This window comes from Rhodococcus sp. P1Y (assembly GCF_003641205.1).
Classification (GTDB): domain Bacteria; phylum Actinomycetota; class Actinomycetes; order Mycobacteriales; family Mycobacteriaceae; genus Rhodococcoides.
In genome coordinates this window covers 4,137,969-4,249,520 of the sequence record NZ_CP032762.1, presented here as the reverse complement: position 1 = coordinate 4,249,520, position 111,552 = coordinate 4,137,969, and the positions used below count along the sequence as shown (strand labels likewise).

Sequence of the window (111,552 nt, the reverse complement as noted above, 5' to 3'; positions counted from 1 at the left end):
CACCCACAAGCGTTATCGCGCCGACCATCTCCTCGAGGCCTACGAGGAGAAGCACGGACGTCCGCCCGAGAACGGTCTCGCCGACATCCGTGATCCCGAGACCGGCGATCCGGGCCAGTGGACCGAGCCGCGCGCATTCTCGGGTCTGCTCAAGACGTACCTCGGACCTGTCGACAACGAAGAGGGACTGCACTACCTGCGTCCCGAGACCGCTCAGGGCATTTTCGTCAACTTCGCCAACGTGCTCACCACGTCGCGCAAGAAGCCGCCGTTCGGCATCGGCCAGATCGGCAAGAGCTTCCGCAACGAGATCACGCCAGGAAACTTCATCTTCCGCACCCGCGAGTTCGAACAGATGGAGATGGAGTTCTTCGTCAAGCCCGGCGAAGACGACGAGTGGCATCAGTACTGGATCGACTACCGCATGAAGTGGTACACCGACCTCGGCATCGACCCCGAGAACCTGCGGTTGTACGAGCACGCGCAGGAGAAGCTGTCGCACTACTCCAAGCGGACAGTCGACATCGAGTACCGCTTCAAGTTCCAGGGCAGTGAGTGGGGCGAGCTGGAAGGCATCGCCAACCGCACCGACTACGACCTGACCGTGCACTCCAAGGCATCGGGCCAGGACCTGAGCTACTACGAGCAGGCAACGGACACGCGCTACACGCCGTACGTCATCGAGCCCGCAGCCGGTCTGACACGTTCGCTGATGGCATTCCTCGTCGACGCGTACACCGAGGACGAGGCTCCCAATGCGAAGGGCGGCGTCGACAAGCGCGTCGTGCTCAAGCTCGATCGTCGCCTCGCACCCGTCAAGGTTGCTGTGCTCCCGCTCTCGCGCAACGCCGACCTGACGCCCAAGGCCAAGGATCTCGCGCAGCAATTGCGTCAGTACTGGAACGTCGAATTCGACGACGCCGGAGCCATCGGGCGCCGCTACCGTCGACAGGACGAAATCGGCACGCCCTTCTGCATCACAGTCGACTTCGACACCATCGACGACCACGCCGTGACCATCCGCGAGCGCGACAGCATGGCTCAGGAGCGCGTCGCACTCGACCAGGTCGAGGCCTACCTCGGGCAGCGACTGCTCGGAGCGTAGTTCGCCATTTTCGCTTGGCCCAAGGTGACCGAATGTCTCATTCGGTCACCTTGGGCGTTTTCGGGCTGCAGCGAACGGCTCATTCGGTCACTCTGAGTGTGCGACTGTCTCATTCGGTCACAAGGCGGAGCGAACGGCTCATTCGGTCACTCTGAGTGTGCGACTGTCTCATCCGGTCACCCCGAAGACGAGGGCGCGTCTAGAACCGGCCCCGCCAGCGCGTCCACCACCACCGCCACCGAAGCCGCCACCGCCGCCACCCCCCGAAGCCACCACCACCGAAGCCGCCACCGAAACCTCCGCCGCCGCGGCTGCCCTGCAACATGCTGTCGATGAGGATTCCGCCGAGAACGGCGCCCGCGGTGCCGCCTCCACCACCGCCGCGTGGCCGTCTGCGCTCCTCCCAGTTGGCTACGTCGGCCTGAGCAGTCTGTGATGCACGGGAACCTAGTTGGGCTGCCGCCTGGGCGTGCTGGAGTGCTTTCGCTGGGTCCGACTGTTCCAGCTGCCGTGCAGCGTCGAAATGGCGTTCGGCCTCGGCCAGTCGAGTTCGGGCTTCGGCGCCGACGCCTGCGCGTCGTGTCGAGATGTAGTCCCGGGCGGCGGTGATCTGCGACTGCGCCCCACCGAGATCGCGCGCGAGGCGTGCGCGAAGCAGGTCCTCTTGGGTTTTCGCTTCGGTTGCGTCCTCGACCACCTCGTCGAGGTGTCGGTCTGCTTCCACCAGTTGGTTGAAGCTGCCGAGCGGATCGGAGTCCTTGGACGCTTCGGCATTGCGCAGCGCCTGTTCGGCCGCGGCGCGAGCATTCTGCAATGCGGTGCCACCGTGCTGTGCCAACGACGACGACGCTGCGATGTCGCTGCGGACGTCCTCGATCGCCGCGGGGAGCGTCGCGATGGCGTTGCGGATGTCGTTCTCCGCGTGGTCGACTCCGTCGAGAAGAGCCCGAGCTTGGTCGACGGCCTTCTCCGCCGTGCGAACGGCCGACACCAGCGCACCTTGCTGGCCTGCTGGCTTGGATGCGGCGTCGCGACCGATCGCGATGTTCTTCTCGGCCAATTCGATGTCCTCGCGGGCGATGTCGACGTTGGAGATGATCGACGCCAGTGCGGGCGCGGCGAACTCGGCCCGCAGCTGCGTCAACACCGTTTCCGACTCGGGAACGCGCACCGTGAGAGCTACGACGGCCTGAGTCAGCGAATCGAGCCGTGGCCCGGAGTTGATCAGTAGATCCCGCATCGACTCGAACTCTGCGACGCGGGAGTCCAATTCGTGATCGGCGCGTCCGCACGAGGAGATGATCTGGATCAGGAGCGCGCGGCGCTGATCAGGTGTCTCGGGGATGGCGTCGTCGAGGCGTTGACGAACTTGAAACGCCGACGCGAGTGCCTTCTTGGCTTCGTCGAATGCTGCGACGAAGGGGGCTGCTGTGGTGTCACCGAATTCGGATCGCGCGATCGCCAGTTCTTCCTCGCTCGCGCGGACCGCGTTGTCGGTCTCGACGAGCATCGAATGTGCGCGAGCATCGAGGATGTCGAGGGGAAGTGCGGACAGTGAGGTCGTGTCGGTGGGATCGATGTTGTTCGCCGCTTCGATACCAGCTTGTCGACGTGCCTTGTTTCGCCGAGACGAGTAGACGACGGCGCCACCTCCCGCGACAACGACGGCGCCTGCGCCGATCAACCAGGGCGTGCTCGACCCGCCCGAACCGGAATTCGCATACGCGTCACCGAGTGAACCTGCGGTGACGATGGCTGCCCCAGCCCAGTCGTCCTCGCGCAGAGCCGGTTCGATGTTGTCGGTCTCCATCTCGTCGATCTCCGCCTGGGTGATTTGCGTCAGACCGTCGGCCACCCATGTTGCGTACGATCGATCCACGGTCGCGACGGCGAGCAGTGCGTCTCGATCTCCGAAGCCACTGGCTGTGGCGGTAGCTCTGGCCCAGTCGGCGGGCGCCGTGTTGTCGAAGTCCGCGACGTACACGACCCAGAGTCGGATTCGGTCGGCGTCGTAGAGATCGTCGATCGCAGTCTGTACGTCGGTCGATTGGCCCTCGTCGAGTGCCTGCACGTTGTCGGTGATCTGGCCGGCCAGTCGCGAGGGAGCTTCCGCGGACGCCTGCCCGCTCGCGCCGAGAAGAACGGCGAAGCCGAGGAGGGTGGTGAGTGCGCTGAGTGCGAGGAACCGCTGGATACCGTGATGCTTCGCCGTGTCGACTGCCATGAAAACTGAATCTACCGGCAGTACGGACGCAGAGGGTCAACCGCGGATCTGAGCAGCAATCCGTTGCCTGTGCTCGCGCACGAATGCTCGGTCCAGCTCGTACATTGGAACGTGGGCCGCCGGTGTTCGAGGGTCGAGAGTCAACGTCGTCAATCGGTCGACGATTAGGTCGGGCACCAGGTGGGCGTGTGGCGTCGGGTAGAGCTCGAAGATTCGGCGCAGGCGCCCGAGCCGGTCGATGCTCCTCGGCCATCCACCGTCGGTGAGGTTCTCGTCGGCGCAGAGCGGCGCAAATCGATACGCGAAATAGGCGAGGTCATCGACCCGCCGTCCCGGTCCCGCCTCGTCGAAGTCGATCAAACCGACGGGTTCGACGCCCTCGAAAACGAAATTGTAGGGCGCGGCGTCCCAGTGGCAGATGACCTCTGGTACCGCGCCGAGCGGCAGGTGCTTGGCATGCCCGGCGGGCAATCGGAGACCAACGGTGACGTCGTGCAGCTGCCTCACGACGGCGACGGCGGACTCCATCGCGGCGATACTCCGGATCGGCTCGGGCATCGGATGATTCCCGACGGTTCCGTCGACGTGCGACAGGATTTCGCGCCCCTCCTCGTCGACGCCGAGGAATCTGGGGGAGTAGCTGAATCCGGCCACCTCGAGGTGTGACAGCAGCTCGTGCACGGCGTGAGAGTGCCGCCCGGTCGTCCGTCGGACGGTGTCTCCGATGCGGACCACGCGGTTGCGGTTGCCTCCGTCGAGGATGACCTCCTCGTCATTCACCGATGACCCCGAGGGTCGAGTTCGTCGCACGATCGATGCCACGTCGATGTATCCACACGTGCTGCATACCGTGCGTCGACGCAAAGGACAAGGCACCGACAGTAAGGACGAACCGTCGACCATGACACTTGTCATGCCGCGATCGTGACGTACGGACGAGGGCTCGGAGGGCGTACGCGAGGAGAGTTCTTCCTATGACAACGACACCAGCGGTGCACCTGGAGCACCTCAGCAAGTCCTTCGGCAAGGTCCAGGCGGTGGCCGATGTGAGTTTACGAATCGAACCCGGCGAGGTCGTGGCGTTTCTCGGTCCGAACGGGGCGGGCAAGACAACCACGATCGACATGATGCTCGGGCTCGCAGAGCCGGACTCCGGCAGTGCCAGGGTATTCGGGGCCGCACCTGCCGAGGCGATCAGAGCAGGACGCATCTCGGCAGTCATGCAGTCCGGCGGCCTGATTCGAGACCTGACCGTGCGCGAAACTGTTCGCCTCACGGCTGCCCTGTTCTGCCACACTCAACCGATCGACGACGTGATAGAACGGGCGGGCATAACGGCGATCGCCAATCGCAGAGTGGCGAAGTGCTCGGGCGGCGAGCAGCAGCGACTCAAGTTCGCACTTGCGCTGCTTCCAGAGCCGGACTTGTTGATACTCGACGAGCCCACCACGGGAATGGATGTCGAAGGACGCCGCGACTTCTGGAATGCGATCCGGCACGATGCGCGCGGCGGTCGGACTGTCCTGTTCGCGACACACTATCTGGACGAGGCCGACGCCTACGCCGATCGAATCGTGTTGTTGCGGCACGGACGAATCGTCGCCGACGGTAGCGCGGCCGAGGTGAAGAATCTCGCGTCCGGTCGAACCGTCACGGCAACGGCTCCAGGTATCGACAGCTCCGCACTGTTGCGCCTGCCAGGTGTCGACCAGGTGGAGACCCGCGGCGAACGCGTCATCGTCCACGGACGTGATTCTGACGCAGTTGCTCGTCACCTCTTGGATATCGGAGCCGTCGACCTCGAAATTGTCTCCAAGAACCTCGAGGACGCGTTCCTCGCCTTGACCACCGACCGATCCAACGATCTCGTGGGGAGCACGAAATGACTACTTTGACAGCCCGTCCGACACTCCGTCTCGGCGGCTTCAGCCCGACGTTCCTCGGACTCGAAATCAAGAGACTGGTCCGCAACCGTCGCACCGTTGTGTTCACGCTCGTGATGCCGCCGGTGTTCTTCGTGATCTTCGGAACGCAATCAGATTTCAGTACCAATTACGCATTCGCCAACGGGAACGTGACGGCCTTCGTCGCGATCAGCATGGCCGTCTACGGCGCGATGCTCGCGGCGACGAGCGGTGGGGCGATGGTGTCGGTGGAGCGAGCGCAAGGGTGGAGCCGTCAGCTGCGTCTGACTCCGCTTCGGCCGGTCGCTTATATCGCGACCAAAATGCTGGTCGCCATGACGATGGGTCTCGCATCGGTGATCGTCGTCTACGCAGTCGCTGCCATTTTCGGCGCGGACATGCCGATCTGGGCCTGGATCACGACTGGCGTCATCGCCTGGCTCGGTAGTTCGGTGTTCGCAGCGTTCGGTCTGTTCATGGGATATCTGCTGCCGTCCGAGAACGTGATGCAGGTACTCGGGCCAGTCCTTGCTGTCCTTGCCTTCGCGGGCGGACTGTTCGTCCCGCTCGCGGACAGCGGGTGGTTCTCGATGATTGCTCAGTTCACACCGCTCTACGGTCTTGCCACTGTGGCCAGAGCTCCATTCACCGAGCCGTCGTTGAGCACCCTCGCCGTGGCCGTACTCAACCTCGTCGTCTGGGCAGGACTGTTCATAGCGGGCGCCGCGATCCTGTTCCGTCGCGATACCAAGCGTGTGTGAGCGGGAGTACTAGCGTGAGCACCATGACGACACCGGTCGAGACGGATGCATTCGGAGGCGCAGAGACTCGGATGTTCCGTTTCGGCTGGGTCTTCGGTTTGCTCTGGTTGTTCTATCTGGCCTATCCGCTCGGCGAGTCACTCCAGCTTGCACAAGTGTGGCACCGGATCGTCGGAGTAGCGGCCGTCGTGGGTTTCGGCGCTACGTTCGTGATCACGTTCTGGAGCTTTCGAAAAGCCAGCCGGTCCGGGCGCCGTCTCGGCACTTTGTGGGCGTGGGCGGGTTTGATCATCATGGCGCTCCTGACCCTTGTCCTCACGCTGTTGATCGGCAGTGAAGCGTTCGGCGCGACGATCTACATGGCAGTCCTCGCGGTGATGACGTTGCCCAACCGTCAGGCCTGGTCTTTGGTCATCGTCCTCGCTGCAGTGATCGAACTGGTTCCGCGCGTGGTTCCCGACTGGAACCCGGGCTCCTTCTTCGCCTTTCAGCTGCTGATCAGTGCGGTCGCGGCCTGGGGCATCACCCAGGTCTTCAAACGCAATCACGAACTCGCCGTTGCGCGTCAGCAATTGGCGGATCTGGCAATCGTGGCCGAACGCGAACGGGTCAGCCGCGACGTCCACGACATCCTCGGACACTCGCTCACCGTCATCACCGTCAAAGCAGAACTTGCAGGTCGGCTCATCGAGATAGATCCGGCCCGCGCGGCCGTCGAGATCGCGCAGCTCGAAACCCTTGCACGGGAGGCATTGAGCGATGTCCGATCGACCGTCGGAGGCATGCGCAAGGTCGATGTCGCAACGGAGTTGATCTCCGCGCGTTCGGCATTGGATGCCGCAGGAATCGAGGCCGCACTCCCGCCGGACGCCGACGTCGTTCCCTTGCGCAATCGTGAACTCTTCGGTTGGACCCTGCGCGAAGCGGTTACCAATGTGATTCGCCACAGCGGCGCTCGACGATGCGGTGTAGAAGTGAGCCCTACCCGAATAGAAATTTGTGATGACGGGACCGGAATTTCGGAAACGTCGTCGGGCGACGGCAACGGTCTTCGAGGACTGGCAGAGCGGGTGGCGGCGGTGAGCGGGACTCTGACCGTCGGACGGTCCTCGTCGGGAGGATTTCGAGTGGAAGTGGTCTCGGCATGAGCATTCGTCTGTTGCTGGCGGACGACCAAGCGTTGGTGCGCGGTGCGTTGGCAGCACTGTTGGACTTGGAACACGATCTCGACGTCGTCGCCGAAGTGGGCCGCGGCGACGAGGTCGTGGCGGCGGCGTTGGAATGCGCGCCCGACGTTGCGTTGCTCGATGTCGAGATGCCCGGGCTGGACGGAATCGAAGCCACTGCCGAGTTGCGAAAACGTGTGCCAACCTGTCGCGTGTTGATCGTCACCACGTTCGGGCGACCTGGATATCTCCGCCGAGCCATCGATGCGGGCGCCGGCGGCTTCGTCGTGAAGGACACACCGGCGAGGCAGCTCGCCGACGCAGTTCGCCGCGTCCACATGGGCCTGCGCGTCGTGGATCCGACGCTTGCCACCGAGACATTGACCGACGGGATCTCACCGTTGACCGCGCGTGAGCAGGAGGTTCTTCGTGCTGCGGCAGCAGGCGGAACAGCCGCCAGGGTGGCCGCCACGTTGAATCTGTCGGAGGGGACAGTGCGGAACCATTTGTCTTCGGCGATCGGCAAGACCGGTACGAGTACCCGTGCCGAGGCGGTCCGCGTCGCGGTGGAACGAGGCTGGTTGTGAGGCCCGACTGCGCGCCGATCCGTCGGCCGAGCACCGGGACTGGCAAACTCGGGGGGTGAACTCGACTCTCGACCGCGATCCGTACGGCGACCCATACGGGGATTCGTACGACTACACCGAACCCGAACCCGCACGGCTCGGGTTCTTCGGCACGCTCGGTCGGTGGACGACGCGATTGATCGCCGGCGTCGTCTTGATGGGATTGATCGTGGTCGGTGGTACCGCAGTGCGTGTGTGGCAGGTGGCGCGCATCGATGACCACACGCCTGCGGACGCGATCGTCGTCCTCGGCGCAGCCCAGTACTCCGGGACGCCGTCGACGGTATTCGAAGCGAGGTTGTCGCAGGCCGCATCGCTGTTCGAGGAAGGCGTGGCTCCGGAGATCGTGACGGTCGGCGGCAAGCAGGAGGGCGACCTCTACACCGAAGCCGCCTCCGGACGGAACTTCCTCATCGATCAGGGAGTGCCCGCTGACAAGATCATTGCCGTCGAACAGGGATCGGACACGCTCGAAAGCATCGAGGCGGTCAGTGAAACTCTTCGTGCACAAGGGAAGTCGTCAGTCGTCCTGGTGAGCGACCCGTGGCATTCGCTTCGCACGCGGACCATGGCACGGGACGCGGACCTCGACGCCTGGACGTCGCCGACCCGCACTGGTCCGGCGGTGTACACCAGAGAATCTCAGGCGCACGGGATTGCACGCGAGACCGGAGCATTGCTCTGGTATCAGCTGACGCATTTCACCGCAGACTTCTCCTACACGGCAGGCCAATGACGTTGACCGACTACACCGCCCAGGATGTGCAGCGCTTCGTGTCCGAAGCGCCGAAGACGGCCGGGCTGAACAGCACAGTGGAGAACGCGTCGCATCGCAGTGCCTTCGCTCGGGATCGAGCGCGCGTGCTCCATAGCGCGGCCTTACGTAGGCTGGCCGACAAGACGCAGGTGACCGGCCCACGTGACGGCGACACCCCGCGCACTCGTTTGACCCACTCGCTCGAGGTCGCACAGATCGGTCGCAGTATCGCCGAAGGAATCGGGAGCGACCCCGATCTGGTCGACCTTGCGGGACTCGCACACGACATCGGTCACCCGCCTTACGGCCACAACGGCGAGCGAGCACTCGACGAAGTCGCGGTGGACTGCGGGGGATTCGAGGGCAATGCCCAGAACCTGCGCATTCTGACGGGTCTGGAGCCGAAGATCCTCGACGCCGAAGGCCGCAGCGTCGGACTGAACCTGACGCGGGCTTCCCTCGACGCGGCAACGAAGTACCCCTGGCTCCGACCTTCCCCCGGTGCCAAATTCGGCGCGTACGACGACGATGGCGAGATCCTGGACTGGGTACGCGACGGCGCACCCGAGCGTCGTAAATGCTTGGAAGCTCAGTCGATGGACTGGGCCGACGACGTTGCTTATTCGGTGCACGACGTCGAAGACGGCGTGATCGACGGCCGGATCGAGTTGCGGTCGCTCGGCGACCTCGGCGAGCAGCGAGAATTGGCCGAACTCGGCGTCAGGGAATTCCGCGGACTCGACGTGAACGAGCTGATCGAAGCGGCGGATCGGCTCTCGCGTATGCCCGTTGTGCTGGCGGTGGGGAAGTTCGACGGGACGCTGGAGGCGTCGGTTGCTCTGAAGCATTTGACGAGCGAACTCGTCGGGCGATTCGCGACGGCAGCGATCAACGGCACTCGTGAGAAGTGGGGAACCGCGCCGCTGGCCAGGTACGACGCCGACCTCGTGATCCCGCCGGTGGTCGCGTCCGAGGTGGCGTTGCTCAAGACGATGGCGTTGCGGTACGTGATGTCCGACGCCGGACACAAGATCCGCCAAGAACGCCAGCGTGACCGAATTCACCGGGTCGCCGAATGGTTACAGCGGTCCGCGCCGGCGGAGTTGGACCCGATCTTCGTGCCGGCATGGAACCGCGCCGAGACCGACGGTGAACGGACCCGAGTGGTGGTGGATCAGATCGCGTCGTACACCGAAAGCAGGCTCGAATTGATCGACAAGCGCAGTCTCGGAGCTCAGGCCAGCTGGGGCTGATCTGTTTCTCGGCAGTCACAGGACAGGACTAGACTGCCCTTCGTGGCCGGCCGAATTCCTGAACGTGACATAGCGGCCATTCGCGAACGTACACGGATCGAAGACATCGTCGGCGACTACGTTTCGCTCAAGCGCGCGGGCGGCGACTCGATGAAGGGCCTGTGCCCGTTCCACGACGAGAAGTCGCCGTCGTTCCACGTTCGCCCCAACCACGGCCACTTCCATTGCTTCGGCTGCGGCGAGGGCGGTGACGCCTACTCGTTCCTGCAGAAGATCGAGCACATCTCCTTCGTCGAGGCCGTCGAGCAACTCGCGGATCGACTCAACTACTCGATCACCTACGAGGGCGGTGGGCCCTCGGTTCAACGTGACCGGGGTACCCGTGCGCGCTTGATCGCCGCGAACTCCGCCGCACAGGAGTTCTACGCCGCTCGCCTGCGGGAGCCCGATGCCCAGACTGCGCGCGACTACCTCACCGAACGCAACTTCGACGGCCAGGCAGCGCTGACGTACGGATGTGGTTACGCGCCCGACGGCTGGGACACGCTCACGAAGCATTTGCTGTCCAGCGGTTTCGAAGCCAAGGAAATCATCGACGCCGGCCTCGCAACGCCCGGCAAGCGCGGAACTCCCATCGACCGGTTCCGCCGCAGGCTCGTCTGGCCGATTCGCAGTCAGAGCGGCGACGTCATCGGCTTCGGTGCACGCAAGCTGTTCGACGACGACACCATGCCCGGCAAGTACATCAACACGCCGGAAACCATGCTGTACAAGAAGTCTCAAGTGTTGTTCGGCCTCGACCTCGCGCGCAAGGACATCGCCAAGTCCCATCAGGCCGTCATCGTCGAGGGATACACCGACGTCATGGCCATGCACCTCGCAGGCGTCAAGACCGCCGTTGCGTCGTGCGGCACTGCATTCGGTGAAGATCACCTCGCGATGTTGCGACGATTGATGATGGACGACAGCTACTTCCGCGGTGAAGTCATCTACACCTTCGACGGTGATGCCGCCGGTCAAGCAGCGGCGATGAAAGCGTTCGAAGGGGATCAGAAGATCGCCGGACAGACGTTCGTCGCAGTCGCACCCGACGGAATGGACCCATGCGAGCTTCGGCAGAAGTCGGGCGACGCTGCCGTCCGTGATTTGGTGGCCAGGCGGACGCCGATGTTCGCCTTCGTCGTCAAATCGCTTCTCAGCGAACATGACCTGGACACACCCGAGGGGCGTGTCGAGGCGCTCAAGCGAACGGTTCCCGTGGTCGCACGTATCAAGGATGCGTCGCTACGTGACGAATACGCACGCCAACTCGCAGGATGGACCGGCTGGGACGACACCGCGATGGTGCTGGCCCGTGTCCGAGACGAAGCGAAGAAGAGTGCGCGCGGCGAGACCAAGAAGCGGACTCCGTTCGACAAGCGTCCGACAGCGTCCGCTGAGGTTCCAGCAGGCCCCGTGCGTCCGCAGCCGAAGGATCCGGCCCTGTGGCCGCAACGTGAGGCCCTGAAGTCGGCTTTGCAGAACCCCGCCATCGCTGGTTCCGTATTCGACTCTCTACCCCCGGAGACGTTCACCCATCCGGCCTACGCGGCCGTCAGTGCCGCTGTCACGGCCGCGGGAGGCACTGCTGCGGGACTCGGCGGTGGCGAGTGGGTCGACGCCGTCGCACAGCGCACCGAGACACCGGTGATCAAGTCACTCGTGATGGAACTGGCCGTCGAACACATTCCCGTCGCGGACATCGCGCTGTCGCGCTACATCACCGGCGTGATGGCTCGGTTGCAGGAAGTGTGGGTGGGGGAGCAGGTGGCGGAGCTGAAGTCCAAAATGCAGCGCATGTCACCGCAGGACAACCCCGACGAGTACTACGCGTTGCTCGGCGACGTCATCGCTCTCGAACAGTACCGACGCAGCCTGTTGGAGCAGGCGGTCGGCAACGTCGAAGAAGTCGGCTAGCTCCGTCGCAGCTGATCCTGAGGAATGTAGAGCTGGGCGTCCTCGTCGACCTGCTTCATCGGCTCCAGCTTCGGCTGCGTGTTCAGCGAGTCCGACAACTTCTGCCTGCTCACTTCGATGACCTTCTTGGTGGCAGGGCTGCCTGCAACAGCCGAGGCGGTCTTACGAATCTGTTCGTAACGCCCACGACCTGCCTTGGCTCCGAGTACGTACGCTGCTCCAGCAGCCAGAACCAAACGAATCATCACAGTCTCCCACAGTGTTTTCGGTCATTCCGCAGGCTCCACTCCGGCCCTATTGTGCGCGCGTCCCTCCATCCTGCCTGACGCGGCCGCGGCAGGGCGATTTGGTACTCCCATGGGGGTGTGCGCTATTGTTTCTCTCGGCGCGCACGAAGGTACGAAGCCACCGAAGTAATCCCCTGTAGCTCAATTGGCAGAGCTTCCGACTGTTAATCGGACGGTTGCTGGTTCGAGTCCAGCCGGGGGAGCACCAAGATCCCCGTCCAGCTCGCTGGGCGGGGATTTTTTCTGTCCAGGCTCGGCTATTTACCCCCTTGTTGTGCGCACCGAGGGGCTGTGGGCGCACAACAGAGGGGTAGATCTGGGGCGGCTGCCCGTGGTGAACGGGCACACACGTCGCGTTCAGCGCTGTCCGCTGACGAGAATGATCGGAAGTCACCGTCGCTGGAGACTCTCGAACAATTGCGTCCAGGCCCTCATTGAGGGATGTTGTGCGGAGTGACGATGTCGATCTTGGACCGGTAGGGCAATATCGGACCTCCGAGCGCGCCGTGATGAACCATGAACGCGTGCACGGCGGTGCGCATATCTTGGCGCAGGTCGTGGTGGATCACGGCAGTCAGGTGCCCCAACGCGAGCAGGGCTCGGTTGTCGTTCGAGAGATCGTGGCCGATGAATACCTCGCAGGTCCGTGCGCAGTCGCCGAACGCGTCGACCACGCCGCGGTTGCCGCCTCCGATGGAATAGACGGCACCGACATCCGGGCTGCGTTCCAATTCTCCGGCCACCAGCCGCCTGGTGTTCTCATCGAGGCCGTCGGTATCGGAGATCTCGACGATGCGACGGCCCGGATCGTTCGTTCTCATTGCAGAACGAAAGCCCATCTCTCGTTCCTCTTCGCCACGAAACATGTTTCTGCTCGTCAGCGCGAGAACTGCCGCGTCGGATCTGGTCAGCCACCTCTGGATCAAGAATGCGGCGGTGCTGCCCGCTGCACGGTCGTCCATGCCTATGTAGGCAAGGCGTCGACTCGCTGGTACGTCAGTCACGAGGGTTAGCACGGGTATCCCTGCAGCGTGTAAAGCGTCGATGGCGAGCGATATCTGTGCAGTGTCGGGGGCCTTGAGAATGACGCCGTGGCTGCCATTTTCGGCGATGGTGTTCAGCTTTGCGGTGAGGTCGTCGATAGCCCAGTGCTCCTTGACGTGGAACCGTGCCCGGATCGTGGCCGGCTGCATGGTGGGCAGTTCGGCTTCCAGAGATCGGCGCACCAAGTCGGAGAAACGTTGGGGGGTGTCCATCACGACGTCCAACATGAACGTGCGCCCCGACAAGCGCAGTTGGGTGCTTTGGCGGTCCAGGTCGGCTATCGCTTGCCTGACCTGCAGAACCGTTCCGGACCTGACCCCGGGGCGGCCGTGCAGGACTCGGTCGACGGTGGCCTCGCTGACGCCAGCTTGTCGTGCGATTTCACGGACCGGGTACGGATGGGGCACACCGATCACTCCTGAGGGAAAGTTGAGGGGTTTGTGGGTTGTCCGATGCAAGGTTACTCGGCAATGCTCGTACTCGATCCACTTGCTGACGTCCGCGACGCGACGAACTCTCACCCAGAAGGGCATCCGATGACCAGCAACATCCAGCAGACACCGCGAGCCGACCGACTTCGCGAGATCGACTGCGATATCGACGAGTTCGCTGCACTCGTCTCGCAGGAGACGGTGCTCGCCGACTACCCGTACGCGACGGATGTCGTGCAGAACGTGCTGATGTACGACGGTGCGGCCCTAACCCAGAACGCTGCCGACCCTGTCGTGCGCGCCGACATCCAGGACGAACTCGCCGACGCACTGCTCAACGGCCCCGGCATCGTCGTGTTCAAGAAGTCGTTCACCGCTGAGCATGCGATCGCCGAGACCACCGCGACGTTCAAGGACATCATCGCGCAGCAGCGCGACGGCGGTGTCAGTAACGGCGATCATTTCGCCAAGCCCGGTGCCAACGACCGCATCTGGTGTGCGCTGCAAAAGCTGGCCGTCGCCGAACCGGAGCAGTTCGCCCGTTACTACGCGAACGACATTCTCGCGCTGATCTCCGAAGCGTGGCTCGGTCCGATGTACCAGGTGACCTCGTCGATCAACGTTGTCAATCCTGGCGGCGCGGCCCAGAATCCGCACCGCGACTACCACCTCGGGTTCATGTCCACCGACACAGCTGCCAAGTTTCGCGCGCACATTCATCGCCTGTCCCCGGCTCTGACCCTGCAAGGCGCTGTCGCGCACTGCGACATGCCCGTCGAGAGCGGCCCGACCATGTACCTGCCGTACTCGCAGAAATTCGAAGCAGGCTACATCGCCTTCAACCTGCCCGAGTTCCGAGAGTACTTCGTCGACAACTACATTCAGTTGCCACTGGAAGAAGGAGACGCCGTCTTCTTCAACCCGGCTCTGTTCCACGCAGCAGGCCACAACACCTCGACAGACATCTATCGCATGGCCAACCTGCTGCAGGTCTCGTCGCCCTTCGGGCGAGCCATGGACAGTGTCGACCGATTGGCAATCGGTTCGAGCTTGTACTCGACGCTTCTCGACTGGGCGCGCAGCGGTAGAGGTCGCGAAGTCGACAATGTCGTCGCCGCGTCGGCGGAAGGCTACGCATTTCCCTCCAATCTCGATCTCGACCAACCCATCACCGGTCTGGCCGGTGAAACCCATGCCGAACTTCTCAAGCGTGCAGTCGATACCGGCATGACACAACAAGAGTTCGACGACGCCGCAGATGCTCTGTACACACGCCACCAAGCCTGACGAGACCTGCACGCGACGTCCGGCCAGCGTCGGACCAAGTCAGGTCCGGTTGCGGACCCTACTGCCGCACGGCGACGATAGCTTCGAGCTCGACCAAGGCGTTCTTCGGCAGTACATGCGTCGGCAACGTCGTTCGAGCGTGACGGCCAGCGGGGCCCAACACGTCGATCAACAGCTTCGACGCGGACTCCGCAGCAGTCGGTTGCTCGGTGTAGTCGGGTCCGCTGGCGATCCAGACGTTCAGCTTGAGGATTTGTTCGACGTTCTCGAGGCCGACGGCTTGGTCGATTCTGGCCAGTAGATTCAGGGCGGCGACCTCGGCTGCGGCTGCGGCGTCCGCTGTTGTCGCACCCTCACCTGCTCGGCCGCTGAGGACCTCGCCATCGGGGGTCCTCGAAATCTGCCCGGACATGTACAGGACGTCGCGATGCTGGGTCCAGGCGTCGTACGAATAGGCGGGGGCGCCGAGTTCGGGAAGACTCAGATTGCGCTCAGCGAGTCGGACTTTCGGATCGATGGTGTTCGTGTCGGTCATGCGTGCGTCCTGTCGCGCTGGGTGAGGTTGTAGGTTCGGTTGCGTCCGATGAACCAGAGATCTTCGGTGCCGATCGCCACGTCGCCGTAGCGCCAGGGGATTTCGGCTGCGCCGTAAGATCCGACATCGAGTGCGTGCTTGTATCCTGGGCGTAGCTCGTTGGCGAAGGATTCCTGCTTACCCATGAGGTGTCCGACGTTGCGTCGTCGGTAAATGGTGTTGAAATCTGTTTCCTCGCCGAGCATTCCGATCTCGATCATGCGGGGGAGATGTGGGGCCAGGAACTGCAGCGTTCCCTCGTGCACGTCCTCGCAGACAACACCGGGGCGCAGCTGGCCGATGATTCCTTCCCTGACGACAGTGAAGAAGAATGCGTACGCTTCCTTGGCCGCGGGCGTACGTGGCAGGGAACGCGCCATGTCGGACGTCGCGACTACGACGCCATCGATGGTCACCTTTACGCCGGCATCGAGCTGGATGCACGTGGTGTCACCGTTGATGGGGAAGTCGGTGGGAGGTCCGGGAAACAGCATCCGGTTCGAGGAGTGGAGATTGGTGAAGTACGGTTCGACGTCGAACTCGATGGAGTGCTCGCTGGTGAACTTGTCGATGAATTCGACGTAGTGACGGTAGATGTCGAGTTCGGTGAACTTGGTCCCGGCCTCGATTTCTCGTTCGGCCCAGGCCAAAGCTTCCTCGATCGCGTAGACGGTCGTTCTGGCCGCGATGACCTGAAAGGGTAGGTCTTCGTGGTCGCGGATGTCACGCCAGTGTGCGAGATCGATCGATGTCGAGGTCAAGTCGAGGCCTGCGTCGACGAGTTGGGCGGCAAGACCGACCGAGATGAATTCCTCCTCGATACCGATCCGCCCGCCTGGCACCAGCGCAGCAACGGCTTCGCCGAGCGATACGTATTCGCCGATGGAGTCGCCATAGCGGGTGCCACCGGTGGTGGTGACTACGAAAACCCGGTCACTGCCCGGCACCCATACGGCGACGTCGCCGTTGCCGGATAGCCCGGTGACCTCGGAGAAGTTCGGCGGCGCTATCAGAACCAGTCCATCGATACCTCGTTCGGCAGCAATGGATTCGAGACCCGCGTAGCGGGTGTCGGCGGCACCGAGGTCCTCGGTCAGCCCTCGCAGATGTGGTACGTCGGCGATCAACTGGGTGGCGGCGTCAGCACCGCGTCGACGCCAGTCGGTGAACCGATCGACGATGTCCGACGTCGACAAGGAGTGAACCCGAACGGGGCTCGTTGACGTCGGTTCGACGGACACCGTCAGGCTTTCGGTCAACGTCAGCTGGTGGCTGTACACCACATCGCCGTCGAGAAGCACGGTATCGCCGTCGGCCAGTTCTTCGACCAGGGACGTCAGACTCTGCGCGACGACGACATCCGCGATGGGGCGCGGATCGATCGTGACCCAGGGGGCGTAGAACCGGATACGTTCGGCTGGGACGCCTGCGGACAGGACGTTTCCCTGTTCCTGCTGCCTGACGAGGATCGTGGGGTCGGCTCCGTCGCGCGAGGCGATCAACGGGGTGACGAGCGGATGAGAGTCCAACCGAATTGCAGAGAACAACAGACTCTTGTGCGGGTGTAGACCGAACTTCTCGGCAAGCGTGTCCAGATTGGCAGATATATGCAACATGGGTACTCCTGTAGTTGGAAAAGTGTTCGAGGGTCAGCTGATTCCGGCGGTGACCCCGATGTGCGATTCGACTTCACTGACGTATTCGGCGAAATCGGGAGAGTAGCGGTGTTCTTTGTTGCGAGGCCTGGGCAGGTCGATGGTGATATCGGCGATGATGCGGCCGGGACGGTCGCCGACCACGACGACTCGATCGCCCAACCAGACAGCTTCCGAGATACTGTGCGTGACGAAAACGACGCTGCACCCTGCCTTTTGCCAGATGCGCTGAATCTCGAAGTTCATGGTGTCGCGGGTCATCGCGTCGAGTGCGCCGAACGGTTCGTCCATGAGCAGGAGCTCCGGATCCGAGACCAAGGCCCGACAGATGGCTACTCGTTGCTGCATGCCGCCCGAAAGTTCGTACGAGTATCGCTTGGCTTTGTCTTTCAGACCAACCATGTCCAGGAGTTCGAGCGCTCTGGTCTTCGATGCGTGGTCGCGGGTGCCGCGAAACTCGAGAGGCAGCAGGACGTTGTCGAGGTTGTTGCGCCACGGAAGAAGAACAGGACTTTGGAACACCATACCGATCTCCTCGACACCTGCGGCGATCGGCGCACCCTTGATGAGTACTTCGCCCTCTGTTGTCGCCTGAAGACCCGAGATGGTCTTGAGCAGCGTTGTCTTACCACTACCGGATTGGCCGACGATTGAGACGAACTGGCCGTGTTCGACGTCGAAGTTCACGCCCTTCAGAACGGTGTTGTCGGCGCCGTCGCGCGACCGGAACGAGACTCCTACGTTGTTGACTTCAACGGCCTTGTTCATTGCGTACTCCCAGTCAGATAGGCGGTCATGGTGCGGAGATCTCGTCGGTGGTGGGCAGTGGGTCGATGTAGTCGTTGCTGTAGACCTGTGCGGGAGTCAACGTCGAGTTCGGGTCGAGTCCGAGGAACTCGCGGGAGACGTCGATCATCTGCTGCACGCCCTCGTCGGTCATGAGACCGAATGGCGCCGACTCTTCGCCGATGCGATTGTTGAGTGCGCATTGCTCGTCGAGAGCCAGTACGACGGTGCTGGTTTCGTATCCTTGGACTTCTTTGTGGAACGAATCGGCGGCACCCTCCGGGTTTTCACAGGACCACAGGTAGGCGCGCTGCATCGCTCTGTTGAACCTCACTGCCCTGTCCGGGTTGTTCTTCAACTCCTCGTTCGAGAAGATGATCCCGTTTCCGTACAGGTCGATGCCGAGGTCAGACCACTTCAACACCACAGGAACCTTGCCGAGAGCGTCGATCGCAGGGCCGTCCGAGACCGATAGGGCCAGATTGGCGTCCCATTGGCCAGAGACCAATCCCGGGATCTTGGCGCTGCTGGCCGCGTGAATGACGTCGACGTCGTCTGCCCTAAGCCCTAGTTTGCTGAGCGCGTACGGCCACATGGCGGTCATTGCGCCTGCACCTTCGGTGGCGATGGTTTTGCCCGGGAGATCCTCCCAGCCGTGAATGTTGCCGTCCGACAGTCCAACTACCGCGTATGCTGACCGAGCCTGCAGGAGATCGACCTGTGTGACCTGAGCGCCGCGGCCCTGGTTGAGTACGGTGACACCGAAATCGGCCCACCCCGCGTCGACCTTGCCGGTGTCCACTGCTGCGACCGTGTTCCCCGAACCGGAGCCAGGCATGACGGTGACATCGAGTCCTTCCTCGGCGAAGAACCCGCGATCCACGGCCGCGAAGAACGGCGCATGTTTGGGCAGGTAGCCGACGTCGACCATGACCGACATCGAATTCTCGGAATCCGTAGTGCTACAGGACGTCAGAGGCAAAAGAACGGCCGCGGTGATCAAGATCGGCAGCGCTCGGATGTTACGCATGGTGGTCTCCAAGGTGGTTGGTCATTTCGCGTGGGACTTCCATGGCATGAGCTTCTTGCCGGTGAAATCGACGATGAAGAACAGTACGAGCGCAATCGCTGCCAGTACGAAGAACGCTGCGAACATGGCTGCCAGGTCCACCTGACTGTTGGCGAGCATGATGACGTAGCCCAGCCCCTTCGAGCCGGCGATGAATTCGCCGACGACCGCGCCGCCGACCGCGAGCGAGATCGAGATTTTGGCGCCCGAGAAGATCGACGGCAAGGCGTAGATGAATTCGATCTTTGTCAGCCGCTTCCATGTCGAAGCCCTGTTGATTCGCGCAAGTTCTTTGAGTTCATGTGGGACGGTGCTGAGGCCGTCGAACGTGTTGATGACCAAGGGGAAGAACGCGATTGCCATGGCGACGAACGCTTTCGACTCGAATCCGAAGCCGAACCACACGATGAACAGGGGAGCGAGCGCGACCTTCGGAATCGTGTCGATCGCGACCAACGCGGGATACAAAAAGCTTCTGATTGTCGGTGAGTAGTGGAGTAGCCCTCCGAAAACGATGCCGAGCAATGTACCGCCGACGAAACCAGCCAAGGCCTCGCCGACTGTGACCCATGCATTCGTCGTGAAATAGTCGAAGCGGGCGAACAATTCGACAAAGGCATCGATCGGGCCCACCAGAATGTACTCGGGAGGTCGGGTGACCACGACTGCCAGCTGCCACAGGCCCAGCAGTCCGAGTATGCCGACTACTGCTTTGATGCCGGTGACGAGAGAGTCGCGACGCGGAAGCAGCTTGCGGTGCGCAGGACGTTCTGTCGGTGTTGTCGTTGCCGGCGGCGTGGCGGCTACGGGGCTTGTCTGCATCTCAGATGCTGTCATGGCCATCCATCCTTCGGTGGGGAGTGAGGTCTATTTTTCAGCGCGCGAACGGAATTGGATTGCACGCCGAATTGTTGCGTCCTCGACGAGTGCTGGCGCGCGGAGGCATTTCGACCTGCCTGCGCCGCAGGGGTGAAGCGTCGGATCCCGATTGCGCGATCGGGATCGAGTCGTTGGGGTGTACTTGGTCTGCGTGAACAGCATTTCACTCTTTGGTGAACTAGGCGAACGGTACAACGTGATCGCCGACACGTCCAGGGATTGCGCAAGCTGAAATCCAGTCCCTGTCTGGTTCGGGTCGAGCCGTTTGCCTCTTCACCAGGTTCGATGCCCGAGTTGGATGGACCTATGCGAAAAATGACCACCGACGCGTTGTGAATAACACATGGGTCGGTGCGGTTGTCGAAACTTTCCCGCGGGTGCCGTGGTTCACTGTTCGGTGTAAATTGCTGATCCTAGGGAAAGTCAGGGGTTCGATTCGATGTCGACAGCGTCCGAGGTAGGTGGCCGTCGCGGGGCACGAGGCGGCGACGTCCGTGGGAACATCCTGACCGTGGCCATGTCCGAGTTTGCAGCCAAAGGCTTCGCCGGTGCCAGGATGGACGACATCGCGCTGCAGACGAAGACGACGAAGAAGATGATCTACTACTACTTCGGCGACAAGCAAGGTCTATACAGATCGGTCCTCGAAAATGCGATCGTGAGCATTCGAGCCGAAGAGCAGCGGGTCCATGTCGATGAACTCGATCCCGTGGATGCACTTCGACGAGTGGTCGAGCTGACCTTCGACTACCACGAGCGCAATCCGGACTTCGTACGTTTGATGGCGAGCGAAAACACGCTCAAGGCGTTCCACCTGGCGCAATCAGGGGAGCGGAGCGAATTGGCAGGCCCTGCGCTCGACCTGCTGGCAGACATACTGCGTCGCGGACGTGAAGCAGGGGTATTCAACGCCACCGTCGACGCAGTGGATCTTCACTTCACTATCACCAGCTTCAGTTTCTTTCGTGTCTCCAACCAGTACACCTTCGATTGGTTGTTCCAGTTCGACCCCGTCGCCCCCGAAAACAGAGAACGTCTGCGGAAGATGCTGACGGACATGGTCATCGGATACGTAACCCTCGTCTGATTCATGGCGACTTACGGTCGCACCTGCGGATCAGCGCCCGTGCGTACAACATGAACATCCGTTCACAACCGAAATCTTGGTTGTGAACGCGCAACACCGTTGTGAGCAGAGGGTCAGCGCACCCCCAACCTCCACAGCGTCGTCGTCTCGCGCGAGCGGGCAGCGTGGAAGAGATCATCGGCGTCGGAAGCGCGGGGATGCGTCGGCGAAGTGTCCGTCCGGCCGAGCACGTCGAGACCGGCACGCTCGATCGCCGCCAGCAAGTCTTCCCGGGTAGCGAGCCCGAGAAGCTCGGCGAGGTCCGAGATCACCAACCACGCCTCGCCGCCGGGCTCGAGGTGCTTGGGGAGTCGATCCAGAAATGCTCGCAACATCCGACTACCCGGGTCGTAGATGGCATGCTCGATGCCCGACGTCGGCTTGGTCGGGATCCACGGCGGATTGCACACGACGAGCGAAGCCCTACCGGAAGGGAAGATGTCAACCAAGTGCACCTCGACCTGATCGGCGTACCCCAATCGATCGATGTTGACGGTCGCGCAGGCTACGGCTCGTGGGTCCTTGTCGGTCGCGACTATGTGGGAGACACCGCGTTTCGCCAACACTGCTGCCAGAACGCCTGTGCCCGTGCCGATATCGAACGCCGTCTTCGTTCCGGCGGGCAGGGGAGTTTCCGCCACGAGCTGCACGTACTCACCACGTAGGGGCGAGAAGACACCGAAATGCGGTTCGATCGACGCGTCGAGGGCGGGGATATGGATGCCTTTACGTCGCCACTCGTGAGCACCGATGAGGCTGAGCAACTCCCGGAGCGACAACAACGAAGCAGTAGAGCTGGGCCCGTAGACCTCACTGGCAGCAAGTCGGACATCGGGTGCTCGGCCGTAATCGAGACCGAAGTCGGCATCGAGTTCGACGAGCAACATGCCGAGTGTGCGAGCTCGCCGTGCCTGGTCCTGCCGGTGAAGGTGGAAGTCCTCTGCTGCCGAGGACGACGGTCGACGCTTCTTGGGCTCGGCCCTGCGGGTCATCGCCTTCAGTAGCTGGCGTGCATTGTTGAAGTCGCCCCGCCACAGAAGTGGTTCGCCGAGCGACGCGCGCTTGTAGGCGACGTCTGCGCTGATGGTGTCGTCGATGACGTGGATGGTCTTCGGAGCGGGCGCGTTGTTCTCCGAACGCCACAACGCCGAGCGTTCGCGCCCGTTCTCGATCCAGTCGACGGTCTCACGGTGAAGCTGCTGCACAAGGCCCCTTTGGTTGAACTTCAAGTCAACCACAGCCAGAAATGCTCCAATGTCACGATGAGTTTCCGCCTCACCGACAGTCAACTCGTTTATGAAAACTCAGACAGTGTCGGTTCCCGGCGCGACCTTGACCTACGACGTTCTCGGCGAACTCGAACCAGGCGTCATACCGCTGGTTCTCATCGGATCACCCATGGACGCGACCGGGTTCGGGACCTTGACGTCGCACTTCACCGACAGGGTCGTCGTGACGTACGACCCGCGGAACACAGGTCGCAGCCGACGGGATGATCCCACCGCCGCGGTCTCGTTCGACGACCATGCCGAGGACCTTCACGCCGTCTTGAATGCATTGGGTTCGGGGCCCGTCGATATCTTCGCATCGAGCGGGGGAGCGGTGAATGGACTGGCCCTCGTTGCTCGCTACCCGGGTGATGTGCGGACCCTGGTCGCGCACGAACCTCCGGCCGGCGGAGCTCTCGACGACCGCGAGAACATCGTGTCGGTGTGCACGGACATGGTGTCCACGTACGACTCGCAGGGCCTCGGGCCCGCGATGGTCAAGTTCATGGCGCTTCTGATGCACATGGGCCCGATCGACGACGCCTTCCTCGCGCAGCCGGCAGGAGATCCGGCGCAGTTCGGTTTTCCGGCTGAGGACGACGGTGCGCGGGACGATCCACTCATGTCCAACATGCGCGGCGGCGGCGTCGATTTCGTGCCGGACGTCGATGCGATCGGCGCAGCACCCATACGCGTGGTGATCGGCGTCGGCGAAGAATCAGGTGGTCCCGATGACGGCCACATCGCCGCTCGTGCAGCGCATAAAGCTGCCGCACTCCTCGGCCTGAAGCCGGTGATCTTCCCAGGCGGCCATTCGGGATTTCTCGGTGGAGAGTTCGGCCAGATGGGCAAGCCGACAGAGTTTGCCGCGACACTCCGAACGGTATTGGGCTAGAAGCGTTTACCTCTATCAAGGGATCAACAATGGGCATCATTCAAATCGAACTGTTCACTACGCTCGACCTCGTCGGGCAATCGCCGGGAAGTCCTGACGAGGATCCGGAAAACTTCGCGTTCGGAGGATGGCAGGCACCGTTGCTCGACGAGGTCTCCGGAGCGCAGGTCGGTGCTGCGTGCGAGAATACTGATGCTCTGTTACTCGGTCGGCGGACGTACGACATCTTCGCTGCCTATTGGCCGAATCAGAACGATACGTTCGCGACCCTGTTCAACTCGATCCCTAAATATGTGGCTTCTCGCGGCACGCCTGAACTGCCGTGGGCGGGTTCCACACAACTCGGATCCGATCTGGTCGGCGATTTACGCGGAATCCGTGACCGACACGACCACGTCACGGTGGTGGGGAGCCTCGATCTGGTACAAACTCTGTTGCGCGAGAAGCTGTTCGACCGCCTCGATCTCTGGGTGCACCCCATCGTGTTGGGAGAGGGCAAGAAGGTCTTCGGGGAGGGTGCAGTACCCAGCAACCTGAAGCTTCTCGAGCCCCCGCTGGCAGGAGGAAAGGGGACGGTCTTCCTGCGTTACGGGTTGGAGGAGGGAATACCCGCAACCGGTGACATGGACGACGTTCGGGGCGCGTAGTTACTTGTAGAAGCCCTCACGCAGGTTGATTCCGTGCTCCACCCACACCTTGAGGGCTGCTAGCATGCCGGTCCACCCCTGGCAATTGCCGAATGCGTTCTTCGCTCCGGTCGACGTCGGCTTCCATGAGGACTCCCTGATGGTGACGAGAGTACGAGCACCGTCGTCGACCGGCTCGAACTCGAAAGTGGTTGTGGTGGTGCCGTCCTCGGATGTGGTGCCGTCACCATCCCAGCTGATGACGATCCGAGTCGGAGGATCGGCGGCAACAACCCGAACGGGGAACGCGCCTGGGAAGTCGTGGAAATCCCACGTCACTTCGGTTCCCGGTTCGAGTCGGCCTCGCGCACCGCCAGTGGTGAAGTACTTCGACAACTGCTCCGGATCGGCCACTGCCTCGTACACCTCGCCGATCGGACGTGAAATATGCCCCGACACGGTGAAAGACAGTTCCGTCAGACTTCCATTCATGTTGTATTTTTACAACATGAATGGAGTCCAGCACAAGGGTGAAGACGATGATCGGGTGTTCAAGGCGCTCGCGTCGCCGATCCGTCGTCGCATGCTCGATCTCTTGAAAGAGTCGCCGAGAACGACCGGAGAGCTGTGCGCCGAGCTGCCGGACATCGATCGCACAACCGCCCTCCAGCATTTGCGAGTGCTGGAGGGAGCAGAACTCGTCACCGGTCGGAAGGTCGGTCGTGAGCGGCACTTGGCGCTCGCGCCCTTGCCGATCAAGCGGATATCGGATCGATGGATAGGGGAGTACACCAAGGCAGCGGTGGATCTGCTCGGACGCTTGGGCGGAGAGTGAGCCAGTCCTACTGCGAGGGCGCTGAAGACGCAGGTGGCTGCAGCCTTTCGAACGGCTGCAGCCACATCTTTCATGGGACGATGTCGTCCACGCGATTACCCATCGCGCGAGCGTTGAGATCGTCTCCGTCGGTGAATCGATTGAACAGGTTCTTGAATCTGGCGAGAATTCCGACGTTCTCGGTCGTCTTCGATGTGCATGGTGGCATGGCGCTTCTTTCCGTCGGTTATCGAAAACTATCCTTTTGTATCGTCAACGCACGACGAGAGGAAAATGGCACCGCCAGTGGCGAATGTCTCGTCAGCCCCTCCGGTGACCGTCGCGTGTCCTGCGGTCAGGACCTGCGGGCCACCATTTCGTTTATCCAACTGGGTGCGAACGGTGACGTGCAGTTGGGGGGAGTCGGATAGTGCTCGAGAACCCTCAACCGTTCACCGATCTCGAGTGCGCGCGGCCGATGGTCCGCGTGTTCGATTCCGATCTGGGCAAGGCAGTGATTCATGGCCCACTGCAAACGATCCGGAGCGTCCTTCATCTCGGCTTCGATGATGTCTAGAAGGGCGGCTAGGTCGAGCTCGTCAGGTCTCTTGACCACGCGTTCGGCCGTGAGTGCCCACCCAGCGCTGGCCACTACCGCGTCGGCGTCGTCCATCCAGGTCACCCGAAGTTCCTCGGAGTGCGAATTCTTCTTCACTGCGTAGTTGACGAGCCAGTCGTGCACTTTGGGCGTACGCGCCTCACGGAGCATGTGGTCGAGCTCGTCGCGTTCGAAGCGCTTTGGACGGCAGATGAGCAACGCGAGCAGGCGAGCAGCCGAATCGTCGGTAGCCCACAGTTCCAGGGCGAGGTCGTGCTGAACTTTCAGCCGTTTCGCGATCGCGCGTAGCGCGGTGAGATTCACGCCGTGGTCGTCACCGTGCTTGGAGTTGACCTCTCGGAACCTGGGATTGTCGAGCTCGGCCAACTCGATCATGAGTTCGGCAACCGTCGCCGAAATCGTCCCCGCCACGCCGGCCTCCTCGAGAATATCCGTGCTTCGCACCCGTGGAAGAATTGTAGTGCTCTACACCGACTCTCCAAGCACGAGCCGCAGACCGGCTGGTCAGAGAACGTGGTTGCCGTACATCTCGCCGAGCGGATCGGCGATGAGCTCGATGCGCGCGCCGTCCGGGTCGCGGAAGTAGAGGGATACCTCGCTGTGTTCGGCCAACTCGATTCCCGCGGCAATCAGCCTGTCCCGCAACGCCGCCCATCGCGTCGGTTCGACGCTGATCGCGACATGATGGAGTCCCCCCAGGACCTCCTGGTACGGCCCGACGTCGAGTCCGGGGAAATCGAAGAACGCCAGTAGGTTTCCGTTTCCGATGTCGAAGAAGAAGTGCGAAGACCCAGGGTAGTCGCGGTTCTCGATCAACTCGGTCAGTGGAAATTCGAGTATGCCCTGATAGAACTGCACGGTCTTTTCGACGTCGCTGCTCACGAGTGCAGTGTGGTGAAGTCCGCGCGCGGACGACGGTGGCCTCGTGTCGGCTGCTACCAAGTAGCTCTGTTTGATACGTTCGCGCTCGGCGGCGTGGTGAATGGACCTCTGGTCTTCGTCCATGGTGGTCATGTCGAACTCCTTTTGGCACTGAAACCGATTGCTCGATCAACTAAATCGAGCCTAACCTTTTTGGTTGCCGTGTCAACTACCTGGGGCCTAGGCTGTTGATCATGAACGAGACTCGGTGGCTCGAACCTCAGGAGCAAATTGCCTGGCGGGCCTACCTCGATGCAACGAGGCTACTCATTCGAACGCTCGACGCGCAGCTGACGAAGGATTCTGGCATTTCGTTCACGGACTTCGAACTGCTCGTCGTCCTTTCGGAGGCGCCCGAATGTCGTCTGCGCATGAGTCAGTTGGCCGACGCCGTGACCACGACCCGAAGCGGCGTGACCCGCGCGATCAGCCGCTTGGTCGAGGCGGGTTGGGCGCGTCGCGTCAAGGCCGTCGACGACAAGCGCGGCATGTCCGCCGAGTTGACCGACGCTGGACTCGACAAGTTGGCGTCGGCCAGTCCCGGTCACGTCGACGCCGTGCGTGCGAACATGTTCGACCTTCTGTCGCCCGGCGAGGTCGACGCCGTCGGGCACGGTTACCGCCGAATGCGCGATCACATGGCGGGTCGTCCTTGACCGACGGCTCCCAGCTCTAGACCGTCGGGGATGCGACGGAGGCAAGCGCCTCTTCGATGACGGAAACGACTGCTGCGGGTTCGGCGATCATGACCAGGTGCGGTGCGTCGATTTCGGTGACGCTGCGTAGACCTGCACGCTCGTAGCCGAAGCGTTCGACATCGGGGTTGATGGTGCGATCGTTGCTGCTGACGATGCCCCACCCCGGCTTGGTCTTCCATGCGGCGACTGGGGCAGGCTCGCCGAATGCTGCTGCGGCCAGCGGCCGTTGGGATACTGCAAGAACCTCGGCTGTCTCGGGAGGGATACCTCCAGCGAACACCGCGTGGAAGGCGTCGATCTTCACCGAGACGTCGGTGCCGTCTTCGGCTCCGGCGTTGGGGAACGGCGCGTACACGAGGTTCGCGGCCAAATCCGAGTCGGGGAAGCGACCCTGCAGCTCGCCGAGGGACTCGCCCTCTTCGAGCGCGTAGCCGGAGACGTAGACGAGACCCACGACGTTGTCCGCGACGCCTGCGACCGTGATGACTGCACCGCCGTACGAGTGGCCGGCCAAGAGTACCGGTCCGTCGATCTTCTCGACGATGGAGCGAATGTAGGCCGAATCGCCGATGAGGCTGCGGTTCGGAACGGCGGGCACCAGAACTGTGTGGCCCTTGTCTATGAGGCGCCTGGTGACAGGCGCCCAGCTTGCCGCGTCGGCGAACGCTCCGTGAATCAGGACGATGGTGGGCTGCTCAGCCATGATGGTGCCTTTCGGAGGACGAGTGTTCGAGGCGTTCTGTACGAGTACTCTCGTCCGCCGTCAGGACTACGTCGTCGTTGCTGGCAGCAATAACCTGGGAGCGCTGACGGGTGTTGTTCGCTACCGGGTACCTGGTAGCGAACAACCTCATCGGGACGGGTAATCCTGTGGCGCTGATGGATTGGTAGCAGTCAGGTTTGCGAGAAGCTGCAGTCGCTCGTGGGAGGCCGAGCCGGGTTCGGCGGTGTAAACGACGAACAGAATGCCTCGGTCCGAGGTGGGATTCATGGCTTCGTAGGTCAGATGGAGATCTCCGACAGCAGGATGATGGATCTCCTTGATGCCCGTTCTGTGTTCGCGGACATCATGGGAGGCCCACCTGGTTCGGAAAGCATGGCTGCGAGTGGATAGTTCACCCACGAGGTCACTCAGCGCTCGATCATGTGGTGCTCTACCTGCTTCGCTACGAAGTAGTGCGACGGTTTGCCGCGCGGCGTCCTCCCAGTCGAAGTAGAACGAGGGTGAACGAGAATCGAGAAATAGGAAACGCGCGAAGTTTGCAGGCCTGTGCTCGTCGACATACATTTCCGAGAACATCGCACGACCGAGTGCGTTGGTGGCGACGATATCGAGCCGTCCATTCTGGACGTATGCGGGCACGGTGTACATCGCGTCGAGTGTCCGCTGCATGTTCTCGCTGATCTGCCGATAACCCGTCCGTGTTCGTCGACGCGACGGTCTCTTTCCATCGTTGGCAGCACTCACCAAATCATGGAGATGCGCATGCTCGGCGTCATCGAGTTGAAGAGCGCGGCTGATGCCGTCGAGGACCGAGCCCGAGACGCCGCTGGCATTCCCACGTTCGAGGCGCACGTAGTACTCGACGCTCATCCCGGCCAATAACGCGACTTCTTCGCGCCGCAGGCCCGGAACTCGTCGTCGACCACCGAAATCGGGAAGCCCGGCTTGCTCTGGAGTCAGCCGGGCACGTCGCGTCGTCAGAAAGTCCTTGATGTCCGCTCTCTCGGCCATGGATCGAATCTACGACACGCTCGGCTATTGAAGGGGTCACTGGCAGTACCCCTGTAGGCAGGCACTCCCTCCACGTCGCCGCAGGCTCTTGACTGGGGATTCCACGATCAAGGAGCAGAAGATGAAGCAGGCAAGACTAGGTTCGCTGAACGTCTCGCGACTCGGCCTCGGCGCTATGACGATGGCGGGGACGTACACGACCGGTGGCGGTGTCGACGACGACGAATCGATTCGCACGATTCATCGAGCCCTCGATCTCGGTGTCACCCACATCGATACCGCCGAGATCTACGGTCCGTTCCACAGCGAGGAGGTCGTCGGCCGCGCAGTCAGAGGCCGCCGCGAGGACGTTGTGATTGCGACGAAGTTCGGGCTGGTCTCGCACTCGGGCGGTGGTCCCGGAGTGGCCGACAGCAGTCCTGCGAACATCCGAATCGCGGTCGAGGGGTCGTTGACCCGGCTCGGTACCGATTACATCGACCTCTACTACCAGCACCGAGTCGACCCAGGCACTGAAATCGAGGAGACTGTCCGGACGCTTGCAGAGCTCGTGTCGGAGGGAAAAATCCGTCACATCGGCTTGTCCGAAGCTGCGCCCGAGACGATCAGACGTGCGCATGCGGTTCACGCTGTCACCGCACTGCAAACCGAGTACTCCCTGTGGACGCGAGATCCCGAGGCCGAACTTCTGCCGCTGCTGCGTGAGCTCGGGATCGGTTTCGTTCCGTACTCGCCGCTCGGTCACGGGCTTCTCACCGGCCAGATCCGGACAGTCGACGACTTCGCCGATGACGATTGGCGCAAGGGCAACCCTCGGTTCACCGGAGCGAACTTCACGAGGAATCTCAAGTTGGTCGACGAGGTGCAAGCAATCGCCGCCGAGGCGAATGCCACTGCTGCCCAGGTGGCGTTGGCGTGGCTGCTGGTCCAAGGCGACGACATCGCACCGATCCCCGGCACGAAGCGCGTCGAACGGGTCGAGGAGAACACTGCGGCCGACGATGTGGTGTTGACTCCCGGCCAGATCGAGATGCTGAACAACGTGGCTCCGGCCGCAGGCGCGCGTCACGATGAGGCGAACATGGTTTTGATCGACGGTTGATTGCCGGCAGCGGACTATGCTCGGCGGCTGTGGCGTGGGGTGACGGTCTACAGCTGGCAGCGATCGTGCTGATGTGTGCCCTGGGCGCATGTCTGATGGTTGTCGGCGCATACGGATCGGGCGGCCTGCTGCTCGGCGGATCCGCCATCTGGTTCTGGCGGCTCTACCGAACGGGGGAGTAGCGCCTCAGTCCTCGGGTCGTGCCACCTCCGTCTCCCAGCGGGCACGTCGTTCATCATCGGTCTGCTCCCACCAGGGCGTCCCTCGTTCGCCCAGGGCAACTTTCGCCGCTTGAACCCCTGCCCGCGACTCCGGCGCGCCGCCGGTGGCTCGCACGTCGCGCCGCCACGCCATCAGAATCGATCGCAGCTCGGCGTTTCGATCCTCGGGGATGGCGGGATCGGTTGCGCGCCATCGTCGGCCTTTGATCACGATGAATCGACCGTCGTCGGTGTATTCGGGTTCCTCGGCCATGAAGAAAACGCTAGCTCACCGATTGACATGCAAGCAGCGACTTGCCTATGGTTGGTGGATGCCCGAGGAGCCGGGAGTCGCCGAATTGTTCAAAGCGTTGTCGGATCAGACCCGGCGAGTGATCCTCGACGAGTTGGTTCTTCGGGACGAACAGACGCTGTTCGAGTTGTGCACCCGGTTGGTGTCCAAGCATGGTCTTGCTTCGTCGAGGCAGGCGGTGTCACAGCACCTGGAGGTACTCGAAGCGGCAGGGCTGGTTCGTGCCGAACGTAAGGGCCGCTACAAGTTTCACTTTCTCGACACCGGTCCGTTGACGCGGATCAGCGATAGATGGCATGTCCCCGAACCGAACCAGGAGCAACAGTGAAGATTTACATCTCCAGCCTGATGGTCACCGATCAGAACCACGCCCAAGAGTTCTACACAAACGTCTTGGGGTTCAAGGTCAAGCACGAGATCCCGCTGGGCGAACACAAGTGGCTCACACTGGTGAGTCCGGACAACGAGGACGGACCCGAGCTCGGGCTCGAACCGGCCGAGCACCCCGCGGTCAAGCCGTTTCGAGACGCACTGATGGCGGACGGGATTCCGTTCACGTCTTTTGCTGTGGACGATGTGCAGGCCGAATACGATCGCCTCGTCGGCCTCGGCGTCGTGTTCACGCAGAAGCCGACGGATATGGGCCCCGTCACCGTCGCCACCTTCGACGACACCTGCGGCAACCTCATCCAGATTTCGAGCTACACGGGCTGATTTCCGCGATTACTCTGGCGTCATGGCTACCTTGGACGACGTCGATCGGCTTGTGGCAGAACTGCCCGAGGTGACGACGGGAACGAGCTACGGCAATCAGGCGTGGTCGATCGGTGGAAAGGTCTTCGCCTGGGAGAGGCCGTTCAGTAAGGCCGACATCAAGCGGTTCGGTGACGAGTCGCCGCCGGAGGGGCCGATTCTCGGAATTCGCACCGAGGACCTAGGGGACAAGGAAGCAGTGCTCGCCGCACATCCGAAATCCTGCTTCACGATTCCGCACTTCGACGGCTACTCGGCTGTGCTCGTCCAGTTGGATGTCGTTGCTGCCGACGAGTTGCGTCAACTTCTCGAAGACGGCTGGCTGGTGTTCGCGCCGGACGCGGTCGCCAAGGAGTATCTGAGCTCGGACTGACCACCCACCGAATCTACCGGGCGAAATCGATGTCCTCGGCTCGGATCGAACCAGCGATGCGCCCTGGAGCCCGCTGATTGTCCCAGTACAGATTGGTATGCGAGATCACCTGTGCAGGTGGGGGAGCGCCCCACTCACTTAGATCCTCGGTGGTGTGCGCATCGCTGACGAGGGTGGCGTCGTACCCGCGGGCAAGTGCGCCGTGCAGGGTGCTCCTGATGCAGAAATCGGTTTGCGCGCCCGCGACGACTAGCGACCCGACTCGTAGATCTGCGAGTACGGATTCGAGCTCGGTGTCCTCGAACGAGTCGCCGTATTTCTTCGCGATCAACGGCTCGGCGACGTCTCTGGTGAGCTCGGGGACGTACTCCCAGCCCGGTGACCCTTCCACGAGCTCGTCCGACGAGTGCTGAACCCAAACAACCGACACCGATGACGCCCGTGCCCGCGTGACCAGCTCTGCGATGCGGGTGATCACAGCGCCGGAGTCGATCGAGCTCGCCATGACCTGCTTCTGCACATCGACGACGAGTAGGGCAGTGTTCGGTCGATCGGCCAACGTGGTCATGGCGTAATCGTAGTTATCGCAGGGGCACGAAGTCGATGATGGCGGAGGTCAATTCGGCAGGTTTGTCGATGGGTATCAACGTGTAGGTGTCGTCGAGCTCGATCAACCTCGCGTTCGGATAGAGGCGAGAAAGCCTGCGGCCGTGTTCGATAGGCATGACCTTGTCCTCGGTGCCCCACACTACGAGGACGGGCTTGTCGAATGCCGAGTTGGACTCGGCCCATTGGAGCAGGATGGAGTCCGCAGGCGTCGACAGCGCGTACTTGCGAAGGTCACGTCGAACGAGGGCGTTGGAGGTGGCCGGTTCGAACCACGAGTCCATCATCGCTTTGGGGACCGGCCGCTTGCTCATCCAGCCCCAAGAGCCGGGAGCACGCCTCGCTAGCGTGAACTTCAGTCCGAATAGCAGTGCACGTAACCCACCGGGGGCGCGCAGCATGATTCCGAGCATTGTGCCCGGCAGGCCGGGTGGGTAGTTGTCGTAGGCCTCACACGCAGTGAGTACGAGCCGTGCAATGCGATCGGTGGAACCGTTGGCGATCAACACCTGGGCGCCGCCCCAATCATTCTGGACGATCGTCACGTCGTGCAGATCGAGGCGTTCGAGGAACTCGCCCAGCAACAGTCCCAGCGCCAGGAGATCGAGGTTCGCGTCGGCGTGCATCGGAATCCGATGTCCGCCGAGCGGCAGGACAGGTCGGATGCATCGATACGCGGGGGCGAGGCCCGCGACTACGTCGTCCCACACAGATCCGTCCATGGTGAGGCCGTGAACGAACACCAGGACAGGACCGTCTCCGCCGGTGTCTTCGTATTCGATGGTTCCTGGGGCGAGCGCGACTTCGGGCATCTGCATCTCCAGCATCGGCATTTGATAGATCGTTCTACTGGTAGCGTAGGGCCATCTCGGTAGGAGGGCAAGAGTATGTCGGACACGCGCACACGGATTCTCGACGCGAGCAGCGAGTTGTTTCGCCGAAATGGTTATCCAGGAACAGGGTTGAAGCAGATCGCGGCGGCAGCGGAGGCGCCGTTCGGCTCGATCTATCACTTCTTTCCCGGCGGTAAGCAGAACCTCGGCGAAGAGGTGGTGCGGGTGACCGGTCCGGCCTACGGAGACCTGGTCTACTCGTTCCTCGACAACGACATTCCGCTTCCGCAGGCGGTCACCACGATGTTCGCCGCAGCTGCGACCCTGCTGGAAGCGACGGACTATGCAGATGCGTGCCCGATTGCCACGATCGCCCTCGAGGTTGCCAGTACCAACGAGACGCTGCGCACCGCGACGGCCGATGTTTTCACCGGGTGGATCGATAAGGGAACCGACCTCATGGTGTCGCGAGGTCTGGAACCCGACGATGCTCGTGAGTGGACGATCGGAATGATCTGCGCCCTCGAGGGGGCATTCGTGCTGGCGCGGGCGATGCGAACAACCGAACCGCTCGTCGTCGCAGGCGCAGTGTGCGCGTCACGTCTGCCAGGTCAGTAGACGTCGCGAACATACCGCTTCTCGGCCGACAACGCCTTGACGTAGGCGTCGGCGCTCGACGGCGCGAGTCGTCCATGCTGCGCAACAACACCTTTCAGCGCGTTGTCGACGTCCTTGGCCATGCGCGATGCATCTCCGCACACGTAAAAGTGCGCGCCTTGCTGCAACCATCTCCACAGTTGCGCGCCGTTCTCCGCCATCCGGTCCTGCACGTACACCTTCGACGACTGGTCTCGTGAGAACGCGACATCGAGGCGCGACAGGTGGCCGTCGTCCAGCATGGATGTGAGCTCGTCGCGGTAGTAGAAGTCGGTCGCTGCGTGCTGCTCTCCGAAGAACAGCCAGTTGGGACCGGTATGCCCCAGAGCGCGTCGCTCGTGCAGGAAGGCACGGAAGGGTGCGATACCGGTTCCTGGTCCCACCATGATCATCGGGACCGTCGGGTCGTCCGGGGGTTTGAAGTGGGCGGATTTCTGCACGAAGATGCCGATGTCCTCACCGTCGGCATGATCTGCGAGATACGTCGAACAGACACCGCGTCGCGGGATGCCGTGCACGTTGTACCGCACGGTCGATACCGTCAGCTGTACCTCGTGTGGATCTTCCTTCGGGCTCGACGAGATCGAATACAGCCGAGGCTGAAGCGGTTTGAGTACCGAGAGCCAGTCCTCGACGCCTGCGCGCACCGGCGCGTGCGTCAGCACGTCGATGGACTGCCGCCCCCATATCCAGTCGGCCAACGCGCTCTTGTTCTCCGGCATGAGAAGTCGCTCCAAGTCGGCATCACCGGCACGCTTCTGAACGAACTTCAGTAGATCGGGCGTTGCCTTTGCGATCTCGAGACGATCGCGCAGGGCCACCCGAAGCGGCATCGAGTCGTGCCCCGCAATGTCGACGACGGCATCCCCGGACAATCCGGTCGCGTCTAGCCATTCGTCGACCAGGGTGTCGCTGTTGCGTGGCCACACACCCAGAGCGTCACCGGCCTCGTACGTCAGCGAGCCCGCGGGTAGGCGGAAACCGAACTGGCGAACGTCCTTGCTGGATCCAGACGCGCTGAGAGGAGTGTTTCGGATCAGGGCGGTCGGGAGCGGCGTCTTCTTGCCGTAGGCAAGCGAGGTGGTCGGCTTCGGTTCGGCAGGTTGCGGGGTCTCGGATACCGACAGCTTCGCCAGCACTCGCTCGAGCCACATCGACGACGCCTCGTCGTGTTCGGGTTCGCAGTCCACCCGACCGACGAGCCGTGCAGCACCCAGGTCGGCGAGGCGACTGTCGAGCCTGCGGCCGTTGCCGCAGAAGTCGTCGTAGCTGGAATCGCCGAAGGCAAGGACTGCGAACCGTAGTCCGGTGAGGTCGGGCGCATCGTCTCCGGACAGGCCATCGAGAAACGAGGTTCCGTTGTCGGGGGCCTCACCGTCGCCGAATGTGCTGCTGATCAGCAGCACATCTCGGTACTTCGGCAGATCGGAGGGCGAGAAGTCCTCCATGACATGTTCTTTCACGGTCAAACCGGCGCCGCGTAGTTGCTCGACGCAGCCGAACGTGAAGTCCTCGGCATTGCCGGTCTGTGATGCCCACAGAACGAGAATCGGCTGTGCGGTGTCCTGCGGATCGTGTGCCGCTGACTGCTCGGGCGCAGCGCCCTGCCTGGAGAACAGACCCGCGAGCATCCCTTCGAGCCACGCGTGGGTTTCGGGGGATAGGGGAGTACCGGCTGGGAGTGTCGGTACGCCCGGAGAACCGGCGCCCGTACGAAGTCCGGCGAGAAAACCCGCGACGTAGCGTTGCTCGATCACGGGGAGCGGTAGCACCGGTCCGGAAACCTCCCCGACGAGTCCAGCGAGCGCATCGACCGGTGAGGTCGACGCGTCACCTGTTTCGGGAGTGGTTTCCGATCCGTCAGGAGCAACTTTCGTCAGCGTGACCGCGCATACCTTGAACTCGGGTTGCTGGGACAGAGGGTCGACAGCGTCGTTGGTGACCGCGTTGATCGACAGGTACTCACCGAACGAGTCGTTCCAGTGGAAGGGAGCGAAACAGTCGCCCGGGCGAACCCGATCGCTCACCACCGCAGGTAGAACGGCTCGCCCGCGGCGCGAGGCCACCTCGATGCGATCTCCAGCCGCGCATCCCAGACGTGCAGCGTCGTCGGGATGGATCTCGACGAACGGTCCAGGATTGAGTTTGTTGAGTTTGGCGACCTTGCCCGTCTTGGTCATCGTGTGCCATTGATGCTGCAGGCGACCGGTATTGAGCAGGAACGGGTAGTCGTCGTCCGGCATCTCCGCAGGCGCCATCGATGGACGTGCGAAGAATTGTGCTCGTCCGGTCGCGGTCGGGAACGAGAGTCTGGGTACGCTTCCGTCCTCACGTGTCCGTAGTGATTGACTGACACCGTCGTTGACGTACCGAATCGGATGACGGTCGTTGTCGTCGTCGGGTGGGCACGGCCACTGCAGCGGAGCCTCACGCAGCCGCGAGTAGGTCACTCCTCTGAGGTCGTATCCGGTGCGCGGGTTGGAGAAACCCTTGATCTCTTCGAATATCTCCTCGGCACTGGAGTAGGTGAACGCCTCGGCGTACCCGAGTTCACACGCCATGGTCGCGATGATCTGCCAATCCGGCATCGCCTGGCCCGGTGCGTTCACCGCCTTCTGAAACAGGGTGAGGTTACGTTCCGAGTTGATCATGACACCCTCGGACTCGGTCCACAACGACGCGGGAAGAACGACGTCGGCGTAACCGTTGGTCTCGGTGTCCGCGAATGCATCCTGAGTGATCACGAGTTCTGCCCGTTCGAGGCCGGCGATCACCGTTTTTCGGTTGGCCACCGACGCAACAGGATTGGTGCAGATGATCCAGCACGCCTTGATCTCACCGTCCGCCATACGCGAGAACATATCGATGGTTCCGCCGCCGACGTCGGTCCTCAACGTTCCAGCGGGCACGTTCCAACGCTGCTCGACGAACGCGCGGTCTTCCTCGGAGAGAACGGCACGCTGACCCGGGAGGCCTGGACCCATGTAGCCCATCTCACGGCCCCCCATGGCGTTCGGCTGTCCGGTGAGGGAGAAGGGACCACTTCCGGTGCGGCAGATCGCACCCGTCGCGAGATGAAGGTTGATCAGAGCGTTCGTGTTCCACGTTCCATGGGTGGACTGGTTCAGACCCATGGTCCAGCAGCTCATCCAATTGCCCGATTCGCCTATCCAGGTCGCTGCCGTCCGGATGTCGGCTTCCGGAATGCCCGTCCTCGCGCTGACCTGCTCGGGGGTGTAGTCGGCGAGGAAATCCTCCATCGCATCCCAGCCGTCGGTGAACTCGGCGATGAACTCAGGATCGGTGTACCCACCGGCGACGAGTAGGTGAAGCAGCCCGTTGAGCAAATCGAGATCGGTGCCGGGCGCGATCGCGAGGTGCAGGTGGGCTTTGTCCGCAGTCGCATTTCGGCGAGGATCGACGACGATCAGTTTCGCGCCCTGCTTGATGCGATCCATCATGCGGAGAAACAGAATCGGGTGGCAGTCGGCCATGTTCGCACCGGTGACGAGGAATACGTCGGCATTGTCGAAGTCCTCGTAGGATCCGGGCGGTCCGTCTGCCCCGAGAGACAACTTGTATCCGGTGCCGGCGCTGGCCATGCACAACCGAGAGTTCGATTCGATCTGATTGGTGCCGATGAAGCCCTTGGCCAGTTTGTTTGACAGGTACTGAGCTTCGATCGACATCTGTCCCGAGACGTAGAGGCCGAACGAGTCAGGTCCGTGCTCGTCGAGAATTGCCCGCAGCCTTCTGGCGGTTCGTTGGATTGTCGTCGGCGTGTCTACGTCTTCGAAGTCGTCGCCGCGTGTGGCGCGGATTCGGGCCGTCTCGAGCCGTCCCGGCGCGGCAAGCATGTCCGACGTGGTGGAGCCCTTGGTGCACAGCCGTCCGAAGTTGCTTGGGTGGGTCTTGTCACCGACGGATTTCACGACCGTGGCGGGTTCGTCGGGTCGCTTGCCGATCTGCAGGGTCATGCCGCATCCGACGCCGCAGTACGCGCACACCGTCTTGACGGTGTCCACGCCGGTCAGAGCAGTTCCTGTTCCCACGATGTCCACTGTCCTGAGATGAGGATTCGGGTCGATGACGCACCCGTTAGCCCGAGGTGACGTTGTCCTCACCGCCGGTGCGAGGCCCAGGTGAAGTTCGCTGTCGATCTCTTCATCAAAGCGGCAAAGCGGACATAGTGCCTGGTAGAGGCTTTGACCTTCGCGAGTACTCGTGCGAGAGTAGTCGCGTGTCGTCCATTCGCCTGTTCATTCTCGGCTCGCTCGCTCAGCGCGGTGAGATGCACGGTCATCAGCTCAGATTGCTTGCCGAGGAAGAGCGGGTCCAGATGTGGACCGACATCTCGGTGGGAAGTTTGTACGGCGCGCTGAAGCGGTTGCACGCGGAGGGACTGATAGCCGACGTGCGGACCGAGCAGGAGGGGAACTTCCCGGCTCGCCAGGTCTACGCCGTCACAGATTCTGGGCGTGCAGCGCTCGACACACTTAGACGCGACGGGTTGAGCAACTACGTCCTACGGCCCGATCCTTTCGACCTCGCTCTCACCAGGCTCGACCCAGAACGCCTCGAACTACTGCCCGAGGTCATCGCGACGCGTATCGCACTGTTGAAAGACCTGTTGCGCACGACCCGCGAAGCCAACGTCAGAGCAAGACCCCACCTGTCCCTGGCCGAAACGTTCGCCCTCGAACACCGCGAGAAGCGCCTCATGGCCGAAATCGACTGGCACGACAGCTTCGTCGACGCGCTACCCGACATCGTCGCGGACGAGCGCGCACGAACCCACTTTCCGATGCCGCAACACACGGAGGAACAACCCACATGACCGACACCAATTCTCGGGCGTCCGCGCCTGCCGTGGAAGTGCCACGGCGGGCATGGCAGGCGCTGATCGTGCTGCTTCTCGGCATGTTCATGGCGCTACTCGACACGACGATCGTCAACGTCGCGCTCCCCACCATCGAGACGAGTCTCGACGCGTCGGAGGCGACGTTGTCCTGGATCATCTCCGGCTACGCACTTGCGTTCGGCCTCGCACTCATACCCGCAGGCAAGGTCGGCGACCGCATCGGGCACAAGTGGGTGTTCTTCGCCGGTCTCGCGTTGTTCACTGTCGCGAGTTTCGCATGCGGATTGGCCCAGAACGACCTTCAATTGGTGATCGCGCGAATCGTCCAGGGTCTGGCAGGCGGCATTTTCGTCCCGGCGGTCACGGCGTTCATTCAGCTGCTGTTCCCTGGGCAGGTGCGAGGCAAGGCCTTCGCCATCATGGGAGCGGTCATCGGTGTGTCCACAGCGCTCGGACCGATCGCGGGTGGACTGATCATCGAGGCGTTCGGTGACGAGAACGGCTGGCGTGGCGTGTTCTGGGTCAACCTTCCGATTGGTGCGGTCGGTCTCGTCGCAGCAGCATTTCTCCTTCCGAAGCGTTCGGAGACCGAGGCTGTGCCCGACAGCGGAATCGACTGGGTCGGACTCTTTCTCGTCACTGCGGGCCTTGTCGCCCTGTTGGTTCCATTGATCGAGGGGCAGGACCAAGGATGGCCCACATGGACGTATGTGTCCATCGCGGCCGGGGCCGCGCTGATCGCTGCATTCGGCGCGTGGGAGGTCCGCTACACCAAGCGCGGACATAACCCGCTAGTTCCGCCGAAACTGTTCGCCCATCCCGCGTTCACCGGCGGCACGATCCTCGCTCTGGTCTACTTCGCGTCGTTCACCAGCATCTTCTTCACGCTATCGCTGTTGTGGCAATCCGGACTCGGTAACTCCGCGTTGTCATCCGGCGCTGTGATGCTGCCGTTCGCTGTCGGCAGCATCATCGCATCCTCGCAGAGCAACAAACTGACTCTTCGCCTCGGCCGAACGGTTCTGCTTCTCGGTACGTCCTTCGTCGCTGTCAGCCTGATCTGGATGTGGATCCTTCTCGCCACCACGGATCCAGCAGACCTCACGAACTGGAAACTGTTGGTGCCGTTGTTGATCGGTGGATTGGGCAATGGGGCGTTCATCGCACCTAACGCCCAATTCATCGTCGCCACAGTCGATCGTCAGGATGCAGGTGCCGCCAGCGGCGTTATCTCGACGATGCAGCGGATCGGCAGTGCAGTAGGAATTGCTGTCATCGGAAGCGTCCTGTTCGGATCTCTGAACATCACCGGACCCGACACCGTCGCAAACGAGTTCATGCACGCTGCGTCGGTTGCAATGTCGGTGAGTGCCGCCTTCGGCGTCGTAGCGCTGTTGCTCGTGTTCGCACTCCCGAAGCGGGTCGCCGCGCCCGGGCCGGCCAGAACGTGAAAGACGGCTAGTGCAGGCTGCGCTTGTGTGCCTCGACGACGGAAGTGGCCAGGGCGGCGATCTTGACGTTCATGTCCTGAGAGGTCTTGCGTAGCATCTCGAAGGCCTGATCGTCGGTGACGTCGTGCATCGCCATCAGCAGACCGATGGCCTTGCCGATTTCTCGGTTGCTTTCGAGTCCGCGCCGGAGCGTGTTCGCCTCCTCGCCCGAAATGATCGCCGAGACGGTCACTGCTGCGAAAGCCGTCAGCATGATGGCGTGATCGGCGGTGGACGAATCGAAGGCACCTGGGGTGTTGCTGAAGAGATTGAGCGCGCCGACCTTCTTCTGATCGAGCATCAAGCGAAAGCCCATCGCACCGCGTACCGGTGTCCGCGTCACGACCCCGCGGGCCAGAGCCGGCCACTGGCTCGGCTGGAGGAAGTCGGTCTCGATCTGGGCAGCTTCGCTTTCGATGGCGTCCAGGCACGGTCCCTCGCCGGTCGCCCTCTCGATGTCGTCGACCGTGCGGGCGACCTGATCGGTCGCAGCAACAGTGACGGGCTGGCCGCGGTTGACGAGCATCAAACTCGCGTGGTCACACCCTGGGACCAGGAGTGTCGCCGCCACGCAGATGGCGGTGTACACCTCGTCAGCCGTCGAACCCTTGTAGACGATGTCCGCCAGGGCAGCGAAGACGGTGGCCGGATCGGTCGATGGCGTCTCAGCCAGCCGAGAATCGTCATTCATGGATACTCCGATCGGTCGAGTGCGCTCGCATGAGCTGCCGGTGTGCGCCGCCCTTGACTCGAGAAGCTGCCTTCGAGGATCAAGGATACGCAGCGCTCACCTCACCCTGCTCACTCGCCCGCGCAGGGCGGTGCCGGTGCGTCCTCGGCGAACGGCTTTCCCGGAGGTTCGATGTACGCGGCATAGAGGACCACGGGAACAGTGCCGAGGTTGGTCCCCTCGTGTACGTGGTTGCCGTCGACCTCTTCGGCGACGATTTGCCCGGCAGGCGAGGACACCTGGGAGCAGTCGTGGAGTGTCCTCGTCAGAACGCCCTGCTCGACGTAGGCGTACACGGGACCGTCGTGATAGTGCCAACCGGTTGTTCCGCCAGGGGCAATGGTGATCTTACGAGCGGTGAAGTCGGTGCCTGCGATCGCGGAACTTCCGGGGAGCAGCGGGAACGACTCATGGGCCAGTGTCTCCGCTGTGACTCCCGACGGAGGAGTTGCGGTGGCCAACGCCGGTGAAAGCCCGGCCACTGCCACGCAGCAGATTCCGACTGTGCCGATCCTGGTGGTCATGGTCATCGAGTCTCGCCTCTCGTTAATCGGGCTCTGAGCCACCACAGACTAGAACGCACCCGACGCGACCGGGTGGGTATGAAAATTATTCACCCCCAAGGGCTGAGTAGCCTTCACGTTGTGGATGAATCAGCGGAAACCAGGGGCTTCGAATCTCACGCGTTCGAGTACGGCGTCGACGGTCCGAAAGTCATTCTTGCCGGAATCGACGGTTCCGAATCGTCGTGGAAGGCCGCGGCGTACGCGGCAGGGCTGTCGCGGCGTCAGGGGTCGCTCCTCGTCCTCGTCTACGTCCAACCCATCGCCACCGCGGCATGGGGTCAAGCCGGGATCTCGTTGGTGGAAACAGGTAAGGAGATCGCGGACGAACTGCTCGCGTACATCCGAAAGGCGACGGCGAACACCGACGTACCCAGATGGGAATTTCGCACTGCCACAGGCGATCCCTACAACGGAATCGTCGCCGTGGCCGAGGAACTACGCGCCGACGCGATCGTCGTGGGCGCATCGGAGCGCGCGGGGCACCGAATGTTCGGGTCGGTTGCAGTAAGGCTGGTCAAGACCGGACGTTGGCCGGTGACGGTGGTTCCGTGAAATCCGACTTCGGTGGGGCGGGCGGGGCTCGAACCCGCGACCAATGGATTATGAGTCCACGGCTCTAACCGACTGAGCTACCGCCCCATCTCGCGCTAGGCGAGCGGTTACGAATGCTACAACAATCACACCGCCGCGATGGTGACGGGGATACCGTTGAGGATTGCGTTGGCCGATACGGCGTCGACTTGCTGGGGATCGGTGATGTCGTTCGCACTTGCTCCGAGAACGGTCGAGGCAACCGACAGTTCGACACCCGCGCGCTGATGGCCGAATCCGTGCGGAATGCTGACCACGCCCGGCATCATGCGGTCGGTGGCCAGTACCTCGATCTCGATTGCGCCCGCTGCAGACGTCACGGACACCACTGATCCGTCCTCGATTCCGCGCGACAGAAGATCTTCCGGGTGCGCCAGCAGCTGGTGGCGCGGTTTTCCCTTGGTGAGTCTGGGAGCGTTGTGCATCCACGAGTTGTTGCTGCGTAGATGCCGGCGCCCGATCATCAGCAGCTGCCCCTCCGCGGGTACCTCGCTGGACGCCATGAGGTCGTGCAGTGCAGGCAGTTCGCCGACGATGACGTCCTGGACGAGTTGAATTCGCTTGTCGCGCGTACGTAGCTTCTGCGGGAGCCCAGGTCGGAGTGGACCGAGGTCGACGCCGTGAGGTGATTTCGTGAGCGCAGCGACGGACAGACCCTTCCGATGGCTGCGCAGAAGTAGGTCAATTGTGCGCTTCGGAGACAACCGCAGTCGTGCTTCCGCCAGAATGGATTTAGGCTTCAGGCGCGCGCGTAGCCCGCCCAGGGGCGAGTCGGACAACGCAGACTGGTAGCGAACACCGAGGTCGCGGAAGATCTCCCAATCAGCTCTGGCACCAGCCTTTTTCGCCAGTACGGCTGGAGCGAACTTGGCCGTGTTCCGCACGGCGAAGGAATGGAAGATGAGATCGTAGTGGTCGCGTTCGAGCGACATTGTCGGAGGCAGAATGACGTCGGCGTGACGCGATGTCTCGTTGATGTAGAAGTCGAACGACACCATGAAATCCAGGTCGGAGAAGGCTCGGTCGAGTTCCTCGCCACCCGGCATCGAGAGCACGGGGTTTCCGGATAACACAGCCATGGCGCGGACTTGTCCGTCGCCGGGTGTGGTCATTTCGTCGACCAACGTCGAACACGGGTACTCGCCCGCGAACTCGGGCAGATCGCGGACGCGCGAACGCCATTTGTCGAAGTGACCACGGCCTACGATCTTCTTCTCGATGAGATCGACGGCAGGATCGGTCAGCATCGCACCGCCGACTCGATCCAGATTTCCGGTGAGAATGTTGAGAACTTGAATCGCCCACTGGCACACGCTCCCGAACTGCTGCGTGGAGACACCCATCCGTCCGTACGCGACCGCTGCTTTCGCGTCCGCGAAACGTGTTGCGAGCGAAAGGATGTCCTCGGCAGCGATTCCGACGACGGGAGCGACCGCCGCGGGCGTGAAATCGGCAACGAGGGCGGCGATTTCGGTGGCCCCGTCGACGTAGTCGGCCACCCGGGTCTTTCCGGACTCCACGACCGCGTTGATCAACGCGAGCAGGAGCAGGGCATCGGTTCCCGGCCGCACGAAGTGGTGTTCGTCGGCGACGTCCGCAGTCTCGGTGCGGCGTGGGTCGATCACGACGAGCGTGCCACCACGCGCCTTGAGGTCGCGGACGCGGTGAGCGAAGTCGGGAACGGTCATCATCGAGCCGTTCGAGGCCATTGGATTGCCGCCGAGCACGAGGAAGAAGTCGGTCCGGTCGATATCCGGGATCGGCAACGCAAGCTGGTGGCCGTACAGCAGGTGATTGACGAGTTGGTGGGGGAGTTGGTCCAGCGACGTGGCCGAGTAACGATTTCGGGTCCGGAGCATCGACGTGAACGGGATTCCGTGCGTCATCGCACCGAGACTGTGCACGTTGGGATTGCCCTGATACACACCGACCGCGTTCGAGCCGTACTTCTTTCGTGTGGAGACGAGTCCGTCGACCACCAGGTCGTACGCTTCGTCCCACTCGATCTGCTGCCAACCGGTGGGAGTTCGACGGACGGGCTTGATCAAACGATCGGGATCGGCGTGCACGTCGATGAGCGACAGTGCCTTGGGGCAGATGTGACCGCGAGAGAGTGGGTCCTGCTTGTCTCCGCGGACAGAGGTAACGGTGTTGTTCTCGACCGTGAACTCGAGCCCGCACATGGCTTCGCACAGATTGCACGATCCGAACGTGACCGTCATAAGCAACTTCCCTTCGTCACCGCGAGCCTAGCGCGGGCGTGTTAGCAGGCCGGGCGGTATCGTTCACGTAGCGTCGGCCGCTCCGTCGACCACATCCGAAGAACTTCGACTGGGGACACTCATGAGCATTCGATCGACCGCACTTCGAGGTACCGCCGTCTTCGGCACAGTCGCTGCCGGTTCGCTGGTGTTCGGGGGTGTCGCGGCCGCAGCGCCGGCCGACACCGTCGTGAACACCCCGTGCTCGTTCTCCCAGATCGTCGCGGCGACGTACGAGATTTCACCCGAAGAGGGCGCCGCATTGGCGTCCTCGCCGCTCTCGTCGAGCTTCGCCGCGTTCCTCGCAGCACCGACCTGGCAGCGTCAGATCTTCCTCTCTTCCCAACCTGCCGTCGTCGACCGAGTCAACGCGTTCTTCGGTGGACCGGGTTCGGGCTTCGCGCGAACTGTCTTCGCGACATGCGAGCAGTTCTGATTTCGTTCCCACTCAATTTCTAGAACGTGTTCCAATTTTGTGAATCTGTGACTATCGTCGGTCTCACTGCAGTCCGCCCGAACGTCGGGCCGACTTTCGTGGAGGTGGCGAGTCGCGATGAAAACCAAAGGCGCTGTGCTGTGGGGTCTGAACGAACCGTGGTCGGTCGAAGAGATCGAGGTCGGTGACCCGGTAGCAGGTGAGGTTCAGATCCGACTCGAGGCCGCGGGAATGTGCCACTCGGATCATCACATCGTCACGGGGGCGACGCCTATGCCGTCGTATCCGGTCATGGGTGGCCACGAGGGGGCGGGCGTAGTCACCAAGGTGGGTCCCGAGGTGAAGACGTTGAAGGAAGGCGACCACGTCGTGCTGTCCTTCATCCCGTCGTGTGGCCATTGTCCCGCGTGTGCGAACGGCCACCAGAATCTCTGTGACCTCGGAATGGGCCTGCTGAGTGGAATGGCCATCAGTGACGGCACATTTCGAATCCAGGCACGCGGGCAGGACGTCATCCCGATGTGCCTGCTCGGAACCTTCTCGCCGTACATGACCGTGCACGAGACCTCCGCGATCAAGATCGACGACGACATCCCGTTCGATGTGGCATCGCTCGTCGGCTGTGGGGTACCCACCGGCTGGGGCTCGGCCGTGAACGTCGCCAAGGTGACGCCCGGTGAGACCGTCGTCGTCATCGGCGTCGGGGGCGTGGGGCTGAGTGCACTTCAAGGCGCCGTACAGTCCGGCGCGACCAAGGTCGTCGCCGTGGATCCTGTTGCGTTCAAACGTGATCAGGCGTTGAAGTTCGGCGCCACCCACGTATTTTCAAGCGCTGCCGAGGCGTTGATGCCTCTCATGGAGCTCACCCACGGCAAGATGGCGGAAAAGACGATCATCACCGTCGGGGAGATCAAGGGCGAGGACATCGAGGCCGCGCTGCTGCTGACGGCCAAGGCGGGACGATGCGTCGTCACCGGAATGGGCCGGATGGAGGACATGGACGTCAAGCTGAACCTGTTCCTGTTCACGATGCTCCAGAAGGATCTGCAAGGCGCAATATTCGGTGGCGGCAACCCGCGTCACGACATCCCGCTTCTGTTGTCGATGTACAAGAGCGGACAGCTCAACCTCGACGACATGATCACCAACACCTACACCCTCGACGACATCAACACCGGGTACCAGGACATGCTCGATGGCAAGAACATCCGCGGAGTCATCAAGTACACCGACGCCGATCGGTAGTGGAGCGTCGGCCGCGATCGCTTGAATGGTCCATTCATACGACCGGATAGCTAGCAGGTGCCATCCAAGCGAACGTAGCCATCGCTTGGATGGCACATCCATAAGATCAGATGGCTGGCGAGGTCCATTCAAGCGAAAGCACTAGGGTTGTCGGCGTGCACAGTTTGGATTTGATCGCTGGTTGGCCCGTGAACAATGCATCCGCGACGGTGGTGTCGAGTGCAGGGGTGGTCGACAGCTACGGCGATCTGGATCGGGTCTACGAACTCGCATCGGTGACCAAGCTTCTCGTCGCGTACGCGGCCCTGGTCGCGATCGAGGAGGAGGCCATCGAGCTGGACCAGCCCGCAGGTCCGGCCGGGGCCACCGTCCGCCATTTGCTCGCGCATACATCCGGCCTGGCGTTCGGTGAGCAAAAGATACAGGCAGATCCGGGAACCAAGCGGATCTACTCGAGCGCAGGCTTCGAGGTGCTTGCCGACAAAATCTCGGAGGAGACCGGAATCTCGTTTCCGACGTACCTCGACGAGGCGGTGTTCCAACCGCTCGGGATGGTGAATTCCTCGCTGCCTGGATCTGCCGGACACGGCGGACGATCATCGGCGTCGGATCTGACGGCTTTCGCCGCCGAACTACTCGCACCGAAACTAATACAACCCTCGACTTTGGCCGACGCCACCACGGTGCAGTTCGACGGATTGGCAGGCATCCTGCCCGGATACGGGTCGCAGAAGCCCAACGATTGGGGACTGGGGTTCGAGTTGCGCGACGGCAAGACGCCACATTGGACCGGCGCCGACAACTCTCCGCGGACGTTCGGCCATTTCGGCCAATCGGGAACTTTCCTGTGGGTCGATCCCGAGGTGGGACTGGCCACCGTCGTGTTGACCGATCTTGCATTCGGCGAGTGGGCGAAACCGCTGTGGCCGGAGCTTTCCGACGAGATTCTGCACAATAACCCCAGCTGAACGCACAAATAACGTGAGTGCACTGGCGCAACAGGGGTAACTCGGGGCACACTAGTACACGAACACGCAGTACGGCAGCATCCAAGCGCACGTGTCGAGGTCGTTGGGGAAGACGTCCCTCGTCGAAGCTGGAGGTGTTGAAGTATGCGCGCATCGAATCAATTCGCGGATGCGACGTCGGGTGTGGTGTACATCCACTCGTCGCCTGCTGCGTTGTGCCCGCACGTCGAATGGGCGCTGTCCGATGCCCTCGATTGCCGCGCGAACCTCAAATGGTCCGCGCAGCCGTCGTCGGACGGTCAGCTCCGTGCGACGAGCAACTGGGTCGGTCCGGTCGGAACCGGGGCGACGCTCGCGGGAGTCCTTCGCTCGTGGCAGATGCTGCGGTTCGAGGTGACGGAGGACGCCAGCGAAGGCGTGGACGGCGAGCGGTTCGCGCACGTTCCAGGCCTGGGTCTGTGGAGGGGTTCGACGAGCGCGAACGGCGACGTGATCCTGGGCGAGATGCGCCTCAAGGCGATGATCGACGGCAACTCCGGCAACTTGGCTGCCGAGATCGAGCATGCTCTCGGAAGCAGTTGGGACGAGGCGTTGGAGCCGTACCGCACCGGCGGTGGCGGCGCCGAAGTGACGTGGTTGAGCCGCCACGCCGGCTGACAGGCAACTGTCGTCACCGTAGGGTCGCTCCGGTGGCTGCGCTCCTGCATCCGGTACCGTCGAGCCGTGCCAGGGTAGGCATGCGGGTTGGTACGTGTGGAATGGGTGGTTCTTTTGTTGTCGACCGGTAAGGTCATTCGTTTCGACGAGTTCAAGGGATACGGTTTCGTGGCTCCCGACGAGGGCGGCGAGGACGTGTTCATCCACGTCAACGATCTCGACTTCGACAAACGCCTCCTCGCACCAGGCGTTCGTGTCGAATACGTCGCCGAAGAGGGCGATCGCGGCCTCAAAGCTGCGCAGGTGCAGATCATCGACTCACCGAAGCCAGTGACACGCGCCGCGGTTCCTGCCGTCGTTCAGGACGCGGAAACGACGGAGTACGACGACGTCGTCTGCGATGTTCTCTCGCTTCACGATTTCTCGACCGAGCTGACCGAAGGTCTGCTGCGTGCCAATCGTGTTCTGACGGCCGAGCAGATCCTCGACATTCGTCAGGTCGTCGTCCGAATCGCCCAGTCACACAAGTGGCTCGAAGGCTGACACGGACCGAAACAACTGTGCCCCGGTGACCGAAGTCGCCGGGGCACAGACGTTTCAGCGTGAGATCACAGCGGAATGTTCTTGTGATGTCCGCGGAGCGCGGGAGCCGACGCCAGCGCTTTCGCGACGATCGAACGAGTTTTCGCCGGATCGATGACCTCGTCGACGACGCCGATCGCAACGGCACGGTCGACTCCGCCGGCGATGGTTTCGTGCTCCACCGTCAATCGATCGTGGAGAGCCTCGCGCTCGTGCTCCGGTGCCGCGGCCAGAGCCTTCTTGTGCAGAATTCCGACGGCAGCCTTGGCGCCCATCACGGCGACCTCGGACCCCGGCCACGCGTAGACCGCGGTCGCACCGAGAGCGCGTGCATTCATCGCGATGTACGCGCCGCCGTAGATCTTGCGCGTCACCAGCGTGACACGAGGAACCTTCGCCTCGGCGAACGCATGAAGAAGCTTCGCCCCGCGGCGTACGACGCCTTCCCACTCCATGCTCACTCCGGGGAGGTAGCCGGGGACATCAACGACTACGACGAGCGGGATTCCGAAGGCGTCGCACAGACGAACGAATCGTGCTGCCTTCTCTGCACTTTCGGAGTTGAGGCACCCTCCGAGGCGAATCGGGTTGTTGGCGATAACGCCGACGGTCCTGCCACTCAGACGTCCCAGTCCGATGACGATGCTGCGCGCCCAGCCACCCTGGAACTCCTCGAATGTCGATTCACCTTCGACATTGTCGAGCAGTTCGTGGATCACCGGGTGCACGTCGTAGGCGCGACGGTTCGACTCGGGAAGCAGTGCCTTCAGGTCGGTGTCACCGTGTTCGGCGGCCGCGAGATCGAATGTGCCTTGCTCGCTGAACATCGACACGAGCCGACGTGCGCGGGTGAGGGCGTCGAGCTCGTCGTCGGCGACGATATGGCAGACGCCGGACTTCTTGTGGTGGGTGTCCGGCCCACCGAGCGACTCCATGTCGACCTGTTCACCGGTGACACTGCGAACCACGTCGGGTCCGGTCACGAACACGCGTCCCTCGGGAGCCATGATGACTACGTCGGTCAAAGCGGGACCGTACGCGGCGCCACCGGCTGCGAAACCGAGGACTACGGAAATTTGTGGAACGAGGCCCGATGCGCGAACCATGGCCTCGAAGACCAACCCGACAGCGTGGAGGGCTTCTACGCCCTCGGCCAGGCGGGCACCGCCGGAATGCCAGATTCCGACGATCGGTGCCTCACGGTCGATTGCGACGTCGATGGCGTTCACGATGTGCTTGCACCCGTCGACTCCCATTGCGCCGCCCATGACGGTGGCGTCGGAGCAGTAGGCGACGGTGTGGACACCGTCGATATCGCCGGAGGCGGCGAGGAGACCGGATTTGTCACGGTCGTGCAGCGGAACCATGGTTCCGCTGTCGAAGAGTTTTTCGAGGCGCGCGAGCGGGTCGCGGGGATCGGTGTACGAACCCGAGCGGGTGGCGGGGGACAGGATGGTCATCGCGTTCTCCTTCTGCGTGCCCCGGTAAGGGCGTTCCCCGAGCGAAAGCGAGACGCTTTCGCTCGGGGTTCGAGTGCTCCGTAGCTAGGCAGCCACCGACAAGCGGTGATCAGGCCTTGCCGAAGGCGAGCGCGACGTTGTGCCCACCGAATCCGAACGAGTTGTTGATCGCGTAGTCGATCTGTCCGACGCGGGCTTCACCCTTGACGACGTCCAGGTCGATCTCCGGATCCTGGTTCTCCAAATTCAGCGTGGGAGGAATGATTCCCTCGCGCACTGCAAGCACCGTCAGCACCGATTCGAGGGCGCCGACTGCGCCGATCGAGTGGCCGAGAGCTGATTTCGGTGCGTAGACCGCAGCGTGGTTGCCGACGGCCTTGTTGATTGCGAGCGCCTCGGCGGTGTCACCGATCGGTGTCGCCGTTGCGTGCGCGTTCACGTGCGTGATGTCGGACTTCTGCAACCCTGCGGTCTCGATAGCCCTCTTCATTGCACGAGCTGCGCCCGAACCTTCCGGGTCGGGTGCCACCAGGTGGAAGCCGTCGGAAGTGATTCCTGCGCCGAGCAGGCGAGCGTGGATCGTGGCTCCGCGAGCCTTGGCGTGCTCTTCGGTCTCGATGACCATGAGCGCACCTGCCTCGCCGAACACGAATCCGTCGCGATCCTTGTCGAACGGACGCGACGCACCCTTGGGGTTGTCGTTGTTGGTACTCATCGCGCGCATCATCGAGAAGCTCGCGATCGGCACCGCATCGATGTATCCCTCGACGCCACCGGTGACGACCATGTCGGCGTCGCCCATGACGATCATTCGCCATGCGTGTGCGATGGCTTCCGATCCAGAGGAACACGCCGATACGGGCGTGATGACGCCTGCCTGTGCCTTGAGCTCCAAACCGACGACCGCAGCGGGGCCGTTCGGCATGACCATCTGAACTGCGAGCGGGGAGACCTTGCGGTAGCCGCCTGCCTTCATCTTGTCGTTTGCCTCGATGAGCGAATCGCCGCCGCCGAGTCCGGTTCCGATGGAGACACCGAGACGGATCGGGTCCACCTCGGGGCTACCGGCGTTCTTCCATACCTCGCGGCCGAGCACGGTGGACAACTGCTCCACATAGCTCAGACGACGGATCTCGACTCGACTGAGCAGAGTCGTCGGGCTGACCGCAAGGTGGCCGCCGATTCGAACGGGAAGGTCGTACTCGGCGACGAAATCGTCTTCCAGTACTCCGATCCCGCTCTCGCCGTTCAGCAGACCCTTCCACGTGGCGTCCACATCACCGGCGATGGACGTGGTCGCAGCGAGGCTGGTGACGACGACACTCGGGAAGCGTCCGTTGGCTGTGGATGGGTTGGTCACGGTTCGACTCACTCGCTCGCGGAGTCGTCGAGCTTGGCCTTGATTGCCTCTGCGGCTTCGGGGTTCTCCGCTTCGAGCTTCTGGATGTACGAGACGGCGTCGCCGACGGTGCGCAGACCTGCGAGGTCCTCGTCGGGGATCTTCACGCCGTACTTGTCTTCGGTCTGAACTGCGATCTCGACCATGGAGAGCGAGTCGATGTCGAGGTCGTCCACGAAGGACTTGTCGATGGTCACCTCGGAGGGCTCGATGCCCGTGACCTCCTCGATGATCTCTGCAAGTCCGGCGATGAGGTCTTCCTGGCTGGCCACTTGAGTGGCTCCCTTCTTTTCGGTGATCGGCACGTCGTGAATCGACGTGTCGAAGTCATGGTGCTGATCCTGCAGTTTCGGCGTCGTTCTCTACGCCAGATGCTCGCCCTCGTGGAAAGTGACGGCACCTCGGACCCGTGGACAGTCGATCCACGGGAAGTATTCGGAGCTGTCAGATCAGCTCGGCGAGGGCTGCGATGTCCTCTGGCTTCTTCAGACCCAGGGTCGGTGTGCCCTTGAGCTCGCGCTTGGCAATTCCGACGAGTGCGCCGGCCGGCGGCAATTCTGCCACGGCGGAGACCGCGTGCTCGCGCAGAGTCTTGGTGCACAGGTCCCACCGCACAGGCTTGGTCACCTGGGCGGCAAGTTTGGTCAGGGCGTCGCTACCCGACGTCACCGGCTGACCGTCGGAGTTCGACAGCAACGTGCGGACCGGATCGGACGGCGTGATCGCTGCGGCTGCCGCCGCGACCGCGTCCTGCGCCGGGGTCATGAATCGAGTGTGGAACGCTCCTGCAACCGGGAGGGACCGCACTCTGGCCTTCTCCGGTGGGTTCGCTGCCAGTTCGGCCAGCGCAGTCTGCAATCCGGCAGCCACGATCTGACCGGCAGCGTTGATATTGGCCGGTTCGAGGCCGAGCTCGGTCAACCGAGCGAGGACGACGGTCTCGTCGCCGCCGAGGATCGCCGACATGCCGGTGGGTTCGAGAGCGCATGCCTTCGCCATCTCGGCGCCGCGCACGGCTGCCAGGGTGACGGCCTCATCGGAAGATATGACGCCTGCAATGGCGGCTGCGGCGAGTTCACCGACCGAGTGACCGGCGATGATCGTGTCTTCGGGGAGAATTCCTTGTCCGGCGATCTCTTCGAACGCGAGCAACGCCGCGGCGACGACGAGGGGCTGTGTCACCGATGTGTCGGTGATTTCCTCCGCTGTCGCCGTGGTGCCGAGGCGAGCCAGGTCGAGTCCTGACGCCTTCGACCACAACGCAACACGGTCGGCCGCTCCGGGCAGTTCGAGCCACGGCACGAGCATTCCGGGTGTCTGGGAGCCCTGGCCGGGCGCAAGCAACGCAATCACATCGTTAAGAGAACACCGTGACGGCCTGTTTCGGAGATGTCGCTCTCGATGAACTCTCGGCACGCAATTTGTAGGGTTCCCACAATCACCCTTGTGGGGCGCCCGCATCGTCCCAATCGCTACCTGCGTTACGTGACCACTTCTCCGAATGTGACGTGTGTGATCTGTGGGGCAGGATAGTGCGGTTCGTGATGAGTTCGAGTCAATCGACCTACCGTCGCCGCGACCCGAAGCACGTACGCATCACGGGATGACGTCGGGTCTCGCCCTGTGACTTCTGCGATTCTTTTCAAGCGATAACGGACAGTATTTGGATGAACAAACAGCTGACGCGCACAAGTTTCTACTGCGCCCCCACAATCGAGGTAGGCATCGAGGGTGTCGGCGAGGCCGGAACCGGCTGCGGACAGCGGAACGACGAGTATGTCGTTGAGTGCGGCTATCGCAGCCGAATCGCCCAGCAGCGCGCGCTCCGGGAGCAACTCGCCGGCGTGTACGGGACGCGGTGCGCCTCTCCACCCCGCCACCGCCTGCATCCCGGCGAATGCCTCGACCGCACTCGAATGGGCAGCGCCCAGTGTTCGTGTGGTCGGTCCGATCACCACAGGGCCGTCGGAGAAGTTGCGCAGCATGTCGTCGAGAAAGGAGTTGCTCGCGGCGTCGTCGGATAGTTGGCCGCTGACGACCATCACCAATCGGGTCCCCTGCACGACGGCGAGAGCGGCCCGTCCGTGCTTCTGCGCAACCGCGTGCACTGTTCCGACCACGGAGACCCCTTGGTCGTCCGGTGGTGTGCCCACGAGCACGGTGGCGGGTGCGGTTGCGTCCCAGTTGAGGGTTGCCGCCCGCGACAGCATGTCGGACCCGGTGTCGCCTCGAACGACGGCGTCGACGACCAGTGCTTCGAGGCGCGTGTCCCACGCGCCTCGCGATTCCGCAGCGCTGGCGTACACCGATGCCGCTGCGAACCCCAGCTCGCGCCCGTAGCGAAGTACAGCCTCGGTCAGTGCGACGAGCTGCTGGTCGTTGCGAGCCAACGCCGGGAGCCACTGCTCGAAGAACTCCATCGCGACACGAACCATATCCACCGTCTGACGAAGCGTCAGTCGCCGCGCGAGGTCCTGCGGGATCACCTGAAAGGCGTCCAAGCTGAAACGGATGTCGCTCTGGGGATTCTTGAGCCACTCCAGGAAGTTGTCGACGGCCGTCTGGATGAGCAATTGAACACTCGCGCGCTGCGCGGCATCGAGTCCGCCGAAAAACGGCAGCTGGTCCTGCATTGCCGTGACGGCTTCGGTGGAGAGCCTGCCGGAGAACTGCTTGACACGCCGAAGCAAGGCGTCGGGAAGTGGGTCGCGCTTCTGCCGTGGTGGTGTCAGTGCTTTCCCGGGGAGGTGGACTTCGTTGTCGGTGATGTAGTTCTCGCGGTCGGCGCTGGGGTGCGCACCGTCCACCGGATTGTCGACCATGGTGAAAAACCTACGCCCGCCCACTCGGGTCCGGGGATGTGGACACGAATGGACGGGCGTCGATCGTCATCGAAAAGGTTACGCGGAACCGGTATCGGCGAACGATGTCGGAGCTGCGCGGACGTCGTCGATCTTGTACTTGTCCGCGGCCTCGACGGCCTTGGACTTGTCGATCTCACCGGACTCGGCCAGCGCAGCGAGTACTGCGACGACGATCGATTCGGCATCGACGTTGAACACGCGGCGAGCCGCGGGACGGGTGTCGGAGAACCCGAAGCCGTCGGTGCCGAGCGTGACGTAGTCACCGGGAACCCACTGCCGGATCTGATCGGGAACGGCACGCATCCAGTCGGATGCGGCCACGACCGGCCCTGCCGCGTTCGCCAGCGCGGTCGTCACGAATGGAACGCGCTTCTCGGAACCTGGGTTGCGCAGTGCTTCCTTCTCCGCCTCGACACCGTCGCGGCGCAGTTCACCCCATGAGGTGACCGACCAGACCGCGGACCGGACGCCCCACTCGTCGAGCAGCAACTCGCGAGCCTTGCGGGCCGACACGAGTCCCACGCCGGATGCCAGAAGCTGAGCCTCGGGCCCGTCGCCGTCCTGCGGTGCCTCGAACCGGTAGATGCCCTTGAGGAGCCCCTCGACATCGAGGTTCTCCGGCTCCGCCGGCTGTACGTACGGCTCGTTGTAGAGGGTGATGTAGTAGAAAATGTTCTCTCCGCCGAAGCCTTCTACGCCTTCGGTACCGCCGTACATACGACGTAGGCCGTCCTTGACGATGTGGGCGATCTCATAGGAGAACGCGGGATCGTAGGCAACGGCAGCAGGGTTGGTCGAGGCCAACAAGAGCGAGTGACCGTCGGCGTGCTGGAGACCCTCACCGGTGAGCGTCGTACGCCCTGCCGTGGCGCCGAGGACGAATCCGCGTGCCATCTGGTCTGCCGCCGCCCACAGGCCGTCACCGGTGCGCTGGAAGCCGAACATCGAGTAGAAGATGTACAGCGGGATCATGACCTCGCCATGGGTGGCGTAGGACGTGCCGACAGCAGTGAACGACGATGTCGACCCTGCCTCGTTGATGCCTTCGTGCAGGATCTGCCCGACCGAGCTCTCCTTGTAGGCGAGCATGAGTTCGGAGTCCACCGAGGTGTAGAGCTGACCGTTGCGGTTGTAGATCTTCAGCGACGGGAACCACGAGTCCATACCGAACGTGCGGGCCTCGTCGGGGATGATCGGCACGATTCGGTGGCCGATCTCCTTGTCGCGAAGCAGTTCCTTCATCACGCGCACGAGCGCCATCGTGGTGGCGACTTCCTGCTTGCCCGATCCCTTACGGAGGGTCTTGTAAGTGTCGTCGCCCGGCTGCGGGAGCGGCTTGACGTCGACGCGGCGCTCGGGGACGAATCCACCGAGCTTGTTGCGACGATCGAGCATGTACTGAATCTCGGGAGCGTCCGCACCGGGGTGGTAGTACGGGGGCAGGTACGGATCCTTCTCGAGCTCCTCGTCGGAGATCGGGATGTGCTGCAGATCGCGGAAGGTCTTGAGATCGTCCAGCGTCAGCTTCTTCATCTGGTGCGTGGCGTTACGACCCTCGAAGTGCTTACCGAGCGTGTAGCCCTTGATGGTGTGCGCCAGGATGACCGTCGGCTGGCCCTTGTGCGCCATCGCGGCCGCGTACGCGGCGTGCACCTTGCGGTAGTCGTGGCCACCGCGCTTGAGGTTCCAGATATCCCCGTCGGACAAATCCTTGACGAGCTCCTTGGTGCGTGGGTCGCGCCCGAAGAAGTGATCGCGGACGTAGCCGCCGTCGTTGGCCTTGTACGTCTGGAAGTCGCCGTCGGGCGTGGTGTTCATGAGGTTGACCAGTGCGCCGTCGCGGTCTGCGTGCAGCAGTGCGTCCCACTCGCGACCCCATACGACCTTGATGACGTTCCACCCGGCGCCGCGGAAGAACGACTCGAGTTCCTGAATGATCTTGCCGTTGCCGCGAACCGGACCGTCGAGGCGCTGGAGGTTGCAGTTGACGACGAAGGTCAGGTTGTCGAGGCCTTCGGTGGCGGCGACGTGTGCGAGGCCGCGCGATTCCGGCTCGTCCATCTCACCGTCGCCGAGGAACGCCCACACGTGCTGGTCGGTGGTGTCCTTGATGTTGCGGTCGCTGAGGTAATGGTTGAAGCGCGCCTGGTAGATGGCGTTCATCGGACCGAGGCCCATGGACACCGTCGGGAACTCCCAGAAGTCCTGCATCAGGCGAGGGTGCGGGTACGACGGCAGTGCGCCGCCGTCGTCGGCGTGGCTGTACTCCTGACGGAAGCCGTCCATGCGCTCGGCTGGGATGCGGCCTTCGAGGAACGCGCGTGCGTAGATGCCGGGGGAGGCGTGGCCCTGGATGAAGATGTGGTCGCCGCCGCCCGGGTGATCCTTGCCGCGGAAGAAGTGGTTGAAGCCGACCTCGTAGAGGGCCGCAGAGGATGCGTATGTCGAGATGTGGCCGCCGACGCCGACGCCCGGGCGCTGCGCGCGGTGGACCATGATCGCGGCATTCCAGCGAATCCACGCGCGGTAGCGGCGCTCCATGGCTTCGTCGCCGGGGAACCACGGCTCGTTCTCGGTGGGGATGGTGTTGACGTAATCCGTCGAGGTCAGGGACGGCAATGCGACGCGGCGTTCGCCGGCGCGCTCGAGCAACCTCAACATCAGATAGCGAGCGCGCGCTGGGCCCGACCGCTCGAGGAGACCGTCGAAGGATTCGATCCATTCGTTGGTCTCGTCATTGTCGATGTCGGGAAGGTACGACGCGACACCCTCACGGATGACGCGTACCCGACCATCGGAGCTGGTAGGCCCGCTCGATTTGCCGGCAGTCTGTGTGTTCTGCCGACCGTCCTGGTTCAACTCGGACAACGTGTGTACTCCTCAAAGTGGCGGTCGCTCGGTGCGGCGGCCGTTCCATGTATCTCGCACTCTGTGACGGCGAGCTACGTTCCTCGGTTCGGTGATTCTCCTCAATCCTCCTACATATGTTTCCTGGAGGTAGTACAGAGTCCCAATACCCACCAGTAGAAATTTATGTACGCAATTTCGGCGCGGTCAGCTTGCGGATGCGGCGAAAACACTGTTCGCTTGCACTACTTCACCCACTATGCAAGGAGGTCACCACCGTGGTCGCCGCGGCGGACGCTCAGAACTACGCTCAGAAACTTGGAATCACCCGCGACTTGGTCGTTCAGGAGCTGGGCTGGGACGAGGACACAGACGACGATCTGCGTGCGGACGTAGAGGACACCATCGGCGGTGAAACTGCCGACGAAGACTCCGACGAAGTCATCGACGTGGTGTTGCTCTGGTGGCGCGATGGCGACGGTGATCTTGTCGACGCACTGATGGACGCCATCGGTCCTCTCTCCGACGATGGATTCGTGTGGGTGCTCAGTCCCAAGACCGGCCTTCCAGGGCATGTCGAGCCGAGTGAGATTGCCGAATCGGCGCCGACCGCAGGGTTGACGCAGACATCGGCCGCGAATCTCGGTGAGTGGATCGGCAGCCGACTGGTTCAGCCGAAGACTCGGGCCACCAAACGGTAGGGACACCTCGAACAGAAAGACGGATTCGATGCCACTCGAGGTGGGTGCACAGGCACCCGACTTCACCCTCAAGGATCAGAACAACCAGGAAGTGACACTCTCGTCCTATCGCGGCGAGAAAAATGTCCTGCTGGTCTTCTATCCACTTGCCTTCACCGGCACGTGCCAGGGTGAGCTGTGCAAGGTTCGCGACGAGCTACCCAAGTTCGAGAACGACGACACAGCCATCTTGGCCATCTCGGTCGGACCACCGCCCACACACAAAATCTGGGCGGCCGAGCAGGGGTACACCTTTCCGCTCCTGTCGGACTTCTGGCCGCACGGTTCGGTCGCGCAGGCCTACGGGGTTTTCAACGAAGGCGCAGGCTTCGCCAACCGCGGAACATTCGTCATCGACAAAGCCGGAGTCATCCGGTTCGCCGAGATGAATCAGCCGGGCGAGGCGCGGGACCAGTCGGCATGGGAAACAGCATTGGCAAGCGTGTAAGCGTTTGACCTGCGGAATTGGAGATCCGGCGCCGACACGATAAATTTCTCCAAGCGATCCGGTGGTGAAAGCCACCGGTTCTCGGGCGTATAGCTCAGCGGTAGAGCTCTGGTTTTACACACCAGCGGTCGGGGGTTCGAACCCCTCTGCGCCCACCCTGGTCACAGGGGTTGTTGACCCTGATTTGGCCCAATCGGCAACGAAGTTTTATCACGTTTTGTCACAAGTGATCCGTAACTCGTTGCAGCGGCGATCAGCGCATAGGGCTGGTTGTGGACATATCGCGCCATCGTGAACGCAGCAGTCGCGTGGCCCAACCAGGCAGAAACCGTTGGGATCGGCACACCGTTGAGGATCATCAGCGTGGCGCATGTATGTCGTTCGTCGTGAAGGTTGATGACGGGAACGCCAGCACGGGCGCACGCGGCTTTCCAGCGATCGGTCAGGTAGTCGGGGTACACCAGATCGCCCAGCTCATTCACAGACACATGGCCGCTGTCACGGTATCTGTCACGGTATCTGTCACGAGCCTGTGACTTCTCCTGGCGTTGTACCGCTCGGGCATGAAGCGAAGACGAGTAGACAGGATCGGGGATCGGCAGGTCGCGCTTTGACCGATTGAGATCTACAAGTACGCAGTCGGTGGCACAGTCACGAAAGACCAACTGCTGAACCTGTTCCGTCCTTACGGCATCGAGAACTTGTTCGTCGGTGACGCTCGCTATGACACATCAGTAGAAGGTCTAGCGCAGGCATTCGCACCAGTATGGGCAAAGATGTTTTCCTAGCTTAAGAAACTCCACGACCAGGCCTGAAAGAGATCAACGGTGGTTATAAGTTCCGACTAGACGGTGGCCGCTTCGTAACAACTGAGGAGAAGAAAAACCCACTTCTTACTGAGATCGTTGCGCACGACTACTACAACTACCAAATCTTAATGCCTGAAGCGTTCTACTTAATCAAGAATGCAGTAGTGTTAGTAGGCGACCATGGGGAACTAACCGTACTAAGCGCAATCGTTCACGATCAGACTGAATACAAAACTGGCGACGAGTTCGAGGGCCCCGACAAAGTTGTCGCTGACCTGATCGCCGCTGGTGCGCTGAAAGATCCGAACGCGAAAAACGATTCAGGAGACCAGCGATCTAAACGAAGCGGAAGCCCAGGCCCAGGAACTACGTGGTGGTGCGGAGAAAGAGCTATGACGCCAAGGCGGAAGCAGCAAAGATCCTCGACGACGCGAAGACCGAAGCCGACAAAATCAAGGCGGAGGGCCAGGCAGCAATCAAAGCTCCACAGGACACTGCGGTGAACGGCGCACAAACCAAACTGTCCATTTCAGCGAAATAGACAAAGATAACGAGCAAATTGTAGGAAGCCGGAAGCGGCCTCCTATTCTGTGTGTCTCAATAAGGCGAATGCCCTCAGTTCACATACATACTTCGGAGATCTGGTACCCACTCACGATCGGATTGCCCACGTGACATCATGCGTACCCACTCTCCGCCGCCGTGCCGGTCTGCGTTAAATGTGTACATGCCCTGCACACCCGCGTTGTTCAGTGTGGTTGTTTTAAATTCTATTACCATCGAAGGTAGGCCATTGGGATCCGTACCTTTAAAGATAGTTTCGTAGAATAAGTCGGACGAACTTCGCACTTCGCTCTTAGTGACTACAACGGTACCGTTGTCAATCTTACTCATGGAACTCTCGAACCCGTTCGAGGACTCGTGATTAAACGACGCTACTGCTTTCTTGGCGTCAGACTTGTTGGGCGATGTTGTCGTTATGTATTCGAGTAGCGAGTGCCTGTCGATTATCTGCTGAGCGGTATTATCGACACTAGGCGCTACGAGCGGACCCAACTGACCGGCTCCCGTCGACGCGAGTGCTCGGTTCAATTCATCATACTTTGCTTGAACGTCCTCATTGATAAAGTCGGCGCTGTACTCAATTTGGTCTCGCTTTGACGCTGAGATGAAGTAAGTATCCGGATCCATTCCGCTTAATTCTGGCGTTGCGCCTCCGTCGTACGAATAGCGGTCGGATTCTGGCACTAGGTCTGGGTTGTAGTAGTCCTCTCCATCGGCTGCTGCTGGCGTTTCAACGGCATCCGTTTCGAAGAAGTCTCTACCCACTACTGGAACGGAGGTAAGTCGCGCTTCATCGCTTTCGAAATCTATCGCATCGCGGACGTCACCGTAATAGCTGACTACTTGATATGTTAGAAGGCTAACTCCGACCAGGCTGACCACCGCGATGCCGCCAATTACCTGAACGGAACGTTTCTTGTGCCAGACCGGCCTTCTCGCCTGGCCGAGATGACGCGGAGAATCGGTCGGCGGGCTACTATCGCTCACGTGAAGCCTCTCTTGCATGGAACTTTCCGACGCGTAATGTACCGTGCGGGTCAAAGTTGGGCAATCGTTCGGATGACGGACAGGCAACCAGCGGCACAAGTATGTTAGCGAATCGAATAATGTGCAAAATTGGAAGTAGATGACATTCGACAACCACGTCAAACTACTGATCGGCACAGTCCAAATCCCTCCATCCCCATCGACAGTGGGTTAGAACTTCACGTTGATGCCAGGTGACGGTGTAGCTTCAAGCCGAACATGCCCGTCACGGTCTTACCTGACATCGTAGATCTACCGACTCACGACAACTCCGAGGTCGGCTACTACGCTCCGCAGATGGCGATCAATTGACGATCACCCGCTCACAAGAAGGCAGCAACGCACTGCAGGTGGCCGCTGGCTGGAAGGTCATAGCTGGTATTACTGAAAAGACGCTGACTGACATCGAGAATGCAGGACAGGATTGACCCTCAGTCCGCGAGGCAAGAGGTTGGATTCCGTCCCAGAGTTGTCGCATCTCACGTGACACGTATCGCCCCCCGGCTAGCTGCATTCCAGCTCAGGGCCTCGGGAACTGGCCAATGGGCGTCTTGTATTGGGCCTACACAACACCGGTCGAGGGTCGAACCCCTCTGCGCCAACCACGTTCGCATTCCGCGTTGTGGCCAGCCTGTCGAACACGGCTGTGCGTCAGGACGCCGTCGTACCGGCGATCCGATTCGCCAGTGCCGCACCGGACTCGATGAATCGCTTGCGGCCCAACGTCGTGAACGAGCGATCGTCGGACAGGAACGCAGATGCGAAGGTTTCGATCTCCGCGATCATGGCGACTGCGACGACGCTTGCTTCGGCAGCGGTGATCTTTCCCCGCGCCTTCTTGGCTGCGGACCCGAGAATCGGTATGAGTTCCAGTGCGTTGCCGCGCCGGATCGCCTCGACTTGCTGGCTTGCACCGCGTGATTGAACGAAGTAGACGAGTGCGCTGGTTCGATTGTCGGACAGCCACTTCACGAACGGTTCTACGAGAGAGCCCATGCTGCGGGAAGGAGCTACCACCTCCGCCGCTATCCGCTCGATCTCCGCCACATACTCGGCTGCGAACTCGCGAAGCCCTTCGAGCAGAATCTCCTCGCGCGAAGGGTAGTGATAGTAGATCGCTGCCGACGTCATGTCCGCGGCTGCCGCGATGTCCGCAACCGTCACGGAATCGACGGGCCTCGACGCGAACAACTCGAACGCCGTCTCGACGATGACTCCACGCCGCGAGGGACGGTGCGCTGGTCGCTTCACTGATGCCGACATTCACTCTCCTAGGACTTCGGTCATGCAACACTAGTGCTTTGCGTAAACGAGAGGGTGAGGCGTCGAGGTGAGCGAGCAGGGGGCGAACGGTCAGGTGGGAAAGAAGTCACCGCACAGGCCGTCACGGCGGCAGGAGATCGTCGACGCCGCGATCCGCGTTTTCGCGGCGAAGAGTTTCTCCGACGCGAGTATCCAGGACGTGGCGCTGGAATCCGAGGTCGTGCCGTCCGCGGTGTACTACCACTTCGCAGGTAAGGACGAGCTGTTCGAGCTGGCGATGCGCCGCGTACTCGACATGGTCAACGAAGTCGTGGCCCACGTTCGTGCACAAGAAGATGCCGCGACCCGCGATCCCTCTCTCGAAGACGTCATCGTCGCTGTGTGGGGGTGGGTCGAAGCGCATCCGAACGAAGCACGCCTGCTGCACTACCACCTGCCCGGTGCCACTGCCGAAGCGTCGACGCTGCGGCGGGAGTTCGAGGAAGCGCACGTGCAACGAGCCTTCGACTATCTTCCCCCGAGTCCGACTCCGCCGACCAAGCGCGCAGCCGCACTCGAACATGCTTCGCACTCGCTGTCCACGAGGACGCTCATCGAACTGCTGATGACCATTCACGCGTTGCGGTTGGGCGAAGGCCCACTCAGCAAGCACGCGTCGAAGACGTTGAGTCGCGCGGTTGTTGCTGTGGGAGAGCGGATCGTCGTCGGCTGACGCTCTCGTACGTCAGCTGTTCGTGGCCTGTACTGCAAGCGTCGCTCCGAGTGCCAGCATGAACGCAGCGATGACGCCGTCGAGCCATCTCCACGCGATCGGTTTCGCGAAGGCCGGCTTCAGCAGGCGTGCGCCGAAGCCGAGGGCCGTGAACCACACGATGCTGGCTGCCGCGGCGCCCACTCCGAACCAGACGCGTGCGGCGTCGTACGTGGCGGCGACGGATCCCAGAAGTACGACGGTGTCCAAATAGACGTGAGGGTTGAGCCACGTCAACGCCAGCGCGGTGGCCACCACGGTTCCGATGCGCGCCGGCGTGGCGTCGGACTCGTCCTCCATTGCCTTCGGTGCGAATGCCCGGCGGGCCGAGAGCATTCCGTATGCGATGAGGAACGCTGCGCCGCCCCAGTAGGCGAACTTCAACGCGCCGGGTGCCTTGTCGACCAGCAATCCCGCTCCCGCGACACCGGCGCCGATGAGCACAACGTCGGACAGTGCACACACGAGAACGACGCCGAGGACATGTTTACGAGCGATGCCCTGTCGCAGAACGTATGCATTCTGAGCACCGATAGCGACGATCAACGACAGTCCGAATGCGAATCCGGCCATGGTGGGCGCGGGGGAGAAGGTCATGACGACACCGTATGTGCGACCAGCAGTGAAGTACAGCGAATATTTCTCACGTCGCGTTAGAGTTCCTTATGTCGAATCTGGACCTGTCTCAGCTCGAAGCGCTTGCCGCGGTGGTCGCCGAAGGATCGTTCGACGGTGCTGCACGGCGGCTGCACGTGACGCCGTCGGCGATCAGTCAACGAGTGAAGGCATTGGAAACGACGGCCGGTTCTGTACTCCTGCGCAGATCGAAGCCGGTCGTCGCCACCGATGCGGGGATCCCGTATCTACGCCTTGCGCAACAGATCGGATCACTGGTCGCCGAATTGCCGGTGGCTGAGAGCGGTGGGGGCCGGGCCGTCACCATCCCGATTGCGGTCAACGGCGATTCGCTCAATACCTGGGTGCTCCCCGCTTTGGCCGGATTGGCCGATCGGATGGATTTCGACGTTCGCCGGGAGGATCAGGACCATTCCGCCGAGATGTTGCGGCAAGGGCTCGTTATGGCGGCGGTCACCACGTCCGACACACCGGTGCAGGGTTGTTCGGTCACGAGATTGGGCGTCATGCGGTACCTCCCGGTGTGTTCTCCGGGCTTTCACCGAACATGGTTTTCCGACGGCGTCTCAGGTGACGTATTAGCGGACGCGCCCATGGTCGTCTTCGATCGCTCCGATGACCTGCAGGATCGCTACCTGCAGCAGTGGGGATCGGTGAAGCCGTCCGGACGCAGGCACTTCATCCCGTCCGCGTCGGATTTTGCGGAGGCGGTTCGCCTCGGGCTCGGGTGGGCGGTACTGCCGAGGCTGCAATGTGATCGAGTCGAACTCGGAGTGGACCTGATCGACATCGCGCCTGGAACGGGAATCGATGTCACGTTGTTCTGGCAGCAGTGGACCCTTCGGACGACGGCGCTGACGGAGTTGACGGCTGCTATTGCCGCCGCTGCAGCACGGGCGCTCGACTGACGCCCGAATGGCCGTTGCTATTTGATTCCCGCTACCACGGCTCGACCGGCGTCGGTACCCGAACGCCATGCGCTTTCGATCCTTGGTGGACCCGACGGGCTCCATTGATCGCCCGCCAAAACTACTCGTGCCGAGGATGTTTCGAGCACGCCGAAGGTCGCGTCGTGTGCACCGGCGGGTTTGGCGAACGTCCATCGGTGTACACGGGTCCACGACGGAGGCGACGTACCGAGCAATTCGGTGAGCGCGCCGACGACCGGGCCGATGGCCGACTCGGGATCGTCCAGGTGCGCTTTCGCGAACTGGGCCGTCGAATGTGCAACGAGCACGGCCGCGCCGTCACCGCGCCTGGATCCGTCGTCGGCGAGAAACTCGAGTACCGGATGGTCGTTGACGAACGCTGCACTGTCGAACGGAAGGTCGAGGGCATCGAATCCGGCGACAACGGTGATCGTGGGGTCGTACACGACTGGGTTCGGTACCGCGACCAGCCGACTTGCCTGTGGGTCCGGCATTGCCAGAACCACGTCACCGTCGGGTAGCTCCTGCACATTCTCGCTGTCGCTGTTGATTCCGTCCAACGTGGCGCGGACGAGCGATCGGAGACCGCCGGGGGTTGCCCACCGCATCGGGCCGCTGCTTGTCTCGGGCGTGCTGTCCGGCGCTACGACGCCGAAGGTGTCCGTCCATTTCGTGGCGAGACCAGCTGATTCCCACTGCGCGACGACCTCGGCGAATTCCGGATCCCGCACGGTGAAGTACCCGGCCCCGATATCGACTCTGCGTCCGTGAAGTTCTGGCGATGCCATGCGTCCACCCACCGCACGGCCTCGATCGACGAGACGAAACGGCACGCCTGCGTCGCGGAGAACGACGGCGCAGGCGGCGCCCGCGATACCTGCGCCGACGATGGTGACCGAATCATTCATGTCACCCACCGTAGGCGTTCCGGCACCGTTCCCGCCGAGATCGAAGTTGTGTCGCCCTTTCGGACGAATTCGGTGCACAACCTCGATCTCGGCGGACGTGGAGTCACACCCAGGGCCCGCGTGCTGCGACGTCGGCCCAGTCGACGAGGTTCCAGAATGCAGTCACGTAGTCGGCCTTGACGTTCTTGTACTGCAGGTAGAACGCGTGTTCCCACATGTCGAGCAACAGCAGCGGGGTGATTCCGAGCGGTACGTTCGCCTGCTGGTCGTAGAGCTGAAAGGTCAACAGCCGCTTGCCGAGTTCGTCCCACCCGAGCACGGCCCACCCGGATCCCTGCAATCCGTTGGCTGCAGCAGTGAACTGGGCTCGGAACGCATCGAACGAACCGAATTGATCGTCGATCGCGGCCGCGAGTTCACCCACGGGCTTATCGCCACCGGCAGGGGAGATGTTGGACCAGAATTGGGTGTGATTGAGGTGCCCACCGAGGTGAAACGCGAGGTTTTTCTCGTGCAACAAGATTCGCGCATGATCGGAGGACTCTCGTGCGTCCGCGAGCTGTTCGAGCGCGGTGTTGGCCCCGGCGACGTACGCGGCGTGATGCTTCGAATGATGAAGCTCCATGATCTCGCCGCTGATGTGGGGTTCGAGCGCGGAGTAGTCGTAAGTGAGTTCGGGCAATACATACGGTTGGGCCGACATGTTTCTCGTCTCCTGGGTAGTGATTCGCTGTACGGATAGATCTTCGAACCTGGAGTGCACTCGAGGTCAAGCGTGCTGTGTCAGCGATCACCCTGCGGGAGAAATCAGACGTTCGCCGGTGAGGCTGAGCTCAGGGCGGTGTAGTGATGCGGCAACCGCATCGACACCAGATCTTTCCGGCGAACGACGTTGGTGGGGTACACCGAGTCCAGGTTGGTGGTGTCGACTACCGCGGTCGCGACGCCGAGTCCATCGATCGGAGTGCTTTCGCTTCTAGGGAACGCGAAGGTGTCCGGCCCGAATACGCCACTGTGGCCGTCGGTTCCGCGTTCGGGATCGTAGGCGTTGGCAAAGGCGAACCACACGTTGTTCTCACCGGCTCGAACCCGCATGTGATGCCAATGCAGCGGATCGGCACCGGTGAGGATGTCGCCTCGGTGCGGGACCGACGTGCCGTCGTGGGAACCGACAGGAGCAATCATCGCCGACGGGCAGACGATCACATCGCAACCCCGAAGCGCGAGAACGCGTCCGGCCTCCGGGAACAATGCATCGTTACCGACGAGAACTCCCACGCGCCCGACCGGGAGATCGAGAACGGTCCATCGATCACCGGGCGAGAACAATTCGGCGTCGCTCGGAGCGATGTGGGTCTGGCGGTAACTGCCGAGCACTCCCTCCGGTCCGATCACCACGGCGGTGTTGTAGAAACTGGCCCCCTCGATCTCGGCAATGCCGACGACGACAGTGGTCGAGGTTCGGGCCGCTGCACTGACGATGCGGGAGATGGACGGTCCGTCGATCTCCTCCGCGCAGCTCGACGGAGGTCTGTTCGTCGACACCGGCCCGGTGATGGACAGTTCAGGAAAGACGAGAACATCGCCTTCGCGAGCGGCGTCCATGGCCTCCTCGATAGCGCGGAGGTTGGCGTCGACCGATGCCGTCGGAGCGGACTGGACAACGGTCACCGTCGTGCGTGCGCCGGCCGGTAGCGGTCGGTGGCCGTACAGCGAGAAGAAGTCGAGAGGGTTCCACAGAAAGGTGTTCGACTGTAGTTCGCGATACAGTTCGGGACGGCGTCGACCGGCCGTGTCCGCAGTTCGCGTTCTTTTTGGATCGATTGTTGCGTAGACGATTCCGTCACCGGAATCCAGTGACGCCGCAATCGTCCCGTCGGGTTCGATGACGCACGTTCCGCCGCTGAACTGGACGGTGCGCTCGAGACCCCAGCGGTTGCTCTCGATCACGAAACAAGTGTTCTCGAATGCGCGGCTGATCCAGTACGGCGCAGGTGTTCGCTCGGCGAGCCAATTGCTGATGTGGCAGATCACATCGGCTCCGTCGAGTGCCACGACCCGGGCCGTCTCGACGAAGTGAATGTCCATGCAGATCAGCAGGGCGATGCGCCCGATCGCGGTGTCGTACACCTGATGGCCCAGATTGCCGGGTGCCGCCCACTTCGGTTCGGCGATGTACGAGTGCGTCTTTCGGTGGGTCCCGACTATGCCGTCGGGCCCGATGAGGACCGCACTGTTGTAGTAGAGGCCGGTCTCCGTATCGATCTCTGGCATCCCGAGAACCACGTAACAACCGTGTGCGCGTGTCACCGCAGCGAACGCGTCGGTGGTCGGTCCGGGAACGGTTTCGACGACGGTTGCCGCCTCGTCGTAGTCGTAGAGACAGTAACCGGTGGTTGCCATTTCGGGCGTCGTGATCAATCTTGCGCCGTGGTTCGCGGCTTCGGTCACGAGGGCCAGAAGGGCCTCGACATTTCCGGATTTGTCGAACAGGGTGGGTTCGAACTGGATCGCGGCTGCTTCGTAAGGTGCAATGGAGGTCATTGTTCGAACGAGCCTTTCAGTGTGTGGTGGCTGTGTCCTGGTGGGACGTGCTGTCCGGTACGTGTGCCGGGGTGTAGAAGCGTCCGCGAGTCGCGATCGTCAAGGGGATGTAGACGATCGGTCCGATGATCATCGCGATGAACGATGCGTAGTACGACGGATAGACCCCGAACACTCCGAGCGCGCCCACCGCAATGCCGATCAGCATCGCGCTGATCCCGCAGGGGTTCCAGTTGCGGACCCACCCGTCACGAAATTCGATGTTGGTCGACGGCGCCAGACCGAGCCATTTGCGGCACACGAAGTAGTCGGCCAACAGGATGAAGATCCACGTGTTGGTCATGATGCCGGTGACGGCGAGAAACTTGTCCGTGTACTGCAGAACATTGATGGGGTACAGGGCAATTCCGATGACGAGCAACGCAACCATCCACCACTGCCGACCGAACTTGCGGGGAGACAGGGCATCCCACGCGTTCGACAGTGCAAGAGATCCGGAGTAGAGGTTCATGACGTTGATGCGCACCTGGGTGACGATCGCAAAGATCACGCCGAGCAAGCCCATGACGATTGCGAAGTAGAGTCCCGGATCGGTAGCCGAGAGCTCAGGGGACGCCGTGCCGTCGAAATAACGAAGCATGGTGAAGCCCAGGAACACTCCCAGAATCATGACCACGACGATCATGAGTAGTTCGGCCAACATGAGTCCGCCGGTGCCACGATAGGTGACGCTTTTCTTCACGAATCGTCCGTAGTCGGTGGCAATGAGTGCCTGGAAGACGATCTGTCCGTTGACCAAACTGAGTGCTTGCCACATCGCAGTGGAGGAGAATCCGTCGGTCGCCTGCCATTCGCCTGGGCCGACGAGGACGTAGCCGCTCGCCAGCATGTACATGCCGACGGCGAACAGAATCAAGAAGATCGGCATTCCGAACTTCTGCAGGATGTTCATCGAGTGCATGCCGCGCCAGGAGAAGAACAGCGCGACCAGGGCGACGATTGCGAACACGACGGTGGCCCAGAAGGAGTCGATGTCGATGCCGGCATACTCGCTCAAACCGTGCGAGACGATGCTGCCTTCGAAAATGAAGTAGAACACGTAGTTGACGGCGTAGACGAGAGACGCGACCGCCGACCCCTTGGTGCCGAAACCGAGTCCTCGGGTGAGTAGTGGCAGCGATAGACCCTCTTGACTGGCGATCCTCATGATCAGGCTGCCGATGAGAGTAGCGCCGACGACCATGTAGGCGATGGGGAACAGGAACATCGGCCAGCCGACGAGGAAGCCGATCTGGCCGCCCAGCGAAAACCAGAACATCGCCGTCACGTTGCCGGTGAGGACGAGCAGGATGGCGGGTCGCGGCCAGCGCTGTGTTGCCGGTACCCGCGACGTCGCGTAGCTCTCGATCTGATCGTCGAGGCTCGTAGCTGGGCCCTCGAAATACTTTTTCATGTTCATGGCGGTTGTCCAGTTCGTTTCGATCGGCGCCCGGCGACACGCGGGTGGTCCCGCGGAAGCGGTTGCTGCCTAGGTGGAGTTGCCGAAAGTGCAGTTGCACCGGTGCTTGCACGCACCTGTGAAGCTCCGAACTGAATAATACTTCCTACAGACACTATTTTTCTGGAAACTATGTAAACAATTTGTGACAACGTGTAATTGGCTGAAATCGGGCGCACAGACCTGTGGCCTCGCACCGGAAAAATCGGTACGAGGCCACAGGTCGGGGGTCGATCAGTACACCGCGCGATACAGCTCCGCGATCTCGTCGGCAGTCGGGACCACGGGGTTGTTCGAGGGGGATCCGGACGCAAGAGCCTGCTCGGCCATCAACGGAATGAGGCTGTCCCAGCGCTCGCGGTCGACTCCGTATGCGCTCGGTCTGGGGACTTCGACATCGGCACACAGGGTGTCGATGAATTCGATCAGCTTGTTGGACGCGAATGCATCGGAATCGCCACGTTCGGCAGCGCCGAGTTGACGGGCACAGTCCGCATACCGAGCGCGCGCACCGGGAATCGAGAATGCTGTGACGGCGGGCAGTAACATTGCGTTGGAAAGCCCGTGTGCAACATGGAAATGCGCCCCGATGGGACGGCTCATCCCGTGTACGAGGCACACGCTGGCGTTGGAGAATGCCATTCCTGCCTGAGTCGAAGCGTGCATCATCGCTTCACGTGCTTCGCGGTCGGAACCGTCTCGGTACGCACGGAGGAGGTACTGGCCGATCGTCTTCATCGCCGACAGAGCCAACCCGTCCGAGATCGGGTTTGCCTTCTTGCTGACGTAGGCCTCGATCGCGTGAGTCAGAGCGTCGACACCGGTGTCCGCAGTCAAACGCGGCGGCATCGACATCGTGAGGTCGGAATCGACAATCGACGCGATCGGCAGAAAGGACAGTCCAGGACAGAGCATCTTCTCGTCGGTCGCGAGGTCGGTGATGATCGTGAACTGGGTTGCTTCCGAACCACTTCCAGCGGTGGTCGGGATCGCGATGATCGGCAACGCCGGCCCTGAATACACGCGCGGAGCCTTGAAGTCCCGCATCACGCCACCCTGCTCGGACAAGACGGCCAGTGCCTTGGCCGTGTCCATGGGGCTTCCACCGCCGAAGCCGATGATGGCGTCGGCGGCGTGCGACGCAACCGCGTCGAGACCAGCCTGCAACGAATCGGTCGTGGGGTCGGGGACGGTCTCGGAAAAGACAGCAGGTGTCTTTCCTGCCGCCTCGATGATCTTGACCAGTCGCTCTGCGCTGCCGTTGCCGACCATGAACGCATCGGTGACCAGTAGCGGGCGTTCGACATTCAGGTCGGCCAGTACCGAACCGAGGTCTTCGACCGCACCGGGTCCGAGCTTGAGAAAACGGGGAAACGAGATATTGGCAACCATGGGGTCTCCTTCGGATGCGCGTCGCACCGATGTGAACGGAAATCCATAGTGGGCTATGGATTTCCATTCACATAGGGGTCAGTTGTTTTCTGGGAATCCGAGGTTGATGCCGCCGTGGCTGGGGTCGAGCCAGCGGCTGGTGACGGCTTTGCCGCGGGTGAAGAAGTGGACTCCTTCGGTGCCGTGGGCGTGGGTGTCGCCGAAGAGGGAGTTCTTCCAGCCGCCGAAGCTGTAGTAGGCCATGGGGACGGGGATGGGGACGTTGATGCCGATCATGCCGACCTCGACTTCGTTCTGGAACCGTCGCGCCGCGCCGCCGTCGTTGGTGAAGATGGCGGTGCCGTTGCCGTAGGGGTTGTTGTTGATCAACTCCAGTGCTTGGTCGTAGGTGTCGACGCGCACGACGGACAGGACGGGTCCGAAGATCTCGTCGGTGTAGATCGACATGTCCGGCTTCACGTGGTCGATCAGCGTCGGGCCGAGCCAGAAACCGTTGTCGCCGCCATCGGCTTTGACGCCGCGGCCGTCGACGACGATGGTGGCGCCGTCGGCTTCGCCGGCGTCGACGTAGGAGGCGACTTTGTCGCGGTGGGCTTTGGTGACCAGTGGTCCCATGTCGGAATTCTTGGTTCCGTCTCCGGTGACGAGCGGGGTGGTGCGTTCGACGATCTTGGCGACGAGTTCGTCGGCGATGTCGCCGACGGCGACGAGTGCGGAGATGGCCATGCAGCGTTCGCCTGCGCTACCGAAGCCGGCGTTGACCATGGCGTCGGCGGCGAGGTCGAGGTCGGCGTCGGGCAGGACGATGGCGTGGTTCTTCGCCCCGCCGAGTGCTTGGACGCGTTTTCCGTTGGCGGTGCCGGTGGAGTACACGTACTGGGCGATGGGGGTGGAGCCGACGAAGCTGATCGACTTGATCTTCTTGTTTTCGAGTAGTTCGTCGACGGCGAGCTTGTCGCCCTGGAGGACGTTGAACACTCCGGGGGGTAGGCCGGCTTCTTCCCAGAGTTCGGCGAGCCAGATCGACGCGGTGGGGTCCTTCTCCGACGGTTTGAGGACGACGGTGTTGCCTGCCGCGATGGCGACGGGGAAGAACCACATCGGGACCATGGCGGGGAAGTTGAAGGGGGAGATGATGGCGACGGGTCCGAGGGGTTGGCGGATGGAGTAGACGTCGATGTTGGTGGAGGCGTTTTCGGTGTAGCCGCCCTTCAGCAGATGTGCAATGCCGCAGGCGAATTCGACGACTTCTTGGCCACGCGAAATTTCGCCGAGGGCGTCGGAGAGGACTTTGCCGTGTTCGCTGGTGATGATGGCGGCCAGTTCGCTCTTTTTGGCGTTGAGCAATTCGCGGAAGTTGAAGAGGATCTGAGTGCGCTTGGCGAGGGAGGTGTCGCGCCAGGCGGGGAAGGCGGCTGCGGCGGCGTCGATGACGGCTTTGGCATCTTCGAGGTTGGCCAGGGCCAACTGTCCGGTGATCTCTCCGGTGGCGGGGTTGGTGACGGGGGCGGTCTTGTCGGAGGTGCCGGCGAACGGCTTACCGTCTACCCAGTGCGCAATGGTGGTCACAGATGCTTCCTTCGTTCGGGATGTGACCTCAGTCTCCTTGGCAACATTGCCCGTGTCAAAGCCCAATGTCGCACTCCTGCGTGCATAAATGCACGCATTGCTAGGCTCGGTCGATGTTCACCGCAGACCACCTCAGGTTCTTTCTCGAGGTTTCACGGCACGGGCGCCTCAACGAGGCCTCACGATCGTTGGGTGTCGACCACACGACGGTAGGGCGACGCATCACGAGCTTGGAGAAAGCTGCAGGTCAACGGTTGTTCGACCGAACACCTTCTGGATGGAGGTTGACCGAGGCCGGCCGTCGCTTGGTCGGTTACGCGGAAAGTGTCGAGTCGACGCTCATCGCGGCTTTCGAAGATCAGACCTCGGGAGTCGGTTCCCTGACCGGGTCGGTCAGGATCGCAGCAACCGACGGGTTCGGTGCCTTCGTCCTCACCCCCAACCTCACCAAGCTGCGACGTGCGCATCCGGACCTGGATGTCGAGCTGGTGACTGCCACCGAACACAATTCGCTGAACACCCGTGAGTTCGACATCGCCATCACCCTCGAGCAACCGTCGCCGAGGTTCGTGGCGTTCCGGAAGCTGGCAACCTACTCGCTGCATCTGTACGCGACCCGCGAATATCTCGACGCGACGCGACCCATCGACAGCATGGAGGATCTGCGGCATCACACCCTGATCTGGTACGTCGGCGCGCTTCTCGATGTCGCTCCGCTGCAAATCCTCGATTCGATACTTCCCGACGGTCGGGCACAGATTCAGACCAACAACATCACCGGTCATTGGCTCGCAGCCCGGAGCGGGCTCGGGCTGGCTCCATTACCCAGCTATATCGGCGAACCGGACGACACGCTTGTCCGAGTCCTCGCAGAGCAGTTCTCCATCGAGCGAACCTATTGGGCCGCAGTTCCGCGCGAGCTCACCGGCCTTGCCAGGGTGCGTGCGGTAGACGACCTGCTCAGCGCGGTCGTCGCGGAAGCGCCGCACCTGAGATCGAGTCAGTGATCTGCCGCAACCTGTTCGGAGAGGGCGTTGGACATCGTGGATCGCAATACGGTCTCGAACAGCTCGCGATCGGAATCGGATCCGAACACCCGGCTGTGCACGGCTTCCACCGATTCGGCAACGTCGAGGAACTTCTGTCGGCCACGCTCGGTGTTCCTGATGAGCACTTGACGACGGTCGACGGTACCGGTCCGGCGGTGAACCAGGTTGTTGGCCACCAGTCTGTTGACCACCTTCGTCAACGTGGGAGGAGGAAGCAACGCGAACTCCGCCGTCTCGGCCATGGTGTGGCCGTCGCCGTCCGACAGAAGATCCAGGACTCGCCATTCCTCGAGTTCGAGCCCGGAGGGTTCGAGTGCCAGTCGCATCTGTTCGCCCACTATCCGCTCCACGGCCGACAGGATTCGGTCTGCGCCGAATGCGCGGCGACTGCGTTCCATCGGCGTCACGGAAAAGAACTCCTATCATGAAACTGGTCAACCGGAGAAGTGCAGTCTATGCGACGAGCGAGGCTGCGGATGAGTGAGACACCGTCGATGGGCACCGAGCTGGATACCACTCGCTACGACAGCGACACCACGTTCGCCGTCGGCATGATCTTTCCTATGTCCGGACCCTTCGGGCTTGTCGGGCCGTCGAGCGAACTGTCGGCCCGGTTGGCGCAAGAGGAGTTGAACGCCGAGGACGGGATTCTGGGTCGGCGCGTCGAACTGCTGCCGATCGACGGTGGGCGTGACCCCGCTGTCGTCGCATCCGAGGTCCGCGCTCTCATCGATGTCGGCGCCCTCGATGCTGTTGCAGGAATGCACACCTCAGCTGTGCGGCGATCGTTGATACCTGTCACCAGCGGCCGGATTCCGTACGTCTACACCTCGCTGTACGAGGGCGGTGACCGCTACCCGGGATTGTTCGTGACCGGGGAGACGCCGTCCGAGCAGCTGATACCGGCCCTCGACTTCATGATGCGTGAACTGGGGCGACGGAACTGGGCGATCGTCGGAAACGACTACGTGTGGCCGCGCAAGACCGCGTCGATCGTCGGTCGACATCTCACGTCGGCCGGCGCGTCGGTGTCGTTGGTGGATTTCTCGCCGATCGGAACCGCCGATTACTCCGCGACGGTGTCCGGCATCGGGATCTCCGGTTGCGACGCCGTGGTGGTCCTGTTGCTCGGCGACGACGCGGCCGCGTTTCATCAGTGTTTCTCGGCGGCCGAGCTGGATCGGGAGTGTGTCAGATTGAGTCCGTTGATGGACGAGAACATGCTTTTGGCCACGGGCACCGAGAACACCTACGACCTCTACGTTGCTTCTGGTTATTTCGAGACGTTGGCGACTCCCGAGAGTCTCGACTTCTCGGGGAAATTCTCGGCGCGTTTCGGAACCGACGCACCGATCGTCGGGTCTCTCGGCCAATCGTGTTACGAGGGAATCACTTTCCTCGGTGAACTCGTCAACAAAGCAGGAACCGCCGATGTCGCTGCGTTGGAATCGCTTTCGCAGAACTTCGGCTACGACGGGGCCCGTGGTCATCTGACCATGGTGGCAGGGCATGTCGTGCAGCCGATCTACCTGGCGCGCGCAGGGGAGTTCGATTTCGATGTCCTCGGTCAGCTCGAGCCTCGTCGGCCTCGGTGACGAATGCCGGACTAGGGTGACACTGACATGATCTCGTTGCTGGCGGCCCTCGTAGGTTTCGCAGTGCTCGACTCGCTCGACGTACTGTTGATCGGAATCACCGCAGCTATCGCGTACGACGCGCGTTTACGTCGAGCATCTCCGCTGAAGACCGGCCTGGCTTTCGTCGCCGGTGTTTTCGTCGCGACCACGGCGTTCGGGCTGCTCGCTGTTCTTGGAATCGACTTTCTCACCGGCATATTGGACTTCGAACTAACCCCCACGGTGCGTTTTTGGGGTGAGTTGGTGCTCGGTGTCGTGCTCATTTCGTTGTCGGTGCTTCCGCAGTCGAATCGAGCTGCTCCCGCGTGGACCGCCAAGTTCAGGGCGAGTCCGCCGCTGCTCGCATTGACGGGTTTCGCCGTCGGCATCGTCCAGGCCCCAACAGCGGTTCCGTACTTGGCCGGAATTGCGATGTTGTCCTCGCGCAGTCCGCTTCCTCCCGCGTGGCCGTTGATCGTGGTGGCGTACTGCATGTTGGCTTTGCTTCCACCACTGCTCGTGCTTGCCATGTCGATGGGACGTAGTCGGTCGGCCCGTCGTCGGTACCTCCGTGTAGTTCGGGTTCTCACGAAGTACGGCCCTACCTTCGTACGAGTCGTGTTCGGACTCATCGGTATTGCGCTGATCGGTGACTCGGTCGTCCACCATCCATGGTGATCGATTCGGCTCCGTACAGTGGAGTTCGTGGATATCGTTCGGTGGCGAAGCAGGCTCCCGGTGACGCGACCGAACGACGGAGAACTCGTCGGCTGGACCGTGTCGGAGAACTACGACGAGAGCCGGGTGGATGGAGTCAATCCAGTCGGGCATGCGCTCGCGCGGGAGCTTCCGGTCGACGACGCCGTCGATGTACTTGTGAAGAACGGGCTTTCGTCGTTGTCTGCGCCGTGCTGGGGGAGAGCTCCGCTTCCGCTTCGTGCCGACACCGATCTGAGGAGGCCCCTCCATGGCTGGCGCTGGCGACGGTTCGTCCTCGTGCAGCTCGAGGAGGTGAGGGTATGGGTTCGCCCCGCGTATCCGAGCTGGGACGAGCGTCGAATCGAGCTGCCGCTTCAATTGCCGATCGACGACGTCCTAGTCGTCGAGCCTCCCGACGATCACGAGTGAACACTCGGAGGGCTCTCGCCTACGGTGGTGTCATGACAGTCGAAGATTTCGGAAGCAGGCGCACACTTTCAGCCGAAGAGCTACTCGTGGTGGTGGGGGACTACGCGCTCGTCGACCAGGCAGGGAACCAACGCGGTCTCATCGAGTCGGTGGGGCAGGAGGGTCTGTCCGTGGTGGTGACCGTGGCCGAGGACGACGGACCAGTCGAACTCTCCTTCGCGCCGGATGCTCAGATCGTCATCGAACCGTACGACGGCGGTAAGGCTCCCGTCGTTCCCTGATCTGCGATTGTCGTTGTACGAGAGCGGATTCGAGCGTCTTCGAATTACACCAATGTAACTTCAGCCCCTTTCGTAACATTGGCCACAGCAGTCACACTCGAGTTAGCCTGTGGATGACCTCGATGTCGTCTGCAGGAAGGGCGCGCTGTGCATACAGGCCTGTCCAGAAGAAGAATTGGTCTCGCAATCGCCGGTTCCGCGGTGGCCACGCTCGTCTTCGGGGGTGTGGCATCAGCGCAACCTGCTGCCCCCGTCGACCCGCTGCCGTTCGATCCGTTGGCGATCATCGAGACCATCGCCGAGCCCGCTACGCCCGCGCTGTACAACGCCGCGCAGGACAAATTGGTCAAGGGCGAGTACGACGTCGGTCTTGCAGCCCTCGACGCGCTGGAACTTGCGGCGCCCTCGGACGCCAATGTCGCTGCGCTGCAGGTTTTCTATTCCAATGCCGCTGCTGAAACGGATGCTGCGGAATCTGCGCTCGTCCGTCTCGGCTCGCTCGATCCAGTCCTGCACGACACCGTCGAGCGGGCGCTCGACGTCATCACAGCGTCGGCGGAGTCGGAGGTGGACTACGCCCCGCTGCTCGACGGTCCACGGACGGCGATCGTTGCCCTCGGCTTCGGCCTGGAGGGCGACGGGTCGATGCGCGCCGAGCTGATCCAAAGGCTGGAGGGTGCGGTCGCGGCGGCAACGGCATCGCCCGAGTCCCCGGTGATAGTCACGGGAGGAAACCCGCAGAACGGTGTCGCCGAAGCTGATGCAATGCGTCAGTGGTTGATCGACAACGGCGTCGACGCAGGCAGAATTCACGTCGAGAACAAGGCGAATTCGACCGTTCAGAACGCGCTGTACACGGTGCCGATTCTCGAGTCGATCGGTGCGGATTCCGTCGCCATCGCAACGTCACCGAACCACATACGCCGGTCGATATCGAACTTCGAAATAGCCGGCGCACACGTCATCGGTGCAGTCACAGTCGATCCGGACGATGCGCCCGAGGTCGAGCCGCTCGGACCGGGATCGCGGCTGGGCCTCACTGTCGATGCCACCAAGGTCGTCGGCATACCGCGTACGTACTGATCAGACCTGCGGGGGAGGTGACGTCGCAGCGATCCGCTTCTGGGCGCGACGCCTGCTGCTTCGGACGATCACGAAGACCAGTGCTGCGAACACGATGACAGCGATGACGGCACCGAGCGCGGTTGCGCCTCGGAACCCCGGTGCCTCGGTATCGAGTGTTCGCTCACCCGCATGAGCCGCGTTACTGCTGCCGAGCACGATCGTCAACGTGAGCAGGTTGGGAATCGCGGCGGCAACCGCCAGCACGACGGACACGATTGCAGTCACCTTGCCGCCCCGCTTCTTCCGGACGCGCCATGCGGCCGTGAAGAAGAGAAGCGGAAGCAGGCTGCAGACGATTCCGAAGGCGAGGCCCCAGAAGATGCCCTTGCTGAACGCTTGCTCGGACAGGTTGGCTACGCGGATGCTCCACCAGCGGGGGAGGAACGCCGCCAGGATCAGGTATGCGATTACCAGCAACACCACCCCGACGGCAATCAGAATTGCCTTGTTGACCCACCCTGGCCTGCCAGTCTTCGCTGCTGCACTGGTGTTGCCGTCCTGAATCGTGCCATCTCCGCTCATGTGGTCGATCCTAGCCGCGATTGCTCAGGTGACTGTTGACACATGTGACGGCGCGCTCATCTGCATTTTCTTCGGTCTACCCGTCGGTAACAATCAAGATCATCAGCGCTCGAAGTGAGCGCTCGGCGATTGTTGGGGGATAAGAGAGATGGCAATGTTCTGGATGGCAACGGTCGGCTTCTTCGGCATTGCGGCAGCAATGCTGCATTCGGGCAACGATCTTCAGTTCAACAACCGTCAGATGGCGAGTGCCTACCGGTCACGCTGGGCCTGATCGACGGGTGCCCGGCGGCGTAAGCGCTAGTCGCGCTTCGTTACCGTCGGTGCATGACCTTCCGCTGGACGCGATTCCACAGTCGCTCCGCAGGCATCGTCCTAGGCCTGGGGCTCGATCTGATCCTCGGTGATCCGCGTCGGTATCACCCCGTCGCCGGGTTCGGACAGGCCGCGGCTGCGCTCGAAACGAGGTCCTACCGAGATTCGAGGGTGGCAGGCGGGGTGCACACCGTCGTGCTGGTGGGGTCCGTCATGGCTGCGTCGGCCGCAGTTGCCACAGCGACGAGACGGCGCGGCCCGATCCTGGACACGGCGCTGACCGCGTCGGCGACATGGGTCGCACTCGGTGGTACGTCGCTCGCCCGCACCGGCTCGCGGATGGCTGGACACCTGCGATACGGCGAGATCGACGATGCTCGCGCTCTGCTCTCGTCGCTGTGCGGCCGTGACCCCAGTGTGTTGAACGTCGACGGTCTGACTCGCGCATCGCTCGAATCGGTCGCCGAGAACACCTCCGACGCGTCGGTGGGAGTGGTGTTCTGGGGTGCGCTGGCGGGGGTGCCAGGGATATTGGGCTACCGCGCCGTCAACACTCTCGACGCGATGATCGGTTATCGGTCCCCGAAATACTTGCGTTTCGGATGGTTCGCTGCGCGTCTTGACGACGCGGTCAACCTTGCCCCCGCACGACTGACCGGTTTGACCACGTCGGCGTTAGCTCCTGCGGTCGGGGGCCGTGCGACCGATGCGCTGCGGTCGTGGCGGCGTGACGCTTCCCGGCACCCGAGTCCGAATGCGGGCGTCGCCGAGGCCACGGCTGCGGGCGCACTGGGAGTCACTCTCGGGGGCAGAACGGAGTACGCCCATGGCGTCGAGATACGGCCGACGCTCGGTACTGGGCCCGCGCCGAGTCCGGTGGACCTCGAACGGGCAGCGCGCTTGTCCAGATTGGTCCAGATCGCGGCTACCGCGGTGTCAGCGGTTCTTGCCGTATCGATCGGCGAGGCGTATGTCGTTTTCGGTGGACGACGCTGACGTCGATTTTGTCTTCGACTTGCGTTCCTTCCGAGTTGGCAAGGTGAATTCGGGCTCGCCCGACTGAGTGTCGACCTCCCGATGGTGGTCCGACGTGTCGGGGTCGGGGTCCGCGAAATCACGCTGATTGGCCTTGCGCCTCTCCCGCCATTCCGCGCGGACGAAGTAGGCGAGTCCGAGCGGTGCCATGATGCCGAACGCCAGCCATTGCAATCCGTAGGACAGATACGGTCCGGAGTCTGTCTGGGGTAGCTCGATCACGCCGAGACCACCGGGTTGATCGGCGTCGAGTTGGAGATAACCCTCGACTGGGGCAACGCTCAGTGCTCCGCCGATCTGGGCGGGATTGATGTTGTAGACCTGAATGTGGCCGGCTTCCTCGATGGGCTCCCGCGAGGTCCCCTCGGCCTGACGGACGCGCGCGTCGAGCGTGACCTCGCCCGATGGGGCCGCTTCGATGGGCGGCGGCTGCGTTCCTTGAACCGGGAGTACGAATCCGCGGTTGACCAGCACAGTGGGGCCGTCTCGGAGGACGAAGGGCGTGATCACTTCGTACGCAGGCTGTTCCTTGATGCTGCGCAGGCGGACGAGAACCTCCTTGTCCGCTTGGTACTCACCGGTCGCGACAACGCGACGCCATTCGTCGTCGTCGGAGAATCCGTTCGCCGACAGGATGTCCGCGATCGGAACGGGTTCGGCCGAGACGGATTGGTTGATCAGATCGTTGCGGTGCGACGTCGACGAATTCTTGCCCAGCTGCCACGGCGCCAACACCGAGAAGCACAGGTATGCGAAGAGGGCGACGACAGCGGCCAGCGCAAACCAACCAGGACGCAACAAGAACTTGAGCTTTCGCACGACAACTACGGTAGCGGCTGGACGATTCCCGATCTACGACGCGTCGTCGGAGACGCGATTTCGCGCCCACTCCACCAGACCGGGCATCGCCGCTTCGATCTGTTCGCGAACCTCGCTGAACGCATCGTCCGAGGAGTAGTACGGGTCGGCCACCGACTGATCGTCCGCGTCGTCGTCGAACGATCGAAGCAGGGCGATTCGCTCGGCCGGTGCTCCCAACTGGAGCAGCTGTCGTGCGTGGCCGGTGTCGAGCGCAACGAGCAAATCGGCCTCCAAGTGGTTCGGGCCTACCTGTGCTGCCTCGTGCTCGGAGTCGTATCCGTGCGCATCCAATTCGGCAACGGTCCTCGGATCGGCGCCTTCACCTTCGTGCCATCCGTCGATACCGGCACTCGATACTCGGACGCTCGATCCGAGGCCTGCTTCGTCCAGATGCTGCGCGAAGATCTTCTCCGCCATCGGTGAGCGACAGATGTTGCCGGTGCAGACGAAGCTCACGTGCAGCGCGTCAGGTGTTGTCAACGAGCACCTTCGACAGTTCGGCGGCATCCGCGACGGTGAACGCGGCGTCGTCGTTCTCGCCTTCGATGCCGTAACCCCAGTCGACGTAAATTGCCGGAATCCCGAATCGCGCGGCACCGTGTACGTCGTGGTCTCGATCACCGACCATGAGGACACTGTCGGTTCCGCCGTCGGCGATCTCTTTCGGTACCAGTCCGAGGCCCCGCAGCGAGTGCGCGATGACGTCGGGTTTTGCACGGCGGACGCCGTCGTTGCTCGCGCCGCCGATGAAATCGAAGTACTGGGACAGCTCGAAGTGGTCGAGGATTCGGTGGGCGAAACGCTCGGACTTGGACGTCGCGACGCCCAACCGGACTCCGCGGTTCTTCGCATCCGCCAAGACCTGCTCGACTCCGGCGTACACAGAGTTCTCGGCCCAGCCCGTGGCGTCGTAGCGATCGAAGTAGGCCTTCAGAGCGCTCTGCGCGGTGTCTTCATCCAGACCCATCGACCGGAACGTGTCGATCAGAGGAGGCCCGATGACGAGCGAAAGTTGCGCCTCGCTCGGTGCAGGCGCGCCGACGGAGGCGAGTGCGTGGTGGAAGCCGGCAAGGATGCCGGGCGCCGAATCGGTGAGCGTCCCGTCGAGATCGAACAGCACCACCGAGGCACGGGAGGTCCCCGGCTCGTCGAGATTTGTCATGACAAAACCTTATCGGGGAGGGCGCGGACTACGCTCATCGGCAACGAAAGGATGTACGGAAATTGGACTCGATGTCGCTTCTTCGCCATCACGGTGACGCGGAAGTGGGCGACGGACTCGTCGATTTCGCCGTCAACGTGCAGGGGACTTCACCGCCTCGGTGGCTTCGTGACAGATTGGCAGCCTCTCTCGATTCGCTCGGTGCTTATCCGTCCGTCGAATCCGACTACCGTGCGCGCGAAGCGGTCGCACGACGCCACGGGCGAACCCCGGAAGAAGTTGTTCTCCTCGCCGGCGGTGCCGAGGGCTTCGCGATGATGCCGAGACTCCGTCCGCGTCTGGCTGCGGTGATTCACCCGTCGTTCACCGAGCCGGAGCTTGCGCTTCGCGAGGCGGATGTCCCGGTCGAGCGAGTGATTCTGGATCCACCCTTTCGTCTCGATCCGAGCCTTGTTCCGGAATCGGCCGACATGGTTGTTCTCGGCAATCCGACGAACCCGACTTCCGTGCTCCACGATCGAGAGACGATTCTCGCCCTGAGGAGGCCGGGTCGCATCGTCGTTGTCGACGAGGCATTCGCCGACGCAGTCGAGGGGGAGGCCGAGTCCGTTGCATCGGAGCGTTCGCCGGATCTGCTCGTACTGCGCAGCCTGACCAAGACCTGGGCGCTGGCCGGGCTTCGATGCGGATACGCGCTCGGTCACCCGGATGTGCTGGCTCGATTGACTGCAGGACGCGCGCACTGGCCACTCGGTACCTTGCAGATCGAGGCCATCGCTGCGTGCAGTCAACCGGCAGCACTCGAGGAGTCGGCGATGAAGGCCCGCGAGATCGCTGCCGACCGCGAGAAGATGATTGTTCGGTTGCAGGCTATCGGCATCGACGTGCACGAACCAGCCGCTGCTCCGTTTCTGTTGCTCGCAGTTCCGAACGCGAGCGAACTTCGTCTTCGACTGAGAGACAGAGGTATTGCCGTGCGACGCTGTGACACGTTCCCGGGATTGTCGACGGGGTACCTCCGTGTGGCGGTTCGTCCTTCGGAGCAGGTCGACCTTCTTATCGATGCGCTCGCCGACGTGACCGGGAGCCGACCATGAGGGATGTGGTGACTCTTGCGGATGTGGTCGCGGTTCTGGACAGTGCGTACCCACCTCGATTGGCCGAGAGTTGGGATTCGGTGGGGCTCGTCTGCGGCGACCCCGCCGATCCCGTCGGCACGATCCTGTTCGCCGTGGACGCGACGGCCGAGGTCGTGGACGAGGCGATCGAGTGGGGCGCCGACCTGCTCGTCGTACATCATCCGTTGTTGCTCAGGGGTGTCGATACCGTCGCCGCCAGCACTCCCAAGGGAGCGTTGATTCACCGCCTGGTCAGGTCGGGCTGTGCGCTGTTCACCGCACATACGAACGCGGACAGCGCCAATCCGGGAGTGTCCGATGCGTTGGCGTCGCTGCTCGGGGTGTCGGGGACGCGACCGATCGAACCCATCGATGCGCCGTCGATCGACAAGTGGGTCGTATTCGTGCCGGCCGGACACAGCGACTCCGTGCGGCAGGCATTGTTCGACGCAGGAGCGGGTGCGATCGGTGACTACTCCGAGTGCAGTTGGAGCGCGCAAGGAATAGGCCAGTTCTTGCCGAGGACCGGAGCAGACCCTGCAATCGGCGTTGTCGGGTCGTTGACGCGACTGGACGAGGACCGAATCGAGACGGTGGCACCGGCGTCGCTCCGAGCAGCGGTGCTCGCGGCGCTCCGCCGAGCACATCCCTACGAAGAACCGGCGTTCGACGTGTTCGAACAGGCCCGGCTACCTACCTCGACCGGCCTCGGCCGGGTCGGACATCTACTCGCGCCGACCACGCTCCGTGATTTCACCGAGACGGTGCGTGTGGCACTCCCATCGACCGTGTGGGGCGTACGGGCCGCGGGTGACCCGGACGCCGTCGTGTCCACTGTCGCCATGTGCGGCGGGGCAGGTGACTCCTTCCTGGGTGCCGTAGGCCAGCTCGATGCCGACGTCTACGTCACCTCCGACCTGAGGCACCACCCCGTCGACGAGCACCTACGCGCCGGTGGGCCCGCGGTCATTGATGTTGCGCACTGGGCCTCGGAATGGCCATGGTGTGGCCAAGCACAGGGGATCGTCGACGCGAAGTTCGGCGGAACCCCTGGCTGGCGCAGCAGGGTCAGCACTCGCCGCACCGATCCGTGGACGGTCGGATCGGTCCGCTAGGTCGGTGACCGGCCGTCGACGAAACCGGTAGTCTTGTCCGAATCAACTTCCATAGCTGCAGGAGTCATCACGCGTGAACGTCGATCCCCGAGTACAGGCCTCACTTCTCGAACTGGCCGCACTGGACACCGAGCTGACGCAGATCGCGCATCGTCGTCGTAGCCTTCCTGAGCAGGCAGAGTACGAGAAGTTGGAAAGCGAACGGATCGCGCGCAAGGACGCTGCCGTCACCGTCTCCATCGCGATGGACGATCTCGATCGAGACATCAAGAAGCTAGAGGGTGAAGTCGACGCAGTCCGCCAACGCGAGGACCGCGACAAGAAGTTGCTGGAGAGCGGCACCGTCGCGGCGAAGCAGATGTCCGAACTGCAGCACGAGTTGTCGAGCCTCGAACGTCGTCAAGGCATCCTCGAAGAAGAATTGCTCGAAGTGATGGAGCGTCGAGAAGCGTCGGAAACCGACTACAACCACGCCGGTGCACAGCTGACGCAGATCGAAGACGAGTTGATCGACGCGGCGCGACGTCGTGACGATGCAGTCGCCGACGTCGACACCGCCGAGCAGCGCGCCTCGACGCGGCGGTCCGAGCTGGAGGGCACCTTCCCGGCAGACCTGCTCGCCGTCTACGAGAAGCAGCGCAGCCTGACCGGACGTGGCGCTGCGCTGCTGCAGGCTCGCCGATGTGGTGCGTGCCGAATCGAATTGGATCGCGGCGAGATCTCGCGGATCGCAGCGAAGCCCGCGGACGAATTGGTGCGGTGCTCCGAGTGCAACGCGATCTTGGTTCGGACGAAGGAGTCCGGCCTGTGAAGGTCGTCGTCGAAGCGGACGGTGGTTCCCGAGGAAACCCGGGGCCTGCGGGTTACGGGGCGGTGGTCTTCGCGGCCGATCGGTCCGAGGTTCTCGCCGAGCGTCGGCTCGCCTTGGGCGTGGCCACCAACAACGTTGCCGAGTACCGCGGCTTGATTGCGGGATTGACGGCGGCGGGCGAGGTCGGCGCGCGCGAGGTCGAGGTCCGAATGGACTCCAAGCTCGTCGTCGAGCAGATGTCGGGGCGTTGGAAAGTCAAGCATCCGGACATGGTTCCGCTGAACCGTGAGGCGGCGGAATTGGTGCGCGGGTTCGACCGCGTTACGTTCCAGTGGATCCCGCGGGCCCAGAACTCGCATGCCGATCGGCTCGCCAACGAGGCCATGGACGCAGCTGCAGGAGTGGAGCCTGCGGAACGACCCGAGAAGGCCGAAGGTCGTGATCTCGAGCGGCCGGTGGAGGTCGCGAAGAAACCCGCAGCTCCGGGATGGACGGGTGCCACCGGCGAGCCGACGAGGCTTCTGCTGCTGCGGCACGGGCAAACCCCGTTGTCGGTGGAACGGCGTTACTCAGGCCGCGGCAATCCGGCGTTGACCGAGCTGGGCGAGAAGCAGGCCGCCGCGGCCGCTGCGTACCTGGCCGGGCGCGACGACATCGCAGCTATCGTCGCCTCGCCCCTCGGGCGTGCCCAACAGACCGCGGGTGCACTGGCGCGCAAGATCGGGCTCGACGTGTCCACGCTCGACGAGCTGACGGAGACCGACTTCGGCGCATGGGAAGGTCTCACCTTCGCCGAGGCGATCGAGAAGCACCCCGACATTCATCAGCAGTGGCGCGGAGACACCTCGGTGTCGGCGCCTGGGGGCGAAAGTTTCGACACGGTTCTCGAACGCGTGACCATCGCACGGGACAAGTTGGTGGCGTCCTACGCGGGGTCGACGGTCGTCGTCGTCAGTCACGTGACGCCGATCAAGATGCTGCTTCAGCTCGCCCTCGATGTCGGGCCGTCGTTGCTCTATCGACTGCATCTCGATCTCGCGTCGTTGAGCGTCGCCGAGTTCTATCCCGATGGTGGTGCGTCCGTGCGTCTGATCAACGAGACCTCATACCTGTAGCGCGGCCCACAGTGCGGCCACCGATCCGAGAATCGTCAGCGGTGTCGTAATCAGCCCGAGGACGGTGAACGTGCCGAGTGAGGCAGGTTCGCCGTTCACCGCGCCCACACGGCGCCACAGCATGATGGCAAGCGATCCGACGTATGTCAGGTTCGGACCGAGGTTGACGCCGATGACCATCGCGAGCAGTAGTCCCGGCGGCGCGGACGGTCCGAATGCCGCGAGCAACATCAGCGTCGCGGGCAGGTTGTTGACGACATTCGACGCGAGCGCCGCGATGGCCGCCGTCGCCAGAAGACCGAGGAACGACGCCTCGCCGGGGAGGATTCGGCCCAGCCAGTCGCCGATCGGCCCGGATGTCACGCCTTCGACGACAATTCCCAGGAGCAGCACGAATCCGCAGAATTTCACGTCTGCTGCCCGCAGGATTCGCAGCGGCGCGGTGTAACCCTGTTTCAGCGCCGGTACCGCCATTGCAACCGAGCCGACGGCTGCCACCCAGAACGGTTCGATGTGGAAGAAGCCGGCGACAGCAAAACCGAGCAGTGTGACAGCGAGGACCGTCAAGGCGACGGTGGGAGCCGGCACGGGTGTCGTGTCCGCCACGGTTTCCGCGCGCACCAGATCTTTGCGGAAGAACAGCCAGAACACGGCGAGCTCGATCAGTATCGAGACGATCCACGGCAAAGCCATCAGAGCGGCGAAGTGGACGAACGTCAGACCGGTCGCGGCGAAGGCCAACAGGTTGGTGAGGTTGGAGACCGGCAACAACGTCGATGCCGAGTTGGACAGGTGGGCAGTGGCGTAGCTGTGCGGTCGAGGCGACATTCGGAGTGCACGCGCGGCGCCGATGACGGCCGGGGTCAGTAGCACGACGGTCGCGTCGAGGCTCAATACAGCCGTCGTGACCGCAGCGGCCGCGAACACGGAGACCAGCAGACGGTGGGGGCTTCCTTTCGCTGACCTGCTCATCGCCGATGCGATCCAGCGGAACACACCGAGTGCATCGGCCAGATGCGCCAGCACCAGAATGAATGCCAGGAAGACAACTGTGGGGAGCAGCTCGAGGACTTGTTCCCGGGCCTGCGAGATGCTGACCAGGCCGAGCAGTACAGCTGCCAATGCCGCGGGTAGCGCAGCAACGATTTCGGGGAGACCTCTCGGCCTGACGACGGCGAAGATCAGAACGGCCGCGACCAGAGCCGCAGCGATGACGCTCACGCGAGCATCTTGATCAGCGTCCGCAGGTTCCTGGTCGTGGTGGTCGGCTTGTACTTCGCCTTGGAGGTGGTTTTTCCGACGAGGCTGTCGGTGGTGTTGCCTTTCACGACCTCCCAGTAAAGCACTGAGTCGCTGAGCGACACACGTTCGAGGTCAGGGTCGAGTGTGTCCGAGAGAGATGCCAATTCGCCTAGATGGTCGCGATTGCTACCGAAGACGACGTACGGATGCCACCCCTCACGTTCGGGATCGAACGGGTAGCTCGACACGATGTCGTCGAGCTCGGTGGGGGTCAACAAAATCACCCACGCCTCGTATCCGAATGCGTCGGCAAGGGTCTTCTCTATCGACGACTTCAGCGCGCTGCCCTTCTTCGGCGATGTCAGCCGAACGTTGCCGGTAGCGAGAACGGTTCGGACGTCGCCGAAGCCTGCGTCGGACAACGCCGTGCGGAGGTCGACCATCTTGATGTTGATGCCACCCACGTTGATTCCGCGCAGCAGTACGACGTGATCCATGACGTGAACTGTAGTTCGCGGCATGGGCAGGAGTGGAGCCTGCGGAATGACCAGAGATGACCGGGCAGGAGTGGAGCCTGCGGAATGACCAGAGATGACCGGGCAGGAGTGGAGCCTGCGGAATGACCAGAGACAACCGGGTAGAGTCCCGTGGTGCGAACGAGTCGGTTGGACGGCTGCGGCACGGAGAACTGGGGACGCGATGTCTTCAAGCTCCGAGCCGAGGAAAGTCCGGACTCCACAGAGCAGGGCGGTTGCTAACGGCAACCCGAGGTGACTCGCGGGACAGTGCCACAGAAAATAGACCGCCCACTGTCGCTTCCTCCGGGAAGTGGCATGTGGGTCAGGGTGAAACGGTGCGGTAAGAGCGCACCAGCACCTCAGGTGACTGGGGTGGCTAGGTAAACCCCGCCCGGAGCAAGGTCGAAGGTTGCACCTCCTTCGAGAAGTGCAGCTGCGCAAGTGTTCGAGGGCTGCTCGCCCGAGCTTGCGGGTTGACTGCTCGAGGTACCCGGCGACGGTGTGCCCAGATGGATGGTCGTCGTTCCACGTGCGATTTGTCGCATGTGGTTCACAGGATCCGGCTTACATGCCGACTCGTTCGCACTCGTCAGGCAGACTGTTCTCATGAGCACAGACGACGGTTGGTACTACGACGTACGCACCAAGACGGTCTCGCAGGGCAAGGAATCCGGTGCACTGGACCGGATGGGACCGTACCCGGATCGGGAGAGCGCCGAGCGGGCAATTCAGATCGCGGCCGAGCGCAACAAGGCAGCCGACAAGGCCGACGACGACTGGAACAACTGACGGTGGTTCTGGCACGTCTGTCTGCCACCGCTTTCGATTTCCACGCCATCCGGTCCGAATTCGACATCTCCGACACCTTCTCCCCGGAAGCCCTCGCCGAAGCCGAATCGGCGACGGATCGGTATTCCTCCGAGCGGCAGGACCGAACAGACCTGGCGTTGGTGACTATCGATCCGCCGGGATCGATGGACCTGGACCAAGCAGTCCACATCGAGAAGTTGTCGAGCGGCTTCGTGGTGCATTACGCGATCGCAGACGTCGGCGCGATCGTCGTGCCGGGCGGTGCACTCGATGTCGAGACCAACAAGCGTGGCCAGACGTTCTACCTGCCCGACGGGTCGGTTCCGCTGCATCCCCGTGTGCTGTCCGAGGGTTCGGCCAGCCTACTGCCGGGCGAGATCCGTCCTGCAGCTCTATGGCGCATCGAGCTCGACGAAGCCGGGGAGGCGGTCGCCTGGACTGTCGCCAGGGCGACGGTGCGATCGGTGGCCCGGTTGGACTACGCGTCTGTCCAGGCCGACTTCGACGCGGGAACCCCGCACCCGTCCATCGCGCCTCTGGGTGAATTCGGCCGGTTGCGCGCGAACGCCGCGCTCCGGCGCGGGGCGATCGACATCACGCTCCCCGAGCAGGAGGTCGTCCAGGATGGCGACGCGTGGCGCATCGAACTACAGGCGAGGACAGCGGTCGACGCGTGGAATGCCGAGGTGTCGCTGCTCACCGGAATGTGCGCAGCTCGGATCATGCTCGACGCGGGAATCGGGCTGCTGCGGACGCTGCCACCAGCACCCGACGAGGCGATCTCGACGCTGAAGAAGACCGCACGTCTGCTCGGAATCGACTGGCCGGCAGGAGCATCGGCAGGCGCAGTACTGGCTTCACTGCCCACGGATGCACCCGAGACTCTGGCGATGATGTCCCAAGCCACGGCTCTGCTACGCGGTGCCGACTACGCAGCGTTCGAGGGCAAAGTCCCCGAGCTCGTCGAGCATTCGGGTATCGCGGCGCCGTACGCGCACGTCACGGCACCTCTGCGCAGACTGTCGGACCGTTTCACGACCGAAGTCTGCCTTGCCGTCGCCCGAGGCGTCGACGTTCCGGCCTGGGTGCGAACCGCGCTTCCGGACCTACCCGCAACGATGCGCGCGTCGGATTCCACTGCATCGAAGGTGGACCGGGCGTGCATTGACCTCACTGAGGCGTCGGTTCTGAAAAACCGGGTCGGGCAGCAATTCTCGGCGCTGGTGTTGCGGGGTGCCGAAGGCAAGCGACCGGCCGAGGTGTTCGTCGAGGAGCCCATCGTGATCGGAAAGTGCACCGGAACGCCGACCGAGGGGGAGAAGGTGACGGTCACGTTGACCGTCGCCGACACCGACTCCCGACGCGTCGAGTTCGCCTACGAATCACCGTAGCGAGGCGAATCTGTCCGTCGCCTCGACAAGGTGGTGGACGATGCCTGGCTCGGCGGCGGAATGTCCTGCGTCGTCCACGATGACGAGGTCGGCCTCCGGCCATGCCTTGTGCAACGCCCATGCGCTCGTAGCCGGGCATACGACGTCGTACCGTCCCTGAACAATCACACCTGGAATTCCCGCCAACAGGTGCGCGTCGGCGAGAATCTGGTTCTCGCGTAAGAATCCGTTGTTCCGGAAGTAGTGGTTCTCGATCCCTGCGAAGGCCAAGGCGAAGCGCGGATCTTCGTTCTCGGCGATCTGCTCGGGGCGGGGGATGAGATAACTGGTTGCGGCCTCCCACGACGACCAGGCAATCGCTGCGTCGGTGGCGACCGACCGATCGCCGGAATGGAGGAGTCGGTGATACGCCTCGACGAGATCACCGGATCGTTCTTCTGCGGGAACAGGAGCTACGAATTTGTCCCACTGCTCAGGGAAGAGGTGACCGGCTCCGCCGTTGTAGTACCAGTCGATCTCGCTTCGGCGCAGGAGGAAAATCCCGCGGAGAATCAGCCCTGACACTCGGTCACGGTGAGACTGCGCATACGCAAGCGACAACGTCGAACCCCACGAGCCGCCGAACACGAGCCACTGCTCGATCCCGACGTGGATTCGGAGCTTCTCCATATCGGCGATCAGCCGATCGGTGGTGTTGACCGACAGATCGGCGCCGTCGGCGATGTGAGGCGTCGAACGGCCGCACCCACGCTGATCGAACAGAATGATGCGGTACTTCGCGGGGTCGAAGTACCGGCGTTGCGCAGGACCTGTACCGCCGCCGGGCCCACCGTGAACGAATACAACCGGAATTCCCGATGCAGTACCGCTGGCTTCCCAGTAGATGCGTTGGCCGTCACCGACGTCCAGATGCCCGGCGTCGTGCGGTTCGATCGGTGGATACAGCTCGCGGACGACGTGTTCGGTCACCGTCAGAACCCGACCAGACCGGACGCCAAATCGGGAATGTCGAGCGATCGCATCGCTTCCTCGCGCACGTCCGAGCAATTCTCGGATGTGATGTCGTCGATGATCCCGCGGTTCTGCACGATCTGAAGGTTGATCACACCGCTTTGCGCCGCCCACGTCTGAACGACGATGTTGAGACCGCCCCGGCCCAACGTCGGACCCTGGATGCGCCACTCCTGCAGTTGCTCACCCAAATCGGTGCACAGCTGCTGCTTCTGCTGGTCGGTGATTGCGTCGGCAACCGCAGGTGTCGTGGTGGTGCTCGGCGCGACCGTCGTGCTCGGTGTGAGCGAGGATGCGGACCCTGTCGTGGCGGAGTCGGTGCTGCACGCACCGACGGCCGCGACGACGGCAGCCGCCCCTACAAGGGAGGCGGCTGCACGGCTGTACCTACTGAGGCCTGTGTTCATGGCACCGAGTGTGCCATCTCCGGTGGATCAGTAGCTGTGCTCGGGGCCGGGGAAGACCCCCGTGCGCACCTCGGACAGGTAGCTGGCAGCGGCGCTGCGCAGTTCGTCGCCGACGTTGCCGAACTTCTTGACGAACTTGGCGGTCTTGCCGTTGGTGTAGCCGGCCATGTCCTGCCAGACGAGCACCTGAGCGTCGGTTTCGTTTCCTGCACCGATACCGATCGTCGGGATGGTCAGCTTGCGGCTGACCTGGCCTGCCACATCTCCCGGAACCATCTCCATGACGACGGAGAACGCGCCGGCTTCCTGGACGGCGATGGCGTCGGCGATGAGCTGCTCCGAACCGTCGCCGCGGCCCTGAACACGGAAGCCGCCGAGACCGTTGACGCTCTGCGGGGTGAAGCCGATGTGGGCCATCACCGGAATGCCCGCTGCACTGATCGCGGCGATCTGATCGGCGACGCGCTCCCCGCCTTCGAGCTTCACGGCGTTGGCGAGCCCCTCTTTCATGAAGCGCGTCGCGGTCGCCAGCGCCTGCTGAGGGGACGACTCGTACGTGCCGAACGGAAGGTCTGCGACGACGAGAGCATTGGGAGCGCCCCGTACGACGCCACGCACGAGAGGAAGCAGTTCGTCGATGGTGATGGGGACCGTGGTGTCGTATCCGTACACCACGTTGGCAGCGGAATCGCCGACGAGCAGAACGGGAATTCCCGCCTCCTCGAATATGCGGGCGCTCGAGTAGTCGTAGGCGGTGAGCATTGCCCATCGCTCGCCCTCGGCCTTCATCTGAAGGAGGTGATGCGTCCGGGTCTTGCGGGTCAGTCCGGATACCGCAGCGTCGGATGAGCCGTACACAGAATCGTTGGACATCTTTGTCCCTTTCGGTTCCTCGAGGCCCGCATGGCGGGTCCCCGGGATGGGGTTGATGACGCTTTCGAGTCTGCCACCGCTGCGGACGTTGCCGAAGAGAACCCGACCGTGCAATTGGTCACACTTCACGCCACCGCGCGGTGATCGGCATCCGCCGATCCCGGCCGAACGCGCGCGAGGTGATCTTGGTGCCGATCGGATATTGCCGCCGCTTGTACTCCGCGGCGTCGACCTTGCGCACCGTCGAGGTGACAGTGTCGCGGTCGAACCCGGCGGCCACGATGTCCTCGACGGACTGGTCGCTGTCGACGTATCGAAACAGAATGGCGTCGAGTTCGACGTAGTTGGGAAGCGAATCGGTATCGAGCTGTCCCGGACGCAGCTCGGCAGACGGCGGTTTGTCGATGCTGCCCTCGGGGATCGGCGGCATCTCGCCGCGTTCGGTCGCGGCCTTGTTGCGCCAGCGGGCAAGGTCCCAGACCAGCGACTTCGGGACGTCCTTGATGGGTGCGAATCCTCCGACGGCATCACCGTAGATCGTCGAATAGCCGACGGCCAGTTCGGATTTGTTGCCCGTCGCCAACACGAGGTGGCCGGCGGAATTCGACAGAGCCATCAGTGTCATACCGCGGCATCGCGCTTGGATGTTCTCCTCGGCTACACCCGTCAGTGACAGTTGTTCGACGAACGCTGCAACCATGTCGGCTATCGGTTCGGTGACGAAGTGAATTCCGGTTCTTCGGGCGAATTCGCTTGCGTCGGAACGGGAATGGTCCGAGGAGTACTGCGAGGGCATCGAGACCCCGTAGACCGCGTCGCTGCCGAGAGCGTCGACGGCGATTGCGGCGACGACCGCTGAATCGATACCACCGGACAACCCGAGGATCACCGACTTGAATCCATTCTTGTGGACGTAATCCCGCACGCCGGTGACCAGCGCGCTCCATGATTTTTCGTCGCCGGAGATTTCTGGTGCCGTGGTGGACTCCGCCCGATGCCAACCGCGGACCAAGAGATCCGGAATCGTGCTGCGGTCCACGGTCCACCCCGGCGCGGGGTCCCGATCCGGCTGCGGGGACGGCGGTGGGTCGATGTCCACGTACAGGAGATGCTCGACGAATTCGGGCGCCTTCCCAAGCAGGGTTCCGTCGGCGGCAACGACCATGCTGCCACCGTCGAAGACGAGTTCGTCCTGCCCTCCGACGAGATTGACATACGCCAGCGGGACCCCGGCCTCGGCGGCACGGCGTTCCACGACCGAGCGTCTGACTGCGTCCTTACCGCGTTCGTACGGACTCGCGTTCAGACAGAGCAGTGCGTCTACTCCGGCTGCGGCGTAGGCCGGAACGGGACCGCCGGGTTGCCAGATGTCCTCACAGATCACCACGCCGACCCTCATGCCGTTCACGGTGGTGATCGACAACCGCGACCCTGGTGCGAAGTACCTGAGCTCGTCGAAGACCCGATAGGTGGGGAGCGCGTGCTTGTCGTACCGGGAGACGACGGACCCGCCGAACAGAACTGCGGCACTGTTCCTCGATCCTGCACGGTCGCGTTCGAGGTAGCCCACGACCGTCACCACCTCGCCGCATCCTGCTCGATCGAGATCAACGGCGAGCGATTCGAGGGCGGCCTGCGATGCGCGCGCGAACGACGGGCGCAGAGCGAGGTCTTCGACCGGATAGCCCGTGGTTGCCATCTCTGGAAATGCGACGACGTGGGCGCCCTCCTGGGCGGCGCGGGCAGTCCACGAGACGATCAGCGCGGCGTTGCCGATCAGATCGCCGACGGTCGGATTGATCTGGGCCAGGGCGATTCGCAGTGCCTGCACGTACCGGAACACTAATGCGGCCGAGGCCGCTTCGCTTCCCGTGCGCGCCTCGGCCCAGCTGGCTCTGGCACGATCTCGGAGTATGAGGCGGCAAGCGCGCAGGACTTCTCGTACGTGGAGCGCGGTTGCGCTCGGCGCGGCAGTAGTGATGACGATCGCAGGATGTGGGCAAACCGAGCGAGCCGGAACCCCCGAACCGGAATCCAGCGCGCAGGCGTCGTCTCCGGGCGCGGGCGTTGTCCCTGCAGGGTTGGAAAAGTTCTACACCCAGGAGCTCACCTGGGAGCCGTGCGAGGACTACGACACCGACGAGTCGGGTCTCCCGAGTTCGATCGAGTGCGCAAAGGTGACGGTGCCCCTCGACTACGACGCCCCGGACGGGGACATCGCCCAGATCGCGATCTCACGGTCGCAGGCCACCGGAGCGAAGATCGGGTCGATCCTGTTCAACCCAGGAGGACCAGGGTCGTCAGGGCTGTATCTCGCGACGCAGGCGGAGGACACGGCCGTTGCCGAACGGTTCGACCGCATCGGCTTCGACCCGCGCGGAATCGGCGCGTCGACGCCCGCGGTGCGGTGTCTCGATACCGAGGAGACGGACGCCGCACGCCGTGACAACGACGTCGACGTCTCGCCCGAGGGAATAGCTCGGACCGAGGACGAGCACCGCGACTACGCCGCCAAGTGTGCGGATCGAACCGGAACCGAGGTCCTGGAGCGTGTGGGAACCCGCGAGGTCGTCCAGGACATGGATGTCATCCGATCCGTGCTCGGTGACGAGAAGCTGACCTACGTCGGGTATTCCTACGGCACCCGCATCGGGACCGCGTACGCCGAGGCGTTTCCGGAGAACGTGCGAGCGATGGTGCTCGACGGCGCTCTCGATCCCGAGCAGAACCCCGTCGACGAGGCCGTCGAGCAGGGTGCGGGCTTCCAGGGCGCGTTCGACGCCTTCGCTGAGGACTGCGCCGAATCGGATGCCTGCCCTCTCGGCACGGACCCGACGCTCGCCGACGAGCAATTCCGGGCCCTGGTGGATCCGCTGATCGACCGCCCGGCCGAGACGACCGACCCGCGCGGACTGAGTTACGACGACGCTCTCACCGGGACCCAGCAGGCGTTGTACTCACAGAGCCTGTGGAGGCCGCTGAAGGTGGGACTGAACGAACTGATGGAGGGGCGAGGGGACACGCTGCTGCGTCTGGCAGACCTGTACTCGGGCAGGTTGGACGACGGGTCCTACACCAATCTCGACGATGCGTTCACCGCCATCCGCTGTGTCGACGATCCACCGACCACCGATCGAACCGAAGCAGGGGAGGCAGACCGTCGGTACCGAGAGGCGGCCCCGTTCCTGGACGACGGACGGGGAACGGGGAGCGCGCCGCTCGACGTCTGTGCGTTCTGGCCGGTCCCCAACACCGGAAGTCCGCACACGATCTCGGTGCCGGGCATCCCGAAACTTGTCGTCGTGTCGACCACGTTCGACCCGGCGACGCCGTACCAGGCAGGCGTCGACCTGGCGGACCAATTGGGCGCCGATCTGATCACGTTCGACGGAACTCAGCACACCGTCTCGTTCTCGGGCGAGGAGTGCATCGACGGTCCGTTGGTCGACTACCTCGTCGATCTGGTCCCGCCAGGTAACGATTTGGTGTGTTGAGCACTTCTCACATTCGTGTCACCGCAGGTGAGAGAGGTCGGAAGTGAGACCGAATTCACGATGTAACACAGATTTAACGCGGTTTGCTTAGTCTCGCGGACATGGATCGCCAAAAGGAATTCGTGCTCCGGACATTGGAGGAGCGGGACATCCGCTTCGTCCGCCTGTGGTTCACCGATGTTCTGGGGTATCTGAAATCCGTGGCCATCGCCCCGGCGGAGCTGGAAGGTGCCTTCGACGAGGGCATCGGATTCGACGGCAGCGCAATCGAAGGATTCGCGCGCGTCTCCGAGGCGGACACCGTCGCCAAGCCCGATCCGGCCACGTTCCAGATCTTGCCGTGGTCGACGAGCAAGGGACACCAGCACTCCGCGCGCATGTTCTGCGACATCGCGATGCCGGACGGATCCCCGTCGTGGGCCGATTCGCGGCACGTGCTGCGCCGTCAACTGAGCAAGGCCGCCGACCTCGGCTTCAGCTGCTACGTGCACCCCGAGATCGAGTTCTTCCTGCTCAAGGACAGCCCCGAGGACGGGTCGCCGCCCACCCCCGCCGACAACGGCGGCTACTTCGATCAGGCCGTACACGACTCGGCGCCGAACTTCCGTCGTCACGCGATCGATGCCCTGGAATCGATGGGAATCTCGGTCGAGTTCAGTCACCACGAGGCCGCCCCCGGTCAGCAGGAGATCGACCTCCGTTACGCCGACGCACTGTCGATGGCAGACAACATCATGACCTTCCGCTACGTCGTCAAAGAGGTGGCAATCGAAGAGGGTGTGCGCGCGACGTTCATGCCGAAGCCGTTCAGTGATCAGGCCGGCTCGGCTATGCACACGCACATGAGCCTCTTCGAGGGCGATACGAACGCGTTCCACAACCCGGACGATCCGATGCAGCTGTCGGAGACCGGCAAGTCGTTCATCGCCGGCATTCTCGAGCACGCCAATGAGATCAGCGCCGTCACGAACCAGTGGGTGAACTCCTACAAGCGTCTCGTCCGCGGCGGCGAAGCGCCGACAGCGGCCTCGTGGGGACCCGCCAACCGCTCGGCCTTGATTCGCGTGCCGATGTACACCCCGAACAAGGCGTCCTCTCGTCGTGTCGAAATCCGTAGTCCCGATTCGGCGTGCAACCCGTACCTCGCGTTCGCAGTTCTTCTCGCCGCGGGCCTTCGCGGAATCGAAAAGGGCTACACGCTGCCTCCCGAGGCAGAGGAAGACGTGTGGGCACTGACCACGGCCGAGCGTCGGGCGATGGGATACAAAGAACTTCCGGGCAACCTCGACCAGGCACTCAACGCGATGGAAAATTCGGAACTGGTCGCCGAGGCACTCGGTGAGCACGTCTTCGACTTCTTCCTCCGCAACAAGCGTCGCGAGTGGGAGGAGTACCGGAGCCACGTGACCCCGTACGAGTTAAAGGCGTACCTAGGTCTCTGACGCGGACGGGTCCGGGTGGTCTGCACGGGACGACACCGCGTATGGGCTAGGTTTTACCTCGTTCGAGTACGAGGTAAGAACCCATCCTTTACGAGGTAAATGAAGTGTCACGCCAAAGTCGAGGTGTTCGCTGATGGTGCGCCCGCCCACGTCACGTTCGGTAGTCCCAGGGGCAGGCCGACTCGGCTTGGTGGAGTCGACTGCGCCCGCAGATCTGCAGAAGCTCGGGTGGACGGACGAGGACAGTCTCGAGTTGCTGTGGTCTCTCTCCCGTGCTGCGAATGCAGATCTCGCGCTTCGGACCGTCGTCAGACTCGACGACGCGCTCGGTGACAAATTCGCCGAACTGGATGCCGCTCTGCGCTCGGACAAGGGCTTGCGAGGACGCCTGTTCGGGTTGTCCGGCGCGTCGAGTGCGCTCGCCGATCACCTCGTCTCCGATCCCGAACTGTGGCGAGAGCTGCGTACGCCCGAGGGCAAACAGTCCGTTGTCAACGGCCGAATCGAACTGCCGTCGAAGAGCCAGCTCACCCAGGAGCTACTCGATTCGGTGCGCGCAGTACCCGAGACCGGTGAGAACGCGTCCCCCTCGCTCTATCGCGCCGGCATCACCGGTCCGGAAGCTGTTGTCGCCCTGCGTAAGACATACCGCGATCAGGTGATGGTGCTCGCAGCCGCCGATCTCGCCGCAACCGTCGAGAACGAACCGGTGCTGCCGTACCAGTTGGTGGGGACCCAGCTGTCCGACATGGCCGATGCTGCGTTGACGGCCGCCCTTGCCGTCGCTGTGGCGACGGCATGCCCTGACGAACCGTGCCCGACACGACTCGCGGTCATCGCCATGGGTAAATGTGGTGCGCGAGAACTCAATTACGTCTCCGACGTGGACGTCGTGTTCGTCGCCGAACCCGCAGACTCGGTGGCCAGTCGAATCGCGGGCGAAATGATGCGCATCGGTTCGTCGGCATTCTTCGAGGTCGATGCAGCGTTGCGGCCGGAAGGGAAGCGGGGCGAGCTCGTCCGTACCCTCGACTCGCACATCGCCTACTACAAGCGATGGGCGAAGACCTGGGAGTTCCAGGCGTTGCTCAAGGCGAGGCCGATGACCGGAGATCTCGAGCTCGGGCACGATTACGTCTCAGCGCTCAATCCGATGGTGTGGCTCGCCTCGCAACGTGAGGACTTCGTACCCGAGGTGCGGGCCATGCGTCGCCGCGTCGAAGAGATGGTCCCACCGGAGCTGCGAGAGCGCGAGATCAAGCTCGGCCGAGGATCTCTGCGCGACGTCGAGTTCGCGGTTCAGCTCTTGCAACTCGTCCACGGCCGAACCGACGAGTCGTTGCGTGTCCTCGGCACGGTCGACGCGCTGGCAGCGCTCACCGACGGCGGCTACATCGGCCGCGACGACGCCGCGAACCTGACGGCGTCGTACGAGTTCCTTCGTCTCATCGAACACCGTCTGCAATTGCAGCGTATGAAGCGCACGCACACGCTTCCGCCGCCGGAGGACGAAGAAGCGTTGCGGTGGCTCGCACGCGCGGCGCACATGCGCCCCGACGGCAACCGGGACGCGCTCGGGGTGTTGAGTGCGGAGATCAAGCGCAACGCGCAGCGCATTCGCAGATTGCATGCCAAGTTGTTCTACCGCCCGCTACTCGACTCGGTCGTTCGGTTCGACTCGGACACCGTTCGGCTCACACCCGATGCTGCGATCCGCCAGCTCGCTGCCCTCGGTTACGCCACTCCCGAAAACGCACTCGGTCACCTTCGCGCCCTTGTAGGCAGTGGTACACGGCGTGGTCAGATCCAGGCCGTTCTACTGCCGACTCTGCTCGAATGGCTCGCCGACACACCGGATCCGGACGCAGGGTTGCTCAACTACCGCAGGCTGTCCGAGGCTACTGTCGATCAGACCTGGTTCCTACGGACGTTGCGTGACGAAGGTGCCGTCGCTCAGAGACTGATGATCGTTCTCGGGTCTTCGGCCTACGTACCGGACCTGTTGATCAAGGCGCCCGAGGTCATTCGATTGTTTGCCGACGGTCCGACCGGTCCACGTCTGCTCGACGCCGAACCGGAGGAAACCTATCGCGCGATCCTGTCGTCCTCGGGTCGCTACGAGGACCCGGTGCGCGCCATCAACGCAGCTCGCGCACTCCGGCGTCACGAGCTCGCGCGCGTGGCGTCCGCTGACATTCTCGGAATGCTGGATGTGCCCCAGGTGTGCCGTGCGCTGTCGTCGGTATGGGCCGCGGTCATCAATGCGGCTCTCGACGCAGCGATACGGGCGAGCGTCGCCGAACGCGGTGAGCCTGCTCCGGCCGCCCTTGCCGTCATCGGTATGGGACGCCTCGGCGGGGGAGAGCTGGGCTACGGAAGCGATGCGGACGTGTTGTTCGTCTGCAAGCCCGTTGCAGGCGCCGACGACAGCGCTGCAGTCAAGTGGGCCAACGGGATCGCCGATCGCATCCGCAAGCTCCTCGGGGCGCCGAGTACCGACCCGCCACTCGAGGTCGACACCGGTCTTCGTCCGGAAGGACGGAACGGTCCTGTGGTTCGAACCCTCGCCTCGTACGAGGCGTATTACGCGCAATGGGCACAGGCGTGGGAGGTCCAGGCGCTTCTGCGTGCTCATCAAGTCGCCGGCGATCAGGACCTCGGGATCGAGTTCTTGTTGATGGCAGACCGGGTGCGCTACCCCGAAGGTGGTGTGTCGGTGGACGCGGTGCGAGAAATTCGCCGGATAAAGGCACGCATCGACTCCGAGCGACTACCCAAGGGCGCCGATCCGGCAACGCACACGAAACTCGGTCGCGGCGGTCTCGCCGACATCGAATGGACTGTGCAGCTCATCCAGCTGCGCCACGCACACGATGTTCCGTCCTTGCACAACACGTCGACGCTGCAGAGCCTCGACGCCATCGGCGCCGCCGAGCTGATGAGCGAAACCGATGTCGAATTGCTGCGCGAGGCCTGGATTCTCGCCACCAAAGCGCGCAACGCACTGGTGCTGGTCCGCGGGAAGCCGACCGACCAGCTGCCGCGGCCGGGACATGTGTTGTCCGCCGTCGCGAAGGTTGCAGGATGGGAGAACGCCGACGCCAGCGAGTTCCTCGACAACTACCTACGGGTGACGCGTCGGGCAAAAGCCGTTGTGGAGAGGACTTTCGGCGCCTGACGCCGCGAAGCCCTCACCACACCGGTCACTGGGCTGTGACGAAGCCTTCGGAGACCAACCAGTCACGGGCGACCTCGGCGGGCTCCAGTCCCTCGACGTCGACCTGGCGGTTGAGCTCGGTCATGACTTCGTTGGTGAGCTTTTCGGAGATGGGCGCCATGACCTCCGCGATCTGCGGATGTGCGTCGGCGAAGGCTTTTTTCATCACCAGGGCAGGGTTGTACTTCGGGAAGAATGCTCGATCGTCCTCCAGCAGCACGAGATCGAGCGCGATGATCCGCCCGTCGGTGGTGAACACCTCACCGAATTTGCACTGTGTTCCGTCCGCCGTGGCCTGGTAGATGATGCCTGTCTGCAGAATCTGCCGAGGAGCAGCACCAGGGTCGAATTCGTACTTCGCCGCCATGCCCGGATAACCGTCCTGACGAACGTTGAACTCGGTTTCCACGCACGTGGTGGCCGCGGCTGGATCGGATCCGACCAACCGCGCGTAATCGGACAACGTTTTCACGCCGGTCTGTTCGGCGGTCTGACGGTTCATGGCGATGGCGTAGGTGTTGTTCATGGGCGCTGGCTCAGCCCACACCATGTCGTTGGCCTCCAGATCTGCGTCACGCACAGCCTCGTACTGTTCGGTCGAATCCGGCAGCGGAGTTTCGTTGCCGAGGTAGTTGATCCAACCCGTACCCGTGTACTCGTAGGTGATATCGATCTGGCCGTCGAGTTGGGCATCGCGAGTGCTGTTGGAGCCCTGAATGTTGGTGAGGTCGCGAACGTCGGCACCTGCGGCCGACAATGCGAACTCGATAATGTAGCCGAGGGTGATCTGCTCGGTGAAGTCCTTGGACCCCACCGTGATCTTCACATCTTCCAGTTCGGGGATCGGTTCGATGCTGCCGGGACCTACGGCCAGCGGGACCGCTCCGCCCGATTCGAGACCGCACGCGGCCAGAATCGACGCTGTCATGGCGAGTGCGACGAGGCGTCGAGCACCGGCTTTCATCGAAGGCCCTTCGGTCCGAGGAACTGCTCGGCCAATGCGCCGAGCCAGTCGATGAACAAGGCGAGCGACACGGCGAGAACGGCTCCGACAACGAGGGTGACGTTGTCGCGAAGTTTGTAACCGGTGTCGATCAGAATGCCCAGTCCACCTGCGCTGACCAGGAAGCACAGCGTGGCAGTGCCGACAGCGAGAACGAGCGATGTACGAAGTCCGGCGAGAATGTAGGGAACCGCCATGGGGAATTCCACCTTGCGCAGCACCGTCATCGCCGACATTCCCTGGCCTCGGCCTGCGTCGATCAACGTCTTGTCCACTTCTTGATAGCCGAGAATCGTGTTGCGCAGCACGGGAAGCAATGAGTAGAACGCAATCGGCAGAACGCCGATCCAGAAACCTGTTTGTCTCGTCGCAAGATAGAAGAGAACGAGGAGTCCGATCGCGGGCGCCGCAGCTCCGATGTTGGCGATACCGACGAAGAACGGCGCAAGCTTGGTGTATCCGGGCCTGGTCAGAACCGTTCCCAGCGGGACGGCAATGGCAACGACGATGACGACGACGGCGGCGGTGAGCAGGATGTGCTGCCACGTCAGCGTCGCGATGTTGGACATGCTGATGCTGCCCTCCTGCGTCGCGGTCAGCTCGCGTCCGAAGGCCCAGACCAGCACTCCGACAACGAGCACCAGAACGACGATGGGCTGGACCAGCAGGCGCATGCGCTCCGCGCGTTTCGCTGCCCCTCGCTCGGATGCTCCTTCGTCGGGAGCCGCTTCCATGTCGGGCGGATCGGGCGCTTCGGCGTTCCGTGGTTTCTCGGAGGTGGTCATGCCGGCGTCGATTCGGTCGACGGCTCGTCATGGTCGTGCTCGTGCGCCTCGCGCATCTTCTGCAGATGTCCGACGAGGGTGTCGATCGAGATCAGTCCGACGTATTCGCCGCGGCTTCCTGTGACGACCGTGGACGCCGTACTCTCCGCCAGCAGTGCCTCCAACCCATCCTGCAGGGTGGACTGGATCGACACGAGTTCGCCGATAGGAACTCCAAGTCCCTTCAAGGACGACGCGGTCGCCAGGTGACCGGGGGAGACCCACCGCAGTGGGCGGCTGCGATCGTCGAGGACCAAGCCCCACTGCCACTTCCGAGACGCGATCTTCGCCCGAATCTCGTCGACGGGGTCGCTCTCCTTCGCGGTCGGGCATTGGAGTAGGCGGACATCGCGGATGCGGGTGAGCGTCAACTGCTTCAACGACGCGTCGGCCCCCACGAAACCCGCGACGGTGTCGTTCGCAGGGTTCGCCAGAATCGCCTCGGGTGTGTCGTACTGCATGATCGACGACTGGTCGCCGAGAACGGCGATGCGGTCGCCGAGCTTGACCGCCTCGTTGAAATCGTGCGTCACGAAGACGATGGTCTTGCCGAGCTCGGACTGCAACCTCATCAGCTCGTCCTGCAGGAGGCCGCGAGTGATGGGATCGACGGCACCGAACGGTTCGTCCATGAGCAGTACCGGAGGGTCAGCGGCGAGAGCTCGAGCCACACCCACACGCTGCTGCTGTCCGCCGGAGAGCTGCCGGGGATAACGGTTGCGGTAGGTGTCGGGGTCGAGGCCGACGAGGTCCAGCATCTCGTCGGTGCGGTCGGAGATGCGCTTCTTGTCCCACCCGATCAAACCGGGGACGGTAGCGACGTTCTTCGCGATCGTCATGTGGGGAAACAGCCCCGCCTGCTGGATCGAATATCCGATCCCACGCCGCAGTTCGTCGGGATCGATCGACAGCGCGTCCTTGCCGTCGATGGTGATCTTCCCCGACGACGGTTCGATCAGCCGGTTGATCATTCGCATCGTCGTGGTCTTGCCGCAACCCGACGGTCCGACGAACACTACGGTCTCGCCGGCAGGAACCGTCAAGGACACGTTGTCGACGGCGGCATCCTTCTGCCCGGGGTAGCGCTTGCTCACGGACTCGAGCACGATGTCGACTCCGGATACGTGTGGCTTGGCTGAATCAGGCACGGATACCCCTCGAGGTTGTGAGACGGCCGACGAGGACCAGGATGCCGTCGACGATGAGTGCGAGTACGACGATCAGAACGGTGCCGACAAGTGCTTGCGGCACTGCGTTGGGGCTTCCGACACGAGACAGACCCGAGAAGATGAGGTTGCCCAGCCCCGGACCCTTCGCGTATGCGGCGATGGCGAGAATGCCGAAGATCATTTGGGTGCTCACTCGCATCCCGGCAAGGATCGACGGCCACGCCAGAGGCATTTCGATGCGCGCCAGAATTCGCAGTCGGTTCAATCCGACGCCCTTGGCAGCATCGGTCACCGCCGGGTCGACCGATGCCAAGCCGATGATGGTGTTCCTGATGATCGGCAGTAGTGCGTAGAGAACAAGCGCGGTGATCGTCGGGGCCACCCCGAGGCCGAGAATCGGAATGAGCAATCCGAGCAGCGCGAAGGACGGAATCGTCAAAATCGTGCTGGCGAGAGCGGTGGCCACAGCCGAACCCGCGGGGGAGCGGTAGACCAGAATGCCGATGAGGATGGCGACGATCGTGGCGATGACGATCGACTGCACCACGGCGGACACATGCAGGTACGAGTCCGTGAGCAGCTGTTGCCGACGGACGGACACGAAATTCCAGAGCACATCCATAGCGGGTTGATCACTCTCTTCCCGAGCACTCGGCTCGTCGGTCGTGAGGCGAGCAGACCGACTGGTAGAGCGTGGCTGTATTCACTCGAAAGTAAACCTGTTTTCGAAGACTCGTTACCCTTCGTACACAAAAACGCCCGCCTTGCCGAGTGGCAAGACGGGCGTTTTTGTGTAATCCCGACGATTTACACGTCGTAGTACAGCTGGAACTCGTACGGGTGCGGACGAAGGTTGACCGGAGCGATTTCCTGCTCACGCTTGAGCGAGATCCAGGTCTCGATGAGGTCCGTGGTGAAGACGCCACCCTCGGTCAGGTACTCGTGATCGGCCTCGAGGCGGTCGATGACCGCTTCGAGAGACGTCGGTGCCTGAGGAATGTTCTTGGCTTCCTCGGGCGGCAACTCGTAGAGGTCCTTGTCGACCGGCGCCTGCGGCTCGATCTTGTTCTTGATTCCGTCAAGACCTGCCATCATCTGAGCGGCGAAGTTCAGGTACGGGTTGCCCGAGCTGTCCGGTGCGCGGAACTCGAGGCGCTTGGCCTTGGGGTTGTTGCCCGTGATCGGGATACGGACTGCGGCCGAGCGGTTGCGCTGGCTGTACACGAGGTTGATGGGGGCTTCGTAGCCCGGCACCAAACGGTGGTACGAGTTGATCGTCGGGTTGGTGAAGGCCAGCAACGACGGTGCGTGGTGCAGGATGCCGCCGATGTAGTGGCGAGCCAGGTCCGACAGTCCGGCGTATCCGGCCTCGTCGTGGAAGAGCGGCTTGCCGTCTTTCCACAGCGACTGGTGGACGTGCATGCCCGAGCCGTTGTCGCCGAAGAGCGGCTTCGGCATGAAGGTGGCGGACTTGCCGTTCTTCCACGCGGTGTTCTTCACGATGTACTTGAACAGCTGCAGGTCGTCCGCAGCGGCAAGCAACGTGTTGAACTTGTAGTTGATCTCCTGCTGGCCGCCGGTGCCGACCTCGTGGTGGCCGCGCTCGAGCTCGAAGCCTGCGTTCTGCAGGTTGGTGGAGATTTCGTCGCGCAGGTCGACGTAGTGGTCGTACGGTGCGACGGGGAAGTAGCCACCCTTGGCGCGCACCTTGTACCCGAGGTTGGGGCTGCCGTCCGCGTTGGCCTCGACGCCGGTGTTCCAGGAACCCGAGATCGAGTCGAGCTCGTAGAACGCACCGTTGATGCCCGAGTCGTAGCGAACCGAGTCGAAGATGTAGAACTCGGCCTCGGCGCCGAAGAACGCGGTGTCGGCGATGCCGGTGGACACCAGGTACTCCTCGGCCTTACGTGCCACGTTGCGCGGGTCGCGGCTGTACGACTCACGCGTGAACGGGTCGTGGACGAAGAAGTTGACGTTCAGTGTCTTCGCAGCGCGGAACGGGTCGACCTGAGCCGTCGTCACGTCGGGCAACAGCATCATGTCCGACTCGTGGATGGACTGGAACCCGCGGACGGACGAACCGTCGAATGCGAGGCCGTCTTCGAAGACATCCTTGTTGAACGCCGACGCTGGGATCGAGAAGTGCTGCTGAATTCCGGGGAGATCGGTGAACCGAATATCCACGTACTCGATGTTTTCGTCGGCGATGAACTTGATGACCTCTTCGGCCGTGGTGAACGCCACGCTGTTACTCCTTTGTCGATTCCGTCGACTGGCACGTTATGGACTTGGTGTTGCCCGCCGGTCAAGACTGTGTTTCGCCCGTGTTACGCGTCGTGCTCTGTGAGCACACCAGTGAAGCGGCGGCACATCCGACCGACGGTTCGATCGGATGTGCCGTGCTCTCGCGTACACACTACGGTGACGGCGTACCGGCGGGTGTACGCCGCCGCCTATCCTGGTAGCCATGGCACGAATGACAGGCTCCTGGTTGTCCGGATCCGGCGCGGCGCTTCCGGACGACGGCACCGAGCAGAGTTACCCGGGAGAACGCCTCGGCTTGCCTGCCGATGGGCCCGGAGCGCTGTCCGGGCTGGCCCGCCGAACCGCAGCGTTGGCGATCGACTGGGTGATGTCGATGGGCATTGCTGCTCTGATCATCAGCATCACCGGGATCGCGCAGTCGATGTCGACGATCACCCTGCTCGTGTGGTTCGTGCTCGGCGTCGGAGCGGTGACGGTCTTCTCGTTCACTCCGGGCCAGCTGATCGCAGGCATTCAAGTCGCGAGGATCGACGCGCAGGCGCGCGTCGGGTTCATCCGCGCAGTGGTCCGCACGTTCTTTCTGATCTTCGTGTTCCCGGCGATCATCTCCGACCAGGATGGTCGCGGGATGCACGATCGCGCTACCGGAACGGCAATGCTGCGCGGCCGGTGACCGCGCAGCATTGTTCTTTTCACGTATGGCTTTGTTCGGGCCGAAATTCAGCGACGACGAATGGTGCGCTGAACACCCTTCATCTTCGCGCCTCCCGGGACCGGACCCTTCGGCATTGCCGGGCCGCCCTTGGTGCTGAGCGCGGACAACCTCGACTCGATGGTGTCCATCCGTTTGCTGTCGATGTTGTTGGGGAGCTTGGCTAGGTACTTCTGAAGACCGGACAGCGGTATCTGGTTGTCGCCGTTGCCGATGACGATGTCGTAGATCGGGGTATCGCCGACGAGCCGTGCTGTCTTCTTCTTCTCCTGTGCGAGAAGAGATTTGACCCGCTGGGGCGCCCCCTCGGCGACGAGGATGACCCCTGGCTTACCGATGACCCGGTGGACGGCGTCGAGCTGCGTGGTACCGGCAATCGCGTTGGTGACTCGCCAGGATCCGCGTAGGTTGTCCAACGCCCATGCAGCGGCGCCCGCTTGGCCGTCTGCCTTCTTGTACACCGACTTCTGAACTCGGCGGCCGAAGATGATGAACGCGACCAGGACTCCGATCAGGAGACCGAAGGGCACGACGAACCACTCGACGCCGAAGATCAGTCCGATCAAGAACGCCACGACGGTGATCCCGACGATGGCGCCGATCATCAGCGGAAGAAGTGCTTTGTCTTCTTTCCGCTGCATCTGAAATGCCTGCCACAGCTGACTGCGGCGTTCCTTCGATGCCTGCTTGCGCGCAGCCTTCGCCGCGGCCTTGACCTCTTTGCTGGGCTTTCCTGCTTTGCCCGCTTTACTGCCGTTCGCCATGCTTCACAGGATACGTCCCGCACCGACGTACCTCTGCATCGCGCCAGGAGTCGATCAGCGGGCTGCCAGACGAGCCATCAGCGAGCTCGCTTCCTGCGACGCTTCGCCGCCCTCGACCAGGTGGCTCATGCTCTGGGGAAGTTCGCGGCCGTGGTGCTGCATTGCTTGGGCATAGAGGCGACCCGCGCGGTAGGACGAGCGAACCAACGGTCCAGCGAGGACGCCCGCGAAGCCCACTTCGGTGGCGTAGTTGGAATGCTCGACGAACTCCTCGGGCTTGACCCAACGCTCGACGGGGTGGTGCCGGGGCGATGGTCGCAGGTACTGCGTGATCGTCAGGATGTCGCAGCCGGCCTCGTGCAGGTCGCGGATCGCTTCCTGTACTTCTTCCGGCGTTTCGCCCATACCGAGGATCAGGTTGGACTTGGTGACGAGTCCGTCGTTCCGAGCTGCGGTGATGACGTCCATCGACCGCTGGTAGCGGAATGCGGGTCGAATCCGCTTGAAGATGCGGGGGACGGTCTCGACGTTGTGTGCAAGTACCTCGGGGCGGGAGGAGAAGACCTCGGCGAGCTGATCGGGCTTCGCGTTGAAGTCCGGGATCAACAGTTCGACGCCGGTGTTGGGGTTGAGCTTCTTGATGTACCGCACGGTCTCGGCGTAAAGCCACGCGCCGCCGTCTTCCAGGTCGTCACGTGCAACGCCGGTGATGGTCGAGTAGCGCAGGCCCATTGCCTGAACGCTCTCGGCAACTCGGCGGGGCTCGTCGCGGTCGAGATCGTCGGGTTTACCCGTGTCGATCTGGCAGAAGTCGCATCGGCGGGTGCACTGCTCACCGCCGATGAGGAACGTCGCCTCGCGGTCTTCCCAGCATTCGTAAATGTTGGGGCATCCGGCTTCCTCGCAGACCGTGTGCAAGCCCTCACGTTTCACAAGACCTTTGAGCTCGGTGTACTCCGGGCCCATCTTCGCCTTGGTCTTGATCCAATTGGGCTTACGTTCGATCGGGGTCTCCGCGTTTCGGATCTCGAGGCGGAGTAGTTTGCGTCCTTCTGGGGCCACAGTCACCTAACCGATGCTACGCGCCGAACTTCATCGTGGTGAACTGCGGGTTACTGGAGGCGTTCACCACTTCTCGACCCGTGACCGGGTGATCAGTGACCTCCAGGTGCCCGTCGAGGGCCGATACGATCGCGGAGGTGACAGCGGGAACGACGTCTGCGACGGTGACCTCGCGTTCCAGTTCGCTCGACAGGGAAGTGACACCCGCGTCGGCGATTCCGCACGGCACGATCGCGTCGAAACCCGAGGTGCTGGAATTGCAGTTCAACGAGAATCCGTGCAATGTCACGCCGCGCTGCACACGCACTCCGATGGCGGCGATCTTGCGTTCGGGCAAGTGCGCCTTGGCGGCAAGCCATACACCGGACCGACCGTCGATTCGGCCACAATCGACGCCGAGGTCGGTACACACCGTGATCAACGCTTCTTCGATCCGGCGCACGTAGCGCACCACGTCGATCGGCTGGGCCAACTTCACGATGGGGTAGCCGACCAATTGGCCCGGTCCGTGCCAGGTGATTTTCCCCCCACGGTCGACCTCGATGACTTCGGTGCCGTCCTTCGGCCGATCCTCCGGGGAAGTACGCCTACCAGCTGTGTACACCGACGGGTGTTCGAGTAGCAGCAACGTGTCACGGCCGTGGCCATCGGCTCGCATGTCCGCGAGTTCACGCTGACGTTCCCATGCCGCGACGTACTCGACGGTCCCGATCTCGTGAACATCGATGGGTTCCGAACTGTCCCGAGCGGAAACTGCAACACTGCTCATACCCACAGACATTACGCCGCGCCCGGCGACGGTCAGTGACCGACCGCAGCCCTCAGTGCGTCGCCGACAGTGTTGTGTTCGAACGCGAAGCCGGTGTCTTCCAGCACCTTCGGAATTGCCCGTGGCCCGGTCAAGATCGCTTCCTCGGCGAACTCGCCGATGGCCAGCTTGAGTGCGAAACCTGGTACGACCCAGGGCGCGGGACGTTTGATGGCGCGCGCGAATGCGCTGTTGAACTGAGCGTTGGTGACCGGGGCAGGACCTACCATGTTGACCGGCCCGCGCACGGCGTCGTTCTCCAGCCCGTGGATCGTCGCGCCGATTTCGTCTTCCAACGAAATCCACGGGAAGTACTGGCGTCCGCTTCCGAGCCTGCCGCCGAGCGCCAGCAGATAGAGAGGGCGGAGTTTGTCCATCATTCCGCCTCGGCGGGACAGTACGACGCCGCTGCGCAGCATGACCGTTCGGACACCACCGGCATCGGCGGCCGCTGTGGCAGCTTCCCAGTCACGGCACACTTCCGCGAGGAACCCCGAACCGACGCCGTCCGACTCGTCGACGACGCGGTCGCCCGTATCGCCGTAGAAGTTGATACCGCTGGCATTGACCAAAGTCGGCACCTCGTGCGTCACGCATGCCTCGGCCAACACCTCCGTCGGCGTGATGCGGCTGTCGCGGACCTGTTGCTTGTACGCGCCGGACCACCGTTTGTCGCCGATGCCGACACCACAGAGATTGACCACGGCGTCGGCGTTACGCAACGCACGCTCGTCGATGTCTCCGCTCGGCGGATCCCAGGAGAATTCGTCGGGGCCGGCAGGCGCCCGCCGCACGAGCCTGGAGACTTCATGGCCCTTGCCGCGCAGTGACGCAACAAGGGAGGTACCGATCAATCCCGACGAACCTGCAATGACGACGCGCATGGTGTTGGACGTCCCTCCTCGACAGTGACGGGGCACCACCCGCAATGCGAGTGGTGCCCCGAACTCTGTATTACTCCCCGCTGATTCGAGGATCGATCATGTCGTCTGTAACTTCACGATACAGACGAATTTTGCTGCATGTCGTTTCAGATACCCAGATCCGCTTCGAACGAAGCATCTTGTAGACGCTGCTTGATCGTGGTTAGGAATCGACCTGCGTCGGCACCGTCCACGAGTCGGTGATCGTACGTCAGCGGCAGGTACACCATCGATCGCACGCCGATCGACTCGTTGCCGTCCGAGTCCTTCACCACGACCGGGCGCTTGACGATGGCGCCGGTACCGAGCATCGCCGCCTGCGGCGGAAGCAGGATCGGGGTGTCGAACAAGGCGCCCTGGCTACCGATGTTGGTGATGGTGAACGTGCCGCCGGCGAGCTCGTCGGGCTTGAGGCCTCCCGTGCGTGCTCGCGATGCGATGTCGGCGATGGCGCGAGCCAGGCCCGCGAGGGACAGGTCGCCCGCGTTGTGGATGACGGGGGAAAGCAGACCCTGTTCGGTGTCCACGGCGATGCCCAAGTGGACGTTCGCGTGGTACGTGATCTCCTTCTTGTCCTCGTCGATGCTGGCGTTGACGTTCGGGTGAGCCTTGAGTGCCTCGACGACTGCCTTCGCGAAGAACGGCAGGTAAGTCAGGTTGACGCCCTCGTTCTTGGAGAACGTCGCCTTCGCCTTGGTACGCAGAGCAGCAATGGTCGTCACGTCGACCTCGAAGGTCTGGGTGAGCTGTGCCGTGGTCTGCAGCGACTCGCGAGTCTTCTTGGCCGTGATCTGCCGGATGCGGTTGATCTTCTGCGTTGTTCCCCGCAGGTGAGCCAACTCCGGGCGGACACCCGCGGTGGCCGATGCTGCGGGAGCAGCAGCGGCGGCAGCGGGTGCTGCTGCAGGAGCCTCGGCCGGAGCCTTCTTTGCCTCGGCCGCAGCGAGAACGTCCTGCTTGCGAACACGTCCGCCGACACCGGTGCCCTTGACGGTCGACAGGTCGACATCGTTGTCCGCAGCGAGCTTGCGAACGAGCGGAGTCACGTACGGGGTGGCGTCGCCGGACGGGGCAGACGTCTCCTGCTTCGGTGCTTCCTGCTTCGGTGCTTCCTGCTTGGGGGCCTCTGCCTTGGGTGCCTCCTGCTTGGGAGCCTCCTTCTTCGGCTCGGGCGCAGGAGCTGGCTTCTCGGGCTCGGCAGCCTTCTCGGGCTCGGGTGCCTTCTCGGGCTCGGGTGCCTTCTCGGCGGGCGAGCCGGAACCGATCACGGCGAGCTGTCCGCCGATCTCGACAGTGTCGTCTTCCTCGGCACTGATCTCGAGCAGAGTGCCGGCGACCGGGGACGGGATCTCGGTGTCGACCTTGTCGGTCGAGACTTCGAGCAGAGGCTCGTCGACGGCAACTTCGTCACCGACGGCCTTGAGCCAGCGGGTGACGGTGCCCTCGGTGACGGACTCGCCGAGTTCGGGCATCTTGACCGGAGTTCCGGAACCGCTGGAGTCCGACTTGGCTGCGGGAGCCTCCTGGGTGGGAGCCTCCTCCTCTGCCTGGGGTTCGGGCTCTGCGGCGGGCGTCGGTTCCTCGGCTGCAGGCTCTTCTGCGGCAGATTCGGATTCTTCGGCCGGCGCGGACTTCTCGCCTGCGTCGCCGATCTGCGCGAGCTCACCACCGATTTCGACGGTGTCGTCTTCCTGAGCCACGATCTTCGTCAGAACGCCAGCAACGGGGGACGGGATTTCGGTATCGACCTTGTCGGTCGATACTTCGAGCAACGGCTCGTCGACCTCGACGGTGTCGCCCTCCTGCTTGAGCCACCTCGTGACAGTTCCCTCGGTGACGCTCTCACCAAGAGCTGGCATCTGGACGGAGAAGGCCATGTCTGTTGACTCCTCGACAGTTGTATGCGGGTAATTTAATTCGACGACTTGTGGTCGTGAACCATTGTGCTGGGGTTGCAAGGTTCGCGGACGATACTTGCGTTAATTGCGATCATCAGCGCTGTCCACGTCCGCGGTGACGGCGTCCGGGCCGAGCTTTCGATCGGGGCATTGCACGATCCACTGTCGATTACGGCAGACACGTAGATGCCCTTTCTCTTTCGATCGGCAATCGTTCTCCTCGTACAAGAGAGTTGAACCCTCTACCTTCCATCCTTCCATCTTCGGTGTCGGCGTGTTCCCCGAGGGCTGCCGTCGTGCTGGCAAACTGATCGGTAACACCGACTGCGCGAACAGCGACGTCAGTTGCACGCACCTATGACAGGAGTGAACGTAGTGGGTTTGTTCGATCGCTTCGCGCGACGTGGCGGCAAAGGTAGAAGCGCCAAGGAGGGTTCGGCGGCGCAGTATCTGGCCGACTGGACGACGGCACGCATAGGCGTCGAGGCCTACGTCGAACCGAAGACCACAGTGACTCCTGTCACGGTAGTTCTCGTGGCGAACGACGGAGAATGGACGCGACGCGCCGTCGACGAACGCGATGTTCGCAAACTCGGTCCCGATCTGAAGATTCCGGTCTACGACGTGCGAAAGACGCGGTACCCCCAGCGAATGCGCGACTACGACGCGCGACAGAAAATTCTCAAGCGTAGGGCTTCTGAGCAGTAGGTGCTCCTCTGCCGGCAACATGCGGTTCCGCCGCCAGTGGCATACGGCTCCGCCGCCAGTGGCACGGAAAAGTGCCCCGAAGGGCACCTAGCCGTGCCACTGGCGCGAAGCGACTAACCGTTTTCGGCGATGTCCTCGAGCACGGCGAACATCGTGCGGACGGGGACTCCGGTGCCGCCCTTGCCGGTGTAGCCGAACGGGCCTGCCGTGTTGTAGGCCGGGCCCGCTACATCGATGTGAGCCCACTCGACGCCCTCGGCGACGAACTCTTTCAGGAACAGTGCAGCAGCGAGCATGCCTCCGGCCCGGCCGTTGGTGACGTTGGCCAGATCGGCGACCTTCGAATCGAGTTCCCGACGAATTTCGCTCGGCAGCGGCATGGCCCAGCCGTTCTCGCCGACAGCACATGAAATTGCGGCGA

At 62.7% G+C, this 111,552-nt stretch carries 113 protein-coding genes, 3 tRNA genes and 1 other RNA gene (2 of these 117 running past the window's edge); 55 read left to right on the top strand and 62 right to left on the bottom strand.

From position 1 onward, the window contains the following. Nucleotides 1-1,105, top strand: the 3' portion of a protein-coding gene (locus D8W71_RS19590; protein WP_121115803.1) for a glycine--tRNA ligase. The gene continues 281 nt to the left of window position 1, outside the view; only the last 1,105 of its 1,386 coding nucleotides appear in the window; the start codon falls outside the window, past its left edge; it ends in the stop codon at nucleotides 1,103-1,105. A 199-nt stretch (nucleotides 1,106-1,304) separates the two neighbouring features. Here the strand turns inward: D8W71_RS19590 and D8W71_RS28200 are convergent, their stop codons facing one another. Both D8W71_RS28200 and D8W71_RS19580 read right to left on the bottom strand, forming a co-directional pair. Beyond that, nucleotides 1,305-3,329, bottom strand: a complete 2,025-nt coding sequence (locus tag D8W71_RS28200; protein WP_268959789.1) for a TPM domain-containing protein — start codon at nucleotides 3,327-3,329, stop codon at nucleotides 1,305-1,307. Nucleotides 3,330-3,365: 36 nt separating this feature from the next. Then, on the bottom strand, nucleotides 3,366-4,109 hold the full coding sequence (locus tag D8W71_RS19580) for a phosphotransferase (protein WP_161965471.1): 744 nt from the start codon (nucleotides 4,107-4,109) through the stop codon (nucleotides 3,366-3,368). Nucleotides 4,110-4,303: 194 nt separating this feature from the next. Here D8W71_RS19580 and D8W71_RS19575 point away from each other — a divergent pair, with 194 nt between their 5' ends. The 7 genes from D8W71_RS19575 to dnaG are packed head-to-tail and all read left to right on the top strand — an operon-like array spanning nucleotide 4,304 to nucleotide 11,752. After that, nucleotides 4,304-5,215, top strand: coding sequence for an ABC transporter ATP-binding protein (locus D8W71_RS19575; RefSeq protein WP_121115801.1), 912 nt, complete (start codon nucleotides 4,304-4,306; stop codon nucleotides 5,213-5,215). Further along, nucleotides 5,212-5,994 (top strand): ABC transporter permease, encoded by a 783-nt coding sequence (locus D8W71_RS19570; protein WP_121115800.1) that lies wholly within the window; start codon nucleotides 5,212-5,214, stop codon nucleotides 5,992-5,994. The genes D8W71_RS19575 and D8W71_RS19570 overlap by 4 nt, the downstream gene beginning before the upstream one ends. A gap of 23 nt (nucleotides 5,995-6,017) precedes the next feature. Further along, nucleotides 6,018-7,142: a sensor histidine kinase gene (locus tag D8W71_RS19565; RefSeq protein ID WP_121119588.1), complete on the top strand. Its 1,125-nt coding sequence runs from the start codon at nucleotides 6,018-6,020 to the stop codon at nucleotides 7,140-7,142. Further along, the gene (locus tag D8W71_RS19560) at nucleotides 7,139-7,747 is read left to right on the top strand and encodes a response regulator transcription factor (protein ID WP_121115798.1); all 609 of its coding nucleotides are present in this window, start codon (nucleotides 7,139-7,141) and stop codon (nucleotides 7,745-7,747) included. The genes D8W71_RS19565 and D8W71_RS19560 overlap by 4 nt, the downstream gene beginning before the upstream one ends. 55 nt (nucleotides 7,748-7,802) lie before the next feature. Then, complete coding sequence (locus tag D8W71_RS19555; protein WP_121115796.1) at nucleotides 7,803-8,522, top strand: YdcF family protein; 720 nt, start codon at nucleotides 7,803-7,805, stop codon at nucleotides 8,520-8,522. Beyond that, the gene (locus tag D8W71_RS19550) at nucleotides 8,519-9,796 is read left to right on the top strand and encodes a deoxyguanosinetriphosphate triphosphohydrolase (RefSeq protein WP_121115794.1); all 1,278 of its coding nucleotides are present in this window, start codon (nucleotides 8,519-8,521) and stop codon (nucleotides 9,794-9,796) included. Before D8W71_RS19555 ends, D8W71_RS19550 begins: the two co-directional genes overlap by 4 nt. Before the next feature lie 42 nt (nucleotides 9,797-9,838). After that, the gene (gene dnaG, locus D8W71_RS19545; protein WP_121115792.1) at nucleotides 9,839-11,752 is read left to right on the top strand and encodes a DNA primase; all 1,914 of its coding nucleotides are present in this window, start codon (nucleotides 9,839-9,841) and stop codon (nucleotides 11,750-11,752) included. On the opposite strand, the gene D8W71_RS19540 is transcribed toward dnaG, so the two are convergent. Continuing rightward, nucleotides 11,749-11,997, bottom strand: a complete 249-nt coding sequence (locus D8W71_RS19540; protein ID WP_121115789.1) for a hypothetical protein — start codon at nucleotides 11,995-11,997, stop codon at nucleotides 11,749-11,751. The two genes, dnaG and D8W71_RS19540, sit on opposite strands and share 4 nt — an antisense overlap. 172 nt (nucleotides 11,998-12,169) lie before the next feature. Between D8W71_RS19540 and D8W71_RS19535 the strand changes: the two genes are divergently transcribed. Then, nucleotides 12,170-12,242: transfer RNA gene (locus tag D8W71_RS19535), tRNA-Asn, on the top strand. Between the two features lie 228 nt (nucleotides 12,243-12,470). Here D8W71_RS19535 and D8W71_RS19530 read toward each other — a convergent pair. Beyond that, entirely contained in the window at nucleotides 12,471-13,490 is a 1,020-nt protein-coding gene (locus D8W71_RS19530; protein ID WP_121119586.1) for a LacI family DNA-binding transcriptional regulator, read from the bottom strand. Nucleotides 13,491-13,619: 129 nt separating this feature from the next. Between D8W71_RS19530 and D8W71_RS19525 the strand changes: the two genes are divergently transcribed. Next, nucleotides 13,620-14,801 carry a phytanoyl-CoA dioxygenase family protein gene (locus D8W71_RS19525; RefSeq protein ID WP_121119584.1) on the top strand — a complete coding sequence of 394 codons (1,182 nt, stop codon included), beginning with the start codon at nucleotides 13,620-13,622 and terminating at the stop codon, nucleotides 14,799-14,801. Between the two features lie 58 nt (nucleotides 14,802-14,859). Here D8W71_RS19525 and D8W71_RS19520 read toward each other — a convergent pair whose 3' ends face one another. Genes D8W71_RS19520 through D8W71_RS19500 form a run of 5 tightly spaced genes read right to left on the bottom strand, consistent with a single transcriptional unit; the run spans nucleotide 14,860 to nucleotide 19,722 of the window. After that, nucleotides 14,860-15,336 carry a RidA family protein gene (locus D8W71_RS19520; RefSeq protein WP_121115787.1) on the bottom strand — a complete coding sequence of 159 codons (477 nt, stop codon included), beginning with the start codon at nucleotides 15,334-15,336 and terminating at the stop codon, nucleotides 14,860-14,862. Next, nucleotides 15,333-16,991 carry a M24 family metallopeptidase gene (locus D8W71_RS19515; RefSeq protein WP_121115785.1) on the bottom strand — a complete coding sequence of 553 codons (1,659 nt, stop codon included), beginning with the start codon at nucleotides 16,989-16,991 and terminating at the stop codon, nucleotides 15,333-15,335. Before D8W71_RS19515 ends, D8W71_RS19520 begins: the two co-directional genes overlap by 4 nt. A gap of 33 nt (nucleotides 16,992-17,024) precedes the next feature. Continuing rightward, nucleotides 17,025-17,798 carry an ABC transporter ATP-binding protein gene (locus D8W71_RS19510; protein WP_121115783.1) on the bottom strand — a complete coding sequence of 258 codons (774 nt, stop codon included), beginning with the start codon at nucleotides 17,796-17,798 and terminating at the stop codon, nucleotides 17,025-17,027. Nucleotides 17,799-17,823: 25 nt separating this feature from the next. Then, nucleotides 17,824-18,846: an ABC transporter substrate-binding protein gene (locus D8W71_RS19505; RefSeq protein WP_121115781.1), complete on the bottom strand. Its 1,023-nt coding sequence runs from the start codon at nucleotides 18,844-18,846 to the stop codon at nucleotides 17,824-17,826. Between the two features lie 21 nt (nucleotides 18,847-18,867). After that, nucleotides 18,868-19,722 carry an ABC transporter permease gene (locus D8W71_RS19500; RefSeq protein ID WP_236077513.1) on the bottom strand — a complete coding sequence of 285 codons (855 nt, stop codon included), beginning with the start codon at nucleotides 19,720-19,722 and terminating at the stop codon, nucleotides 18,868-18,870. A gap of 481 nt (nucleotides 19,723-20,203) precedes the next feature. Between D8W71_RS19500 and D8W71_RS19495 the strand changes: the two genes are divergently transcribed. Further along, on the top strand, nucleotides 20,204-20,851 hold the full coding sequence (locus tag D8W71_RS19495) for a TetR/AcrR family transcriptional regulator (RefSeq protein ID WP_121115777.1): 648 nt from the start codon (nucleotides 20,204-20,206) through the stop codon (nucleotides 20,849-20,851). Between the two features lie 113 nt (nucleotides 20,852-20,964). Here D8W71_RS19495 and D8W71_RS19490 read toward each other — a convergent pair whose 3' ends face one another. Then, nucleotides 20,965-22,095, bottom strand: coding sequence for a methyltransferase (locus D8W71_RS19490; RefSeq protein WP_121115775.1), 1,131 nt, complete (start codon nucleotides 22,093-22,095; stop codon nucleotides 20,965-20,967). A gap of 91 nt (nucleotides 22,096-22,186) precedes the next feature. On the opposite strand from D8W71_RS19490, the gene D8W71_RS19485 reads away from it, so the two are divergent. Together D8W71_RS19485 and D8W71_RS19480 are read left to right on the top strand one after the other, a co-directional pair. Beyond that, a complete protein-coding gene (locus tag D8W71_RS19485; RefSeq protein ID WP_121115773.1) occupies nucleotides 22,187-23,053 on the top strand; it encodes an alpha/beta fold hydrolase in 867 nt (288 codons plus the stop codon). Nucleotides 23,054-23,082: 29 nt separating this feature from the next. Then, complete coding sequence (locus tag D8W71_RS19480; RefSeq protein ID WP_121115771.1) at nucleotides 23,083-23,700, top strand: dihydrofolate reductase family protein; 618 nt, start codon at nucleotides 23,083-23,085, stop codon at nucleotides 23,698-23,700. Here the strand turns inward: D8W71_RS19480 and D8W71_RS19475 are convergent, their stop codons facing one another. After that, entirely contained in the window at nucleotides 23,701-24,171 is a 471-nt protein-coding gene (locus D8W71_RS19475) for an SRPBCC domain-containing protein (protein ID WP_121115769.1), read from the bottom strand. A gap of 16 nt (nucleotides 24,172-24,187) precedes the next feature. Between D8W71_RS19475 and D8W71_RS19470 the strand changes: the two genes are divergently transcribed. Then, nucleotides 24,188-24,514 carry an ArsR/SmtB family transcription factor gene (locus D8W71_RS19470; protein ID WP_236077512.1) on the top strand — a complete coding sequence of 109 codons (327 nt, stop codon included), beginning with the start codon at nucleotides 24,188-24,190 and terminating at the stop codon, nucleotides 24,512-24,514. A gap of 70 nt (nucleotides 24,515-24,584) precedes the next feature. Here D8W71_RS19470 and D8W71_RS27395 read toward each other — a convergent pair whose 3' ends face one another. The 3 genes from D8W71_RS27395 to D8W71_RS19460 form a co-directional block, all read right to left on the bottom strand. After that, nucleotides 24,585-24,722 (bottom strand): hypothetical protein, encoded by a 138-nt coding sequence (locus D8W71_RS27395; protein WP_153275401.1) that lies wholly within the window; start codon nucleotides 24,720-24,722, stop codon nucleotides 24,585-24,587. 126 nt (nucleotides 24,723-24,848) lie between these two features. After that, on the bottom strand, nucleotides 24,849-25,487 hold the full coding sequence (locus D8W71_RS19465; protein ID WP_121119582.1) for a DNA alkylation repair protein: 639 nt from the start codon (nucleotides 25,485-25,487) through the stop codon (nucleotides 24,849-24,851). Nucleotides 25,488-25,616: 129 nt separating this feature from the next. Beyond that, nucleotides 25,617-26,126, bottom strand: a complete 510-nt coding sequence (locus D8W71_RS19460; protein ID WP_121115765.1) for a VOC family protein — start codon at nucleotides 26,124-26,126, stop codon at nucleotides 25,617-25,619. 101 nt (nucleotides 26,127-26,227) lie between these two features. On the opposite strand from D8W71_RS19460, the gene D8W71_RS19455 reads away from it, so the two are divergent. Beyond that, nucleotides 26,228-26,689, top strand: coding sequence for a MarR family winged helix-turn-helix transcriptional regulator (locus tag D8W71_RS19455; RefSeq protein WP_121115763.1), 462 nt, complete (start codon nucleotides 26,228-26,230; stop codon nucleotides 26,687-26,689). A 16-nt stretch (nucleotides 26,690-26,705) separates the two neighbouring features. On the opposite strand, the gene D8W71_RS19450 is transcribed toward D8W71_RS19455, so the two are convergent. Continuing rightward, nucleotides 26,706-27,434: an alpha/beta fold hydrolase gene (locus D8W71_RS19450; protein WP_121115761.1), complete on the bottom strand. Its 729-nt coding sequence runs from the start codon at nucleotides 27,432-27,434 to the stop codon at nucleotides 26,706-26,708. A gap of 147 nt (nucleotides 27,435-27,581) precedes the next feature. Beyond that, complete coding sequence (locus D8W71_RS19445; RefSeq protein ID WP_121115759.1) at nucleotides 27,582-28,466, bottom strand: helix-turn-helix domain-containing protein; 885 nt, start codon at nucleotides 28,464-28,466, stop codon at nucleotides 27,582-27,584. 121 nt (nucleotides 28,467-28,587) lie between these two features. Here D8W71_RS19445 and D8W71_RS19440 point away from each other — a divergent pair, with 121 nt between their 5' ends. Both D8W71_RS19440 and D8W71_RS27660 read left to right on the top strand, forming a co-directional pair. Continuing rightward, complete coding sequence (locus D8W71_RS19440; RefSeq protein ID WP_121115757.1) at nucleotides 28,588-29,568, top strand: aldo/keto reductase; 981 nt, start codon at nucleotides 28,588-28,590, stop codon at nucleotides 29,566-29,568. Nucleotides 29,569-29,597: 29 nt separating this feature from the next. Continuing rightward, nucleotides 29,598-29,750 carry a hypothetical protein gene (locus D8W71_RS27660; protein WP_153275400.1) on the top strand — a complete coding sequence of 51 codons (153 nt, stop codon included), beginning with the start codon at nucleotides 29,598-29,600 and terminating at the stop codon, nucleotides 29,748-29,750. 4 nt (nucleotides 29,751-29,754) lie between these two features. Here the strand turns inward: D8W71_RS27660 and D8W71_RS19435 are convergent, their stop codons facing one another. Beyond that, the gene (locus D8W71_RS19435; protein WP_121115755.1) at nucleotides 29,755-30,042 is read right to left on the bottom strand and encodes a hypothetical protein; all 288 of its coding nucleotides are present in this window, start codon (nucleotides 30,040-30,042) and stop codon (nucleotides 29,755-29,757) included. 58 nt (nucleotides 30,043-30,100) lie between these two features. On the opposite strand from D8W71_RS19435, the gene D8W71_RS19430 reads away from it, so the two are divergent. From D8W71_RS19430 to D8W71_RS19420, 3 genes are read left to right on the top strand one after another with little or no spacing between them, the layout of a single operon-like run. Further along, the gene (locus D8W71_RS19430; protein ID WP_121119580.1) at nucleotides 30,101-30,409 is read left to right on the top strand and encodes an ArsR/SmtB family transcription factor; all 309 of its coding nucleotides are present in this window, start codon (nucleotides 30,101-30,103) and stop codon (nucleotides 30,407-30,409) included. Beyond that, a complete protein-coding gene (locus tag D8W71_RS19425) occupies nucleotides 30,406-30,795 on the top strand; it encodes a VOC family protein (protein ID WP_121115753.1) in 390 nt (129 codons plus the stop codon). The genes D8W71_RS19430 and D8W71_RS19425 overlap by 4 nt, the downstream gene beginning before the upstream one ends. A 22-nt stretch (nucleotides 30,796-30,817) precedes the next feature. After that, nucleotides 30,818-31,207 carry an MmcQ/YjbR family DNA-binding protein gene (locus tag D8W71_RS19420; protein ID WP_121115751.1) on the top strand — a complete coding sequence of 130 codons (390 nt, stop codon included), beginning with the start codon at nucleotides 30,818-30,820 and terminating at the stop codon, nucleotides 31,205-31,207. A gap of 13 nt (nucleotides 31,208-31,220) precedes the next feature. Here D8W71_RS19420 and D8W71_RS19415 read toward each other — a convergent pair whose 3' ends face one another. Beyond that, nucleotides 31,221-31,775 (bottom strand): isochorismatase family protein, encoded by a 555-nt coding sequence (locus D8W71_RS19415; RefSeq protein WP_121115749.1) that lies wholly within the window; start codon nucleotides 31,773-31,775, stop codon nucleotides 31,221-31,223. Between the two features lie 13 nt (nucleotides 31,776-31,788). Beyond that, nucleotides 31,789-32,646: an alpha/beta fold hydrolase gene (locus tag D8W71_RS19410; protein ID WP_328588795.1), complete on the bottom strand. Its 858-nt coding sequence runs from the start codon at nucleotides 32,644-32,646 to the stop codon at nucleotides 31,789-31,791. Between the two features lie 54 nt (nucleotides 32,647-32,700). On the opposite strand from D8W71_RS19410, the gene D8W71_RS19405 reads away from it, so the two are divergent. Further along, on the top strand, nucleotides 32,701-33,264 hold the full coding sequence (locus D8W71_RS19405; protein ID WP_121115747.1) for a TetR/AcrR family transcriptional regulator: 564 nt from the start codon (nucleotides 32,701-32,703) through the stop codon (nucleotides 33,262-33,264). On the opposite strand, the gene D8W71_RS19400 is transcribed toward D8W71_RS19405, so the two are convergent. Further along, complete coding sequence (locus D8W71_RS19400; RefSeq protein ID WP_121119576.1) at nucleotides 33,258-37,337, bottom strand: bifunctional nitrate reductase/sulfite reductase flavoprotein subunit alpha; 4,080 nt, start codon at nucleotides 37,335-37,337, stop codon at nucleotides 33,258-33,260. The two genes, D8W71_RS19405 and D8W71_RS19400, sit on opposite strands and share 7 nt — an antisense overlap. 206 nt (nucleotides 37,338-37,543) lie before the next feature. Here D8W71_RS19400 and D8W71_RS19395 point away from each other — a divergent pair, with 206 nt between their 5' ends. Together D8W71_RS19395 and D8W71_RS19390 are read left to right on the top strand one after the other, a co-directional pair. After that, nucleotides 37,544-38,140 (top strand): PadR family transcriptional regulator, encoded by a 597-nt coding sequence (locus D8W71_RS19395; RefSeq protein ID WP_236077511.1) that lies wholly within the window; start codon nucleotides 37,544-37,546, stop codon nucleotides 38,138-38,140. After that, complete coding sequence (locus tag D8W71_RS19390; protein ID WP_121115745.1) at nucleotides 38,137-39,615, top strand: MFS transporter; 1,479 nt, start codon at nucleotides 38,137-38,139, stop codon at nucleotides 39,613-39,615. Before D8W71_RS19395 ends, D8W71_RS19390 begins: the two co-directional genes overlap by 4 nt. Before the next feature lie 7 nt (nucleotides 39,616-39,622). Here the strand turns inward: D8W71_RS19390 and D8W71_RS19385 are convergent, their stop codons facing one another. Together D8W71_RS19385 and D8W71_RS19380 are read right to left on the bottom strand one after the other, a co-directional pair. Beyond that, a complete protein-coding gene (locus D8W71_RS19385; RefSeq protein WP_121115743.1) occupies nucleotides 39,623-40,345 on the bottom strand; it encodes a GAF and ANTAR domain-containing protein in 723 nt (240 codons plus the stop codon). Between the two features lie 110 nt (nucleotides 40,346-40,455). Next, nucleotides 40,456-40,908: a cupin domain-containing protein gene (locus D8W71_RS19380; protein WP_236077510.1), complete on the bottom strand. Its 453-nt coding sequence runs from the start codon at nucleotides 40,906-40,908 to the stop codon at nucleotides 40,456-40,458. Between the two features lie 120 nt (nucleotides 40,909-41,028). Here D8W71_RS19380 and D8W71_RS19375 point away from each other — a divergent pair, with 120 nt between their 5' ends. Next, nucleotides 41,029-41,502, top strand: coding sequence for a universal stress protein (locus D8W71_RS19375; RefSeq protein WP_121115739.1), 474 nt, complete (start codon nucleotides 41,029-41,031; stop codon nucleotides 41,500-41,502). Nucleotides 41,503-41,515: 13 nt separating this feature from the next. Here the strand turns inward: D8W71_RS19375 and D8W71_RS19370 are convergent. Together D8W71_RS19370 and D8W71_RS19365 are read right to left on the bottom strand one after the other, a co-directional pair. Further along, nucleotides 41,516-41,589 (bottom strand) — tRNA-Ile (locus tag D8W71_RS19370). Nucleotides 41,590-41,627: 38 nt separating this feature from the next. Then, the gene (locus tag D8W71_RS19365; RefSeq protein ID WP_121115737.1) at nucleotides 41,628-43,763 is read right to left on the bottom strand and encodes a molybdopterin-dependent oxidoreductase; all 2,136 of its coding nucleotides are present in this window, start codon (nucleotides 43,761-43,763) and stop codon (nucleotides 41,628-41,630) included. A gap of 121 nt (nucleotides 43,764-43,884) precedes the next feature. On the opposite strand from D8W71_RS19365, the gene D8W71_RS19360 reads away from it, so the two are divergent. The 5 genes from D8W71_RS19360 to D8W71_RS19340 all read left to right on the top strand — a co-directional run bounded on the left by D8W71_RS19360 (nucleotide 43,885) and on the right by D8W71_RS19340 (nucleotide 47,651). Continuing rightward, entirely contained in the window at nucleotides 43,885-44,238 is a 354-nt protein-coding gene (locus D8W71_RS19360; protein WP_121115735.1) for a hemophore-related protein, read from the top strand. 117 nt (nucleotides 44,239-44,355) lie between these two features. Next, nucleotides 44,356-45,483 (top strand): NDMA-dependent alcohol dehydrogenase, encoded by a 1,128-nt coding sequence (locus tag D8W71_RS19355; protein WP_121115733.1) that lies wholly within the window; start codon nucleotides 44,356-44,358, stop codon nucleotides 45,481-45,483. A 155-nt stretch (nucleotides 45,484-45,638) separates the two neighbouring features. After that, nucleotides 45,639-46,451 carry a serine hydrolase domain-containing protein gene (locus D8W71_RS19350; protein ID WP_121115731.1) on the top strand — a complete coding sequence of 271 codons (813 nt, stop codon included), beginning with the start codon at nucleotides 45,639-45,641 and terminating at the stop codon, nucleotides 46,449-46,451. A 144-nt stretch (nucleotides 46,452-46,595) separates the two neighbouring features. Then, nucleotides 46,596-47,108 (top strand): DUF3145 domain-containing protein, encoded by a 513-nt coding sequence (locus tag D8W71_RS19345; protein ID WP_121115729.1) that lies wholly within the window; start codon nucleotides 46,596-46,598, stop codon nucleotides 47,106-47,108. Nucleotides 47,109-47,222: 114 nt separating this feature from the next. Continuing rightward, nucleotides 47,223-47,651 (top strand): cold-shock protein, encoded by a 429-nt coding sequence (locus D8W71_RS19340; protein WP_121119572.1) that lies wholly within the window; start codon nucleotides 47,223-47,225, stop codon nucleotides 47,649-47,651. A gap of 65 nt (nucleotides 47,652-47,716) precedes the next feature. Here the strand turns inward: D8W71_RS19340 and D8W71_RS19335 are convergent, their stop codons facing one another. The 6 genes from D8W71_RS19335 to aceE all read right to left on the bottom strand — a co-directional run bounded on the left by D8W71_RS19335 (nucleotide 47,717) and on the right by aceE (nucleotide 56,272). Then, the gene (locus D8W71_RS19335) at nucleotides 47,717-49,150 is read right to left on the bottom strand and encodes an acyl-CoA carboxylase subunit beta (RefSeq protein WP_121115727.1); all 1,434 of its coding nucleotides are present in this window, start codon (nucleotides 49,148-49,150) and stop codon (nucleotides 47,717-47,719) included. 109 nt (nucleotides 49,151-49,259) lie between these two features. Further along, the gene (locus tag D8W71_RS19330) at nucleotides 49,260-50,510 is read right to left on the bottom strand and encodes a KasA/KasB family beta-ketoacyl-ACP synthase (RefSeq protein WP_121119570.1); all 1,251 of its coding nucleotides are present in this window, start codon (nucleotides 50,508-50,510) and stop codon (nucleotides 49,260-49,262) included. An 8-nt stretch (nucleotides 50,511-50,518) separates the two neighbouring features. Further along, nucleotides 50,519-50,821: a meromycolate extension acyl carrier protein AcpM gene (gene acpM, locus D8W71_RS19325; protein WP_019667431.1), complete on the bottom strand. Its 303-nt coding sequence runs from the start codon at nucleotides 50,819-50,821 to the stop codon at nucleotides 50,519-50,521. Between the two features lie 172 nt (nucleotides 50,822-50,993). Further along, on the bottom strand, nucleotides 50,994-51,902 hold the full coding sequence (locus tag D8W71_RS19320; RefSeq protein WP_121115725.1) for an ACP S-malonyltransferase: 909 nt from the start codon (nucleotides 51,900-51,902) through the stop codon (nucleotides 50,994-50,996). 128 nt (nucleotides 51,903-52,030) lie between these two features. Further along, complete coding sequence (locus D8W71_RS19315; RefSeq protein ID WP_236077509.1) at nucleotides 52,031-53,371, bottom strand: PucR family transcriptional regulator; 1,341 nt, start codon at nucleotides 53,369-53,371, stop codon at nucleotides 52,031-52,033. 78 nt (nucleotides 53,372-53,449) lie between these two features. Next, nucleotides 53,450-56,272 (bottom strand): pyruvate dehydrogenase (acetyl-transferring), homodimeric type, encoded by a 2,823-nt coding sequence (aceE, locus tag D8W71_RS19310; protein ID WP_236078090.1) that lies wholly within the window; start codon nucleotides 56,270-56,272, stop codon nucleotides 53,450-53,452. 266 nt (nucleotides 56,273-56,538) lie between these two features. Here aceE and D8W71_RS19305 point away from each other — a divergent pair, with 266 nt between their 5' ends. The 3 genes from D8W71_RS19305 (at nucleotide 56,539) to D8W71_RS19295 (ending at nucleotide 57,603) form a co-directional block, all read left to right on the top strand. Beyond that, the gene (locus D8W71_RS19305; protein ID WP_121119566.1) at nucleotides 56,539-56,961 is read left to right on the top strand and encodes a DUF3052 domain-containing protein; all 423 of its coding nucleotides are present in this window, start codon (nucleotides 56,539-56,541) and stop codon (nucleotides 56,959-56,961) included. 28 nt (nucleotides 56,962-56,989) lie between these two features. After that, nucleotides 56,990-57,448, top strand: coding sequence for a peroxiredoxin (locus D8W71_RS19300; protein ID WP_121115721.1), 459 nt, complete (start codon nucleotides 56,990-56,992; stop codon nucleotides 57,446-57,448). 83 nt (nucleotides 57,449-57,531) lie between these two features. Next, nucleotides 57,532-57,603: transfer RNA gene (locus D8W71_RS19295), tRNA-Val, on the top strand. Nucleotides 57,604-57,609: 6 nt separating this feature from the next. Here the strand turns inward: D8W71_RS19295 and D8W71_RS28255 are convergent. After that, nucleotides 57,610-57,930 (bottom strand): tyrosine-type recombinase/integrase, encoded by a 321-nt coding sequence (locus tag D8W71_RS28255; RefSeq protein WP_161965470.1) that lies wholly within the window; start codon nucleotides 57,928-57,930, stop codon nucleotides 57,610-57,612. 700 nt (nucleotides 57,931-58,630) lie between these two features. Here D8W71_RS28255 and D8W71_RS27385 point away from each other — a divergent pair. Beyond that, nucleotides 58,631-58,798 carry a hypothetical protein gene (locus D8W71_RS27385; protein ID WP_153275399.1) on the top strand — a complete coding sequence of 56 codons (168 nt, stop codon included), beginning with the start codon at nucleotides 58,631-58,633 and terminating at the stop codon, nucleotides 58,796-58,798. Nucleotides 58,799-58,872: 74 nt separating this feature from the next. Here D8W71_RS27385 and D8W71_RS19285 read toward each other — a convergent pair whose 3' ends face one another. Further along, on the bottom strand, nucleotides 58,873-59,808 hold the full coding sequence (locus D8W71_RS19285; RefSeq protein ID WP_153275398.1) for a hypothetical protein: 936 nt from the start codon (nucleotides 59,806-59,808) through the stop codon (nucleotides 58,873-58,875). Nucleotides 59,809-60,498: 690 nt separating this feature from the next. Beyond that, complete coding sequence (locus tag D8W71_RS19280) at nucleotides 60,499-61,110, bottom strand: TetR/AcrR family transcriptional regulator (RefSeq protein ID WP_121115714.1); 612 nt, start codon at nucleotides 61,108-61,110, stop codon at nucleotides 60,499-60,501. Between the two features lie 67 nt (nucleotides 61,111-61,177). Between D8W71_RS19280 and D8W71_RS19275 the strand changes: the two genes are divergently transcribed. Then, nucleotides 61,178-61,822: a TetR/AcrR family transcriptional regulator gene (locus D8W71_RS19275; RefSeq protein ID WP_121115712.1), complete on the top strand. Its 645-nt coding sequence runs from the start codon at nucleotides 61,178-61,180 to the stop codon at nucleotides 61,820-61,822. 12 nt (nucleotides 61,823-61,834) lie between these two features. On the opposite strand, the gene D8W71_RS19270 is transcribed toward D8W71_RS19275, so the two are convergent. Then, nucleotides 61,835-62,458, bottom strand: coding sequence for a LysE/ArgO family amino acid transporter (locus D8W71_RS19270; RefSeq protein WP_121115710.1), 624 nt, complete (start codon nucleotides 62,456-62,458; stop codon nucleotides 61,835-61,837). Between the two features lie 68 nt (nucleotides 62,459-62,526). Here D8W71_RS19270 and D8W71_RS19265 point away from each other — a divergent pair, with 68 nt between their 5' ends. Next, the gene (locus tag D8W71_RS19265) at nucleotides 62,527-63,405 is read left to right on the top strand and encodes a LysR family transcriptional regulator ArgP (protein ID WP_121115708.1); all 879 of its coding nucleotides are present in this window, start codon (nucleotides 62,527-62,529) and stop codon (nucleotides 63,403-63,405) included. A gap of 17 nt (nucleotides 63,406-63,422) precedes the next feature. On the opposite strand, the gene D8W71_RS19260 is transcribed toward D8W71_RS19265, so the two are convergent. The 6 genes from D8W71_RS19260 to D8W71_RS19235 form a co-directional block, all read right to left on the bottom strand. Next, nucleotides 63,423-64,334, bottom strand: coding sequence for an NAD(P)/FAD-dependent oxidoreductase (locus tag D8W71_RS19260; RefSeq protein ID WP_121119564.1), 912 nt, complete (start codon nucleotides 64,332-64,334; stop codon nucleotides 63,423-63,425). Between the two features lie 103 nt (nucleotides 64,335-64,437). Continuing rightward, nucleotides 64,438-65,037 (bottom strand): superoxide dismutase, encoded by a 600-nt coding sequence (locus tag D8W71_RS19255; protein WP_121115706.1) that lies wholly within the window; start codon nucleotides 65,035-65,037, stop codon nucleotides 64,438-64,440. A 104-nt stretch (nucleotides 65,038-65,141) separates the two neighbouring features. Continuing rightward, nucleotides 65,142-66,878: a nitrilase-related carbon-nitrogen hydrolase gene (locus D8W71_RS19250; RefSeq protein ID WP_121115704.1), complete on the bottom strand. Its 1,737-nt coding sequence runs from the start codon at nucleotides 66,876-66,878 to the stop codon at nucleotides 65,142-65,144. Nucleotides 66,879-66,894: 16 nt separating this feature from the next. Beyond that, nucleotides 66,895-68,337: a purine-cytosine permease family protein gene (locus D8W71_RS19245; RefSeq protein ID WP_236077508.1), complete on the bottom strand. Its 1,443-nt coding sequence runs from the start codon at nucleotides 68,335-68,337 to the stop codon at nucleotides 66,895-66,897. Nucleotides 68,338-68,610: 273 nt separating this feature from the next. Beyond that, nucleotides 68,611-69,768 (bottom strand): iron-containing alcohol dehydrogenase, encoded by a 1,158-nt coding sequence (locus tag D8W71_RS19240; RefSeq protein ID WP_121115700.1) that lies wholly within the window; start codon nucleotides 69,766-69,768, stop codon nucleotides 68,611-68,613. A 78-nt stretch (nucleotides 69,769-69,846) separates the two neighbouring features. After that, nucleotides 69,847-71,337, bottom strand: a complete 1,491-nt coding sequence (locus tag D8W71_RS19235; RefSeq protein WP_121115698.1) for a CoA-acylating methylmalonate-semialdehyde dehydrogenase — start codon at nucleotides 71,335-71,337, stop codon at nucleotides 69,847-69,849. A gap of 113 nt (nucleotides 71,338-71,450) precedes the next feature. On the opposite strand from D8W71_RS19235, the gene D8W71_RS19230 reads away from it, so the two are divergent. Beyond that, a complete protein-coding gene (locus D8W71_RS19230) occupies nucleotides 71,451-72,344 on the top strand; it encodes a LysR family transcriptional regulator (RefSeq protein ID WP_121115696.1) in 894 nt (297 codons plus the stop codon). On the opposite strand, the gene D8W71_RS19225 is transcribed toward D8W71_RS19230, so the two are convergent. Further along, on the bottom strand, nucleotides 72,338-72,784 hold the full coding sequence (locus D8W71_RS19225) for a MarR family winged helix-turn-helix transcriptional regulator (RefSeq protein ID WP_121115694.1): 447 nt from the start codon (nucleotides 72,782-72,784) through the stop codon (nucleotides 72,338-72,340). The two genes, D8W71_RS19230 and D8W71_RS19225, sit on opposite strands and share 7 nt — an antisense overlap. 78 nt (nucleotides 72,785-72,862) lie before the next feature. Here D8W71_RS19225 and D8W71_RS19220 point away from each other — a divergent pair, with 78 nt between their 5' ends. From D8W71_RS19220 to D8W71_RS19200, 5 genes are all read left to right on the top strand, one after another. Further along, entirely contained in the window at nucleotides 72,863-73,981 is a 1,119-nt protein-coding gene (locus D8W71_RS19220; RefSeq protein ID WP_201265137.1) for a substrate-binding domain-containing protein, read from the top strand. Between the two features lie 27 nt (nucleotides 73,982-74,008). Continuing rightward, nucleotides 74,009-74,680 carry a GAP family protein gene (locus D8W71_RS19215; RefSeq protein ID WP_121115692.1) on the top strand — a complete coding sequence of 224 codons (672 nt, stop codon included), beginning with the start codon at nucleotides 74,009-74,011 and terminating at the stop codon, nucleotides 74,678-74,680. 27 nt (nucleotides 74,681-74,707) lie between these two features. Further along, entirely contained in the window at nucleotides 74,708-75,130 is a 423-nt protein-coding gene (locus D8W71_RS19210) for a hypothetical protein (RefSeq protein WP_236077507.1), read from the top strand. Nucleotides 75,131-75,162: 32 nt separating this feature from the next. Beyond that, on the top strand, nucleotides 75,163-75,411 hold the full coding sequence (locus tag D8W71_RS19205; protein WP_121119560.1) for a hypothetical protein: 249 nt from the start codon (nucleotides 75,163-75,165) through the stop codon (nucleotides 75,409-75,411). 225 nt (nucleotides 75,412-75,636) lie between these two features. Continuing rightward, nucleotides 75,637-76,494 carry a YdcF family protein gene (locus D8W71_RS19200; protein WP_161965469.1) on the top strand — a complete coding sequence of 286 codons (858 nt, stop codon included), beginning with the start codon at nucleotides 75,637-75,639 and terminating at the stop codon, nucleotides 76,492-76,494. Here the strand turns inward: D8W71_RS19200 and D8W71_RS19195 are convergent, their stop codons facing one another. Continuing rightward, a complete protein-coding gene (locus D8W71_RS19195) occupies nucleotides 76,495-77,058 on the bottom strand; it encodes a permease (RefSeq protein WP_121115686.1) in 564 nt (187 codons plus the stop codon). It abuts the gene before it with no gap. A 148-nt stretch (nucleotides 77,059-77,206) separates the two neighbouring features. Between D8W71_RS19195 and D8W71_RS28190 the strand changes: the two genes are divergently transcribed. Continuing rightward, nucleotides 77,207-77,332, top strand: a complete 126-nt coding sequence (locus tag D8W71_RS28190) for a hypothetical protein (RefSeq protein WP_268959785.1) — start codon at nucleotides 77,207-77,209, stop codon at nucleotides 77,330-77,332. 53 nt (nucleotides 77,333-77,385) lie between these two features. After that, the gene (locus D8W71_RS19190; RefSeq protein ID WP_121115684.1) at nucleotides 77,386-78,369 is read left to right on the top strand and encodes a cobalamin biosynthesis protein; all 984 of its coding nucleotides are present in this window, start codon (nucleotides 77,386-77,388) and stop codon (nucleotides 78,367-78,369) included. Here the strand turns inward: D8W71_RS19190 and D8W71_RS19185 are convergent. The 3 genes from D8W71_RS19185 to D8W71_RS19175 are packed head-to-tail and all read right to left on the bottom strand — an operon-like array spanning nucleotide 78,310 to nucleotide 80,431. Continuing rightward, nucleotides 78,310-79,227, bottom strand: a complete 918-nt coding sequence (locus D8W71_RS19185; protein ID WP_121115682.1) for an SURF1 family cytochrome oxidase biogenesis protein — start codon at nucleotides 79,225-79,227, stop codon at nucleotides 78,310-78,312. The two genes, D8W71_RS19190 and D8W71_RS19185, sit on opposite strands and share 60 nt — an antisense overlap. Before the next feature lie 33 nt (nucleotides 79,228-79,260). Further along, nucleotides 79,261-79,749, bottom strand: a complete 489-nt coding sequence (locus tag D8W71_RS19180) for a low molecular weight protein-tyrosine-phosphatase (RefSeq protein WP_268959783.1) — start codon at nucleotides 79,747-79,749, stop codon at nucleotides 79,261-79,263. After that, nucleotides 79,736-80,431, bottom strand: a complete 696-nt coding sequence (locus D8W71_RS19175) for an HAD-IA family hydrolase (protein WP_121115678.1) — start codon at nucleotides 80,429-80,431, stop codon at nucleotides 79,736-79,738. The genes D8W71_RS19180 and D8W71_RS19175 overlap by 14 nt, the downstream gene beginning before the upstream one ends. A 71-nt stretch (nucleotides 80,432-80,502) precedes the next feature. On the opposite strand from D8W71_RS19175, the gene cobC reads away from it, so the two are divergent. The 4 genes from cobC (at nucleotide 80,503) to D8W71_RS19155 (ending at nucleotide 84,590) form a co-directional block, all read left to right on the top strand. Then, nucleotides 80,503-81,528, top strand: coding sequence for an Rv2231c family pyridoxal phosphate-dependent protein CobC (cobC, locus tag D8W71_RS19170; RefSeq protein ID WP_121115676.1), 1,026 nt, complete (start codon nucleotides 80,503-80,505; stop codon nucleotides 81,526-81,528). Continuing rightward, the gene (locus tag D8W71_RS19165; RefSeq protein ID WP_121115674.1) at nucleotides 81,525-82,664 is read left to right on the top strand and encodes a Nif3-like dinuclear metal center hexameric protein; all 1,140 of its coding nucleotides are present in this window, start codon (nucleotides 81,525-81,527) and stop codon (nucleotides 82,662-82,664) included. Before cobC ends, D8W71_RS19165 begins: the two co-directional genes overlap by 4 nt. A 73-nt stretch (nucleotides 82,665-82,737) precedes the next feature. Continuing rightward, nucleotides 82,738-83,475 carry a zinc ribbon domain-containing protein gene (locus tag D8W71_RS19160; protein WP_121115672.1) on the top strand — a complete coding sequence of 246 codons (738 nt, stop codon included), beginning with the start codon at nucleotides 82,738-82,740 and terminating at the stop codon, nucleotides 83,473-83,475. Beyond that, entirely contained in the window at nucleotides 83,472-84,590 is a 1,119-nt protein-coding gene (locus tag D8W71_RS19155; protein ID WP_121115670.1) for a bifunctional RNase H/acid phosphatase, read from the top strand. The genes D8W71_RS19160 and D8W71_RS19155 overlap by 4 nt, the downstream gene beginning before the upstream one ends. On the opposite strand, the gene D8W71_RS19150 is transcribed toward D8W71_RS19155, so the two are convergent. Both D8W71_RS19150 and D8W71_RS19145 read right to left on the bottom strand, forming a co-directional pair. Continuing rightward, nucleotides 84,579-85,811, bottom strand: coding sequence for an SLC13 family permease (locus D8W71_RS19150; RefSeq protein ID WP_121115668.1), 1,233 nt, complete (start codon nucleotides 85,809-85,811; stop codon nucleotides 84,579-84,581). The two genes, D8W71_RS19155 and D8W71_RS19150, sit on opposite strands and share 12 nt — an antisense overlap. After that, nucleotides 85,808-86,329 (bottom strand): DUF1697 domain-containing protein, encoded by a 522-nt coding sequence (locus tag D8W71_RS19145; RefSeq protein ID WP_121115666.1) that lies wholly within the window; start codon nucleotides 86,327-86,329, stop codon nucleotides 85,808-85,810. Before D8W71_RS19145 ends, D8W71_RS19150 begins: the two co-directional genes overlap by 4 nt. 160 nt (nucleotides 86,330-86,489) lie before the next feature. Here D8W71_RS19145 and rnpB point away from each other — a divergent pair. The 3 genes from rnpB (at nucleotide 86,490) to D8W71_RS19130 (ending at nucleotide 88,551) form a co-directional block, all read left to right on the top strand. Then, nucleotides 86,490-86,933, top strand: an RNA gene (rnpB, locus tag D8W71_RS19140) — RNase P RNA component class A. Between the two features lie 23 nt (nucleotides 86,934-86,956). Further along, on the top strand, nucleotides 86,957-87,139 hold the full coding sequence (locus D8W71_RS19135) for a hypothetical protein (protein WP_121119558.1): 183 nt from the start codon (nucleotides 86,957-86,959) through the stop codon (nucleotides 87,137-87,139). 2 nt (nucleotides 87,140-87,141) lie between these two features. Beyond that, complete coding sequence (locus D8W71_RS19130; protein ID WP_121115664.1) at nucleotides 87,142-88,551, top strand: RNB domain-containing ribonuclease; 1,410 nt, start codon at nucleotides 87,142-87,144, stop codon at nucleotides 88,549-88,551. Here the strand turns inward: D8W71_RS19130 and pip are convergent. From pip to D8W71_RS19110, 4 genes are all read right to left on the bottom strand, one after another. Continuing rightward, a complete protein-coding gene (gene pip, locus D8W71_RS19125; RefSeq protein WP_121115662.1) occupies nucleotides 88,543-89,520 on the bottom strand; it encodes a prolyl aminopeptidase in 978 nt (325 codons plus the stop codon). The genes D8W71_RS19130 and pip overlap by 9 nt on opposite strands. A gap of 2 nt (nucleotides 89,521-89,522) precedes the next feature. Further along, entirely contained in the window at nucleotides 89,523-89,969 is a 447-nt protein-coding gene (locus D8W71_RS19120) for a hypothetical protein (RefSeq protein WP_121115660.1), read from the bottom strand. A 27-nt stretch (nucleotides 89,970-89,996) separates the two neighbouring features. Continuing rightward, entirely contained in the window at nucleotides 89,997-90,842 is an 846-nt protein-coding gene (gene panB / locus D8W71_RS19115) for a 3-methyl-2-oxobutanoate hydroxymethyltransferase (RefSeq protein WP_121119556.1), read from the bottom strand. A gap of 118 nt (nucleotides 90,843-90,960) precedes the next feature. Beyond that, on the bottom strand, nucleotides 90,961-92,673 hold the full coding sequence (locus D8W71_RS19110) for an NAD+ synthase (RefSeq protein WP_236077506.1): 1,713 nt from the start codon (nucleotides 92,671-92,673) through the stop codon (nucleotides 90,961-90,963). 82 nt (nucleotides 92,674-92,755) lie between these two features. On the opposite strand from D8W71_RS19110, the gene D8W71_RS19105 reads away from it, so the two are divergent. The 3 genes from D8W71_RS19105 (at nucleotide 92,756) to D8W71_RS19095 (ending at nucleotide 98,956) form a co-directional block, all read left to right on the top strand. Next, nucleotides 92,756-94,336 (top strand): alpha/beta hydrolase, encoded by a 1,581-nt coding sequence (locus D8W71_RS19105; protein WP_121115656.1) that lies wholly within the window; start codon nucleotides 92,756-92,758, stop codon nucleotides 94,334-94,336. A gap of 101 nt (nucleotides 94,337-94,437) precedes the next feature. Next, nucleotides 94,438-95,778 carry a type I glutamate--ammonia ligase gene (glnA, locus tag D8W71_RS19100; RefSeq protein WP_121115654.1) on the top strand — a complete coding sequence of 447 codons (1,341 nt, stop codon included), beginning with the start codon at nucleotides 94,438-94,440 and terminating at the stop codon, nucleotides 95,776-95,778. Nucleotides 95,779-95,911: 133 nt separating this feature from the next. After that, the gene (locus tag D8W71_RS19095; RefSeq protein WP_121115652.1) at nucleotides 95,912-98,956 is read left to right on the top strand and encodes a bifunctional [glutamine synthetase] adenylyltransferase/[glutamine synthetase]-adenylyl-L-tyrosine phosphorylase; all 3,045 of its coding nucleotides are present in this window, start codon (nucleotides 95,912-95,914) and stop codon (nucleotides 98,954-98,956) included. A 25-nt stretch (nucleotides 98,957-98,981) separates the two neighbouring features. Here D8W71_RS19095 and D8W71_RS19090 read toward each other — a convergent pair whose 3' ends face one another. The 5 genes from D8W71_RS19090 to glnA (D8W71_RS19070) all read right to left on the bottom strand — a co-directional run bounded on the left by D8W71_RS19090 (nucleotide 98,982) and on the right by glnA (D8W71_RS19070) (nucleotide 104,235). Next, nucleotides 98,982-99,959, bottom strand: coding sequence for a glycine betaine ABC transporter substrate-binding protein (locus D8W71_RS19090; protein ID WP_121115649.1), 978 nt, complete (start codon nucleotides 99,957-99,959; stop codon nucleotides 98,982-98,984). Continuing rightward, a complete protein-coding gene (locus tag D8W71_RS19085; protein ID WP_236078087.1) occupies nucleotides 99,956-100,732 on the bottom strand; it encodes an ABC transporter permease in 777 nt (258 codons plus the stop codon). The genes D8W71_RS19090 and D8W71_RS19085 overlap by 4 nt, the downstream gene beginning before the upstream one ends. A 47-nt stretch (nucleotides 100,733-100,779) precedes the next feature. Beyond that, nucleotides 100,780-101,970 (bottom strand): ABC transporter ATP-binding protein, encoded by a 1,191-nt coding sequence (locus tag D8W71_RS19080; RefSeq protein ID WP_121115645.1) that lies wholly within the window; start codon nucleotides 101,968-101,970, stop codon nucleotides 100,780-100,782. Further along, complete coding sequence (locus D8W71_RS19075; RefSeq protein WP_121115643.1) at nucleotides 101,963-102,613, bottom strand: ABC transporter permease; 651 nt, start codon at nucleotides 102,611-102,613, stop codon at nucleotides 101,963-101,965. Before D8W71_RS19075 ends, D8W71_RS19080 begins: the two co-directional genes overlap by 8 nt. Before the next feature lie 185 nt (nucleotides 102,614-102,798). After that, on the bottom strand, nucleotides 102,799-104,235 hold the full coding sequence (gene glnA / locus D8W71_RS19070; protein WP_121115641.1) for a type I glutamate--ammonia ligase: 1,437 nt from the start codon (nucleotides 104,233-104,235) through the stop codon (nucleotides 102,799-102,801). 223 nt (nucleotides 104,236-104,458) lie between these two features. On the opposite strand from glnA (D8W71_RS19070), the gene D8W71_RS19060 reads away from it, so the two are divergent. Then, nucleotides 104,459-104,929, top strand: a complete 471-nt coding sequence (locus D8W71_RS19060; protein ID WP_121115637.1) for an RDD family protein — start codon at nucleotides 104,459-104,461, stop codon at nucleotides 104,927-104,929. Nucleotides 104,930-104,976: 47 nt separating this feature from the next. Here D8W71_RS19060 and D8W71_RS19055 read toward each other — a convergent pair whose 3' ends face one another. From D8W71_RS19055 to sucB, 5 genes are all read right to left on the bottom strand, one after another. Continuing rightward, on the bottom strand, nucleotides 104,977-105,732 hold the full coding sequence (locus D8W71_RS19055; RefSeq protein WP_121115635.1) for a DUF4191 domain-containing protein: 756 nt from the start codon (nucleotides 105,730-105,732) through the stop codon (nucleotides 104,977-104,979). 54 nt (nucleotides 105,733-105,786) lie between these two features. Next, complete coding sequence (lipA, locus tag D8W71_RS19050; RefSeq protein ID WP_201265135.1) at nucleotides 105,787-106,800, bottom strand: lipoyl synthase; 1,014 nt, start codon at nucleotides 106,798-106,800, stop codon at nucleotides 105,787-105,789. Nucleotides 106,801-106,810: 10 nt separating this feature from the next. Next, the gene (gene lipB / locus D8W71_RS19045; protein WP_121115631.1) at nucleotides 106,811-107,563 is read right to left on the bottom strand and encodes a lipoyl(octanoyl) transferase LipB; all 753 of its coding nucleotides are present in this window, start codon (nucleotides 107,561-107,563) and stop codon (nucleotides 106,811-106,813) included. 32 nt (nucleotides 107,564-107,595) lie between these two features. Then, nucleotides 107,596-108,486, bottom strand: coding sequence for a TIGR01777 family oxidoreductase (locus D8W71_RS19040; protein WP_121115629.1), 891 nt, complete (start codon nucleotides 108,484-108,486; stop codon nucleotides 107,596-107,598). 146 nt (nucleotides 108,487-108,632) lie between these two features. Then, complete coding sequence (gene sucB / locus D8W71_RS19035) at nucleotides 108,633-110,402, bottom strand: 2-oxoglutarate dehydrogenase, E2 component, dihydrolipoamide succinyltransferase (protein WP_121115627.1); 1,770 nt, start codon at nucleotides 110,400-110,402, stop codon at nucleotides 108,633-108,635. 396 nt (nucleotides 110,403-110,798) lie between these two features. Here sucB and D8W71_RS19025 point away from each other — a divergent pair, with 396 nt between their 5' ends. Continuing rightward, a complete protein-coding gene (locus D8W71_RS19025; protein ID WP_121119555.1) occupies nucleotides 110,799-111,131 on the top strand; it encodes an oxidoreductase in 333 nt (110 codons plus the stop codon). Nucleotides 111,132-111,244: 113 nt separating this feature from the next. Here D8W71_RS19025 and D8W71_RS19020 read toward each other — a convergent pair whose 3' ends face one another. Continuing rightward, nucleotides 111,245-111,552: the end of a leucyl aminopeptidase gene (locus D8W71_RS19020; protein ID WP_121115623.1), read on the bottom strand. Its footprint extends 1,207 nt past the window's final position; 308 of the gene's 1,515 nt are visible here — the last part of the coding sequence; its start codon lies off the right edge, out of view; its stop codon occupies nucleotides 111,245-111,247.

Excerpts from the sequence above, each read along its gene's own strand:
- D8W71_RS28200 (WP_268959789.1), bottom strand. The coding sequence starts at position 3,329 with ATGGCAGTCGACACGGCGAAGCATCACGGTATCCAGCGGTTCCTCGCA.
- D8W71_RS19575 (WP_121115801.1), top strand. The coding sequence starts at position 4,304 with ATGACAACGACACCAGCGGTGCACCTGGAGCACCTCAGCAAGTCCTTC.
- D8W71_RS19570 (WP_121115800.1), top strand. The coding sequence starts at position 5,212 with ATGACTACTTTGACAGCCCGTCCGACACTCCGTCTCGGCGGCTTCAGC.
- D8W71_RS19565 (WP_121119588.1), top strand. The coding sequence starts at position 6,018 with ATGACGACACCGGTCGAGACGGATGCATTCGGAGGCGCAGAGACTCGG.
- D8W71_RS19560 (WP_121115798.1), top strand. The coding sequence starts at position 7,139 with ATGAGCATTCGTCTGTTGCTGGCGGACGACCAAGCGTTGGTGCGCGGT.
- D8W71_RS19550 (WP_121115794.1), top strand. The coding sequence starts at position 8,519 with ATGACGTTGACCGACTACACCGCCCAGGATGTGCAGCGCTTCGTGTCC.
- D8W71_RS19540 (WP_121115789.1), bottom strand. The coding sequence starts at position 11,997 with ATGATTCGTTTGGTTCTGGCTGCTGGAGCAGCGTACGTACTCGGAGCC.
- D8W71_RS19525 (WP_121119584.1), top strand. The coding sequence starts at position 13,620 with ATGACCAGCAACATCCAGCAGACACCGCGAGCCGACCGACTTCGCGAG.
- D8W71_RS19520 (WP_121115787.1), bottom strand. The coding sequence starts at position 15,336 with ATGACCGACACGAACACCATCGATCCGAAAGTCCGACTCGCTGAGCGC.
- D8W71_RS19515 (WP_121115785.1), bottom strand. The coding sequence starts at position 16,991 with ATGTTGCATATATCTGCCAATCTGGACACGCTTGCCGAGAAGTTCGGT.
- D8W71_RS19510 (WP_121115783.1), bottom strand. The coding sequence starts at position 17,798 with ATGAACAAGGCCGTTGAAGTCAACAACGTAGGAGTCTCGTTCCGGTCG.
- D8W71_RS19505 (WP_121115781.1), bottom strand. The coding sequence starts at position 18,846 with ATGCGTAACATCCGAGCGCTGCCGATCTTGATCACCGCGGCCGTTCTT.
- D8W71_RS19500 (WP_236077513.1), bottom strand. The coding sequence starts at position 19,722 with ATGACAGCATCTGAGATGCAGACAAGCCCCGTAGCCGCCACGCCGCCG.
- D8W71_RS19495 (WP_121115777.1), top strand. The coding sequence starts at position 20,204 with ATGTCGACAGCGTCCGAGGTAGGTGGCCGTCGCGGGGCACGAGGCGGC.
- D8W71_RS19485 (WP_121115773.1), top strand. The coding sequence starts at position 22,187 with ATGAAAACTCAGACAGTGTCGGTTCCCGGCGCGACCTTGACCTACGAC.
- D8W71_RS19480 (WP_121115771.1), top strand. The coding sequence starts at position 23,083 with ATGGGCATCATTCAAATCGAACTGTTCACTACGCTCGACCTCGTCGGG.
- D8W71_RS19475 (WP_121115769.1), bottom strand. The coding sequence starts at position 24,171 with ATGAATGGAAGTCTGACGGAACTGTCTTTCACCGTGTCGGGGCATATT.
- D8W71_RS19470 (WP_236077512.1), top strand. The coding sequence starts at position 24,188 with ATGAATGGAGTCCAGCACAAGGGTGAAGACGATGATCGGGTGTTCAAG.
- D8W71_RS27395 (WP_153275401.1), bottom strand. The coding sequence starts at position 24,722 with ATGCCACCATGCACATCGAAGACGACCGAGAACGTCGGAATTCTCGCC.
- D8W71_RS19465 (WP_121119582.1), bottom strand. The coding sequence starts at position 25,487 with ATGATCGAGTTGGCCGAGCTCGACAATCCCAGGTTCCGAGAGGTCAAC.
- D8W71_RS19460 (WP_121115765.1), bottom strand. The coding sequence starts at position 26,126 with ATGACCACCATGGACGAAGACCAGAGGTCCATTCACCACGCCGCCGAG.
- D8W71_RS19455 (WP_121115763.1), top strand. The coding sequence starts at position 26,228 with ATGAACGAGACTCGGTGGCTCGAACCTCAGGAGCAAATTGCCTGGCGG.
- D8W71_RS19450 (WP_121115761.1), bottom strand. The coding sequence starts at position 27,434 with ATGGCTGAGCAGCCCACCATCGTCCTGATTCACGGAGCGTTCGCCGAC.
- D8W71_RS19445 (WP_121115759.1), bottom strand. The coding sequence starts at position 28,466 with ATGGCCGAGAGAGCGGACATCAAGGACTTTCTGACGACGCGACGTGCC.
- D8W71_RS19440 (WP_121115757.1), top strand. The coding sequence starts at position 28,588 with ATGAAGCAGGCAAGACTAGGTTCGCTGAACGTCTCGCGACTCGGCCTC.
- D8W71_RS19435 (WP_121115755.1), bottom strand. The coding sequence starts at position 30,042 with ATGGCCGAGGAACCCGAATACACCGACGACGGTCGATTCATCGTGATC.
- D8W71_RS19430 (WP_121119580.1), top strand. The coding sequence starts at position 30,101 with ATGCCCGAGGAGCCGGGAGTCGCCGAATTGTTCAAAGCGTTGTCGGAT.
- D8W71_RS19420 (WP_121115751.1), top strand. The coding sequence starts at position 30,818 with ATGGCTACCTTGGACGACGTCGATCGGCTTGTGGCAGAACTGCCCGAG.
- D8W71_RS19415 (WP_121115749.1), bottom strand. The coding sequence starts at position 31,775 with ATGACCACGTTGGCCGATCGACCGAACACTGCCCTACTCGTCGTCGAT.
- D8W71_RS19410 (WP_328588795.1), bottom strand. The coding sequence starts at position 32,646 with ATGCCGATGCTGGAGATGCAGATGCCCGAAGTCGCGCTCGCCCCAGGA.
- D8W71_RS19405 (WP_121115747.1), top strand. The coding sequence starts at position 32,701 with ATGTCGGACACGCGCACACGGATTCTCGACGCGAGCAGCGAGTTGTTT.
- D8W71_RS19390 (WP_121115745.1), top strand. The coding sequence starts at position 38,137 with ATGACCGACACCAATTCTCGGGCGTCCGCGCCTGCCGTGGAAGTGCCA.
- D8W71_RS19385 (WP_121115743.1), bottom strand. The coding sequence starts at position 40,345 with ATGAATGACGATTCTCGGCTGGCTGAGACGCCATCGACCGATCCGGCC.
- D8W71_RS19380 (WP_236077510.1), bottom strand. The coding sequence starts at position 40,908 with ATGACCACCAGGATCGGCACAGTCGGAATCTGCTGCGTGGCAGTGGCC.
- D8W71_RS19365 (WP_121115737.1), bottom strand. The coding sequence starts at position 43,763 with ATGACGGTCACGTTCGGATCGTGCAATCTGTGCGAAGCCATGTGCGGG.
- D8W71_RS19360 (WP_121115735.1), top strand. The coding sequence starts at position 43,885 with ATGAGCATTCGATCGACCGCACTTCGAGGTACCGCCGTCTTCGGCACA.
- D8W71_RS19355 (WP_121115733.1), top strand. The coding sequence starts at position 44,356 with ATGAAAACCAAAGGCGCTGTGCTGTGGGGTCTGAACGAACCGTGGTCG.
- D8W71_RS19345 (WP_121115729.1), top strand. The coding sequence starts at position 46,596 with ATGCGCGCATCGAATCAATTCGCGGATGCGACGTCGGGTGTGGTGTAC.
- D8W71_RS19335 (WP_121115727.1), bottom strand. The coding sequence starts at position 49,150 with ATGACCATCCTGTCCCCCGCCACCCGCTCGGGTTCGTACACCGATCCC.
- D8W71_RS19315 (WP_236077509.1), bottom strand. The coding sequence starts at position 53,371 with ATGGTCGACAATCCGGTGGACGGTGCGCACCCCAGCGCCGACCGCGAG.
- D8W71_RS19300 (WP_121115721.1), top strand. The coding sequence starts at position 56,990 with ATGCCACTCGAGGTGGGTGCACAGGCACCCGACTTCACCCTCAAGGAT.
- D8W71_RS19280 (WP_121115714.1), bottom strand. The coding sequence starts at position 61,110 with ATGTCGGCATCAGTGAAGCGACCAGCGCACCGTCCCTCGCGGCGTGGA.
- D8W71_RS19270 (WP_121115710.1), bottom strand. The coding sequence starts at position 62,458 with ATGACCTTCTCCCCCGCGCCCACCATGGCCGGATTCGCATTCGGACTG.
- D8W71_RS19265 (WP_121115708.1), top strand. The coding sequence starts at position 62,527 with ATGTCGAATCTGGACCTGTCTCAGCTCGAAGCGCTTGCCGCGGTGGTC.
- D8W71_RS19260 (WP_121119564.1), bottom strand. The coding sequence starts at position 64,334 with ATGAATGATTCGGTCACCATCGTCGGCGCAGGTATCGCGGGCGCCGCC.
- D8W71_RS19255 (WP_121115706.1), bottom strand. The coding sequence starts at position 65,037 with ATGTCGGCCCAACCGTATGTATTGCCCGAACTCACTTACGACTACTCC.
- D8W71_RS19250 (WP_121115704.1), bottom strand. The coding sequence starts at position 66,878 with ATGACCTCCATTGCACCTTACGAAGCAGCCGCGATCCAGTTCGAACCC.
- D8W71_RS19245 (WP_236077508.1), bottom strand. The coding sequence starts at position 68,337 with ATGAACATGAAAAAGTATTTCGAGGGCCCAGCTACGAGCCTCGACGAT.
- D8W71_RS19240 (WP_121115700.1), bottom strand. The coding sequence starts at position 69,768 with ATGGTTGCCAATATCTCGTTTCCCCGTTTTCTCAAGCTCGGACCCGGT.
- D8W71_RS19230 (WP_121115696.1), top strand. The coding sequence starts at position 71,451 with ATGTTCACCGCAGACCACCTCAGGTTCTTTCTCGAGGTTTCACGGCAC.
- D8W71_RS19225 (WP_121115694.1), bottom strand. The coding sequence starts at position 72,784 with ATGGAACGCAGTCGCCGCGCATTCGGCGCAGACCGAATCCTGTCGGCC.
- D8W71_RS19220 (WP_201265137.1), top strand. The coding sequence starts at position 72,863 with ATGAGTGAGACACCGTCGATGGGCACCGAGCTGGATACCACTCGCTAC.
- D8W71_RS19215 (WP_121115692.1), top strand. The coding sequence starts at position 74,009 with ATGATCTCGTTGCTGGCGGCCCTCGTAGGTTTCGCAGTGCTCGACTCG.
- D8W71_RS19205 (WP_121119560.1), top strand. The coding sequence starts at position 75,163 with ATGACAGTCGAAGATTTCGGAAGCAGGCGCACACTTTCAGCCGAAGAG.
- D8W71_RS19195 (WP_121115686.1), bottom strand. The coding sequence starts at position 77,058 with ATGAGCGGAGATGGCACGATTCAGGACGGCAACACCAGTGCAGCAGCG.
- D8W71_RS28190 (WP_268959785.1), top strand. The coding sequence starts at position 77,207 with ATGGCAATGTTCTGGATGGCAACGGTCGGCTTCTTCGGCATTGCGGCA.
- D8W71_RS19190 (WP_121115684.1), top strand. The coding sequence starts at position 77,386 with ATGACCTTCCGCTGGACGCGATTCCACAGTCGCTCCGCAGGCATCGTC.
- D8W71_RS19175 (WP_121115678.1), bottom strand. The coding sequence starts at position 80,431 with ATGACAAATCTCGACGAGCCGGGGACCTCCCGTGCCTCGGTGGTGCTG.
- cobC (WP_121115676.1), top strand. The coding sequence starts at position 80,503 with ATGTCGCTTCTTCGCCATCACGGTGACGCGGAAGTGGGCGACGGACTC.
- D8W71_RS19165 (WP_121115674.1), top strand. The coding sequence starts at position 81,525 with ATGAGGGATGTGGTGACTCTTGCGGATGTGGTCGCGGTTCTGGACAGT.
- D8W71_RS19145 (WP_121115666.1), bottom strand. The coding sequence starts at position 86,329 with ATGGATCACGTCGTACTGCTGCGCGGAATCAACGTGGGTGGCATCAAC.
- D8W71_RS19135 (WP_121119558.1), top strand. The coding sequence starts at position 86,957 with ATGAGCACAGACGACGGTTGGTACTACGACGTACGCACCAAGACGGTC.
- D8W71_RS19120 (WP_121115660.1), bottom strand. The coding sequence starts at position 89,969 with ATGAACACAGGCCTCAGTAGGTACAGCCGTGCAGCCGCCTCCCTTGTA.
- panB (WP_121119556.1), bottom strand. The coding sequence starts at position 90,842 with ATGTCCAACGATTCTGTGTACGGCTCATCCGACGCTGCGGTATCCGGA.
- D8W71_RS19105 (WP_121115656.1), top strand. The coding sequence starts at position 92,756 with ATGAGGCGGCAAGCGCGCAGGACTTCTCGTACGTGGAGCGCGGTTGCG.
- glnA (WP_121115654.1), top strand. The coding sequence starts at position 94,438 with ATGGATCGCCAAAAGGAATTCGTGCTCCGGACATTGGAGGAGCGGGAC.
- D8W71_RS19095 (WP_121115652.1), top strand. The coding sequence starts at position 95,912 with ATGGTGCGCCCGCCCACGTCACGTTCGGTAGTCCCAGGGGCAGGCCGA.
- D8W71_RS19090 (WP_121115649.1), bottom strand. The coding sequence starts at position 99,959 with ATGAAAGCCGGTGCTCGACGCCTCGTCGCACTCGCCATGACAGCGTCG.
- D8W71_RS19085 (WP_236078087.1), bottom strand. The coding sequence starts at position 100,732 with ATGGAAGCGGCTCCCGACGAAGGAGCATCCGAGCGAGGGGCAGCGAAA.
- D8W71_RS19075 (WP_121115643.1), bottom strand. The coding sequence starts at position 102,613 with ATGGATGTGCTCTGGAATTTCGTGTCCGTCCGTCGGCAACAGCTGCTC.
- D8W71_RS19060 (WP_121115637.1), top strand. The coding sequence starts at position 104,459 with ATGGCACGAATGACAGGCTCCTGGTTGTCCGGATCCGGCGCGGCGCTT.
- D8W71_RS19055 (WP_121115635.1), bottom strand. The coding sequence starts at position 105,732 with ATGGCGAACGGCAGTAAAGCGGGCAAAGCAGGAAAGCCCAGCAAAGAG.
- lipB (WP_121115631.1), bottom strand. The coding sequence starts at position 107,563 with ATGAGCAGTGTTGCAGTTTCCGCTCGGGACAGTTCGGAACCCATCGAT.
- D8W71_RS19040 (WP_121115629.1), bottom strand. The coding sequence starts at position 108,486 with ATGCGCGTCGTCATTGCAGGTTCGTCGGGATTGATCGGTACCTCCCTT.
- sucB (WP_121115627.1), bottom strand. The coding sequence starts at position 110,402 with ATGGCCTTCTCCGTCCAGATGCCAGCTCTTGGTGAGAGCGTCACCGAG.